The organism is Corynebacterium sp. HMSC035E02 (assembly GCF_001836065.1).
Taxonomy (GTDB): Bacteria; Actinomycetota; Actinomycetes; order Mycobacteriales; family Mycobacteriaceae; genus Corynebacterium; species Corynebacterium hiratae.
Genome location: NZ_KV827350.1, coordinates 1 through 115,343, shown reverse-complemented (window position 1 = coordinate 115,343; position 115,343 = coordinate 1). Strand labels below are relative to the sequence as shown.

General features: G+C 60.7%; 86 protein-coding genes and 1 pseudogene (1 of these 87 running past the window's edge). 44 read left to right on the top strand and 43 right to left on the bottom strand.

Translation table 11 applies throughout. The features are described from left to right. Positions 1-1,523 carry the 5' portion of a preprotein translocase subunit SecA gene (gene secA, locus HMPREF2635_RS08445; protein WP_070512207.1) on the bottom strand. The gene continues 1,042 nt to the left of window position 1, outside the view, so 1,523 of the gene's 2,565 nt are visible here — the first part of the coding sequence; its start codon is at positions 1,521-1,523; the stop codon falls past the left edge of the window. A 306-nt stretch (positions 1,524-1,829) separates the two neighbouring features. On the opposite strand from secA, the gene HMPREF2635_RS08440 reads away from it, so the two are divergent. Beyond that, entirely contained in the window at positions 1,830-2,141 is a 312-nt protein-coding gene (locus tag HMPREF2635_RS08440) for a hypothetical protein (protein ID WP_141761697.1), read from the top strand. Positions 2,142-2,261: 120 nt separating this feature from the next. Here the strand turns inward: HMPREF2635_RS08440 and hpf are convergent, their stop codons facing one another. The 7 genes from hpf to HMPREF2635_RS08405 all read right to left on the bottom strand — a co-directional run bounded on the left by hpf (position 2,262) and on the right by HMPREF2635_RS08405 (position 8,908). Beyond that, entirely contained in the window at positions 2,262-2,900 is a 639-nt protein-coding gene (hpf, locus tag HMPREF2635_RS08435) for a ribosome hibernation-promoting factor, HPF/YfiA family (RefSeq protein WP_046647448.1), read from the bottom strand. A 172-nt stretch (positions 2,901-3,072) separates the two neighbouring features. Beyond that, a complete protein-coding gene (locus tag HMPREF2635_RS13695) occupies positions 3,073-3,753 on the bottom strand; it encodes a ComF family protein (protein WP_070512214.1) in 681 nt (226 codons plus the stop codon). A gap of 34 nt (positions 3,754-3,787) precedes the next feature. Then, on the bottom strand, positions 3,788-5,494 hold the full coding sequence (gene lpqB / locus HMPREF2635_RS08425; RefSeq protein ID WP_246824869.1) for an MtrAB system accessory lipoprotein LpqB: 1,707 nt from the start codon (positions 5,492-5,494) through the stop codon (positions 3,788-3,790). Next, positions 5,494-7,167, bottom strand: a complete 1,674-nt coding sequence (mtrB, locus tag HMPREF2635_RS08420) for an MtrAB system histidine kinase MtrB (RefSeq protein WP_304440002.1) — start codon at positions 7,165-7,167, stop codon at positions 5,494-5,496. Before mtrB ends, lpqB begins: the two co-directional genes overlap by 1 nt. 69 nt (positions 7,168-7,236) lie before the next feature. After that, a complete protein-coding gene (gene mtrA / locus HMPREF2635_RS08415; RefSeq protein WP_046647444.1) occupies positions 7,237-7,923 on the bottom strand; it encodes an MtrAB system response regulator MtrA in 687 nt (228 codons plus the stop codon). A gap of 1 nt (position 7,924) precedes the next feature. Beyond that, positions 7,925-8,545, bottom strand: a complete 621-nt coding sequence (locus HMPREF2635_RS08410; protein ID WP_070512220.1) for a dTMP kinase — start codon at positions 8,543-8,545, stop codon at positions 7,925-7,927. Between the two features lie 9 nt (positions 8,546-8,554). Beyond that, complete coding sequence (locus HMPREF2635_RS08405; protein ID WP_046647442.1) at positions 8,555-8,908, bottom strand: DUF4259 domain-containing protein; 354 nt, start codon at positions 8,906-8,908, stop codon at positions 8,555-8,557. A gap of 330 nt (positions 8,909-9,238) precedes the next feature. Here HMPREF2635_RS08405 and HMPREF2635_RS08400 point away from each other — a divergent pair, with 330 nt between their 5' ends. Then, the gene (locus HMPREF2635_RS08400) at positions 9,239-10,207 is read left to right on the top strand and encodes a DNA-directed RNA polymerase II (RefSeq protein ID WP_070821587.1); all 969 of its coding nucleotides are present in this window, start codon (positions 9,239-9,241) and stop codon (positions 10,205-10,207) included. A 30-nt stretch (positions 10,208-10,237) separates the two neighbouring features. On the opposite strand, the gene manA is transcribed toward HMPREF2635_RS08400, so the two are convergent. Together manA and HMPREF2635_RS08390 are read right to left on the bottom strand one after the other, a co-directional pair. Beyond that, complete coding sequence (manA, locus tag HMPREF2635_RS08395; RefSeq protein ID WP_070545209.1) at positions 10,238-11,485, bottom strand: mannose-6-phosphate isomerase, class I; 1,248 nt, start codon at positions 11,483-11,485, stop codon at positions 10,238-10,240. Between the two features lie 15 nt (positions 11,486-11,500). After that, positions 11,501-12,454, bottom strand: a complete 954-nt coding sequence (locus tag HMPREF2635_RS08390) for an exopolyphosphatase (protein WP_246819833.1) — start codon at positions 12,452-12,454, stop codon at positions 11,501-11,503. A 29-nt stretch (positions 12,455-12,483) separates the two neighbouring features. On the opposite strand from HMPREF2635_RS08390, the gene cobA reads away from it, so the two are divergent. Next, complete coding sequence (gene cobA / locus HMPREF2635_RS08385) at positions 12,484-13,212, top strand: uroporphyrinogen-III C-methyltransferase (RefSeq protein WP_070512234.1); 729 nt, start codon at positions 12,484-12,486, stop codon at positions 13,210-13,212. Positions 13,213-13,221: 9 nt separating this feature from the next. Here the strand turns inward: cobA and HMPREF2635_RS08380 are convergent, their stop codons facing one another. Genes HMPREF2635_RS08380 through HMPREF2635_RS08365 form a run of 4 tightly spaced genes read right to left on the bottom strand, consistent with a single transcriptional unit; the run spans position 13,222 to position 16,835 of the window. Next, positions 13,222-14,217: a sulfite exporter TauE/SafE family protein gene (locus HMPREF2635_RS08380; protein WP_070512237.1), complete on the bottom strand. Its 996-nt coding sequence runs from the start codon at positions 14,215-14,217 to the stop codon at positions 13,222-13,224. Beyond that, positions 14,210-14,902 carry a sirohydrochlorin chelatase gene (locus HMPREF2635_RS08375; protein ID WP_070512241.1) on the bottom strand — a complete coding sequence of 231 codons (693 nt, stop codon included), beginning with the start codon at positions 14,900-14,902 and terminating at the stop codon, positions 14,210-14,212. The genes HMPREF2635_RS08380 and HMPREF2635_RS08375 overlap by 8 nt, the downstream gene beginning before the upstream one ends. Positions 14,903-14,913: 11 nt before the next feature. Next, positions 14,914-15,168: a hypothetical protein gene (locus HMPREF2635_RS08370; RefSeq protein WP_049156060.1), complete on the bottom strand. Its 255-nt coding sequence runs from the start codon at positions 15,166-15,168 to the stop codon at positions 14,914-14,916. Continuing rightward, complete coding sequence (locus tag HMPREF2635_RS08365; RefSeq protein WP_070512244.1) at positions 15,165-16,835, bottom strand: nitrite/sulfite reductase; 1,671 nt, start codon at positions 16,833-16,835, stop codon at positions 15,165-15,167. The genes HMPREF2635_RS08370 and HMPREF2635_RS08365 overlap by 4 nt, the downstream gene beginning before the upstream one ends. Positions 16,836-17,065: 230 nt before the next feature. Here HMPREF2635_RS08365 and HMPREF2635_RS08360 point away from each other — a divergent pair, with 230 nt between their 5' ends. Beyond that, positions 17,066-18,418: an FAD-dependent oxidoreductase gene (locus tag HMPREF2635_RS08360; protein ID WP_070512245.1), complete on the top strand. Its 1,353-nt coding sequence runs from the start codon at positions 17,066-17,068 to the stop codon at positions 18,416-18,418. A gap of 130 nt (positions 18,419-18,548) precedes the next feature. Here the strand turns inward: HMPREF2635_RS08360 and HMPREF2635_RS08355 are convergent, their stop codons facing one another. Further along, complete coding sequence (locus HMPREF2635_RS08355; protein ID WP_070512248.1) at positions 18,549-19,916, bottom strand: phosphomannomutase/phosphoglucomutase; 1,368 nt, start codon at positions 19,914-19,916, stop codon at positions 18,549-18,551. 48 nt (positions 19,917-19,964) lie between these two features. Further along, the gene (locus HMPREF2635_RS08350) at positions 19,965-20,408 is read right to left on the bottom strand and encodes a DUF3499 domain-containing protein (RefSeq protein WP_080975101.1); all 444 of its coding nucleotides are present in this window, start codon (positions 20,406-20,408) and stop codon (positions 19,965-19,967) included. A gap of 93 nt (positions 20,409-20,501) precedes the next feature. Between HMPREF2635_RS08350 and HMPREF2635_RS08345 the strand changes: the two genes are divergently transcribed. Further along, positions 20,502-20,972 (top strand): metallopeptidase family protein, encoded by a 471-nt coding sequence (locus HMPREF2635_RS08345; RefSeq protein ID WP_070512251.1) that lies wholly within the window; start codon positions 20,502-20,504, stop codon positions 20,970-20,972. A 96-nt stretch (positions 20,973-21,068) separates the two neighbouring features. Here the strand turns inward: HMPREF2635_RS08345 and HMPREF2635_RS08340 are convergent, their stop codons facing one another. The 3 genes from HMPREF2635_RS08340 to HMPREF2635_RS08330 all read right to left on the bottom strand — a co-directional run bounded on the left by HMPREF2635_RS08340 (position 21,069) and on the right by HMPREF2635_RS08330 (position 23,844). Next, positions 21,069-21,317, bottom strand: a complete 249-nt coding sequence (locus HMPREF2635_RS08340; RefSeq protein ID WP_005528147.1) for a WhiB family transcriptional regulator — start codon at positions 21,315-21,317, stop codon at positions 21,069-21,071. 501 nt (positions 21,318-21,818) lie between these two features. Beyond that, on the bottom strand, positions 21,819-22,913 hold the full coding sequence (locus tag HMPREF2635_RS08335) for a mannose-1-phosphate guanylyltransferase (RefSeq protein ID WP_049156050.1): 1,095 nt from the start codon (positions 22,911-22,913) through the stop codon (positions 21,819-21,821). Between the two features lie 55 nt (positions 22,914-22,968). Next, the gene (locus tag HMPREF2635_RS08330) at positions 22,969-23,844 is read right to left on the bottom strand and encodes a glycosyltransferase family 2 protein (RefSeq protein WP_168167658.1); all 876 of its coding nucleotides are present in this window, start codon (positions 23,842-23,844) and stop codon (positions 22,969-22,971) included. Between the two features lie 89 nt (positions 23,845-23,933). Between HMPREF2635_RS08330 and HMPREF2635_RS08325 the strand changes: the two genes are divergently transcribed. Genes HMPREF2635_RS08325 through HMPREF2635_RS08315 form a run of 3 tightly spaced genes read left to right on the top strand, consistent with a single transcriptional unit; the run spans position 23,934 to position 27,089 of the window. Then, entirely contained in the window at positions 23,934-25,586 is a 1,653-nt protein-coding gene (locus HMPREF2635_RS08325; RefSeq protein WP_246824866.1) for an LCP family protein, read from the top strand. 45 nt (positions 25,587-25,631) lie between these two features. Beyond that, positions 25,632-26,342 carry a TIGR03089 family protein gene (locus HMPREF2635_RS08320; RefSeq protein WP_070821586.1) on the top strand — a complete coding sequence of 237 codons (711 nt, stop codon included), beginning with the start codon at positions 25,632-25,634 and terminating at the stop codon, positions 26,340-26,342. Positions 26,343-26,366: 24 nt separating this feature from the next. Continuing rightward, entirely contained in the window at positions 26,367-27,089 is a 723-nt protein-coding gene (locus tag HMPREF2635_RS08315) for a sulfite exporter TauE/SafE family protein (RefSeq protein ID WP_070821585.1), read from the top strand. Between the two features lie 101 nt (positions 27,090-27,190). On the opposite strand, the gene HMPREF2635_RS08310 is transcribed toward HMPREF2635_RS08315, so the two are convergent. Both HMPREF2635_RS08310 and HMPREF2635_RS08305 read right to left on the bottom strand, forming a co-directional pair. Beyond that, entirely contained in the window at positions 27,191-28,141 is a 951-nt protein-coding gene (locus tag HMPREF2635_RS08310; protein ID WP_070821593.1) for an endonuclease domain-containing protein, read from the bottom strand. A gap of 166 nt (positions 28,142-28,307) precedes the next feature. After that, on the bottom strand, positions 28,308-29,189 hold the full coding sequence (locus HMPREF2635_RS08305; RefSeq protein ID WP_246818616.1) for a LysR family transcriptional regulator: 882 nt from the start codon (positions 29,187-29,189) through the stop codon (positions 28,308-28,310). A 129-nt stretch (positions 29,190-29,318) separates the two neighbouring features. Between HMPREF2635_RS08305 and HMPREF2635_RS08300 the strand changes: the two genes are divergently transcribed. The 5 genes from HMPREF2635_RS08300 to HMPREF2635_RS08280 all read left to right on the top strand — a co-directional run bounded on the left by HMPREF2635_RS08300 (position 29,319) and on the right by HMPREF2635_RS08280 (position 35,718). After that, complete coding sequence (locus tag HMPREF2635_RS08300) at positions 29,319-31,004, top strand: thiamine pyrophosphate-dependent enzyme (RefSeq protein ID WP_070821583.1); 1,686 nt, start codon at positions 29,319-29,321, stop codon at positions 31,002-31,004. A 12-nt stretch (positions 31,005-31,016) separates the two neighbouring features. Continuing rightward, complete coding sequence (locus tag HMPREF2635_RS08295) at positions 31,017-32,354, top strand: aromatic amino acid transport family protein (protein ID WP_070821582.1); 1,338 nt, start codon at positions 31,017-31,019, stop codon at positions 32,352-32,354. A 13-nt stretch (positions 32,355-32,367) separates the two neighbouring features. Then, a complete protein-coding gene (locus HMPREF2635_RS08290) occupies positions 32,368-33,408 on the top strand; it encodes a histidinol-phosphate transaminase (protein WP_070821581.1) in 1,041 nt (346 codons plus the stop codon). A gap of 150 nt (positions 33,409-33,558) precedes the next feature. Further along, complete coding sequence (locus HMPREF2635_RS08285) at positions 33,559-34,935, top strand: NAD-dependent succinate-semialdehyde dehydrogenase (RefSeq protein ID WP_070821580.1); 1,377 nt, start codon at positions 33,559-33,561, stop codon at positions 34,933-34,935. A gap of 9 nt (positions 34,936-34,944) precedes the next feature. After that, positions 34,945-35,718 carry a nuclear transport factor 2 family protein gene (locus HMPREF2635_RS08280; protein WP_070821579.1) on the top strand — a complete coding sequence of 258 codons (774 nt, stop codon included), beginning with the start codon at positions 34,945-34,947 and terminating at the stop codon, positions 35,716-35,718. 225 nt (positions 35,719-35,943) lie between these two features. Here HMPREF2635_RS08280 and HMPREF2635_RS08275 read toward each other — a convergent pair whose 3' ends face one another. After that, entirely contained in the window at positions 35,944-37,173 is a 1,230-nt protein-coding gene (locus tag HMPREF2635_RS08275) for an aromatic amino acid transport family protein (RefSeq protein WP_070821578.1), read from the bottom strand. Between the two features lie 78 nt (positions 37,174-37,251). Next, entirely contained in the window at positions 37,252-38,580 is a 1,329-nt protein-coding gene (gene gabT, locus HMPREF2635_RS08270) for a 4-aminobutyrate--2-oxoglutarate transaminase (protein WP_046647721.1), read from the bottom strand. A gap of 117 nt (positions 38,581-38,697) precedes the next feature. Here gabT (HMPREF2635_RS08270) and HMPREF2635_RS08265 point away from each other — a divergent pair, with 117 nt between their 5' ends. Then, complete coding sequence (locus HMPREF2635_RS08265) at positions 38,698-40,143, top strand: PucR family transcriptional regulator (protein ID WP_046647720.1); 1,446 nt, start codon at positions 38,698-38,700, stop codon at positions 40,141-40,143. A 4-nt stretch (positions 40,144-40,147) separates the two neighbouring features. On the opposite strand, the gene HMPREF2635_RS08260 is transcribed toward HMPREF2635_RS08265, so the two are convergent. Continuing rightward, positions 40,148-41,674: a helix-turn-helix domain-containing protein gene (locus tag HMPREF2635_RS08260; protein WP_371326317.1), complete on the bottom strand. Its 1,527-nt coding sequence runs from the start codon at positions 41,672-41,674 to the stop codon at positions 40,148-40,150. A 112-nt stretch (positions 41,675-41,786) separates the two neighbouring features. Between HMPREF2635_RS08260 and gabT (HMPREF2635_RS08255) the strand changes: the two genes are divergently transcribed. From gabT (HMPREF2635_RS08255) to HMPREF2635_RS08240, 4 genes are all read left to right on the top strand, one after another. Next, positions 41,787-43,112 carry a 4-aminobutyrate--2-oxoglutarate transaminase gene (gabT, locus tag HMPREF2635_RS08255; protein ID WP_070821577.1) on the top strand — a complete coding sequence of 442 codons (1,326 nt, stop codon included), beginning with the start codon at positions 41,787-41,789 and terminating at the stop codon, positions 43,110-43,112. A 36-nt stretch (positions 43,113-43,148) separates the two neighbouring features. Next, positions 43,149-44,597: a flavin-containing monooxygenase gene (locus HMPREF2635_RS08250; RefSeq protein ID WP_070680743.1), complete on the top strand. Its 1,449-nt coding sequence runs from the start codon at positions 43,149-43,151 to the stop codon at positions 44,595-44,597. A 14-nt stretch (positions 44,598-44,611) separates the two neighbouring features. After that, positions 44,612-45,589: an alpha/beta hydrolase gene (locus HMPREF2635_RS08245; protein ID WP_070821576.1), complete on the top strand. Its 978-nt coding sequence runs from the start codon at positions 44,612-44,614 to the stop codon at positions 45,587-45,589. Positions 45,590-45,688: 99 nt separating this feature from the next. Continuing rightward, on the top strand, positions 45,689-46,999 hold the full coding sequence (locus tag HMPREF2635_RS08240) for a YkvI family membrane protein (protein WP_070821575.1): 1,311 nt from the start codon (positions 45,689-45,691) through the stop codon (positions 46,997-46,999). Between the two features lie 64 nt (positions 47,000-47,063). On the opposite strand, the gene HMPREF2635_RS08235 is transcribed toward HMPREF2635_RS08240, so the two are convergent. Continuing rightward, positions 47,064-48,530, bottom strand: a complete 1,467-nt coding sequence (locus HMPREF2635_RS08235) for a helix-turn-helix domain-containing protein (protein ID WP_070821574.1) — start codon at positions 48,528-48,530, stop codon at positions 47,064-47,066. 191 nt (positions 48,531-48,721) lie between these two features. On the opposite strand from HMPREF2635_RS08235, the gene HMPREF2635_RS08230 reads away from it, so the two are divergent. The 5 genes from HMPREF2635_RS08230 (at position 48,722) to HMPREF2635_RS08210 (ending at position 57,447) form a co-directional block, all read left to right on the top strand. Next, positions 48,722-50,779 carry a hydantoinase/oxoprolinase family protein gene (locus tag HMPREF2635_RS08230; protein WP_070821573.1) on the top strand — a complete coding sequence of 686 codons (2,058 nt, stop codon included), beginning with the start codon at positions 48,722-48,724 and terminating at the stop codon, positions 50,777-50,779. 38 nt (positions 50,780-50,817) lie between these two features. Further along, positions 50,818-52,833, top strand: coding sequence for a hydantoinase B/oxoprolinase family protein (locus HMPREF2635_RS08225; protein WP_070821572.1), 2,016 nt, complete (start codon positions 50,818-50,820; stop codon positions 52,831-52,833). A 34-nt stretch (positions 52,834-52,867) separates the two neighbouring features. Then, positions 52,868-54,586, top strand: a complete 1,719-nt coding sequence (locus HMPREF2635_RS08220) for a helix-turn-helix domain-containing protein (protein ID WP_070821571.1) — start codon at positions 52,868-52,870, stop codon at positions 54,584-54,586. A 118-nt stretch (positions 54,587-54,704) separates the two neighbouring features. Then, a complete protein-coding gene (locus tag HMPREF2635_RS08215) occupies positions 54,705-55,823 on the top strand; it encodes an alcohol dehydrogenase catalytic domain-containing protein (protein ID WP_070512342.1) in 1,119 nt (372 codons plus the stop codon). A gap of 118 nt (positions 55,824-55,941) precedes the next feature. Further along, positions 55,942-57,447 carry a permease family protein gene (locus tag HMPREF2635_RS08210; protein ID WP_070821570.1) on the top strand — a complete coding sequence of 502 codons (1,506 nt, stop codon included), beginning with the start codon at positions 55,942-55,944 and terminating at the stop codon, positions 57,445-57,447. Positions 57,448-57,726: 279 nt separating this feature from the next. Here HMPREF2635_RS08210 and HMPREF2635_RS08205 read toward each other — a convergent pair whose 3' ends face one another. Then, entirely contained in the window at positions 57,727-58,908 is a 1,182-nt protein-coding gene (locus HMPREF2635_RS08205; RefSeq protein ID WP_070517815.1) for an acyl-CoA dehydrogenase family protein, read from the bottom strand. An 87-nt stretch (positions 58,909-58,995) separates the two neighbouring features. Here HMPREF2635_RS08205 and HMPREF2635_RS08200 point away from each other — a divergent pair, with 87 nt between their 5' ends. The 4 genes and pseudogenes from HMPREF2635_RS08200 (at position 58,996) to HMPREF2635_RS08185 (ending at position 61,863) form a co-directional block, all read left to right on the top strand. Further along, positions 58,996-59,406 (top strand): acyl-CoA thioesterase, encoded by a 411-nt coding sequence (locus HMPREF2635_RS08200; RefSeq protein ID WP_070517814.1) that lies wholly within the window; start codon positions 58,996-58,998, stop codon positions 59,404-59,406. A gap of 18 nt (positions 59,407-59,424) precedes the next feature. Beyond that, positions 59,425-60,441, top strand: a pseudogene (locus tag HMPREF2635_RS08195) (NAD(P)H-dependent flavin oxidoreductase); the annotation flags it as partial. Between the two features lie 3 nt (positions 60,442-60,444). Next, positions 60,445-61,245, top strand: a complete 801-nt coding sequence (locus HMPREF2635_RS08190) for an enoyl-CoA hydratase-related protein (protein ID WP_049155992.1) — start codon at positions 60,445-60,447, stop codon at positions 61,243-61,245. Positions 61,246-61,476: 231 nt separating this feature from the next. Continuing rightward, positions 61,477-61,863 (top strand): MmcQ/YjbR family DNA-binding protein, encoded by a 387-nt coding sequence (locus HMPREF2635_RS08185; protein ID WP_210401598.1) that lies wholly within the window; start codon positions 61,477-61,479, stop codon positions 61,861-61,863. Positions 61,864-62,204: 341 nt separating this feature from the next. On the opposite strand, the gene HMPREF2635_RS08180 is transcribed toward HMPREF2635_RS08185, so the two are convergent. Beyond that, positions 62,205-62,885 (bottom strand): hypothetical protein, encoded by a 681-nt coding sequence (locus HMPREF2635_RS08180; protein WP_070821567.1) that lies wholly within the window; start codon positions 62,883-62,885, stop codon positions 62,205-62,207. A 325-nt stretch (positions 62,886-63,210) separates the two neighbouring features. Between HMPREF2635_RS08180 and HMPREF2635_RS08175 the strand changes: the two genes are divergently transcribed. Beyond that, positions 63,211-63,657: a MarR family winged helix-turn-helix transcriptional regulator gene (locus tag HMPREF2635_RS08175; protein WP_070821566.1), complete on the top strand. Its 447-nt coding sequence runs from the start codon at positions 63,211-63,213 to the stop codon at positions 63,655-63,657. A gap of 46 nt (positions 63,658-63,703) precedes the next feature. Here HMPREF2635_RS08175 and HMPREF2635_RS08170 read toward each other — a convergent pair whose 3' ends face one another. Beyond that, positions 63,704-64,939 carry a M20 family metallo-hydrolase gene (locus HMPREF2635_RS08170; protein ID WP_070821565.1) on the bottom strand — a complete coding sequence of 412 codons (1,236 nt, stop codon included), beginning with the start codon at positions 64,937-64,939 and terminating at the stop codon, positions 63,704-63,706. A 9-nt stretch (positions 64,940-64,948) separates the two neighbouring features. Then, entirely contained in the window at positions 64,949-66,541 is a 1,593-nt protein-coding gene (locus HMPREF2635_RS08165) for an amidohydrolase (protein WP_070821564.1), read from the bottom strand. Positions 66,542-66,672: 131 nt separating this feature from the next. Here HMPREF2635_RS08165 and HMPREF2635_RS08160 point away from each other — a divergent pair, with 131 nt between their 5' ends. The 6 genes from HMPREF2635_RS08160 (at position 66,673) to HMPREF2635_RS08135 (ending at position 74,593) form a co-directional block, all read left to right on the top strand. Continuing rightward, the gene (locus HMPREF2635_RS08160; protein WP_070821563.1) at positions 66,673-67,812 is read left to right on the top strand and encodes a PucR family transcriptional regulator; all 1,140 of its coding nucleotides are present in this window, start codon (positions 66,673-66,675) and stop codon (positions 67,810-67,812) included. A 138-nt stretch (positions 67,813-67,950) separates the two neighbouring features. Further along, positions 67,951-69,303 (top strand): MFS transporter, encoded by a 1,353-nt coding sequence (locus HMPREF2635_RS08155; protein ID WP_070821562.1) that lies wholly within the window; start codon positions 67,951-67,953, stop codon positions 69,301-69,303. Between the two features lie 65 nt (positions 69,304-69,368). Further along, on the top strand, positions 69,369-69,977 hold the full coding sequence (locus HMPREF2635_RS08150; protein WP_070821561.1) for a cation efflux transmembrane domain-containing protein: 609 nt from the start codon (positions 69,369-69,371) through the stop codon (positions 69,975-69,977). 411 nt (positions 69,978-70,388) lie between these two features. Continuing rightward, on the top strand, positions 70,389-71,771 hold the full coding sequence (locus HMPREF2635_RS08145; RefSeq protein WP_070545273.1) for a hypothetical protein: 1,383 nt from the start codon (positions 70,389-70,391) through the stop codon (positions 71,769-71,771). 201 nt (positions 71,772-71,972) lie between these two features. Next, positions 71,973-73,148 carry an alpha/beta hydrolase gene (locus tag HMPREF2635_RS08140; protein WP_070821560.1) on the top strand — a complete coding sequence of 392 codons (1,176 nt, stop codon included), beginning with the start codon at positions 71,973-71,975 and terminating at the stop codon, positions 73,146-73,148. Between the two features lie 50 nt (positions 73,149-73,198). Next, complete coding sequence (locus HMPREF2635_RS08135) at positions 73,199-74,593, top strand: GntP family permease (protein WP_070821592.1); 1,395 nt, start codon at positions 73,199-73,201, stop codon at positions 74,591-74,593. Between the two features lie 438 nt (positions 74,594-75,031). On the opposite strand, the gene HMPREF2635_RS08130 is transcribed toward HMPREF2635_RS08135, so the two are convergent. Genes HMPREF2635_RS08130 through mmuM form a run of 3 tightly spaced genes read right to left on the bottom strand, consistent with a single transcriptional unit; the run spans position 75,032 to position 76,880 of the window. After that, positions 75,032-75,523, bottom strand: a complete 492-nt coding sequence (locus HMPREF2635_RS08130) for a gluconokinase (RefSeq protein ID WP_070821559.1) — start codon at positions 75,521-75,523, stop codon at positions 75,032-75,034. A gap of 47 nt (positions 75,524-75,570) precedes the next feature. Continuing rightward, positions 75,571-75,957, bottom strand: a complete 387-nt coding sequence (locus HMPREF2635_RS08125) for a hypothetical protein (protein ID WP_070821558.1) — start codon at positions 75,955-75,957, stop codon at positions 75,571-75,573. A gap of 44 nt (positions 75,958-76,001) precedes the next feature. Then, the gene (gene mmuM, locus HMPREF2635_RS08120) at positions 76,002-76,880 is read right to left on the bottom strand and encodes a homocysteine S-methyltransferase (RefSeq protein ID WP_070821557.1); all 879 of its coding nucleotides are present in this window, start codon (positions 76,878-76,880) and stop codon (positions 76,002-76,004) included. Positions 76,881-77,325: 445 nt separating this feature from the next. Between mmuM and HMPREF2635_RS08115 the strand changes: the two genes are divergently transcribed. The 3 genes from HMPREF2635_RS08115 (at position 77,326) to HMPREF2635_RS08105 (ending at position 79,771) form a co-directional block, all read left to right on the top strand. After that, a complete protein-coding gene (locus tag HMPREF2635_RS08115) occupies positions 77,326-77,880 on the top strand; it encodes a CAP domain-containing protein (RefSeq protein WP_070821556.1) in 555 nt (184 codons plus the stop codon). A gap of 266 nt (positions 77,881-78,146) precedes the next feature. Then, positions 78,147-79,280, top strand: a complete 1,134-nt coding sequence (locus HMPREF2635_RS08110) for an ImmA/IrrE family metallo-endopeptidase (RefSeq protein WP_070821555.1) — start codon at positions 78,147-78,149, stop codon at positions 79,278-79,280. After that, entirely contained in the window at positions 79,277-79,771 is a 495-nt protein-coding gene (locus tag HMPREF2635_RS08105; RefSeq protein WP_070821554.1) for a DUF4411 family protein, read from the top strand. The genes HMPREF2635_RS08110 and HMPREF2635_RS08105 overlap by 4 nt, the downstream gene beginning before the upstream one ends. 67 nt (positions 79,772-79,838) lie before the next feature. Here the strand turns inward: HMPREF2635_RS08105 and HMPREF2635_RS08100 are convergent, their stop codons facing one another. Then, positions 79,839-81,338, bottom strand: coding sequence for a sodium:solute symporter family protein (locus tag HMPREF2635_RS08100; RefSeq protein ID WP_070821553.1), 1,500 nt, complete (start codon positions 81,336-81,338; stop codon positions 79,839-79,841). A gap of 240 nt (positions 81,339-81,578) precedes the next feature. Between HMPREF2635_RS08100 and HMPREF2635_RS08095 the strand changes: the two genes are divergently transcribed. Beyond that, positions 81,579-82,295 carry a FadR/GntR family transcriptional regulator gene (locus HMPREF2635_RS08095; RefSeq protein WP_070821552.1) on the top strand — a complete coding sequence of 239 codons (717 nt, stop codon included), beginning with the start codon at positions 81,579-81,581 and terminating at the stop codon, positions 82,293-82,295. 9 nt (positions 82,296-82,304) lie between these two features. Here the strand turns inward: HMPREF2635_RS08095 and HMPREF2635_RS08090 are convergent, their stop codons facing one another. From HMPREF2635_RS08090 to HMPREF2635_RS08060, 7 genes are all read right to left on the bottom strand, one after another. After that, the gene (locus HMPREF2635_RS08090) at positions 82,305-83,015 is read right to left on the bottom strand and encodes an N-acetylmannosamine-6-phosphate 2-epimerase (protein WP_070821551.1); all 711 of its coding nucleotides are present in this window, start codon (positions 83,013-83,015) and stop codon (positions 82,305-82,307) included. Positions 83,016-83,056: 41 nt separating this feature from the next. After that, a complete protein-coding gene (locus HMPREF2635_RS08085; protein ID WP_246824865.1) occupies positions 83,057-83,944 on the bottom strand; it encodes an ROK family protein in 888 nt (295 codons plus the stop codon). An 85-nt stretch (positions 83,945-84,029) separates the two neighbouring features. Then, positions 84,030-84,974: a dihydrodipicolinate synthase family protein gene (locus HMPREF2635_RS08080; RefSeq protein ID WP_070821591.1), complete on the bottom strand. Its 945-nt coding sequence runs from the start codon at positions 84,972-84,974 to the stop codon at positions 84,030-84,032. A 113-nt stretch (positions 84,975-85,087) separates the two neighbouring features. After that, positions 85,088-87,448: a 3'-5' exonuclease gene (locus HMPREF2635_RS08075; RefSeq protein ID WP_070821549.1), complete on the bottom strand. Its 2,361-nt coding sequence runs from the start codon at positions 87,446-87,448 to the stop codon at positions 85,088-85,090. 27 nt (positions 87,449-87,475) lie between these two features. Next, on the bottom strand, positions 87,476-94,225 hold the full coding sequence (locus HMPREF2635_RS08070) for a DEAD/DEAH box helicase (RefSeq protein ID WP_070821548.1): 6,750 nt from the start codon (positions 94,223-94,225) through the stop codon (positions 87,476-87,478). A gap of 52 nt (positions 94,226-94,277) precedes the next feature. Next, on the bottom strand, positions 94,278-98,939 hold the full coding sequence (locus HMPREF2635_RS08065; RefSeq protein ID WP_070754033.1) for an Eco57I restriction-modification methylase domain-containing protein: 4,662 nt from the start codon (positions 98,937-98,939) through the stop codon (positions 94,278-94,280). Next, positions 98,939-101,962 carry a DEAD/DEAH box helicase gene (locus tag HMPREF2635_RS08060; RefSeq protein ID WP_070821547.1) on the bottom strand — a complete coding sequence of 1,008 codons (3,024 nt, stop codon included), beginning with the start codon at positions 101,960-101,962 and terminating at the stop codon, positions 98,939-98,941. Before HMPREF2635_RS08060 ends, HMPREF2635_RS08065 begins: the two co-directional genes overlap by 1 nt. Before the next feature lie 460 nt (positions 101,963-102,422). Here HMPREF2635_RS08060 and HMPREF2635_RS13005 point away from each other — a divergent pair, with 460 nt between their 5' ends. From HMPREF2635_RS13005 to HMPREF2635_RS08045, 4 genes are all read left to right on the top strand, one after another. Next, positions 102,423-103,157, top strand: a complete 735-nt coding sequence (locus HMPREF2635_RS13005; protein ID WP_083317769.1) for a DUF4352 domain-containing protein — start codon at positions 102,423-102,425, stop codon at positions 103,155-103,157. A 117-nt stretch (positions 103,158-103,274) separates the two neighbouring features. Further along, the gene (locus HMPREF2635_RS08055) at positions 103,275-104,726 is read left to right on the top strand and encodes a hypothetical protein (RefSeq protein ID WP_246824864.1); all 1,452 of its coding nucleotides are present in this window, start codon (positions 103,275-103,277) and stop codon (positions 104,724-104,726) included. A 206-nt stretch (positions 104,727-104,932) separates the two neighbouring features. Then, a complete protein-coding gene (locus HMPREF2635_RS08050; RefSeq protein ID WP_070754334.1) occupies positions 104,933-106,021 on the top strand; it encodes a thermonuclease family protein in 1,089 nt (362 codons plus the stop codon). A 182-nt stretch (positions 106,022-106,203) separates the two neighbouring features. After that, on the top strand, positions 106,204-106,998 hold the full coding sequence (locus HMPREF2635_RS08045; protein WP_070754335.1) for an HTH domain-containing protein: 795 nt from the start codon (positions 106,204-106,206) through the stop codon (positions 106,996-106,998). Between the two features lie 130 nt (positions 106,999-107,128). Here the strand turns inward: HMPREF2635_RS08045 and HMPREF2635_RS08040 are convergent, their stop codons facing one another. Continuing rightward, on the bottom strand, positions 107,129-108,700 hold the full coding sequence (locus HMPREF2635_RS08040; protein ID WP_070821546.1) for an AbgT family transporter: 1,572 nt from the start codon (positions 108,698-108,700) through the stop codon (positions 107,129-107,131). A gap of 29 nt (positions 108,701-108,729) precedes the next feature. After that, positions 108,730-109,938, bottom strand: a complete 1,209-nt coding sequence (locus tag HMPREF2635_RS08035; RefSeq protein WP_168162663.1) for a M20 family metallopeptidase — start codon at positions 109,936-109,938, stop codon at positions 108,730-108,732. Between the two features lie 140 nt (positions 109,939-110,078). Between HMPREF2635_RS08035 and HMPREF2635_RS08030 the strand changes: the two genes are divergently transcribed. Together HMPREF2635_RS08030 and HMPREF2635_RS08025 are read left to right on the top strand one after the other, a co-directional pair. Continuing rightward, positions 110,079-111,125, top strand: coding sequence for an Lrp/AsnC family transcriptional regulator (locus tag HMPREF2635_RS08030; RefSeq protein ID WP_070821545.1), 1,047 nt, complete (start codon positions 110,079-110,081; stop codon positions 111,123-111,125). 118 nt (positions 111,126-111,243) lie between these two features. Then, complete coding sequence (locus HMPREF2635_RS08025; RefSeq protein WP_070821544.1) at positions 111,244-111,750, top strand: GNAT family N-acetyltransferase; 507 nt, start codon at positions 111,244-111,246, stop codon at positions 111,748-111,750. 31 nt (positions 111,751-111,781) lie between these two features. On the opposite strand, the gene HMPREF2635_RS08020 is transcribed toward HMPREF2635_RS08025, so the two are convergent. Beyond that, the gene (locus tag HMPREF2635_RS08020; protein ID WP_070821543.1) at positions 111,782-115,102 is read right to left on the bottom strand and encodes a DEAD/DEAH box helicase; all 3,321 of its coding nucleotides are present in this window, start codon (positions 115,100-115,102) and stop codon (positions 111,782-111,784) included. Between the last annotated feature and the right edge of the window lie 241 nt (positions 115,103-115,343).

The following is a 115,343-nucleotide window of genomic DNA, read 5'->3' as shown; positions in this document are numbered from 1 at the left end:
CGCAGCTTCTCATCCAGGATGACCTCGGGGTTGCCTCCGAGCACGATATCGGTACCACGGCCGGCCATGTTGGTGGCCACGGTGACGGTGCCAGGGCGGCCAGCACGGGCGACGATCTGGCCCTCTTCCTCGTGGTGCTTGGCGTTGAGCACCGAGTGCTTGACGCCGCGCTTGCTCAGCAGCTGCGAGAGGTACTCGGAGCGTTCCACGGAGGTGGTACCAACGAGCACCGGCTGACCGGCAGCCACGTGCTCCTCGATGTCATCGACCACCGCAGCGAACTTCGCTTCCTGGGTCTTGTAGATGCGGTCGGAGTGGTCGGTACGCTGGTTCGGCTTGTTGGTCGGAATTGGCACCACGTCGAGACCGTAAATGGAGTGCAGCTCGGCCGCCTCAGTTTCTGCGGTACCGGTCATGCCGGAAATCTTATCGTAAAGGCGGAAGTAGTTCTGGAGGGTAACGGTCGCCAGCGTCTGGTTCTCGTTCTTGATCTCCACCTCTTCCTTCGCCTCAATGGCCTGGTGCATACCCTCGTTGTAACGGCGACCAGCCAGCACGCGGCCGGTGAATCCATCCACGATGAGGACCTCGCCGTTGCGCACGATGTAGTCCTTATCGCGGGTGAAGAGCTCCTTCGCCTTCAGCGCGTTATTGAGGTAGGACACCAGCTGGGAGTGCTCAGGTGCGTAGAGGTTTTCAATGCCCAACTGGTCTTCGACGAATTCCACGCCGTCCTCAAGCACACCAATGGTGCGCTTCTTGTGGTCCACCTCGTAGTGGATGCCCTCGCGCATCTTCGGGGCCAGCTTGGAAAAGACTCCGTAGAATTGAGAGGACCCATCGACCGGGCCGGAAATGATGAGCGGGGTACGCGCCTCATCGATCAGAATGGAGTCAACCTCATCCACGATGCAGTAGTTGTGGCCGCGCTGGACAGTTTCATCGAGTGAGCGGACCATGTTGTCGCGCAGGTAGTCAAAGCCCAGCTCGTTGTTCGTGCCATACGTAACGTCGCAGGCATAGGCTTCCTTGCGCTCTGCAGGGCGCATCTCGGAGAGGATGACACCGACGGACAGTCCCAGCCAGCGGTGAACACGGCCCATCATCTCGGCGTCACGCTTAGCCAGGTAGTCGTTGACGGTCACGATGTGGACGCCTTTGCCTTCGAGGGCGTTGAGGTAGGCCGGCAGCAGTGAGGTCAGGGTCTTACCCTCACCAGTGCGCATCTCGGCAACGTTGCCAAAGTGCAGGGCAGCACCGCCCATGATCTGCACCTTGTAGTGCTTCTGGTCGAGCACGCGCCAGGCGGCTTCACGCACGGTGGCGAATGCTTCGAGAAGCATGTCATTCATCTTTTCGCCATCCGCCAGACGCTTCTTAAACTCGTCTGTCTTAGCCTTAAGCTCGTCGTCCGACAGCGCCGCGAATTTATCTTCTAGGGCAATAACATCATCAGCAATTTTAGCCAGGCGCTTGACGGTGCGTCCCTCACCGGCACGGAGCAGCTTGGAAAGTCCAAACACGTCTAGATAGTCCTTCTGGTCGCGACAATAAAGTTAACTCGTCGCCATTGTACTCACTAGCTTTTCCGTATCGATTCGCCACCCAACCCAAAACGCAAAATCCGATACTTAACCCGCGCCCACTCGTGCGCCCATCCTGTGTTTTCTCAGAACCACAGAGCGCGGCGCCGCAACGAACTCCTAACAACCAACTGCTAACAGTTGCGCACCTCACAACGAAGGTTTAGATAAGGGCACAACAAGAGCGCCCACGTCCCCAACACGCAGTCCCCTACTCACCCGGACGCAGAACGAGACAGAACAGGAATGACTATGCAGTTCTCCAAGATTGCCGTAGCTACCGCTACCTCCGCAGCTTTAGCTTTGAGCACCATAACCGCCCCCGCCGCCGTGGCTGATGATTCTGAAGCACCGCGCGGTGGTAGCGCCATGTGGACCTATGACGCGATCATGACCGGAACCATGGATGCCATCGCCACTTCCCACCGCCCAGGGTCGCATCCCACCGAAGACTTCGGACTGGATCTGATTCTGTTCGCCCCAGTGGCCTTGCTCATGCTGCCACTGCAAAAGCTAGCTGAGGCCGAAGTGCACCTGTCCAGCCAATTCGGAATATAGCTGCGTCGCGATAAACGAAAACACGTTTCCCCGCGCTGCATGTTCAGCGCGGGGAAACGTGTTGTAGCCGGGATAGTTTTCCCGAAGGGCTTAATACTTAGCCCTTAGGACGCTTAGCCCTTAAGCGTCCGTCAGGGAGATAAGGCCGTAGTCGAAGGCGTGGCGGCGGTAGACCACGGACGGCTTGTTGTTCTCCTCGTTGATGAAGAGGTAGAAGTCGTGGCCGACCAGCTCCATCTCGCTGAGTGCATCATCCACGGACATCGGGGTAGCCGGGTGCTCCTTGAAGCGCACAACCTGGCCCGGGCGAACGTCCTCGACCGTCTCTGCGTACGGATCGATGTAGCGTTCTTCCTTACCCGGCTTAGCCGCTTCAGCCTCGGCGACCAGCTCGGCAGCAATCTGACCGGTACCCTTCTGAGCGCGGTGGCCGGACTTCACGTTCTCGCGGCGCACCTTTACCTTGCGCAGGGAGCGCTCCATCTTGCCCAGAGCGGTCTCGAGTGCCGCGTAGAACGAATCTTCCTTAGCCTCAGCGCGGGCGATGTGCCCCTTGCCGGTAGCGGTAATCTGCAGGCGCTCTGCCTCAGACTCGCGGCGCGGGTTCGGCTCGTGCTGCAGCTCCACGTGGAAGAAGGTCAGGGTCGGATCGAGGCGCTCGATCTTGGCTAGCTTTTCAGTGACACGTTCCTGGAAGTGCTCCGGAACCTCCACGTTACGACCGGTGATGGTGACCTGAGCGTTGGTCTGCTGGGACATGTAATGCCTCCCTTTACTCGTGGGGACTGAATGACTGCACATTCTGCGGACCTCATTCAAGCCTGTGATTCGGGGCTTAGTGTCCGCTTCCCTGTGACACCCCTCATGCTACCACTGGTCATAACCAACGGGTTTACTGGCCCCCTCTACAGACGCTTGATGTCGCTCCACCCTACGCGTCTGCCAGGGCAATCGCCCCCGCCACGTCACCCCCGACGGCCCACACGCGAGCTGCGCTGGCGCGGAGTGTCGCGCCGGTCGTGATGACGTCGTCGACAAGCAGCACGCTGCGCCCCGCCAACGTACGGGCGGCCGGCAGCAACCGCACGGCACTGCGCATATTGTCTGTGCGCTCCGCTGCGTTGAGCTGCGACTGATCCGCACTGCCTTCGGCCGTCATCAAGGCATTAACCACGTCCCAACCAGGAAGCCGAGCAGTCGCCGCCTGGCACAGCGCGGTCACCGGATCACCACCACGCTTGCGGGCCGACGACGCCCGTGTCGGGGCGGGCACCAACAGCGCGGTCTCCGGAATGTCGCCGCGGGCGCGCAGGTAGTCGATGCCAGCGGCAAGCACCGCGCCTAAGTGCGCGCGCACCGCCTGGTGCCCGCGTTCCTTCATCGCGATGATGACCCCGCGGCGAGTATCGGAATACGGTCCGAGCGCCCACGCCGGAAACCCTAATGGCTGCGGACGTTCCACGCGGCGCGGAATCTGGCGCAGGTGGTGCTGGCAAGCAGCGCACAGCACGCCACCCGCAGAGGTCTCACCCCCGCACCCGGCGCACGGGCGCGGCAGGAACAGCTCCATGAGCGCGGCGGTGGCCTCACCTATCCCCCGATGTTTCGGCATGCACCCAACTCTAGCCTGACTCCTGAGCTGTCCTCTAGCGCGCGATAATCGGAGAGGAACGCACTCCCTGCAGGCCCTCCACCTCGCGCCAATAAGAACGCTCGGATCCGCCCGTGGGCAGCTGCAGAAGTGCATGCGCATCGGTGACGTAGAGCGTCGACGGCGAAGAGGCCACCGCGACCACGGGTGCGGTGATATTTCCGGTGGGCAGTGTGGTGGCCGAAGATCCGTCTTGCTCGATGCGCCACACCGGAGAGCTCGACGCCGAGGTACCCACGAGCAGGGAGCCGTCTGTCTGCCACTCCACCGACAAAGCAGAGCCGGCCAGCTCTGGGCCCACCTGGTGAACGTTGACGATGCGCCGCTCACCCGACGTCGCGCGGGCAACCACACCGGTATAAATGCTGCCATCGATAATCATGGCGATACGCGCTCCCGTCAGGGACAGCCGGATGACGGAGATTTCGCCTTCCACGTTCTCTAATGCGGAGGTGTCCACCTCCGCGGTGCTCAGCTCGCCGGTGGCCGGCGAGCGTGTCACGCGGACCACGTGCTTGCCGTCGACGACGGTCCACGCCACCTGTCCTCCCACCTCGAAGGTGGGGCGGGCTAAAGTTTCACCCTTGACCGAATCCTTGAGCTCGTGGCCGAGCTCGCCCATCGCCAGCTGTGACTCCTTCTCAGAGCGCTTGCGTACCGCGGCGACCATGCCCTCATCGGAGACGTCCGCGGACTGGATATCGTGAATCTGCCCGGCCATTCCCTGCACCTCGGTGCTGCCTTCACCTTTAACCTCGAGGAGTGAGCCGTCATTGACCGCGTAGAGCTTAGGCACGGACTGGGCAGCCACCTCTGGGTTGAACTCAGCAAAGTCATCGATGGTCATTTCCTCCATGCCGTCGACAAGCGGGCTGCCATCGATGGTGGCGCGCACTGATTTCGTGATCTCTGCGTTGTTGAGGGTCCAGACCAACTGGGCGGCGAACTTGAGGCGCTCCTCCTGGGTCATTCCTGCCATCCCGCTGAACTCGTAGACGCCATCGTTGATTCCCAAGAAGGTAGCGTCCTTGGGGCTTAAGGTGGACGTCGCCGGCGCGATATCGGAGGACGGCCCCTGCAGCAGCAGGGTCACTAGCTCCGAGGCGATTGACTCCTTCCCCGAATAGAGCCAACGACGGTCCGCCACCAGCAGGCGTTGGGTTGTATCGAAAAAGTACAGCGACTGCGGCCGGTAGCGGTTGCGCAGTTCGGTGCGCTCAATCACAGCACCAGTGGGCAAATCCGTGATGCGCCATTGCCCATTGAACTGGCGCAGTCGGACGGTTGCTTCGATGCGCGAATTATCGGGGACATAAGCCCCGCCATTGGCCAAACGGCCAATAATATTGCCGCGGACCGAGTATTCCAGGTCGCCGTCTTCCATATTGGACGTCACGAGATCGATGGAATCCACCACCAGAACGGTATCCGTGGGGTCCCAGGAATTAGCTATATTCGTCGAAAGGAAGGTGCGGGCGGCGGCGTAGTTACCGGTGGGAATCGCCACCGCCGAATAGAAGTCACGCACGAGGAGATCAGGCTCGCTATCTGTACGCGGTTCGACGACAGCATCGTCTGCCCGGTCATGCGGTTCGAAAGTCCCGATCACTTGCGGATCCGTGTTGTTCGGCAAGGTCGAGCACCCGACGAGGGCTATGAGCGCAACGCAGCTGAAAACTGCGAGTGGGCGGCGGGCCGGCATCATCGCTGGGCCTCCTCCTCGAAATCAGGAACGGTGTTGTGATTGAAAGGCGTGTCCACGCCACGGGATTCGCGCTCTGAAGGCCACACGATTCCTGTGTCCGAATCACCTTTCAACACGGGCATGTCCGGCTCCGAGGTCAACTCGAGCGCGGATTGTTCTTCTGCCTCGACCTGCCCCGGTGCACCTGGGACCTCCAAAGCGATGGGCTCGGACTCTACCTTCTGGTCTGGTGTGCGGGGCAGGATAAGGCGGAAGCGCGAGCCCACGCCAAAGTAGCCAATAGCGTCCAACGTACCGCCGTGCAGCACCGCATCCTCGCGGGCGATGGCAAGGCCCAGACCGGTTCCGCCAGAATGGCGTTTACGGGAAGAGTCCGCACGCCAGAATCGGTTGAACACCAACTCCTCCTGGCCCTCCTTGAGGCCAACACCGGAGTCGGTGACTGCGATACCGACGGCGTCCTCCGTCGCCCCGATATCCACGGTGACGGGGTTTCCCTCAGAATGGTCGATGGCATTCGCGAGCAGGTTGCGCAGGATGCGCTCGACACGCCGTGAATCGCATTCGACGGCCACGGGTTCCTCCGGAATATGAACGATGACGTCCACGTCGAGCTCGGCGGCGAGGTGTTCTACCTGACTCAACGCGGAGTCTACGCAGGAGCGAATATCGATGGAGGCCGTGGACAGATCCGCCACGCCCGCATCGTGGCGAGAGATCTCCAGCAGATCCGCCAGCAAGTCCTCGAAGCGATCCAGCTCCTTGATAAGCAGCTCCGCCGAGCGCTTGGTATAAGGGTTGAACTCATCCGCGTCCTCCGCGATGACATCCGCCGCCATGCGCACCGTGGTTAGCGGCGTGCGCAACTCGTGCGACACGTCGGAGGTGAACTGCCGTTGGAGATCGCCATACTCTTCCAGCTGGGCGATTTGCTTGGAGAGCTTATCCGCCATGTCGTTGAAGGAGGAGGCAAGGCGGCCCATCTCATCATCCGAGTTGACCACCATGCGCTCACGCAGGTGACCGGCGGCAAAGCGCTGCGCGATACGCGAGGCAGAGCGAATCGGCACGATCACCTGCTGGGTAGCCAGCCACGCGATGCCCACGAGGAGAACCACGACGACCACTCCAGCAGCGGAGAGCAAACCACGCATGAGCGCCATCGTGGATTCCTCAGATTCCATGGACAACACGAGGTAGACCTGGGTATTCGGGATGTCGCTTTCAATGGGCGTGCCCACCATCAGTGCGTTGTAGGTAGCCCCCGATTGCTGGTCCACCGTGGCGTACTGCTGCACGACTTGGCCCTGACCGACGAGCTCCCGCATGCCATCGGGGATGCGGTAACCCTCCGGTGAGGTGGTGGCTGTGCCGTCGGAGTTCTCCACAAGGATGACCGGCTCGTACACGGCCTGGGCATCGGGTTGCTGTGCCGACATCTGCCCCAGTGCAGCGCGTGCGGAGTTGATGCGTACCTGCGTTGAGTTAGCCGTTCCTGTCGCGTCAATCTGTTGCTCCACGGCTACGCGGGCGCGGTCGAGCTCTTGCAGCGCGGTGTCCTCTTTCTGGCTCACCAGCTGCTGCGTGAGCACCGACACCAGGGCGTAGGCCAGGATGATCATGACCACCGTGGAGGCCACCAGCATCATGCCCAGCACGCGTGTCTGCAGGGACGTACGCCAGCGCTCGACGATGCCATCCCGGGCTCGCGCTAACCAACCAAAAATAGCGGCAGTCCTTTACTCGGCGGTTTTTCCAGTCTTGTACCCCACACCGCGCACGGTGAGGACGATGTGTGGATCCTCCGGATCGTGCTCAATCTTGGCGCGCAAGCGCTGAACGTGCACGTTGACGAGGCGAGTATCCGAGGCATGGCGGTAACCCCAAACGGATTCGAGCAACGCCTCACGGGTGTGGACCTGCCCGGGCTTGCGGGCCATTTCCAAAAGGAGGTCGAACTCCAGCGGGGTCAACGAGATTTCCTCGCCGCCCTTGCGGGTGACGGTGTGCTCAGGAACGTCGATCAGCAGGTCCCCTACCTCGATGATCTCTCCGGAGCCCCCGTCGATCCGACGCAGGCGCGCACGGATGCGGGCGATGAGTTCCTTGGGCTTGAAGGGCTTGGTGATGTAGTCATCCGCCCCCGATTCGAGGCCGAGAACCACATCAACGGTGTCCGTCTTCGCGGTGAGCATGACGATGGGCACAGAAGACTCGGTGCGGATGGCACGGCAAATATCGACGCCGTTCATGCCCGGAAGCATGAGATCCAACAGGATCAGATCTGGGTCGTGCTCGCGGAAGGCCGGGATGGCCTCGTTACCATCGTTGACGGCAATAGGTTCCAGCCCCTCTGCCTCGAGCACGATGGTGAGCATTTCGGCGATTGCCGGGTCATCATCCACGACCAAGATTTTCGGTGCCACGTTATTGTTCTCCTACAAGCTCCTTGACAGCTTGGATAATCATATCGGCATCCGCGGTGGCGATCCACTGCCCAGCCCACTGCTGCTGCGCTAGACGACGGTAAGCAGCGGCCGTGCGGGCCTGCAGCCCCGCATCCCGCTCATAGCGATCGCGATGGCGCCCCTCATCCTCCGCCGCCCGGGCTACGGCGCGCTGGCCGGCGACTTCGACGTCAGTGTCCAAGAAGATCTGCAACTGTGGAACGGGAAGGCCAAAACGCTCGAATTCGAGCTCGTAGACCCAGTCAACGATGAGCTCCCCGCCCACCCTTGCGGCGGAGTAGGCCGCGTTCGACGCCACGTAGCGATCCAGGATGAGCAAGGAGTCTGCGGATTCGGCGGCAGCGAGCAGCTGTTCCTTAGCACCCCACCGATCTAGGGCAAAGAGCGTGGCCATCCCGTAGGCCGAATCGGTGAGATCTCCCATGCGCCCGTAGAGCGCTTCCTGCGCGAGCTGCGCGTGCACGGAGTCTTCGTAGCGCGGGAAGCTTAAGACCGAGACCTCGCAGTCGAGCTCTTCCCGCAGACGCTGGGTGATGGTGTTCTTTCCCGCACCATCGATTCCTTCAATACTGATCAGCATGCTGGCGTACTAGGAAAGCGCCTCGATGAAGGGCTCGAGGTCGTAGTCCTCCTCGACGCCTTCGAGCAGCTCGAGGGCGTGCTCGTTGAGGTTCTCGCTCCCGGAACCGGCCAGATCACGAATGAATGGGTAGTCCTCAACCACCTCCCCGGCGCTGAACGGGGCGCCCGCCCAAATCGCGGCGATCGTGGCCGCCGCCAGCGCGTTGCGTTGCTCGTCCTCGGTCTGATCCTCACCGGAGACCGCCAGGGCGCAGGCATCATCGACCGCGGCAACGATCTCTTCGTCCTCAAGGTCTGCCAGTTCATCCAAGAAGTCGACGTTGACTTCGTCGGCGAAGATGTCCTCATCCCATGAGCTCATTGTTTCTCCTTCATCTTTACGCGAATAGGGGTTTATGTTGGGGTCTATTTTCTTGTGTCCACGGTGGGTCAGTGTGGCGTCGTGGGGCGCGCCCACCGCCAAGCCGCTATCTAATCCAATTTCTACCATTCTTTAGGCGCCCTTATGCAAGGCTTCGGCCAATGAGCCCGTTTTATTACAGCTGCGCCACAGTTCCCTGTAATACCGACCTGCCTGCATTGTGGAAAGAGGTATGAACAGGGGTTATTGCCCAGGCCATTTACTATCCCTATATTCGTGCTATCGTTGTTACCGACTTGTGACCTTTGTGCAGTTAGGAGAGCGCCCCGCATGACGAGCAGTCCACGCCGCATCCTCGCCTTCGTGGCGGCCGGCCTCCTGTGTGCCGTCGCCGTGGGCGTCGCGGTGTGGCGCATGAGCGCACCCGAATCCGTCGTGGCTAAGCCCTCGGCCGCCACCGCGGTGTCCAGCACAGCCACCACGTCCTCATCAGCGACGCACTCCTACACCACCACGGCTTCTCCGACGACCACCCAGTCGAAGGACTCGCACACGCCGGTTGCTGCGCCGGCAGAGGATCCGTACTTAGCGCCGAACGCCGTTGTCAACAACACGGAGCCCGCTGGCCCCACGGCCGTCTACCGCCCGGATAACGTCTCCTCGCTGCAGAACCAGCAACCGCAGGCGACACAGAACGCACAGAACCCGCAGAACCCGCCGGCACCGGTTGCTACCACCCCAGCGACGGCTCCCTCGACTGACCCGTCCACGGCCTCCGAATCCGTGGCACCTGGCTCTACCCCGCAGCACACCGAGCCAACGCCGCCGCCGGCCACCCTGGAGCCGCAGACTGCCGCACCGCAGGATTCGGGCCCACAGGAATCCCGCGGGGAACGCGAGCACAACCCCCAGTTGACCGAGCAGCAACCCACCGAGGCCCCTATATCCCCGCAGGGCGAGGACTCCCCTAAGGCTTCTGATTCCTTCATCCCGCAGCCGGCCGGGCTCGCCCAAGAAGCCCCGAAGCCTGAGGCCGAGCCTGACTCCGTTACGGAACACCGTGAGCCGACCGAAGCCGAGCAAAAGCAGTGGGACGAGTCTGCTCAGCACGGCAACGAGGCGCTAGAGGAGCTGGCGCGCGAGTCCGAGGCGCACCGAACCAATGCGGCCCCCACCCCGGCAGCCCCAACGGATGACGTCCCCGCCGCAGAGGAACCGTCCGCAGAAACCCCCACCGCCGTTAAGCCGGGCGAGAAACCCATGGAACCCGCCGCCGAACCGGCAGCGGTGCATCCTTAAAGGTGCACCTCTAAAGGTGCACCTTAAGCTCTAGACGCGAGCGACAAATACCTCCGCGCCTTCGGCCTTCGCGGCACGGATCGTGACGGCTGGGTCGCTGGCTGGAATCCATGCTGCGTGGCCAGCGCTAAAGTCCACGCTCTCCCCCTCGTCGTTGCTCACCGTGGCCGCGCCAGCGGTGCACAGCAGGATCATCGGGCCATCGCTGTCTACCTCGGCGGAGTCCGCACCCGAAAGCTCCACGCGGTCCAGCAAGAATTCCCCAATCGGCACCGGGTAGGCCCACGCCGTGGCGCCCGTAATGCTGCCTGTTGCTTCCTTTTCAGCTGCATCTGCGTGCGCTACTTGCTCCACTCGCGGATCCTCTGCCGCCTGATACGTCAGGACCTTGACCAGTTCAGGGACGTCAACGAACTTCGGGGTCAGGCCGCCGCGCAGCACGTTGTCCGAGTTGGCCATGATCTCCACGCCCAGACCAGACACATAGGCGTGCAGCTGTCCGGCGTCGAGGTAGATCGCCTCACCCGGCTGCAAGACGATGTGGTTCAGCAGCAGCGCGCCCAGCACGCCGATGTCCCCCGGGTACTGCTCGTTGATCTTCGACACGGTCCCCATCACGGTAGACATCCACGGCTCACCGGCTTGGCTTTCGCGCAGGCGCTCGCCCGCGGCTACCACCGCGCTGATAAGCTCCTTGCGCTTAGCGCTGGGGATAGTGATCCACGTGGTAAACAGCGCGCGGAGGCTGTCGCCTTCAGCAGCGGGGTCCGGATCGAGCATGCCCTCGTAGTGCGCGAGCTCTTCGCAGTCCAAAGCCGCGAAGAGGCTGCGGGTCTGCGAGAGGGGGCGGAAGCCCGCCATGGCGTAAAACTCTGTGAGTGCCACGATGAGCTCCGGCTTGTGGTTGTCATCCTTGTAGTTGCGGTTGGCCGCCGTGAGTTCGATACCCTCCGCGTTCTCGCGGGCAAAGCCTTCCTCGGCCTGTTGCTTGGACGGGTGCGCCTGCAGCGACAGCGGCTCGGCGGCAGCCAGGATCTTCAACAGGAAGGGCAGTCCGGCTCCGTACGTTTCCGCTACCCGCTTGCCCAGTTGTCCTTGCGGATCCGCGGCGATGATCTCATCCAGCTTCTCGCCATCCACCGTCGAGGGATCAGCCGGGTGCGCGCCGAACCACAGCTCAGCCACCGGGCTATTAGCTTCCGGCTCGCCGAGCAGCGTGGGGATCAGCGTGCGCGAACCCCACGAGTAGTTGCGGGCAGCGCTGGTGAGCAACTTCATTGACTTCCTCTGTTTCTATTTCACGTCGTAGGCGGTCGCGGCATAACTGCGCGTAATCAACTGCAGCGCGCGGGCCAATTCCCCACAGGAGGTGTCGGCGCTCGCCGCTGCGAAAGAATGGGGAAGGTTCGCCTCTTCCTGTCCCCATAAAACAACTCTCAAGGGTACCAAAGGCTCTTCCGCTTCAAACGGGTCATAGAAGATGTCAGTCTGGTCTGTCTGCAGAATCGGCCCTAAGCCTTCCGCATCAACAACGGTCCCTCCCAGCCCGTGGGCTGCCCACAGCTCACCGGCCATGCGGGCGACAAGCGCGCCGAAGTGCACGCGCGTGCGCTCTTCTGACAGCGCATAGGGATCAGGCCCGCTGCTGTGGATGACCCGGCCGCCGTCCACGAACTCACGCAACGCGCGCCCAGGGTTCGTCGTGGAGTCACGTTGCGGGGATAGTGCTTCCAGCTCACGGTCCACGGCATCGGCGACGTCCTCCACGCGACGAGAAACGAGAACTGGGTCTTCGCTCAGCACCGCGTACACCGCGTGCACGGCTGTAATCACGCGCACCGGGGAGATACCTTCGGCGGTGGGCAAAGTGTCTATGACGATGGTGTCTTCGGGCGCGTCCTCAATCTCATTGAGGAGGACGGTCGTGGCACCCCGGCGCGCAGCAGTATGCAGCGCGCGCTCCACCCACGGGCTATCCCCCGCCACCACCACGACGTCGAGGGCACCAGTAAAGCGCGGCAGTGATTCGCTGACCATGATGGGGACTTCAGCGGGCTCAGCTAGGCCCACAGCAACGTGAGCGGCAGCGCGGGAAACTTGGTCGGCGGCAAGGATGACGAGGCTTCGCGGACGGAGTCCGCCCAGCACGCGAGCAAGCTCCGGCACGGATGCAGCCACCACGCGCGCTTGGGCGCCTTCGTGGGCGATGTCAAAGAAGCCCACGGTTTCGGGGTCATAGGAAGTCATAGGCCCGAGCATAGCTAGGATGAGTGGCCATGAGCATTCATCCGGTAGTCCTTGTTGGCGGCGGCCCTGGCGCGTGGGATCTCATCACCGTGCGCGGCATGCGCGCGCTGCAGGAAGCCGATGTCGTCGTGGCCGATCACCTCGGCCCCACCGCCCAGCTAGATAAGCTGTGCGATATTAATGCCAAGGAGCTTATCGACGTCTCCAAGATCCCCTACCGCGCCCAAGTGGCCCAGGAGCGTATCAACGAGATTCTGGTTGAGAACGCCCGCCAGGGGCGCCGCGTGGTCCGCCTCAAAGGCGGGGACCCGTATGTGTTTGGGCGTGGCTTCGAGGAGCTCACGGCGCTTACCGAAGCGGGTATCCCGGTGGAGGTCGTCCCCGGGGTGACCTCGGCGGTCGCGGTGCCCGCCCTGGCGGGCACTCCGGTGACGCACCGCGGCGTCGTTCATGCCTTCACTGTGGTCTCCGGGCACCTGCCGCCCGGCCACCCCAAGTCCTTGGTGGATTGGGCAGCACTGGCGCAGTCCGGGGCTACCTTGTCCGTCATCATGGGCGTCAAAAACGCGGCCGCCATCGCCGCTGCGCTGATCGACGCCTCCCTCTCCCCCCACACCCCCGTGCGCATCATCCAGGAAGGCTCCCTCGATGGCGAGCGGGCCTTCAGCTGCGAGCTCGCGGAGCTGGGGGCCACCATGGAGGAGCACTCGGTGGCTCCCCCGGCGGTCATCGTCATCGGTGAGGTTGCTGGGCTCTAGCCCCGAGTTCTACTCAACTCCGACGCGCTCTTCCTCCGATTCCGCGGAGCTGCCTGCATGGGCGCCCTCGCGGCCAGTTGGCTCCGTCGTTTCAACGACACGACTGCCACCGCGTTGCTGCGAAGCAGCATCCCCCTCCGAGCTCTGTGCAGACCGGGCCCGGCGCTGGTTCGCCCAGACCGTGAGAGCAACACCGAGGACCAGCGCAGCGACCTGCAGAAGAAGGATCTGCTGATGCGCCAGCGCCCACCCTAGGGCCTTCGGAATGTTGAGCGTCACGATAGCCGTGCCCACGAAGCCTCCAAGGAGCGTGGGGTTAATGCGGGAGATGAGCCACGCCGCAATCGGTGCGGTGATCATCCCACCGATAAGCAACGCTACAACCGCGGCAGCGTTAGCCACGATCTCCTCCCAGAGGCCAACGATGAAGCCCGCCGTGGCGCCAAAAGTGACGAGGAATTCTGCGGTGTTGACGGTGCCGACGATGCGCCGCGGCTGCTCGCGGCCGACCGCCATGAGCGTCGAGGTGGAAATCGGGCCCCAGCCACCGCCGCCCGAAGCATCGACGAAGCCTCCCACCACGCCGAGCCCCGCGAGAAAAGGAGTGGAGTGCTGTCGGGTCTCCTGCGATGTACTGATCCGTGGGCGTGAGAAGCGCCAGACTAGGTTGATGCCGAGGACCACGAGAATAGCGGAGGTCACGGGCGCGGCAGCCTCGAGCGAGAGGTTAGACAGAACCGTCGCTCCAATGAAGGCCGACAAACCTCCCGGCACGCCGAGCTTGAGCACCGTGGGCCAATGCACGTTGCCAAAACGCCAGTGGCTGATTCCCGAGACCAAGGTGGTGCCTAGCTCCGAGGTGTGCACCACGGCGGAGGCCGTCGCCGGTCCCAAACCCGCCAGCAGCAGGATGGTGGTGGAAGTGACGCCGAAGCCCATGCCGATGCCGCCGTCGACAAGCTGCGCGGCAGCACCCGCAATCGCGATGAGGATGAGGCTACGCATGGGCCACCTCCGCATAACGGTGGGAAACAATGCCGGCGAGCGCCTCACCCAGCGGAGGGAGAACCTGCCGGGACTCCCCGCCCCTGTGCCCTGCATCCTCGTCGAGGCGATCTAAGAGCAGGCCGGGGCTCACAAAGAGTGGCACGACGACCTCCTGATTGCCATCTGAGCCAACGGGCTCGCGCTCACCGCGCGTGGCATAGGCGACCTTCGCCGTGCAACCGGCAAGCTCGCCGACACGACGCGCTAAATCAGCGACGGCGGCGTTGGCACGCTCATCGGAGGAGCCGACAGAATAGACGACAACGGTGTCTGTCCCCTCGGGAACGCGCTCAGCCAGCAACCGCGCCATGTCCTCGCCGGTACCGAGGCCACGGGCTTGATGAAGGCGCACTCCGGACGCCACAGAGGCCTGGGCCAGAGCGGCAGGAACGTCGATGCGCTGGTGGTAGCCCTCGGTAAAGAGCAGAGGCACAACGACCGCCTCGCGTACCCCTTGCGCTGCTAGGCTGCGCGCCGCCTCATCGAGCGGCGGGTCATTGAATTCCAAGTGTGCGGCGGTAGCCGGCACCCCGGCTAGCTCGCCAGCGGCGTGGGTCAGGGCCATAACGTTCGCTGCGGCCTCGGGGTGGCGTGAGCCGTGAGACAGGGTTAGTAAAGCAGTAGTAGCGGTCGGGGCGGTCATGGTGTGTTTCCTTAAGTGTGAGCTTTCGCGGTGGAGTGGCCGCGGCGAGCGAGAGAGCGCTGCAGCGCCTCCGCGGAGGAGACCGCCGGCGCAGGCGCTACGGGGGCATCGTCTTGGCCGTGGAAGCGTACGGAAAAGATGCGGAGGCATTCTTCGCACTTCCAGGCAAAATCATCTTCCTCATCGGGAAACAGGTTTGTTCCGGCGCAGTAGGGACAAAAGGCTGGGTGGTTACGGTTGGGGTTGGGCTGGCGGCGGAAATTCACTGCAGGTCCTCCTCGTCCGCGCGCAGGACCCAGTGGCGGAACTGTTCGCCGTCTTCGCGCTGCTCCTTATATTTATTGACCAAGCGGATGACGTAGTCGGGCACTTCGTCGGCCACCACCTTGTGTCCGCGCAACTTGCGGCCCCAGTCCGGGGATAGGCCGAGGGCACCGCCCAGGTGGACCTGGAAGCCTTCGACGCGGTTGCCATCGGCATCGGTCACGATCTGTCCCTTGAGGCCAATATCCGATACCTGCGAGCGTGCGCAGGCGTTGGGGCAGCCGTTGAGGGCGACGGACAGGGGGACGTCGAGATCGCCGAGGGTATCTTCCAGGATGTCGACGAGCTCGATGGCGCGGGCCTTGGTGGTCACGTGCGCGAGCTTACAAAACTCCAGCCCGGTGCAGGAGATGACGCCGCGGCGGAACTCCGAGGGTTTTGAGTACAAGCCGGTCTCATCCAAGGCGCGGGACAGGGCAGGGATATCCTCTTCTTCCACGTCGAGGAAGAGAAGCTCCTTCATCGGAGTCGTGCGGATGCGGTTGATTCCGAATTTCTCGGCCACGTCGGCGATGGCGATGAGCTGCTCACCGGTGGCATGCCCCACGGTGGGCTTGACGCCCACGTAGAACTTGCCGTCCCGCTGGCGGTGCACGCCGAGGTGGTCGCGGTTGCCAGGGGCGATGGGGAGCGGGAGGCCGTCGAGAAGCGGCGCGTCCAGATACTCCTCTTCTAAGACCCTGCGGAACTTCTCAATGCCCCACTGCGCCACCAAGAATTTCAGGCGCGCGCGGTTGCGGTTTCGGCGGAAGCCATAGTCACGGAAGATGCGAGCCACACCGGCCCATACTTCTGGAACACGCTCAAGCGGAATCCATGCCCCGAGGGATTGCGAGAGCATCGGGTTGGTGGACAGGCCTCCGCCCACGAAGCAGTCGAAGCCCGGCCCGTACTCAGGGTGCTCGGTGCCAACAAAAGCGATGTCCTGGATTTCGTGCGTCACGTCCTGCCGGGAGTTGCCAGAAATAGCGGTCTTAAACTTGCGTGGGAGGTTGTGGAACTCCTCGCGCGGGAGGTAGTCATTCTTGATCTCCTCGATGGCCGGGGTGGCGTCGATAATTTCGTCAGCAGCCACTCCCGCTACCGGTGAGCCCAGGATGACACGGGGGACGTCGCCGCAGCCCAGCAAGGTATCCAAACCAACAGAGCGCAGTTTCTCCCAAATGGCGGGGACATCCTCAATCTGGATCCAGTGCAGCTGGATGTTCTGGCGGTCCGTAAAGTCCGCGGTGGAGCGCGCATAGTCGCGCGAAATCTCTCCTACCGCGCGCAGTTTGGCGGGATCCGCGCGGCCTCCGTCGAAGCGCACGCGCATCATGAAGTACTCATCCTGCAGCTCGGTATTGCTGAGCTTGGAGGTCATCTCCCCGCCCAGGTTCTGGTTGCGCTGGGTGTACAGGCCCAGCCACTTGAAACGGGGAGCGAGATCCTCGGCGGGGATGGAAGAAAATCCCTGCTTGGAATAGATATCGATAACGCGCTGGCGCACGGCCAGGGCATCGTCGGCCTGCTTGATCTCCTCGTCGGAGTTCAGCGGCGCGGTGCCATCAATCTTCCACTGGCCTTCTGGCTTCTTTGCGCGGGCTGGTCGCTTCGTCGCGGTGGTCATAATCTGCTGCCTTTCGTCGGATAGTGAAAACCTACCGGTCTAGCTAAACCAGACAAAGCGGTCTTTTTTATTTTCTTCCGAATATGCAAAGCACGCTGGGTTTATGCCACAATGTTCTCCGAATGTAATTAGGCCTAGTTGCCCTACAGCAGACAAGCCGGTTCAATGAAACCCACGCTTGTTTTAAAACTAAGCTTTCGTTAGTTACCACAACATTCCGAAAGGCCATCATGACCCAGCAGCCCCTGAAAGTAGCCGTCATCGGCGCCGGCCCAGCCGGCATCTACGCCTCCGACATCCTGGTGAAGAAGACCGGCGGCAACGTTCAGATCGATCTCATCGAGCAGATGCCCGCCCCCTTCGGGCTCATCCGCTACGGCGTGGCTCCGGACCACCCGCGCATTAAGGGAATCATCAACTCCCTGCACCGCGTGCTCGACACCGAACAGATTCGCCTTCTGTCCAACATCAACGTGGGCCGCGATGTCACCGTCTCCGAACTCGAGGAGTACTACGACGCCATCGTCTTCGCCACCGGCGCCGTCGGCGACTTGGGCATGCAGATCCCAGGCTCTGATCTCGAGGGTATCCACGGTGCGGGCGAATTCGTCGGCTTCTACGACGGCAACCCACGCTTCGAGCGCTCCTGGGATCTCTCCGCCACGGACGTCGCGGTAATCGGCGTGGGCAACGTCGGCCTCGACGTCGCCCGCATCCTGGCCAAGACCGGCGATGAACTCAAGGAATCCACCGAGATTCCCGACAACGTCTACGAGTCCCTGGCCAAGAACCAGGCCACCACCGTCCGCGTCTTCGGCCGCCGCGGCCCGGCTCAGGCCAAGTTCACCCCGCTGGAGCTCAAGGAGCTCGACCACTCCCCGACCATCAACGTGGTGGTGGACCCGGAGGATATCGACTACGACGAAGCCTCCCTCAAGGCCCGCGAAGAGGCCAAGTCCTGCGACCTGGTGTGCCAGACCCTGGAAGGCTACGCCATCCGCGAGCCGAAGGACGCCCCGCACACCCTGCAGATCCACCTCTTCGAGCAGCCGGTGGAGTTCATCGGCGAAAACGGCAAGGTGACTGCCGTGAAGACCGAGCGCACCGCACTCAACGGCGATGGTTCCGTCTCCGGCACCGGCAAGTTCACCGAGTGGCCGGCTCAGGCCGTCTACCTGGCTGTGGGCTACCGCTCCGATGCCATTGAGGGTGTCCCCTTCAATAAGCAGAAGAACGTCATCAACAACGACGGCGGCCACGTGATTGACCTCGACGGTGAGGTCGTGCCGGGCCTGTACACCACCGGCTGGATCAAGCGCGGCCCGGTGGGGCTTATCGGCAACACCAAGTCCGATGCCACGGAGACCATCGGCATGCTGCTTGCCGACGCCGAAGCAGGCAACCTCTCCCACACCCGTGACGAGGACATCGTCGAGCTCTTCGAGTCCAAGGGCCTTGAGCACCTGACCTGGGAGGGCTGGAAGAAGCTCGACGCCGCCGAGCGCGCCCTGGGTGAGGCCGAGGGCCGCGAGCGCAAGAAGTTCGTCGAGTGGGAAGAGATGGTCAACCACTCGCGCGACTAAGCCGGCTCGACCCAAATTAAAACTGCCCTATCTGACGAAGTTATCGCTCCCGCCGCAATGAACGCGGGAAAAATCGTCAGATAGGGCAGTTTTTCTTCAAGGAATTAGTGTGAAGGCACGTGCCTTCACGCTAGGCGCGGATGATGGCGAGCACCTCGTCGACGATGGTCTGCACCTCGTCAGCGGTCTTGGCCTCAACGTTGAGGCGCAGCAGCGGCTCAGTGTTGGAGGCGCGGACGTTGAACCACGCGTCGGTGCCCTTCAGCTGTACGGTCACGCCATCGAGTTCGTCGACGGACTCAATCTTGTCCGCCAACTCATCGAGCACGCGCTGCGTTGTAGCCTTCTGGTCATCCACGGTGGAGTTGATCTCCCCCGAGGCCTCGTAGCGTGAGTACTGCGCCATGAGCTCGCTCAGTGGCTTGTCCTGCTCACCCAGAGCAGCCAGTACGTGCATGGCAGCGAGCATGCCGGAGTCCGCATTCCAGAACTCCTGGAAGTAGTAGTGCGCGGAGTGCTCGCCACCAAAGACCGCCTTCTCCTTGGCCATCTGGGCCTTGATGAAGGAATGGCCCACGCGGGTACGCACGGCCTTGCCGCCCTTCTCCGCGATGAGCTCCGGAACGGTCTTGGACGTAATCAGGTTATGGATGACGGTGGCGCCGGGGAACTTGTCCAGGTAGCGCTCCGCCACCAGCGCACAGATGGCGGACGGCGGCACCGGCTGGCCCTTCTCGTCCACCACGAAGCAGCGATCGGCATCGCCGTCGAAAGCCAGGCCAATATCCGCCTTCTGCTCAACGGTGAACTTTTGCAGATCCACTAGGTTCTTCGGATCCAGTGGGTTGGCCTCGTGGTTGGGGAAGGTGCCGTCCAGCTCAAAGTAGAGGTCACGCACGTCGAAAGGCAGGCCTTCAAAGACCGCCGGGACGGTGTGGCCACCCATGCCGTTTGCGGCGTCGACAGCCACGACCAGTGGGCGGGAGTTCTCCAGCGGCACCAAGCCGCGCAGGAAGGCAGCATAATCGCCGAGCACCTCGCGCTCAGTCACGGTGCCTGGCTCGCCGTCGAAGGCCGGGGTGCCGTCGATCAGCATGTCCTTAATCTGCTCCAGGCCGGTCTCCTGGCCCACCGGAACAGCACCCGCGCGGCACAGCTTGATGCCGTTGTACTTAGCTGGGTTGTGGGAGGCGGTGAACATAGCGCCCGCACAATTCAGGTGGCCAGCAGCAAAATACAGCTCATCGGTCGACGTCAGGCCGAGCTGGATGACATTGAGGCCCTGCGCGGCAGCGCCCTCCGCAAAAGCGGCGGCCAGCTGCGGGGAGGACGGTCGCATATCGTGGCCTACCGCCACGGTGGTCTCCCCTTCTTCACGGAGGATGGCGGCGAAGGCCGCGCCGGTATCGCGCACGAGGGCGTCATCGATATCCTCGCCCACGACGCCACGGACGTCATAGGCCTTGATCACTGCATTGAGCTGTTCACGAGTTCGCATAGCCCACAAGCATACCCCGGTCGGACGCGGTGATCCGCGTCCGACGGGCTACTCGGCGTCCGGCACCACCGTCAGGTGTGCGCGGCGGCGCTGGCGGGCGTCGTGGACGCGGCGTGTACGGAACACAGGGTGATTCGAGTTCCGCGGATCGGCGCCGTCGAAGGTAGCGGAGTAGTCAATGGGATCGGCACCGGAGCCGGCTGTGGAATCATCCACCAAGCCAGTGGTCACTCGCCCGGCCTCCCGGACGGCTTCGGCGAGCGCTGTGAGGTCATCATCCTCATCAAGCTCGATGCGATCAACACGCACCATCTCCCAACCTTGCGGGGCGGTGATGCGGGCGCTGTGCTTTTCGCACAGGTCCCAAGCGTGGGGATCGGTTTCTTCGGAGAGCGGACCCACGACGGCGGTTTGCTGCGCGTAGGCATAGGTCAACGTCGCCACGGCGGGACGGCCGCAGCCGGGGCGGGAGCAATGGCGAGAGCTAGTCACGCGCCCAAGTCTAAACCCTAACTTGAGATTTAGATAGTCCAACGCGGCGCGCCTCGCCACAACCCTCCTTCAGCCCGGCCTAAACTAAGCCGCATGAGCACGCCCCGCCCGCATATCCGCCCGGCCCGCCACCGCCACGGCCGCGGTGCACGTGGGCCGCTGCTGCCACACAACACGCCGCGCTATCGCAGCAGCGCCGAGCGCTTCGATATGGCGGTGCTCGAGGCCTACGCCCCCATCCATAACGCTTTTGCTGAACAGCTCACCGGGCTCGACCTTGCCGTTGATACCGTGCCCCGGATGCGCCTGTCGGTAGACATGACAGTCATGCCGGATGAGATCATCGCCGACGGCCCCGTTCCACTAGGGCGCATCGTGCCTGCGGGCGTGGATTCCGCCGGTCAGCCTACGCGCGCCCGCCTGGTTATTTTCCGCATGCCCATTGAGGAGCGCGTGCAGTCGGCACAGGAGCGCGAGGAACTGCTATCGACCGTGCTTACCGCACTAGTGGCCAATTACCTGAACGTCGATCCCGGAGACATCGATCCGCGCTTTACCTGGTAAACCACTCCTGAAAACCCATCGCTCCCCCTCACCGCTGGGACTGAGGGCCCAAACGATAGGGGGAGCGATGACGCTGCACTACTAGATCCGCTGCGCTTAACCGATCTCACGCTTTAATCGGCGGCGCTCACGGTCTGACAAGCCGCCCCAAATTCCAAAGCGCTCATCGTGCTCCAAAGCATATTCGAGGCATTCATCCCGCACTGCACAGGCCTGGCAAATGCGCTTAGCCTCGCGCGTCGATCCTCCCTTTTCTGGGAAGAAAGCTTCCGGGTCCGTCTGGGCGCACAGCGCCTGGTCTTGCCACTCCTGCTCGACGGCACCAAAGAGTTCATCGAGCGACATCTCTGCAGCAGCACCGCCACGGAGAATAGCGCTGTTATTCGTTGTATTGTCCACGCCGCTTCCTTTCTCCGAGGTCGTTTCTCTCTTGATTCAGTGGCACCGACCCTACACCGAAACAATTTCTCGGTGCCGCGCCCGCCGTGCCGTTGATTACACTGATGTCATTTCACACCGGATCACTAAATATCGTCAACCTGTCGCGGAAGATTTTTGTTGGGCTCCAGCGAAAACGCTGTACAGCATCCCCAACTTTCACATCAGTCACAGATCTCCTAGTTAAGGGGTGATCATCGGGGGTACTACATGTAGTGGCCACCCCCGACCCTGTGAACAATTCCAAGGTTTCTTCGGCGTGTCGCCACCCAGTCGGGCAAAACACATGGATCTCATTCGCACCATAAAAACCATGCGTCACGGCATGAAAAGAGGCGCCGGGAAGATAACTTCCCAGCGCCAAGACCTGTGCCTATCCCCAGGCTTTGCCCCAGCTAGCTGAGGTGTTTAGGCATCCGAGCTAAAACGCACGCCGGCGTCCGGAATGCTCACACCTGGGAAGACGCGCATGCCGCCCTGCAGCTCGCAACGCGCGCCGATGGTGGCACCTTCGCCGATGACGCAGTTGTCGATGTGCGCGTTGGCACCAATGTGCGCGCCCGAGGCAATGATGGAGTTGTTAATGATGGCGCCCGGCTCGATAGTGACGCCATCGAAGACCACTGTGCCGTCCAAGCGGCAGCCCGCCCCAATCACGGAACCGCGGCCCACGGCCGTGCCGGACAGCAGCAGTACGCCACCGGCGATACCCGCAGACTCATCCACGACAGACTCACCCGTGCGCCCCACCAACAGCGGCGAATGCGCGATACCGCGCACCAAGTCGGAGGAGCCGCGGACGAAATCATCCGGGCGGCCCATATCGCGCCAGTAGGAGTTATCCACGTGGCCTACCACCAGGCGGCCGGACTCCAGCAGCTGCGGGAAGGTCTCGCGCTCCACGGAGACCACGCGGCCAGCCGGAATCGTCTCGATGACATCCTTCTTGAACACGTAGCAACCGGCGTTGATCTGGTTCGTCGGCGGATCCTCGGTCTTTTCCAAGAAGGCCGTTACTCGGCCCTCGGAATCGGTAGGAACGCAGCCAAAGGCACGGGGATCAGCGACGTTGAGCAGGTGCATCGTCACGTCGGCGTCCTTGGAATGATGCGTATCGAGGATGCCGTTGAGATCCATGCCGGACAAAACGTCGCCGTTGAACACCATGACCGTGTCCTGGCGCAGCTTGTCATAGACGTTGCGGATACCGCCGCCGGTACCCAGCGCGGTCTCCTCCACCACGTACTCAATTTCCAGGCCCAGATCGGAGCCATCCCCGAAGTACTCCTCAAAGACCTCCGCCTTATAAGAAGTGGAGAGCACCACGTGCTCAATCCCGGCTTCCTTGATACGGGCGAGCAGGTGCTGGAGGAATGGGTAGTTGGCCGTGGGCAACATCGGCTTCGGCGTGCCAATCGTCAGCGGGCGCAGGCGGGTGCCGCGACCTCCCACTAGAATGACGGCATCGGCCGTCGATCCCCACTGGGGCGCTGATTCAGTCATATCGTTCCTTAATCTCTTTCAGATAAGTCACCGTTAGTGTATAGGCGCGCCTGACTCAGGAGCCGTCGCGGCACGCGCTTAAAATCAGCCCGCGCACCCGCAGCCCCAACCACAAGGCCGCGCGCAGCGGCGCCTGGTACCAGTGCGGGTGCCTATCCGCTTGGAAGCGGTAAGCGGAATCGTGGTGGGCGCGCAGCATGGCGCCGCGATGCGCCTTCGTCGAGTGGCCCTTAGCGTGGGTAATCACCGCCGTCGGGCACAGGATGTTGCGCCAGCCGGCGCGAGTGAAGCGGTCCCCTAAGTCCACGTCCTCCAAATACATGAAGTAGCGCTCATCAAAGCCACCAATCTGTTCAAAAGCCTCCCAGCGCACCAGAAGGCAAGAACCGGAGAGCCAGCCGGCTGGGCGCTCGCTGTCCATATCGGCGTCATCGCGATAGGCGCGCGACCACGGATTGGACGGCCAAATAGTTCCGAACAGCGCGTGGCCGATACCCGTGAGCAGCGTCGGTACGGCGCGCGCCGAGGGGTAGTTGCTACCATCCGGCTCCACGATGCGCGGGCCCACCGCCGCGGCATCCGGGTGGCGGCGCGCACAAGCGATCAGCTCATCCAGGGATCCCTCGCTAAATGTCACGTCCGGGTTGGCAATGAGGAAGAACTCGTCATCAACGCCGTGCGCACGGGCGAATCGCGCGCCGGCATTCATTCCGGCGCCGTAGCCGATGTTTCCTCCAGTATCGAGGAATTCCACGTCCTCATGCTCCCGCGCGGCGGCTTCCGGCACCCCATCGGTTGAGCCATTGTCGGCGAGGACGGTGAGGGTAGCAAGGGACGTCGCCAAGCGCAGCGACTCCAGGAAGTCGCTGAGGTAGCGGCCAGGCGAAAAGGTCACCGTGACCACGGCCAGGGGTTTCTGTATATTCTTCACGATGTTCTTGAGAGTACCCAACGCCGGCGTGCGCACGCGCCCGCGACACTGCTTCACGGTTTTGCAGCGAGCTCACTTAAACTAGTCCCGTGACTTCCCCGAATTCCCCGCGCGCCGCCCGCCACATTCAGGCCGCGCCCTCGCAGTCCGCGCCCACCGCCCAACGAGGATCGACGCCACTCAAGGCCGTCGTCGCCTTCCTATCCGCAGTGGTCCTCGTGCTCTCCGGCGTGGGTTACTTCACCGTGGGCAAGCTGGGAAATGACATCTCCTCCGCCTCCAATCTGGCACTCGGCAACCAGGGCGGCTTTAAGGACAACGGCATCGATGGCGCGGTCGATATCTTGCTCGTGGGCAAGGACTCACGCACCGATGCCAAGGGGAATCCCCTCTCCGAACAAGAGCTGGCGGACCTGCATGCCGGTGTGGATGAGGGCGAGGAAAACACCGACACCATCATGGTGATCCGCATCCCCAACGATGGCTCGCGAGCTACTGCGGTATCCATCCCGCGCGACACCTACGTCCACGACGAGGACTTCGGAAACACCAAAATAAACGCCGTCTTTGCCCTGCACAAAGCAGACAAGATGGAACAGCTGCAGCAGGAAAACGCAGAAGCCGAAGCAGCTGGTGAGAAGCCGCCCCATACCGAAAAGGAAATGGAGAAGGAGAGCACCGAGGCCGGCCGCGCTGGTCTCATTTCGATGGTGCACAAGCTCACTGATGTCAACGTCGACCACTACGCTGAGGTGGGTCTCTTGGGCTTCGTGCTGCTTACCGACGCCGTCGGGGGCGTCGACGTCTGCCTCAACGACGCCGTCGATGATCCGATGTCGGGCGCCAAATTCCCGGCTGGGCGCCAAACCTTGCAGGGCTCCGAGGGCCTGTCCTTCGTGCGGCAGCGCTATGAGCTACCGCGCGGTGACCTTGACCGCATCGTGCGCCAGCAGGCCTACATGGCATCGCTGACGTCGAAGGTGCTGGATTCGGGCACGTTGACCTCTCCGGGCAAGCTCAACAAGATTGCTGATGCCGTTGAGCGCTCCGTAGTCATCGACGACGGTTGGGACATCATGGGCTTTGCCACCCAGCTGGCCGGGCTAGCTGGCGGCAACGTGACGTTTACAACGATCCCGGTGACCTCCATTACCGGCGTTGGTGACTACGGCGAATCGGTGGTGACCATCGATACCGCGGAGGTACACCGCTTCATGGATGATTTGGCCAAGTCCCAGGAGAAGGCTGAGGAAGAAAAGAAGTCTGAGGATACCCCAGCCGACCAGGAAGGTGAAGACGGCGAAAAGCCCGTGGCCGAGGACCTCAACCTCCACGTCCTCAACGCCGGCACCGTCGACGGCATGGCCGGTGGAATCGGCGCATGGTTGAAGAACGTGGGCTACACCGTTGAGCGCACCGCCAACGCGCAGTCGGGTCTATACACCGAATCGCAGATTGTTGCCGCAGATGCCAACGACGAGCGCGCCCTAGCCCTAGCCGAGCAGCTCGGTGGCCTGCCGGTCACGGCCAACGAGGAGCTCGAGCCGGACACCTTCATCGTGGTGGCTACGGATGACTACTCCGGCCCGAAGGATGACTCCGCGCAGGAAGAAGAGGCTGCTGCGGAGCCCGACCAAGGCGGCGATACTCAGCAGGTAGGTACCCCAGGCGATGACTTCGGTACCGCGGAGGTTTCGCCTGAGATCGACGCGGGCGGCGATGGCCCGCGCTGCGTGAACTAAAGACACCGTGGCGGGCTTGGCGCCCGCCACCTACGATGGGCGGACATGGAACTCCTACAGCATCTCCTGTCCGCCGATGCCTCCGCTCCCCGCCTCAGTGTGTACAACGAAACTGACGGCACCCGCATGGACTTCTCGGCGCAAACGCTGGAGAACTGGACCTCCAAGATTGCCAACATGTTGCTGGAAGAGCTCGACCTCGAACCACAATCGGATTCCCGCATCCTCATCGACCTTCCCGTGTCCTGGCAGGCCGCAGTGATTGCACTCGGGGCACTAGCCGCCGGAATCCCCTTTGACATTACGGATGGCGCGGCTGCTGCAGAGCCACACGCCGATGATGTCGCCGTGTTTTTCACCTCTCCGGAGGCCTACCTCAAGGCTGCGGCGGACGCGGGCTCCGGCTCTGCATCGGCCCCACTGGTCGACACGGTTCTGGTCACGCAGGATCCTTTTGGCCGCGGCGTTGTCGAAAGCGGCGGCGAACTGCCACTGGGTACCATCGACTTCGGCCCCACGGTGCGCTTCTACGGCGATCACTTCTACGGCACCACTACCCCGCTACCGGAGCTTTTCCCCACCGAGTTGGGCGCTGAGCGCGTGCTTTCACAGGGCTGGACGGACAGCGCCTCCTTCCAGCACGCAGTACTCGAACCACTGGCTGCGGGCGGCTCCGCCGTCATTGTGGCGGGCCTGTGCTCGGCCGACCGCTTGGAGGACATCGCAGACAACGAGAAGGTCACCGTCCGCTCCTAAACGCCGTCATGAGATAGTAGAGCAATGTTCAGCTGGCTGTATATCTTCATCGGCGTGCTCATCCTCGTGGGCACAATCTGCCAGGGAACCATCGGTTTTGGGCTGGGCACCATCGCCACCCCCATCTTGGCGCTCATCAAGCCGGAGCTGGTTCCCACGCTCATCCTCCTGCTGGCATTCGTCATCTCAACTACCACGATGCTCAAAGCACGCTCGGCGGTGTCCTGGGACATCGTGGCCATTTCTTCCATCGCGCGTATTCCCGGCTCGCTCGCGGGTGCGTGGGCGATTGCTTCCCTCTCCCACCGCGGGCTCTCCCTTTTCATCGGCTGCGCCGTCATCTTTGCCATGACCTTGTCCAGCCTCGGCTGGTCTCCCAAGCGCACCACCGCCAACATTGCTGTCGCGGGTGCTGCTTCCGGGTTTCTGGGTACGTCGACGTCCATCGGTGGCCCGCCCATGGCGCTGGTACTCAAGGGTTATGACCCAGCCCGCATACGCGGCACCCTGTCGGGCACCTTCATCATCGGCTGCACCATCTCGCTGGCAATCTTGGGTTTGAGCGGGCAAATCACTAGCCTACAGCTCACCGCCGCCGCGGCCTACCTGCCGGTAGCCATCGTGGGCCTCATCGCCGCTGGCTACCTTAACCGTTTCATCAACGCCAAGGTACTCAACCGCATCGTTCTTATCGTGGCCATCAGCGCGGCCTTAGCGCTCATTGTTGAGGGGCTGGTTGCTGCCTAGCGCCCGCGACCCGCTTTCGGGTTCAACTGCCGGGCTCACGCTTCACACTGCCCGTCCTGACAAAGTTCTCGCCTACGCCTCAAGATCTGGCAATAACTTCGTCACCTAGGGCAGTTGGGTGGCTCCGGAAAGTCTGGCGGTTGCGGGTAATCGGGCGGCTCAGGCAAGTCGGGCGGTAAATACCCGAAGTGCTCGCTGTATTCCCATGGCTTTGGTTTAGGAGGCAGCACGCCCTCATGCCAGAAACCAATAAATTTGAAGTAGCGCTTCTCAAAGTCCGGATTCCTGGCATTAGCTATCTGGTCGATGACATAGTCCAGATGATGAGCCACGCAATGACCTGTGTAGCGCAGCGTTAACCACCCAATCAGTGCGCCCTCGTTGTTCTTCCAATGGTCCCGCAACCATGACGCTTGCTGGGAATGGAATTTCATCCCGTTGATTTCTACCGCGACCTTGAGCTCTGGGAGCACGATGTCCCAAGTGTAGTGACCGATAACAACGTTGCACTCGACCTTGAGCCCGCGCCTTTTCAAGCCTCTTGCCACCTTGACCTCCGCACCAGAATCTGTGAACAACGCAGCTTGCTCCAGCATGCGCTGACTGGCAACGGGGACAACTTTGAGCGCTTCGCGGTGACTATCCAAGCGAGCACGTCCTGCCTTCGAGGAATAGATGGACTCAAACACGCGAATCCCCAGTTCAGGACTAACTGACTTCATAGCGACAAGAGGATTAAGAATCCGGATCCCAGACGAGGTAACAAAACTTTCGATGCTCACCCGCGAGTGCACATAAAAAGTTGATGCCGGCATTCTCTCCACGCTGGCTAGCCTCAGCGGAAAAGTGACAGGCTCGCCAAGGAGCACCTGCGCAGCCGTTGTTCCTGTCGCCTTAAGGAATGGCCGGTGCTCCTGTAACAGCTTCAATAGTTCTAATGGCTCGGGCCTGCCCCAGACATAGAGCCCCTTGGCCAGTCGCGTTACCTCTCCTCGGCGCACGCGAGTTGCAAGCGCACCTTTAGACAGATCGCGCACAATGCCGTGTTTCATGTCATTTCCCCCGTTAAGCTCCAAGGTAACACGGTTCACCACTGAGTGCTGAGCAACTGCCATTGCTGCCAAAGTTATCGCTTCTGATTCAGGATCTGCCCAGAAGTTTGGCAACTGGGGCAGTTATCCACTGCGAAACGAAGCGCCCAGCACTAAGAAAACCATCTCAGCGAAGCGACCCCGCAATAAAACTACGGAAGCGCTCAGCAATCTGCGCAATTTCCTGCCCCGCGAAGTGCCCCGGGGACCACGCCGCCACCAGCGGCACACCGCCCAGAGTCCGTTCACCATCGACCACGTCGAAACCCACCAGCCGCGCCGGCTGCAGTTCTGTCATCAAGGCCACGGCCCGGCCCGAGCGGGCCAAGGCGCTCAAGGTTGCGGTGTCATCGCACTCGACATGCGAGCCCAAGGCACAGCCAGCCGTGCCCACGAAGGAATCCACCACCCCACGGGACACGCTGCGACGCGAAGGCAGAGCCACCTTTTCTTGCAATAACCTTTTAACGTCCACGCTGGTCGAACCCGCGCACTCCAGCGCCAATGGGTGCGTCGGCAGCACCCAGGCGCGCACCGGAATCGTGCCCAACGCCAATGAGGCCACGTCATTGCCCGGCGGGATGGTGGCAATCACCACGTCGGCGGAGCCTTCCAGCGCGTCGAAGACGTCGTAGTGCGTAACCGGGGTCGTGGTGAGCAGTGGGATAGTCGAGCCAGCGGCCTCGATAAAGGGCGCAAGCAGAGTCGAAATCGTCGTCGGCGTAGCAGCCACGCGCAGCGCCGGGATACTGCCCGCGCGGAGTGCCTCCACCGCCTGCCCGGCGCGCGCGGATTCGGCGAGGAGGCGGCGGCACGTCGGAATGAGAGCGTGTGCCGCGTCGCTGAGCGCCAGTGCGGAACCGGCCCGCACGAAAAGCTCCAGGTCCAGCTCCTTTTCAAAGCGCCGCAGCTGCCGGCTCAGCGCCGGCTGGGTAATGCCCAGGCGCTCCGCGGCGGCAGTCACCGTGCCAGCTTCGGCAACCGCAAGGAAATATTTGGCCTTCACCATGTCCATTCCCTTACTTCTACCACTACCAATGCCTTGAGGGTATGGCTTTCCAGCTTTTTCGACATTAGACAACATGGCATCACCAAAGAATAATGAGACCACTACCACAACAACCCCAGGGAGGTTTCCATGTCACACGTCGGCGCCGCCATTGCCGAATCCCTCGCCGCGCACAACGTCACCCGCGCATTCCTCGTGCCCGGCGAAAGCTTCCTGCCCGTGCTCGACGGCCTCTACGATTCCCCCGTGAAGGCCATCGTCTGCCGCCACGAAGGCGGTGCCACCTACATGGCTGAAGCCCACGGCAAAGCCACCGGACAGCCCGGCGTCGCCATGGTCACCCGCGGCCCCGGCGCGGCCAACGCCTACGTGGGCATCCACACCGCCTGGCAGGACGCCACACCACTCGTCCTCTTCGTGGGCCTCATCCCCACCTCGGATCGTGACCGCGAGTCCTTCCAGGAATTCGATCCCAAGGCGTGGTTCGGCACCCAGGCCAAGCAGGTCTTTGTCCTCGACGATCCGTCGCGCGCCTCCCGCGTCGTGGCCGAAGCCTTCTTCCAAGCCCAGCAGGGCCGCCCCGGCCCCGTCATCGTGGGCCTGCCGGAGGATATTCTCCACCAGGAGTTCACCGGCAGCATCCACCCACCCATCCCGGTTTCGGAGGGCGCGCTTTCCGACGAGCACCTGGACCTCCTCTCCCGCGAGCTGAGCCGCGCAGAGCGCCCACTCATTTTCGCCGGCGGCCCGCGCTGGACCCCGGAGGCCGCTGAAAAGATCACTCGCTTCGCCGAAGAGCACCGCATCCCGATCATTCAAGACTTCCGCGCCGCTGACCGCGTGCCTTTCGACTCCCCCGCCAACGCCGGCTGGCTCGGCTATGGGCGCGACCCACGCGCGGCGCAACTTTTGGAAGCTGCCTCCCTCGTCATCGAAGTCGGTGCCGTTCTCGGTGATGTTCCTACCGACGGTTACACCTTGCGCCAGTCACCGCAGGCACGCAACATCGCCATCAACCCCGATACCAGTCTGCGAGGCCACTCGGTGGCGCTGGTAGAGCACATCGTGGCGAGCCCCGTGGCCTTCGCTCACACCCTGGACCGCCTGAGCGTCGAGGGCAAGGACAAGCGCGGCGAGTGGTTCGACACCGCGCACGCGAACCACCTCGACTTCGCCACCCTCCCCGAGCCCGCGGACTATCGTCCCGGTAAAGAAGGCACCGCCCACATGGAGGCCGTCTTCGCCGCGCTGCACGAGCAGCTGCCGAAGGATTCCATCTACACCTTCGGCGCCGGCAACCACTGCATCTGGGCCCAGCAGTTCCTGCGCTCGCAGGTCTACCCCTCCCAGTTCAGCGTGCGCAACGGCTCGATGGGCTACTCCATCCCGGCCGCAGTGGCCACCAAACTGCAGTTCCCGGAGCGCACCGTCGTCACCATTGCTGGCGACGGCGAATACCTCATGAACGGCCAAGAACTGGCCACCGCGCTGCAATACGGCGCGCCTTTTCTCATCATCGTCATGTCCAATGGCGAGTTCGGAACCATCCGCGATCACCAGAAGAAGCACTTCCCCGACCGCGTTTCCGGCACGCAGCTTGTCAACCCGGATTTCGCGGCGGTTGCCCGCGGCTTCGGCGCCCACGGCGAGCTCATCACTGATGACGCCCAGGTACCGGAGGCCGTGGCCCGCGCCCTGCGCGCCATCGCCGAGGACGGCGTACCAGCGCTTCTCAACGTCATCACCGACCAGGCCCATTCCCTGCCTATCCCGCCCTCCCCGGTTTTACACACCGACGAAACGCCCACCAGCTAAAGGAGGCTCACCATGAGCACGACACATACTCCTCCAACTTCGAATGCCGTACCCGCTAGCCAGCTGAAGGAAGGCGAGCACATTGTGGGCGATGGGGTCGTCGCCAAGCAGCGCCCCGCTGCCTCCACCGCATCGTGGATCATTACGCTCTTCGGCACCGCCGTGGGTGCTGGCATCCTCTTCCTGCCGCTGAATGCCGGCGGTTTCGGGTTCTGGCCGCTGGTCTTTGCCACGGTCTTCATCTTCCCCTTGGTGTACTTTTCGCACCGGACCTATGCACGCATTGTTGCGGGTGCGCCCACGGAGGACCACGGCAAGGACATCCTCGAGTTGGTCTCCCAGTATCTGGGCAAGGGCCAAGGAATCGTCTTCGCGGTGCTGTACTGGATCACGGTCTTTTCCACCGTCCTCATCTACGGTGTCTCCATCACCAACGCGGTGGATAGCTTCATTGTCAACCAGCTGGGCGGGCCGTCGCTCGACCGGTGGCTGCTGGCCATGCTCTGCGTGGGCGTGATGACCGGTGCCTTCGCCATCGGCCGCAAGCCGATGATCTGGCTGGCCCAGGTGTTGGTCTACCCGCTGATTATCGCCCTGGCCGTCACCTCCATCTACCTCATCCCGCGCTGGGACCTCCAGAGCTTCATCCATTTCGATGACGGCTCGAATGGCTACGGCGGCATCATCAAGGGCATCTTCCTCATCCTGCCGGTGCTGGTCTTCTCCTTCTCCCACATGGCGGCGCTGTCGCAGTTCGCCATCGACATGCAGCCGCAATACGGCGAGAAGACCGAAAAGCGCGTTTCCCGCACGGAGTTCTACACCGCTATCCTGCTCGTCGTCTTCACCATGTTCTTTGTATGGTCCTGCGTCCTCGCACTCGGCGCCGACGGCATGAATGAGGCCCTCGAGCAAAACATCCCGGTGCTCTCCTATTTCGCCAACGTCACTGGCACTCCGTTCATGGCTTACATGGCCCCCATCGTGGTCATCTGCGCCATCGTCTCCTCCTACTTCGGCCACATGCTCGGTACCGAAGAAGGCACGGAGTACCTGCTGAAGAACGCTGCGCCGAAGCTGGCGGAGAAGGTCTCGCACCGCACGCTGCTCAACATCATTTATCTCATCGCCTTCGTGTGCACCACGCTCGTGGCGATCTTTAACCCCTCCATCATTTCCATGATTTCGGTTGTCTCCGGTGTCTTCGTGGCGTTCATCGTCTACCTGGTTCCGGTGTATATGTTCAAGAAACTGGACGTGTACAAGCAATTCCGCAATGACCCGTGGAACTACTTCGTCTTCGGCATGGGCCTGCTGATTATGGCCGTGACCATCTGGGACATGATTTAGAAAGGACGTGAAAATGCTTCGTAATGATCTCTCAAGCTTCCCCGAGTACAAGGTGGGCAAGGACTTCCCCAACGCGCTCAAGCTCTCATCCAATGAGGTCCCCTTCCCACCCGCCGAGGACATTATTGCCGCGGTTGCCGACGCCGCCCGCACCACCAACCGCTACCAGCAGCCCGGCAGCCTGGAGCTCACCAACGCCTTGTGCAATTACCTGGGGGTTCCGGCGGATCACATCTTCGTCTCTGCGGGCTCCACGCCCATCCTGCAGGCCACCATCTTGGCGTCCTGCCACACCGGCGATGAGGTCATCGTGCCTTGGCGCAGCTTTGAGGCTTACCCCCTCTACGTGCGCATGGCCGGCGCGGAACCGATTCTGGTCCCGCTCACGGAGGATTACCGCGTCGATTTGGAGGCAGTCCTTGCCGCCCTGACGGAGAAGACCAAGCTCATCATCCTGTGCAACCCCAACAACCCGACGGGCACGGTCATCACGCGCGGTGAATTCCGCGCCTTCATGGACCGGGTGCCCGAGGATGTCGTGGTCCTGCTGGATGAGGCCTACTGGGAGTACAACGACGCCCCAGATACCCCAGATTCAGTCGAGGAATACCAGCGCTACCCCAACCTGCTCGGCGTACGCACCTTCTCCAAGGCATGGGGCTTGGCCGGCATGCGCGTGGGCTACGCGGTGGCTGGCCCAGAAATCATCAATGCTCTGCAGCTGCTCTCCCTGCCGCTGACGGTGACCGCCATGGCAGAAACTGCCGCCGTGGAGGTGCTCAAGCGCCATGACGAGCTTGACGACGCCGTTGAGATCACCAAGGCACAACGCGACCGCGTCTGCGCGGAACTGGGAGCTGAGAAGTCCTACGGCAACTTTGTCTGGCTGCCGCGCGCGGATGCCGCGGAGGTGGAGACGAAGATGCTTGATGAAGGCGTGGTCATCCGCCGCTACCTCGATGAGGGCGTGCGCGTGTCCATCACGGACGAAGCAGAAACTACCCAGTTCTTGGAGGCCTGGCGCCGCGCGGGGATTCAACCTTGGCGGGGCTAGGCGGCCTCCTTTCACTCCCCCTCAGCCCAAGTACCCCCTAAGCCCATACTGAGACAAATGACATAAAACGCAAGAACCTTGCAATAAGTCACATTCAGCCCCATAATGGGGCGCAACCCATACACACTTCAATCATTGGAGGATGAAGCAATGTCCGGATTTCGCGTAGAAAACCCCGCTACCGGTGAGGTTCTCGAGACTTTTGATCACGCTACTGACCAGGAGGTCCTGGCCGCTGTCGACTCCGCGCACGAGGCATTCCTCAGCTGGCGCGAGACCCCGATCGAGGAGCGCGCCAAGGTAGTCACGCGCGTTGCCGAGCTCTTCGAAGAGCGCAAGGATGAGCTCGCAGAGATCATCGCTACCGAAATGGGCAAGCCGATCTCCGAGGGCCTCGAGGAAGCCGAATTCAGCGGTGCCATCTTTGCTTACTACGCCGACAATGGCCCCAAGTTTGCTGCCGACGAGGAAATCCCGGTCGAGATGGACGGCAAGGGATACATCCAGCGCCTCCCCATCGGCGCTCTGCTGGGCATCATGCCGTGGAACTTCCCTTACTACCAGGTCGCGCGCTTCGCTGCCCCGAACCTGATGCTGGGCAACACCATCGTCTTGAAGCACGCCACCATCTGCCCGCGCTCCGCGCTTGCCATCCAGAAGATCATGGATGACGCCGGTGTTCCCAAGGGCGTCTACACCAACGTCTTCGCTACCCATGAGCAGGCGGAGAAGATCATCGAACACAAGGAGCTGCGAGGCGTGTCCCTCACCGGCTCCGAGCGCGCTGGTGCTGCGGTAGGCTCCCTGGCTGCGAAGAACCTCAAGAAGGCAGTACTGGAGCTCGGTGGATCCGATCCTTATGTCATCCTTGACACCGATGACGTCAAGCAGGCAGCCAAGGATGCGTGGGAGACCCGCATGTACAACACCGGCCAGGCGTGCAACTCCAACAAGCGCCTGATCGTGATGGAGGATATCTACGACGAGTTCGTCGCTGAGCTGGTCGAGCTCGCGAAGGCCATGAAGCCGGGTACCCCGCAGGAGGCTTCCGAGACCGTCTACACCCCGTTGTCTTCGCGCAGCGCGGCAGAAAACCTCAAGGATCAGATCGACCGCATCGTGGCCGCCGGCGCCACCCTGCACGTCGGCGGTGAGCTTGCGGATGAGAAGTCTTCCTACTTCAGCCCCGCCGTGCTGACCGATGTCCCGGTTGGCTCTGATGTCTACTACGAAGAACTCTTCGGCCCCGTGGCGACCGTGTTCAAGGTCAGCAGCGACGAAGAGGCTCTCGAGCTGGCCAACGACACCCAGTACGGCCTGGGCGGTTGCGTCTTCTCCAAGGACGTCGAGCGCGCTGAGAAGATTGCCCAGCGCCTGGAGGTCGGCATGTCCAACGTCAACACCTACGCGGCGGAGGGCGCCGAGGTCCCGTTCGGTGGTGTGAAGAACTCCGGCTACGGCCGCGAGCTGGGCCCCTACGGTATGGATGAGTTCGTCAACAAGCGCACCTACTTCGTGGCCAACTAAGGAGATCCCATGACGTCACTAGGAAACTTCGTTCTCGAGGCCCACACCGCGCTTTTCGACGGCCACGATACCTCCGTCCTGGACAAGCACTTCGCCGACAACTTCGTGGAGCACTCTCCCCTCATCGCTAATGATGCAGAAGGTCTCAAGAAGTTTGTCACGGATCTGGGCGAGGGCCTGAAGTACACCAACGCCCGGGTGATTGCCGACGAAGCCAACGGCCTCGTCGCTTTGCATGGTCGCTTCGACGGCATCGAGGATGAGCCCTTCGTCGGTTTCGATATTTACCGCGTCGAGGGAGACAAGATTGTCGAGCACTGGGACAACCTCGTTCCCCTGGCAGAACCGAACGCAAGCGGCCGCACGCAGCTCGATGGCGCTACCGAGATCGGTGATGAGAGCCTCACCGAGCAGAACCGAGAGTTCGTCATCGAGTTCTTCACCCGCTCGCTCATCGGCGCTGATTACTCCGGCTTCATCGACAACACCCGTGATGATCAGTTTGCCCAGCACTCCCCTGATATCGCCGATGGCGCTCAGAACTGTGTCGATTTCCTCACCAAGCTGCAGGAGGATGGCGAAGGTCTAGAGTATGAGCGCATCCACCGCACGGTTGCACAAGGACAGTTCGTTCTGACCCATTCCGAAGGCAGCATCGCTGGTGCGCGCCATTCCTATTGCGAGCTGTGGCGCGTCGAGGACGGCAAGCTCGTCGAAATGTGGGATGCCATTTCTGAGGTCCCGTCCGATGACGAGGCGCTTCATAAGCACGGCATCTTCTAGGCCGTAGCCTCAGTTGCAAACCTAGGCAGCATGCCGAAAGGCTGGGCCGCTCCTTGATATGGGGAGCAGCCCAGCCTTTTCGTGTTTTCGGCATGGTCTAGTTCCAGGGCCGGGCTACAACTGCCCGTTCTGCCAAAACCAACGCTCCTGACTCAAGATCTGGCCCGAGCTTTGGCAACTAGGCGAGTTCGTCGCGTCTAAAAGTGCCGCATCTAAAAGCCGGCCCTAAGCCCAGCCTGCCGGCACCAACCCGAGGATGGAAATGATCGAGTAGATGAAGGCCAAGACATAAACCACGATGATGGTGCCCTGAATTACCGGGTGTGCGAGTCCGCCCACGTTCCAACCCGGGTCGCGGTCGCCCTTCTTACGGGAGGCGTGCAGCAGCATCACCGGGATGACGGACATGATGGCGCCCGCGAAGCCACCGGCATAGGACAATGCCGCAACGAAGCCGCCGAGGCCAGCAATGGAAATCACCAATGGCGGAACAACCGTCAGCGCCACCGCTACGATGCGCTGTCCCTTCACGCCTTCCCAGTGGAAGATGTCCAAGACGTTGCGCATGGTGGTAAAACCAATCGCCAAGAACGAAGTCAGCATGGCAGCCAGCGCAAAGATATTGGCCATGTAGTAGGCCACTGGACCAAGGGCCTCACCCCAGGCAATGGTCACCACCTCGGTGACCTCCATGCCAAGCAGACCAAGGGCGGCAAAAGGAACCAACGCCAAGGTAAAGCCCGTCACCACCATGCCGAGCACAATTGCCCGCGCGGTCTGCTGCGGCTTAGCCGGGTCCATTCCTTGTACCAGCTCCGGAACCACATACTGCGCCAGGAAGGAGAACACCGCGAGGTTCAGAATCGGGACGATGAAGAAGGGATGAAGAACCAGCAGGTTCTCAGCCTTGATACCCGGTCCCAGGATTGTCCATCCACACAGCACCGCGATAATGATCGCCATACCGGCAGTGATGGCTCCCTCAGCTGCACCCGTGGTGTGCAGGCCGCGGTACATCACCCACGAACCGAAGCCGAAGAAGATCAGCGTGCCGAGTAGCGGCGGCAACCCGAAGATGTTGTTGATCAAGTCACCCGAACCAGCAGCATAGGCAATCAGCGCACCGATGCCGTTGACGATGATGGCCACGAAAACCAACCAGCGGCCCCACTGCCCTAGGTAATGCTCCGCCAATCCGGAAACCTGCAGCGGCGCCTTGGTGCGCATGGCTGTCTCCGCCACGTACAGCATGGAAATGGTCGTGAGGGTGCCTGCTATCAGCAAAGCGATAACGAGTGCGAGGAACCCTCCGTTGCGGGCAGCATAAGGAATAGAGAGGACACCAGCACCGATGTTGGTGCCGAAGATGAGGGCGATGCCCTGCACGAAGGACAGCGCGGGCTTGAATTCCTTCGTGGATTCATCCTTCTGCGGCACAGAAATGTTGTTGGACAAAGACTTCTCCGATGACTTTTAAATGGCTATTAAAACGTGAACTCACCCGGCCATCGCCGGGTGAGAACTACAGTCGCCTTACTTGTACTCGTTGAACTGCTTGACGACGACCTGCAGCGCCTCACGCCACAGGTCTTCCGGGATAGCCAGGGAGGGCAGGAAGCGGATGACGTTGTGGTCGAGGCCGCAGGTGAGCATGAGCACGCCCTCGGCCTTGGCGGCGTCGACAATCTTGTGCACCAGCTCAGCATCCGGCTCACCCTCAGCGGTAACGAATTCGAGGGCGAGCATGGCGCCGCGGCCGCGGAACTCTGCTACGCGCTCATCGCCCAGGATGGGTTCCAGCTCCTCGCGGGCAATCTTCTCCAGGTTCTGGGCACGTGCACCGAAGTCCTTCTCCTCGAACTCCTTGAAGGTTGCCAGCGCAGCAGCACAAGCCACCGGGTTACCCGTGTAGGTACCGCCCAGGCCGCCCGGCTGCGGAGCATCCATGATCTCCGCACGGCCGGTCACTGCGGACAGCGGCATGCCGGAGGCAATGCCCTTCGCAATGGTCACCATGTCCGGAACGATGCCCTCATGATCGGAGGCGAACCAGGTACCGGTGCGCATCATGCCTGCCTGGATCTCGTCGACGATGAAGACCACGTCGTTGTCGTTGCACCACTTCTGGATTGCTGTGAGGTAGCCCTCGGCAGGGACGACGAAACCGCCCTCGCCCTGGATCGGCTCAGCGACAACGCAGGCCAGGTTGGCTGCGCCGACTTCCTGCTCAATCATGGTGATGGTCTTCTTGGCAGCCTCGGCGCCGCTCAGGCCGTCACGCAGCGGGTAGGACATCGGGGCGCGGTAGATCTCCGGTGCGAAGGGACCGAAGCCATTCTTGTAGGGCGACTGCTTGGCGGTCATCGCCATGGTCAGGTTGGTGCGTCCATGGAAGGCGCGGTCCATGACGACAACGCCGCGCTTGCCGGTGTAGTTGCGGGCAATCTTCACGGCATTCTCAACAGCCTCCGCGCCGGAGTTGAACAGCGCAGTCTTTTTCGGGTGATCACCCGGGGTGACCTCGTTGAGTTTTTCTGCCACGGCCACGTAGGACTCGTACGGGGAAATGGTGAAGGAGGTGTGGGTGAAGTGTGCAACAGCTTCCTGCACCGCGGCCACGACGGCCGGGTTAGAAGCACCAGCGGAGGTCACGGCGATGCCGGAGGCAAGGTCGATGAAGCGGTTGCCGTCGGCATCGGCAAGAATGCCGCCATCCGCGTCCACCACGTAGCCCGGAAGCGAGGGCGCCATGCCCGCGGGGAGGGCATTCTTGCGACGCTCATCCAGGGCGGCGCTCTTCGGACCCGGGACCTGCTGGCCCAGGTGGCGGGACTGCTCAATGTGGTACTGAAGTTCCTGCATGGTCTTCCTTTTGTGTTGGGATGAATAGGATGCCACTTAGTGTGGCCCCTACCACCCTTGCGACACTATCGACAGGGTGTATAAATTTTGAGCCCACAACTGTGTAGCCTGTCCACCATGAGTGAGATTTCCTTCCGCTGGCTCACCAACCAGCACTCGCTGAACCTGCGCCCGCTCGTTGAGGGCAAACCCGCGTTCAGCACCATCCACGCTTCAGAGCTCGCGGACCCCACCGAGTTCACCTCTCCCGGCGCGCTCATGCTCACTCTGGGGCTCGTTTTCCGCGACGACCCGGAAGGCTTCGAGCACTATGCCGCTGCTCTCGCCGCAGCCGGGGTACACGGCATTGGTTTCGGTACCGGACTCGCCTTCGCCGAGGTACCACCCGTACTGACCCGTGCTTGTTCCCAGCATCACCTCACCCTTTTTGAGATCCCGCGCGCCACCCGCTTCGTGTCCATCACTACTGCGGTAGCCCAGGAACAGGCCCGCCTCGAAAACAATGCGCACTTCACCTTCCACCGCCAACAAGAGCGCCTCAATCACGCAGCTGTGTCGGGCATCCAAGCGCTCATCGATGAGGCGAGCAATCAACTCAGCGCCGCTGTAGCAGTAGCCAGTTCCTCCGGAGCGGTGCTCAGCCGCAGCGATCGCGGCCAGCTCAGTGCGGCCGACGCCGCGGTGGAGGCCGCGGAGCAGACGGGGCGGGGCACGGGGACGTCGACAAGCACAGGTGCCACCATCACCAGCACCTTCGGCTCCGCGGGCCGGCGTTGGGCCGTCGCCGCCAGGCGCTCGGAGAAGTTCGATTCCTATTCGCGCGCGCTCATCCGGCATCTATCGGGTCTGGCCAGCCTGCTGCTTGATCACCCCGATGGCAACAACCACGCTATTCTCGGGGCGCTAGCGCTTGATGCCCAGCTCGCCGGCGTTGACTCCCCCGCCCTGCACGCGGCCTTTCACTTGATTGATAGCCACGACCTCGTGGACATCCTCTACCTCACAGCCTCGACCCCCTCACGCCTCGCGCGCACAGTGAGTGAGATCGGCAAGACCGAGCCGCACAGCTTCGTCCGCCCGGAACAGGATTCTGCACTTCTCATGCTTCCTCCGGGAACCGCAACCTCACACCTGTTCAAGAAACAGTCGCGCTACCTTCGCGTCTCCGCCCTTCGGGGTGTTGCGTGGCAGGAGCTGAACCCAGCACTGCTGTCTTCTCTTCAAAGCCATGCGCGCAGCCTGCCCCTTGGCACCGTAGCGGCCTTTGATTCTGCTGCGCCTACCTGGCTGGTGGAACCCGGCGTCTCGGAGGCCCTCGGCGCCCGGCGCGCGGCCACGGTCAGCCGCTTGGCCGCCCACGACGCGCAGCACAACACCGAGCTGCTCGCTACCTTGCGCGCCTTCCTCGTGGGCAACGCCAACTTGGCCACCGCTGCGGCGGAGCTGGGCGTTCACCGCCACACGGTGCGCGCCCGGCTAGACAAGGTAGAAAACCTCTGCGGGGTGGACCTGGGCAATCCCGTCACCCGTGCGGAACTCCTCTTACTCAGCATCGACTCTTAGGGCTTCAGTCCGTAACACTCACTCCGAGAATCAGTAGCTCCGCCGCCACGAGCGGGTCCTTGAGGTCCACCTCGAGGAGATCCTCCAAGTCCGCGATGCGCTTGCGCACGGTGTGCCGGTGTGATTGAAGCTCCTCAGCGGTTCGGCTCACATGCCCGCCCGCACGCAGGTAGACCTCCAGGGTTTCCGCCAACTCGGTGCCGTGCTCCGCGTCGTGAGCGCGCACCTTGCCCCAGGTTTCTTCGGCCCGGTTGTGCACCGCGCCCTTGACCCTGGGATCCCTAGTCCAGCTCAACGTCCGCGATTCTGGCCCCGCCAACATCCCGGGCTGAAGCCCGAAAGCGAAGGACTCTAGTTCGCGGACAATGCCCACGCCCAGCTCGGCCCACGGCATGGGCTGGCCCACGACGATGCGCTTGCTACCGCGGATATCGCGCAACAAGTCCTGCAGGTTCTTCATTGTGCGGCTTCCTCTGAAAAGCAGGAGGCTAGAGGATTTATCCAGCGTGTATTCGAAAAGCAAGCGCCCGTGATCCTGCAGGCGGGCGTCCAAGGCGTGGAGGAAGCGCTGGTGGGCGCGCTCGCCCTCCGATTTCACCAAGACCGGACGCACGCGGCCCTGCGCATCACCCACGAGCCGGAAGATGCGGCGCATGGGATCCTCCGGCTGGTCCATACCCAACTGAATGGCCATCGCCATGGAGTTGAGTTCGTTTTGGGTGCGCCGTAATTCCTGCGGGCGCTTCACGGTAAGCTCCGCCAGGCCGGCGGCCTGCTTGAGCAGCGCGCGCTCGTTCACACCGAAACTCTCACGCGCCACCGCCAGCAGCCCGAAGGAGCGCGCACCGTGATCGGCCAAGCGCTGGGCCAAGACATTCCACCCGCCCACGCGGCGCGCGGCATAGAAATTCTGGGCGCGGGTATCCGTGATTACCGGGCCCCACTCCACCGGCGGGAGCCCGGGGTGGCTCGACTGCGCGAAAACCCGCCCATCCTTATCCACTAGGCAGGTATGCGCGCCCAGCAGGCGGCTGGTTTTATCCACGAGGGCGTCGAGGCCGGACACGGCGGCGTCGTTGAGCGCGCCCTGCTGAGCAATGAAGAGCTCCAAGCCTTCCTCCCGCTGGCGCTGCAACTCGTCGTGCAAACGCGCGAGCACCGAGACGAAAGGCACGCGCCGCGCCACCGTGAAGAGTGAAATATCGCAGCCCCGGGCGGCCTCCACCATGCCGGGTGGGACCTCAGCGAAGGCTAAACCAACGCCGAAGCCCACCCCCGTCACTCCCCCCTCTGCCACCCTGCGAACGTACTCCACTAGCTGATCGGGTTGCCCCTCAAAGGCCATACCAGTGAGCAGGATGACGGCCCCCGAGCCCACAAACTCGCGGGGATCGCGCAGTTCACAGGGGTGCATAACGGAAAACGGCCGCCCACAATCGTGCAGCACGTCAATCCCCAGATCGGGTTGGCTAGCCAACCATCTGAGAGAAACGTTTCCCTCTTCCAGCCCGGCAGCTACCCCCTTATCCAATGTGGACAATTTCTCACCATTCTTTCACCAGATTGTCTATGGCCCTTCGGAAGTCTAGCCGCCAGAATGACCCACGTCATAAAAAAATTCCGAGTATTAAGGAGCAGACAGCATGCAGGATCTCAAGCACCGCCTCCCCCAGGAGCGGAATGTCTCCACCGCAATCCCTGGCCCCCACAGCCAGGAGCTGAATGCCGCCCGTGAAGCAGACGTCGCCGCTGGCGTCATCCCGGGCTACCCCTCCTACATCACCGACGGTGACGGTGGCGTGCTTGTCGACGTCGACGGCAACACCATCGTCGACTTCGCATCCGGCATCGCCGTGACCTCCGTCGGCGCTTCCAACCAGCGCGTTGCCAAGGCCGTCGCCGAGGCCGCCAGCCACCTCACCCACACCTGCTTCCTCAACGCTCCGTACCAGGGCTTCATTGATGTCTGCAAGAAGCTCAACGAGCTGACCCCGGGCACCCACGAGAAGAAGACCTGCCTCTTCTCCACCGGCGCTGAGGCAGTGGAGAACGCCATCAAGATCGCTCGCCGCTACACCGGCAAGAACCGCGTCGTGGTCTTCGACGGTGCCTTCCACGGCCGCACCAACCTCACCATGACTATGACCGCCAAGAACAAGCCCTACAAGCAGGGCTTTGGCACCCTGGCCGCTGATATCTACCGCGCGCCGATGTCCTACCCGCTGCGCGACGGCCTCGACGGCAAGCAGGCTGCAGCGCGCACCCTGCGCTACATCGAGCAGTACGTCGGCACCGAGGAGCTGGCTGCCGTCATCATCGAGCCGGTGCAGGGCGAGGGCGGCTTCGTCGAGCCGGCCAAGGGCTTCCTCCCGGCACTGCAGGAATGGTGCACCGACAATGGCGTCGTCTTCATCGCCGATGAGATCCAGGCCGGCATCTGCCGCACTGGTTCCTGGTTCGCCTGCGATGACGAGGGCATCATCCCGGACCTCATCACCACCGCCAAGGGCGTGGGCGGCGGCATGCCGCTGTCCGCTGTGACCGGCCGCGCCGAGATCATGGATGCCCCGGACCCGGGCTCCCTGGGCGGCACCTACGCCGGTAACCCGGTGGCCTGTGCTGCTTCCCTGGCAGCCTTCGAGGAGATGGAGGAGCTGGATCTGGCTTCCCGCGCCCGCGAGATCGAGGCCATCATCCGCGAGGAGCTGGAGCCGCTGCTTGAGCTCACCACCGTCGCCGAGGTCCGCGGCCGCGGCGCCATGATCGCCATCGAGCTGGTCGATGACAACAACCAGCCGAACGCTGACCTCACCGCCAAGGTGGCCAAGACCTGCCGCGAGCAGGGCGTGCTCATCCTCACCTGCGGCCTGAACGGCAACGTCATCCGCCTCCTGCCGCCGCTGGTCATCAACGAGTCCACCCTGCGCGACGGCCTCCAGGTCCTGGCCGAAGCCATCCGCGCAAACTAATCCGAACCACCACCGTCTTAAAGGAGACACATCACCATGAAGATCTACGATTGCATCATCCTCGGCACCGGCTACGGCGGACTGGGCATGGGCGCCCAGCTGGTCCGCGACGAGCAGAAGGACTTCCTCATCCTCGAGGCTGCCGATGAGGTCGGCGGCGTCTGGCGCGACAACACCTACCCGGGCGCTGCTTGCGATACCCAGGCTCTGATCTACTGCTACTCCTACTTCCTCAACCTCGGCGTGTCCCGCATGTTCGCCGGTCAGGACGAGATGCAGGGCTACCTCAAGGCTCTCGCTGAGGAATTCAACCTCTACGATCACATCAAGTTCAACCACCGCATCACCAACGCCGAGTGGAAGGAAGACCTCAAGGCATGGGAGATCGAGGCTAACGGCGAGACCTACTACGGCCGCGTCTTCGTCGGCGCGTGGGGCCAGCTCTCCAAGCCGAAGATCCCGAACTTCCCGAACCGCGAGGCCTTCCAGGGCGTGCAGTTCCACTCCGCTGAATGGAACCACGACGTTGACCTGGCCGGCAAGAAGGTTGCCGTCATCGGCAATGCAGCTTCTGCAGTTCAGCTGGTTCCGGAGGTCGCCGAGGTCGCGGAGAAGCTCTCCGTGTTCCAGCGCTCCGCTAACTACATCCTGCCGCGCAACCAGGTCATCTTCACCGAGGAAGAGCTCAAGGAGTTCAAGGAGAACCCGGATTCCTACCGCGCTATCCGCCAGGAGATCCACGAGGTTCGCGAGGAAGGCTTCGACCGCACCCGCAAGGGCACCGATTCCGCTGCAGAGGGTGTTGAGCAGGCCATGGAGCACCTGCGCTCCCAGGTCAACGACCCGGAGCTGGTGGAGAAGCTCACCCCGAACTTCGCCTTCGGCTGCAAGCGCATCCTGCGCTCCGATAACTTCTACCCCACCTTCAACCGCGACAACGTAGAGCTCATCACCGCTGGCATCGAGAAGTTCACCGAGACCGGCATCCGCACCGATGACGGTGCCGAGCACGACTTCGACGTCGTCATCTACGCCACCGGCTTCTACTCCCAGGAGTTCCAGGGTGACCTGCCGATTGCTGGCCGCGACGGCATCGACCTGCGCGAGCGCTGGGGCAACTCCCCGGAGGCTTACCTGGGCATGACCGTGGATGGCTTCCCGAACTTCTTCATGCTCTACGGCCCGAACACCAACCTCAACCACCACTCCGTGGTGGCCATGCTCGAGGCACAGGACCGCTACATCTCCCAGGCCGTTGCGTACCTGCGCGAGAACCCGGAGGCAGCCCTGGATGTGAAGAAGAACGTCATCGACGAGTTCAACACCCGCATCCAGAAGGAGCTCGAGGAATCTGCGTTCTCCGCTGACTGCTCCTCCTGGTACAAGAACGAGGAAGGCCGCGTCATCAACAACTGGTCCGGCAACGTCGCCGAGTACTACGAGCTCACCGACAAGCTCGAGCTCAACGACTACGAGCTGGTCTAGGAGGCAGTTTCACAATGCACACTCTGCACGACGAATTCTCCGGGCGTCCCGTCGCTGAGGATGCGTGGAAGGCGCTGAAGCCATTCCGCGATGGTGGGGCGAAGTCCTTCCATAACTTCCCCATCCCGCAGGTGCGTGAGAACTACGTAGCCTCGGCCCACGCCAACCCGCTCCACGAAGAGAAGGAACCGACAACCACCGACTTCCAGGTCGAGGAGTTTCAGGTTCGCCTCTACGACCCCCGCCCGGAGGCGGAGCGCGGCCAGGAGACCCCAGCGGTGCTCTACATGCACGGCGGTGGCTGGCTCATGGGCAACCTAGAGACCCACGACTCCTCGGTACGCCGTATCGCGGTGCTCACCGGGTTCCCGGTTGTGGCGGTGGACTACCGCCTCGCCCCGGAGCACACCTACCCGGCGGCTATCGACGATTGCCGCGCCGCCTACCGCTGGTTGTCCGACTCCTCGGCTGAGCATGGCCTGACCGTGACCTCCATCGCGGTGGCTGGCGACTCGGCCGGTGGCCAGCTCGCCGCCGTGATGGCGAACGAGTTCGTGGGTGAGGAGGGCGTCGCCAAGCTCAGCTCCCAGATCCTGCTCTACCCGATCACGGATTGCTCCCGCGAGCGAACCGAGAACGGTGCCTCCTACAAGCGCCTGGAAGAGGGCTTCCCGCTGGCCTCTGACACCATGCGCTGGTTCATCGATACCTTCGTTACGGAGGAATCGCAGCGCACGGCGAAGGATCTCTCCCCGCTGCTGCACGAGCTGCCGGAGGGCCTGCCCCCGTCACTCGTTATCACGGTGGATAACGATCCGCTGGCGGACGAGGGCATCGAGTATGCCGGGAAGCTGGCCAAGGCAGGCGTCGACGTCACGCACAAGCACCTTCTGGGCTACCACCACGGGCTGTTTACCTCTGCTGCGGTCATTGACCGCGGCGAGGAGGAGCTCGCTGGTATCGCCGAGTTCATCAAGGCGGCAGCGAACTAAAAGCTTCCGCTCCATCACGCACGGGGCAGGCACCTTTCCCAGGCCGCCTGCCCCGTTTGCATAAGTAAATATTTCTGTCCACCTAAAGTTAGGTTCACCATGCTTAAACGCTCATTCGGCATCGCGATGGCATTCATCGGCGTGCTCGCGGGTGCCTCTTTCGCTTCGGGCCGCGAGGCCCTCCAGTATTTCGTTGCTTTCGGCAACATGGGCGTCGTCGGCGCCATCGTAACGGCACTGGCCATGACCATCTCCGGCATCACCATTCTCCAATTAGGTTCTTATCACCGCGCCAAAGAGCACACCTCCGTGTTCAACGCGGTGTCCACCCCCATTGTGTCGAAGATCCTCGATATCGCCACGCTGACCTGTCTGTTCTGCATCGGCTTCGCCATGTTTGCCGGTGCCGGCGCCAACCTCAACCAGCAATGGGGCTGGCCAGTGTGGATCGGCGCCGTCCTCATGCTCGTCCTCACCCTGCTGACTGGTCTGCTCGACGTGGACAAGGTGACCATCGCCATTGGCGCCATTACCCCGTTCATCATCGTCTTGCTGACCATCGGCACGGTCTACACCGTGCTCACCTCCAACCCAGATTGGTCACACCTCAACGAGCAGGCGCAGCAGCTTCCTACGACGCTGCCCAACTGGTGGGTTTCCGCCATCAATAACCTGGGACTGAACGTCATCGTGGTGGTCTCCATGATGATCGTCATCGGCGGCAACTTCCTCGACGCCAAGGAGGTGGGCTACGGCGGCATTCTCGGCGGCGCATGCTTCCTCTTCCTGCTGGCGGTCCTGGTCGGCGGTCTCTACGTCTCCGTAGGCCCGATCACCGAGGCCGAGATGCCAACGCTGGCCATGATTGAGCAGATTCACCCGACGCTCGGTATCGCCATGTCCGTCGCCATCTACGGCATGATTTATAACACCGCGATTGGTATGTTCTATGCCTTTGCCAAGCGCCTCACCCGCGGCAAGCCGCAGAACTTCTACAAGGTCTATGTCATCTCCGTGCTCATCGGCTTCGTGCTTTCCTTCATCGGCTTCTCCAACCTCATCGGCTGGGTCTACCCGATTCTTGGATACATGGGCATTGCCATCATGTTCATCATCGGCTTCGCATGGTTGAAGAACCGCAAGGATCTGCAATCTGAGGCCGACCTGCGCCGCCGCGCGCGTGAACTACTCAAGAAGCGCTTTGAGAATGACAACCACCTCTCCGATGAGGAGGCTCGTGAGCTAGTGGCCATCGCTCGCAACTCCTCCATCCCGGAATCTGACTTCATCAAGGAGATCATGACCGAGGTTGATTCCGAGGACATTCCGGAAGAGCTGCAGATCGGTGACGGCAAGCTCCACGCGCTGATTACCGGCAAGCCCATCCCGCGCAGCAAGAAGAAGGTGTAGTTCTCTCCACTCCCCCTCTCACTCTCTACTCTCACACCTTCTCCGTGCTCCCGCATCCAGCCGCCTAGCGCTGCATGCGGGGGCGCAGCGCTTTCCACAGCGCCCACAAAACCAGATCCGCATCGGAGAACCGGATCCGTTCCTCCAGAGCTTCCAGCCGGTGCCGCACCGTATTAGCGTGCACGCCCACGGCCTTCGCCGCCCGGGCCACGGAAAAGTTTTCAGCTTCATAGGCGCGAAAGATCTCTTCGCCATCCTTAATCCCCTCAATCGCGCGGTCGAGCTCCCCCACCGCGTCCTCCAAGCCGCGCTGGCCGAGGTAGGCCGCTGCCTTCTCGATGGCGCTGCAGTGAGCAAACTCCAGGCTCTGCAGGTGCAAGGAATGCATGCGTTCCACCACCACGGCGGCAAGCAGGGCCTGGAGCCACGCTGCCGGACCTTCCTCGACGGTGTCGAAGGGATCAGAAAGCCCGACGGAGCCGAAGAGCACGTCCGCGATCTTCCCCTCCGCTCCCGAATGGGTAGTCAGCACGCAGGTACGGCCAGCCACATATCCCAGCACCAGTGGCACGCCCGCATCTTGGGCCACGGCGAAAGCTTTGTCGCGCACATCACTGCGATAGGAATCCTTGATGGAATCGGAAACGATGAGGCGCATTTTCGCGTGTTCCGAAAAGCCCCGCCTGCGCAACGTGGTGGCCACTTCTTCCCTATTCGAATTCTCATCGCACAACGCCACCATCAACGCGCTCGATTCGGCAACGTGGTTGCGCAGGATGTTTCTCTGCGCCATGAGGGAAGCGGTGAGCAGTTCCTCCAGCGCTGCGAAAGCGGGGTCATCGAAGTCTGCATCCTGACTGGTCTGCCGCCCCCGGATCAGCCAGTAGCCATGGTCGAAGGAGGGGCTCTCACCAGCAATGTCAAGCCACCGGGCAAAGACCTTCCAACGCCCCACGTGCATGCTCGTGGTGCTGTGGTTGACCACCACCGACAGGGAACGAGCGATACTACGCGCGGGCAGTTCGCCGGCGGCGGCAATAACCCGACCATCAACGGTCAACAACAGCAAGGAATCTCCACTAAACCTGGCAAATCGCGCGAGGATCTCGGACTCCGGCGCCGGGTTAACCAACCCGGGGCTTAATTGCCCGATGGTGCTGAGCTTGCGCCAGGACGCCAGGTTGGGTTGGCGCCGCAAAAGCTCATCCACCGCGCGCCGGATATCTTGGCGCGTGATCCCATCGGTGCCGTACAGGAGGGCGCCGGTTCCCTCTACCGAGTCCAGGACTTCCTGCTCATCGAACTCGGAGTCGAGGAAGATGACCCCGGCGGCGTCGACCAGCCGGCGCTGGATGGTGCGTGGGCTTCCCTCCGGCTGGGGAAGGACTAGCCAGCCCGCCACGTCCCCATCGCCCTCGGCGCACAGCCCCACAAAATTCTCATCCTCAAGCGGCTTGCTCAGGCGCCGCAGCCGCGGCTCCATCACGACGAGATCGGCGATCCGCAACACCGGACTTTCTTGTGACGCCACTTAATCCTCCAAAAAATAGTGTCCTATCTTACTTTTAATCAGGTAATTCTAGCGCCCTGCAACCTGGCTTTTTGGAGTTTCCTCCACCGTTTTCCATCTTGATTCACCGTTTCTCCATTGCTCCCCTCCTCGTGCCATATCAAGATTCCTCTCAACCGAATTCACCATCTTTTGAAAGAGAGGTCCACACCATGACGGAGACCAAGCCTTTTCGCGTATCCGTTGACGTCGGCGGAACGTTCACCGACGTCGCGATTGTTAACACCGAGACCCACGAGTTGTCGGTAGCCAAGGTTCCCTCCACCCCGGATGACCCGATGAAGGCGGTGATGAACGGCCTCAAGTCGGCCGACGTCCAGCTCAACCAGGTCGAGGTGTTCTCCCACGGCACCACGGTGGCCACCAACGCGCTGATCCAGCGCCGCTTCCCACCAGCAGCGCTCATCACCACGAAGGGCTTCCGCGATGTTCTGGAAATCCGCGACGGCACCAAGGATGAGTTGTGGGATGCCTACAAGGACGTTCCGGATCCCTACATCCGCCGCCGTGATCGCTACGAAGTAGAAGAGCGCATCGACTTCGATGGCGCCGAGATCACCCCGTTGGATGAGGAAGAGGCTCGCCGCATCGCCGGGATCCTGCGCCGCAAGAAAATTGAGACCGTCGCGGTCTGCTTCATCAACTCCCATGCCAACGCCTCCCACGAGGAGCGCATGGCGAAGATCCTGCGCGAGGAGCTTCCCGACGCCACCGTCTCCACCTCCTCCGAAATCCTCCCGGAGATCTTCGAGCACGACCGCTTCTCCACGACCGTCGCCAATGCGGTCCTGGCCCCGCTCGTCTCCGGCTATGTCAACCGTCTGTCCCGTCAGCTCGAGGAAGGCGGCTACGACGGAGACCTGCTCCTCCTCCACTCCGGCGGCGGTTCCATGACCCCGGAGATGGTGACCCGCTACCCGGTCCGCCTAGCCGCGTCCGGTATCGCCGCCGGCGCCATCGCGGTGCAGGACATCGCCACTCGCTGTGGCTACTCCAACGCGATTGGCCTGGAGATGGGCGGTACCTCCACCGATATCGCCCTGGTCTACGAAGGTGATATTCGCATCACCAAGCAGTGGCAGGTCGAGTACGGCTTCCCCATCTGCTTCCCGTCCATCGAAGTCGGCACCATCGGCGCTGGCGGCGGCTCGCTGGCGTGGATCGATGAGGCAGGTTCCCTGCGCAACGGCCCACAGTCCGCAGGCGCGGATCCGGGACCGGTCTGCTACGAGCGCGGCGGCACCGACGCCACCAACACCGATGCCAACGTCACCCTCGGCCGCCTCGGCACCGAGCTCATCGGCGGTGCACTGAAGCTGAACCCGGATGCCGCGCGCGAGGCCGTCAACAAGACGGTTGCAGAGCCGCTCAACCTTGAGCTCGAAGCCGCAGCCGAGAACATCATCCAGGTGGCCAACGCCAACATGGCCGATGCGGTTCGCCTGCTGTCCATCCGCCGTGGCTACGACCCGCGTGACTTCGTCCTCGTTGTCGGCGGCGGCGCCGGCGCACTGCACGGTGCCGAGGTGGCCCGCGACCTCTCCATCCCCACCGTCGTCGTCCCGCCGCACCCGGGCGTTACCTCCGCACAGGGCTGCCTGCTCGTGGATATCCGCCACGACATCACCAAGATGTACCAAGCACCCGTGGACGAGGTAGACACCGCGGACCTGCGCAAGGAATTCCAAGCGCTCATCTCCGAGGCCCGCGAGCGCCTCCACAAGGAGCACGTGCCTGAGGAGCGCATGAAATTCAAGCTGACTGCGTCCATGCGCTACCGCGGCCAGTGGCGCTCCCTCACCGTGGAAATCCCCGAGTCCGATAACCCGCTCGATGATGCCGTCGCCATGTTCCACGATGAGCACGAGCGCGAGTACTCCTTCGCTGACCGCGAAGGTGCCGTGGAGTTCTACCAGATCGGCCTCATCGCCATCGGCGAGCTGGAGAACCCGCCCTTCAAGCACTACGAGGTCGAAGAGCACGAGGCAGAGCTTCCGGAGACCACCCGCCCCGTCTACTTCTCCGCGCACGGCGGCTGGGCTGATGTCCCGATTTACCACCGCCCCGACCTGAAGGCTGGCGCCAAGCTCAACGGTCCCGCCATCATCGACCAGTTCGATGCCACCACCGTCATTCCGCCTGGTGACCGCGCAGAAATTGATGAGTGGTCCAACATCCGTATCCACATCGGCAAGGCCACCAACGCCTAAGACTCTCGCCTTCAGACTCTCCTTTGAAAGGAATCGACATGACTACTACTCAGACACAGCCACAGAAGCCGTCGCCGTCTTCTTCCAGCCGCCGTACGCTCGACCCGGTTACCTTCGAGGTGCTCAAGAACGCCTTTGCCACCTCGGTCAACCTCATGTCCGAGCAGATTCTTCGTACCTGCTACTCCTTCGTTATTTATTCGCGCGACTTCTCCTCCGCGCTCTGCGACGCCGAAGGCAACACCGTCATGCAGGGTGACCAGGACATCGCAGTGCACGTGGGCACGCTGCACTTCCAGTGCCAGGCCGTGCTCGAGGAATTCGGCGATGACATCCACGAAGGCGATGTTTTCGCCATCAATGACCCCTACCAGGGCGGCACGCACATGAATGACGTGTCCTTCCTGCGCCCCATCTTCTACGAGGGCACCCTGCTGGCCTTCGCGCAGAACAAGGGCCACTGGGCTGATGCCGGCGGCTCCGTCCCGGGCTCCTTCGATGTGTCCGCCACCAACTACTACACCGAGGGCCTGCGCATCACTCCGGTGCGTGTGTGGTCCAAGGGCGTGTTCCTCAAGGACGTCGCCAAGCTTTTGGCTGGCAACACCCGCAGCCCCGAGATCGTCATGGGTGACCTCAAGGCCCAGGCCGAGGCCACCGCGGTCTGTGAGCGCGAAATCCACCGCCTCGTGGACAAGTACTCCTTCGACACCGTGCGCACCGCGCTGCGGGAGGTCCAGGACTACGTGGAAGACATCGTCACCTCCCGTGTGGCCGCGCTTGACGACGGCGAGTGGTCCACCATCGACTACATCGACCTCGACCCGGCCAAGGAAGAGGGCCTCGTTCCCATCAAGGTAACGATGCGCATCAAGGGCGGACGCCTCTCCTACTCGCTGGACGGTTCCGCGCCGGCGGTGGCCAGCTTCCTCAACGCGGGCTATGGCTCCGCGTTCTCCGGAATCGTCGCCGGCACCAAGACCTTCTTCCCCGACGTGCCGCTTAACTCCGGCCTCTACCGCGCCATGGACATCGACCTAGGCCCGGAGGGAACCGTGGTCAACGCCGGAATGCCGCACGCGGTGACCGGCTTCTGTTCCGGCCCCTTCGAGAAGATCATGAACGCGGTCTTCGAGCTGTGGTCCCAACTCATGCATGAGCGCGCCATGGCCTGTGCCTTCAACCTGGAGTACCTGCTCATCGGTGGTTGGGATACGCGTGACGCGAAGAAACCAGAGGACAAGGGCGAGTTCTTCATGTGGTACGACTGGATGGCTGGCGGCTGGGGCGGCCGCGTCGACCGCGATGGCTCCTCCGCCACCGCGCCGGTCTTCGGCCCGGGCCTGGCGGTCCAGCCGGTCGAAGGCCAGGAGCGTCTCTCCCCCGTTATCACCAGCCACCACGCCCTGGTGACTGACTCGGCGGGCCCCGGCAAGTTCCGCGGCGGTGTGGGTGTAACCAAGGGCGGTGTGCTCACGGACGCGAACAAGACCGTCATGAGCTACTGCTGTGACCGCTCGCGTTCCGTGACCTGGGGCATCGAGGGTGGTCTGCCGTCCATCCCGCAGGGCGTGTGGCTCAACCGCGGCACCCCGGATGAGCAGTACCTCGGCGCGCTGTTCTCCAATGTTCCGGTCGGCCCGGGCGATACCTTCGAGCGCCCCTCCGCCGGTGGCGGCGGCTTCGGCGATGCCCTGGAGCGCGACCCGAAGGCCGTGCTGGAGGACGTCATCGATGGCTACGTCTCCGTGGGCCGTGCCGCCAAGGACTACGGCGTTGTCATCCGCCCCGTTGACCCGGAAATCGACGAGTACGAGCTCGACGAGGAGGAAACCGCGAAGCTGCGTGAGGAGCTGCGCTCTACCCGCCTGGACAAGCTGGCGGAGTCCCCGGAGTCCGTGGCTGAGCGCTACAACGCCGGCGAGTTGGACCAGCTCGACCTGGTCCGCCACTACGGCGTCATCCTCGACTGGGCCACCGGTGAGCTCCTGCCCACCACCACCCAGCAGTACCGCGAGCAGATGGCCAAGCGTTCCTCTTCCCACTGGAAGTAGGTAGCGCCCCGGCTAGCCCCCTAAGCTAGGGGGCATGTCTCTCCTCGGCCCCGTACTCTCCCACCTCGCCAGCGGCACCCGTGTCCCCGACGAGTTGCGCGAGCAATTGCCGGCCGAGGAGCTTGGCGCGCTTCGGGCCGTTGAGGAAACCATGCGCGCCAACCACACGTGGCGGGTGATGTCGACGAAACTGCTCGACGTCTCCCAGATGCTCAACTCGGGCCGCGAATCCACCGACATCCTCCAGGCGATTGTGCGCCACGCACGCTCCACCATCGGCACGGAGGTGGGCTACCTCAGCCTCAACGATGAGGACACCGGCTTTACCAAGGTGCTGGCCACCAGCGGTGTCGTCACTGAGGAATTCCGCACCATCAACATGCCGATGGGCTCCGGAATCCTCGGCATCGTGGCCGCCACTAACCGCCCGGCGTGGACCTATGACCATTCTGTGGATCCCAACGTCACGCACGTGGATTACGTGGACCGTGCGGTAGAAGCCGAAGGAATCCGCGGGATCCTCGGCGCCCCGATCCGCATTTCTGGGCGCACCATCGGCGCGCTTCTCGTGGGGGATCGCCACCCGCGTCACTACACGCACGAGGAAATCGCAGCGCTCGAGGTGCTCGGCTCTATTACCTCCGTGGCGCTGGAGAATGCCCAAGTCATTGAGAGTCAGGGCGAATCCGTCGCGGAGCTTACCCGCTCCCAAATTGCGCTGAGCCGCCACGTGGACGAATTGCAGTGGCTCAACGACGTCAACACGCAGCTGCTCCACGTGCTGATGAACAATCCCAGCTTCGAGGAGCTCGAGCGCGTGCTAGCTAAAAGCCTCGATGCGCCGGTCACGCTGTGGACCGCGGAGGATGCCCCGGACACTCCCCCAACCAGCACGTTCCCCGTGGAGTTTAACGGGCGGGCGCTGGGCACGATTGGTGTGGACAAGGAGCTCAGCGACGCCGAACTGCGCGTCATCAGCCACGCCTCCGCAGCCTTTACAGCGATTGCGCTTTTTGCTGAGGCGCTTGTCGACGCCACCGCGCGCAAAGTCGACGACCTCGTCTACGCCGTAGCACTAGGCAACGCCGGGCGCGAGGAGATCGCCCGTCTGCGCCACCTCACAGGCATCAGCCTGAACTCTTCGGCACAGCTGTACTTCGTAGGCCTGCACTCAGCCAAGAACCTGCCCACCCGCCCCCAGCTGGAGCACCTCCTGCCAGGTAACGCCGCCATTACGCACCACGACCAACACGTGTGCGTGCTGTACCAACCGGATCGGGATATCGATAAGGCGCTGGCCCCACTGCTGTCTGAATTCCCTGAGTTGACGGTCTCTGCCATCGGCTTCGACGGCCTAAGCTCCGCGCGCAGCGCCCACGATTCCGCCATGGCCTACCTGGATTCAGCACTCGCTTTGGGCTTGCGCGGCCAGCTGGTCACCGAGGACTCCCTGGGCACGGTAGGCCTCATCCTGGGCGCGGACCCGCAGGCGCTGAACGCGCTGTCCACGCGCACCATCGGCCCGCTGGTGCGCTACGACGAGGAGCACTCCACCGAGTTGACCGCTACCGCGCACCACTACTTGCTCTCCGGGCACAGCATTCCGCAGACCGCCCGGGCGATGTTCATCCACCCCAACACAGTGCGCCAACGCCTCGATCGGATCGCTGAGCTCATGGGTGAGGAGTGGGCCGTGGGCCAGCGCGGCCTCGATGTCTTTGTGGCGTTGCGCGCCCACTCCCTCAGCAGGTAGAGAATTCCCCATCCGCTTAACGGCCCGGTGTAGTTTTTCCCATACCGTTCCGCCCCTCCTTAACGCCCGGTGGCGTACATTGCGATGCATTAACCCCATCTCATGTCTGGAGGTATCTATGTCTGACACGATTACCATTCGCGGCGCCGTTCTGGAGCGCTCCGGCGACGAGCGCCCCTACGCCGACTCCAAGCCGATCACCGTGAGCGAGCTCGAGCTCTCCGCTCCCGGCGAGGGCGAGATCCTGGTCAAGATCACCGCTGCTGGCCTGTGCCACTCTGACCTTTCCGTGGTCAACAACAACCGCCCCCGTCCGCTGCCGATGCTGCTGGGCCACGAGTCCGCCGGCATCGTCGAAGAGATCGGCCCGGGTGTTACCAACGTCAAGGTCGGCGACCACGTGGTCATGACCTTCCTCCCGCGCTGCGGTGAGTGCGCCGGCTGCAAGACCGACGGCAAGATGCCGTGTGAGGTCGGCTCCAAGACCAACAACGAGGGCACCCTCATCCGCGGCACCCGCCACCTCACCCGCAACGGTGAGACGATCCAGCACCACCTCGGTGTCTCCGGCTTCGCCACCCACGCCGTGGTCTCCGAGCTCTCCGTCGTGCCAGTGGGCTCCGATGTCCCGGCGGACATCGCCGCTATTCTCGGCTGCGCCATCCTCACCGGTGGCGGCGCCGTGCTCAACGAGATCGATCCAAAGCCGGAGGACAGCATCGCCGTCGTCGGCCTCGGTGGCGTTGGCATGGCCGCCATCATTACCGCCGCTGCGCTCGGCGTGAAGGAGATCGTGGGCATCGACATGCAGAAGGACAAGTGCGAGAAAGCCATCGAAATCGGCGCTACCTCCGCGATGACCCCACAGGAAGCTGAGGAGTCCGGCAAGAAGTTCACCGCTGTCGTGGAGGCCGCCGGCCACCCGAAGGCACTGGAAACCGCCTACAAGGTCACCGCACCGGGTGGCCTGACCGTCACCGTCGGCCTGCCGGCACCGGGCTCCACCATCACCATCGACCCGCTGGTGATGACTGCCGAGGCGCGCCGCGTCCACGGCTGCTACCTGGGCTCCTCCGTCCCGTCGAAGGACATCCCGAAGTACGAGCAGCTGTGGCGTGAGGGCAAGCTCAACGCTGAGGCCCTCATCTCCGACCACATCAAACTCGAGGACATCAACACCGCCATGGACCGCCTATCCGACGGTGTAGCACTGCGCCAGATCATCGAGTTCGACTAACCAAGGTTCGACTAAACTTCAAGCACTAAACCTCAACGAACCTCTCACCTTTCCTCACCAAGCCCCGCGTGCTTCACGCCCGCTGGGCTTGGTCCCTTTTCTTTGAAAGGAGGCCGTCATGGCCGAAACCACCGAACCCGAAGAGCAGGGCATCGGTCAAGCTTCACCCCACTGGAAGATGGGGCCCTTCGATGTCCGCCTCCCCTTCGTGCACTACCGCATGGAGTGGCCGGACTTCGCCCAAGGCTTGTTCATGTGTGTGGTGGACTTGGGCGCTATCCCCCTGATGACTGAGGCCCTCGGCATGCCTTACGAGGCGGCACTGGCCGTCGTTATGCTCAACGGCCTGCTCTACCTCACCCACCACCTCTTGGGCGACCCGGTTGTCCCGGGCTGGATTACCCCGGCGATTCCGTTGCTGACGGTCTACATCCAGACCTTCCCGGAGGGTGAGCAGCGTGTGTGGGCGCTCATCAGCTTCCAGCTCTTGCTGGGCATATTCTCATTAACGCTAGGCATAACGGGATGGGCATCGAAGGTCGTCCGCCTCATCCCCTCGGGCTTGCGCTCCGGCATCGTCCTTGGCGCCGGTATCGCCGCCATCATCTCGGTGTTCCAGGAAGGCGGGCGTTTCCACTCCTTCCCCATTACGATCACCATCGCGGTGGCTGTGGCCTTCTTCCTCATGTACTCCCGTGGCTTCCAAGCCCTACGACAGAAGGCCGCCGGTTGGCGCTTCCTGGCTTCGCTAGGCATCCTGCCTGCTATCTTCGTCGCGGTCTTCGTCGCACCACTAGCTGGCGAGGCTCCCTGGCCGGACGTGGAGTGGGGTTTCTCCAAACCAGATTTCATGACCCTGTGGTCTGAGTACACCGTCTTCGGGATCGGTCTTCCGCCGGCACACATGTTCCTCACCGCCATCCCCACGGTGCTGGCCGCCTACCTCGTCGTCTTCGGTGACGTCTTGCAGGCCAACGCAGTGCTTAAGGAAGCCGATCACGTCCGCACGGACGAGGCCGTGGTGTACAGCCCGTCGCGCGCACACCTGCTCTTCGGTGGCCGCAACATGCTGATGTCCATCATCGGCCCAGACGTCGCTATGTGTGGCCCGCTGTGGGCGGCGATGCACGTGGTCATCGTCGAGCGCTACAAGCAGGGCAAGCGCGCCATGCGTACCATCTTTGGCGGCGCGGGCTCCTTCCGTTGGGGTACCAACGTGGGTCTCCTGCTGCTGCCGATTACTTCTTTCGTCGAGCCCATCCTGCCGGTGGGTCTGGCGCTGACTCTCATCATCCAGGGCTTCGTGTCGGTGCGCGTGGGCATCATGGAGTCCAAGAACCAGAAGGATCTTGGCATCGCAGGTGTCACCGCCGGCGTGCTGGCCACCCAGGGTGCCGCGTGGGGCTTCGCCGCCGGCATCATCATGGTGCTCGTCGTCTATGGCAAGGACATGTTCAAGGACGAGCGCGACGGCACCATCCGCAACTTCGATGAAATCGATCCGGAGGAGGGCTTCGCCGACGCCCAGGCCGACTTCACCGAGCTGGCCGAGCTCAACGATCTGGATGCTGACGGCCGCCCGATCGATCCGAACGCCCCGAAGCCGAAGGACACCAGAAGCTAGACACCCAGAAACTAAACAGCGCGACACAGTGCCTGTGAACAGGCCTGAGTGCAAGACAGTGCGCGGGCCCCGAACACGGCGCCCGCACTGCTTAGCCTCTCCTCTTTAGATGGTCCCTTTACTCTGGTCTCTTAGCAGAGTGAAGGGACCATCTTTCTCTGGTTTTCAGCACACAGATGGTCCCTCATCCCAGATGAGGGACCAAAGTAGAGGGACCAAACGAATAAGACCATCTGCGCAGTGGAGCCCGTATGGCCTCACCGGTACGACGCCACGCGGTTAGCTAAACGCCTGCTCCCCCGTCAGCACCCGCCCCAGAATCAGCGTGTGGATCTCATCGGTGCCCTCGTAGGTGCGCACTGATTCCAGATTGGCGGCGTGGCGCAGCGGTGAGTAGTCCGCGGTGATACCGTTGCCGCCCAGGATGGTGCGGGCCTGGCGGCAAATGTCGATCGCAGTGCGGCAGTTGGCTAGCTTGCCCACCGAGATTTGGTGGGGCTCCAGCGTGCCCGCATCCTTGGCGCGGCCCAGGTTGAGCGCCAGCAGCTGCCCCTTGTTCAGCTCCACCGCCATATCCACCAGCTTCTGCTGGGTGAGCTGGAAGGACGCCAGCGAGCGGTCGAACTGCTTGCGCTCCTTCGCGTAGGCCAGCGCCGCCTCCAAAGAATCACGGGCCGCGCCCAAAGCGCCGAAGCTAATGCCGAAGCGAGCCTCGTTCAAACACATAAACGGCCCCTTGAGTCCCGGATGCTTGGGCAGCAGAGCGTCAGCGGGCAAAGTAACGCCTTCCAGTTCAATATCGCACTGAATGGACGCCCGCATGGACAGCTTGCGGGTAATCGGCGTCGCCCTAAACCCCGGCGTGGACGTCGGCACGATGAACCCGCGCACACCCGCCTCCGCCCCGGCAGCCGCCGCGTCCTCCTCAGAAACCTTGGCCCAGATGATGGCCACCCCGGCCACACTCGCCAGGCCAATCCAGCGCTTCGCACCGTCCAGCACCCATTCACCGGAGCAGTAGCGCGCCACCGTCACCATGCTTGCCGGGTCCGAACCGGCGGTCGGCTCTGTCAAGCCGAAGCAGCCAATGACCTCACCGGCTGCCATCTTGGGCAGCCACTCCTGTTTCTGTTCCTCCGAGCCGTGCTTATAAATCGCCGACATCGCCAGCGAGCCCTGTACTGACACCACCGTACGGATACCGGAGTCTCCTGCTTCCAGCTCCTGCATGGCCAGCCCGTATTCCACCGCGGAACGCCCGGCGCAGCCATAGCCTTCCAGATGCATCCCGAACAGGCCAGCCTCCGCCAGCACCGGGAAGATGGACTCCGGCAGCACCGCGTCCTCATACCACTGCCCCACGTGCAGGCGGATGTGCTCATCCACCAGTGCGGCGACGCGGTCACGGGTAGCTTTTTCTTCTTCGCTCAGCAGAGCATCGATCCCCAGAAGATCTGTCATGGCATTCTCCTCACGATTCGAGCAACGAACCACAATTCGTATGTATAGTAATACGCATCACTCTACCCGCTCGCCCCAGGAGGAACAATGCGCGCGCCCGCCAACGCCATCCCGATAACCCTTGCCTTGCGGTGGTCCGACCAGGACGCGAACGCCCACGTCAATAACGCCACGATGGTCACGCTTTTAGAGGAAGCGCGCGTCCGTGCGGCCGCCAAACTGAGCGGCCCAATTGCCACCAATTCCTATGCTCACGTGGTGCGATCCCTCGAAGTCCAGTATGACGCCGAGCTCACCTACACCGATTCCATCGAGGCGCGGGTGTGGATCTCGCGCATCGGAACCACCTCCTACCAGGTTTCCCACGAACTCATCCAGGACGGCGCCTCATGCGTGTTCGCGACGGCGACGCTGGTGCTTATCGACGTCTCCGCGCGCCGCCCCATCGCCCTGCCCGATGACCTCAGGGGCCGCCTGCAAGCCCATTTTTCCGAATAGCCATTCACCTTTTCATTCACCCTCCTCCCCCATAATTTCGCACCACCAAGGAGCACAACACTCATGATTTCCACCCGCGTTACCGAGATGCTCGGCATCACTCACCCCATCATCCAAGGCGGCATGCAATGGGTCGGCCGCGCCGAACTCGCCGCCGCGGTATCCAACGCCGGCGGCCTCGGCGTCGTTACCGCGCTTACGCAGCCCACCCCGGAAGACTTGCGCCACGAGATTCGCCGCACGCGCGAGCTGACCGATAAGCCCTTCGGCGTCAACCTCACCATGCTCCCGGCAATTACCCCACCGCCCTATGCGGAATACCGCGACGTCATCATTGAGGAAGGCGTGAAGATTGCAGAAACCGCTGGAAATAATCCCAAGGACCACATGCCGGCTTTCAAGGATGCCGGCATCACTGTCATCCACAAGTGCACCTCCGTGCGGCATGCGCTGAGCGCACAGAAGGTTGGCGTTGACATCGTGAGCATCGACGGCTTTGAGTGCGCCGGCCACCCCGGCGAAGATGACATTCCGGGACTCGTGCTCATTCCCGCCGCCGCGGACCAGCTGGACATCCCCATCGTGGCCTCAGGCGGCTTCGCGGATGGCCGCGGGCTCGCTGCCGCCCTGGCACTGGGCGCCGAGGGCATCAACATGGGAACCCGCTTCGTGGCTTCCACGGAAGCCCCAGTGCACGAGAACGTCAAGCAGACCATCGTGGAGCGCAGCGAGCTGGATACCCAGCTCATCCTCCGCGAGCTGCGCAATTCCACCCGCGTGGCCAGGAACGCTGTAAGCGATGAGGTTGCCGAGCGCCTTGCCCAGGGCGCCGAGTTTGGGGATATCCGCCACCTCGTTGCAGGCAAGCGCGGCCGTGCAGTCTACGAAACCGGTGATTTGGATGCAGGCGTGTGGACCTGCGGAACGTCGCAGGGTCTAATCCACGATGTGGCACCCTGTTCCGAAATCGTCTCCCGCATCTCCGCTGAGGCCGAGCGCATCATTTCCTCCCTCACCGAGCTTGTTAAGGACTAAACCATGACCGATGCCATCCTCACCCGCCGCGAAGGCTCCGTCCTCGTCGCACGCATCAATAACTCCGCGCGCCGCAACGCCATTGCCAAGGACCATTGCCTGGCTCTCTCTGCCGCGCTTGCCGACGCCTCCTCTGACCCCGCCATCCGCGCCCTCATCATCACCGGCGATGAAACCGCCTTCTGTGCCGGAGCGGATCTCGTCGCCGCCGCGCAAGAGGCAGCCACCGCGCAAGCTGCGGGCGAGACTCCCGACCCGGCCGAGTCCACCATGCTTCCCCAGCTCAACGCACTGGTGGCTGAGATTCAGGCCGCCGAGATTCCCGTCATCGCCGCGGTCGAAGGTGCGGCCGCTGGCGCGGGTGCTTCGCTGGCTTTTGCCTGCGATCTCATCGTGGCCGGCGAGGACTCCTACTTCACGCTGCCCTTCGGCAAGATTGGCCTTATCCCTGACGGCGGCGTGAGCCTCACCGCACTCGCCTCCGTGGGGCGCCACCGCGCGCTCGCCCTGGCACTGCTACAAGACAAGCTCGGCGTCGCCGAGGCCGAGGCTGCAGGTCTCGTAACCACACGCGCACCCCAAGGCCACGCACTGGCCACTGCACTGGAGGTAGCAGAACGCCTGCACATCGCACCGCGCGATGCCCTGGCCAAAGCCAAGGAGGCCATCAACCGCACGGCTCTGGGGCAGCTCGATGAACAGCTCACCTGGGAAGAGCCGACGCAGTACGCGCAGATGGCCTCAGCTGGCCACAAGGAGGGCGTCACGGCATTTCTGGAGAAGCGCACCGCGCGCTTTGATTAGCAAACAATCGACTAGCAGAAAACTGCCAGGCGGAGTTCATGGCGATGCCAGCACAGGCCGCCATACTCTGTGTTGTGCGTTTGAGAGAGCGCATGCGAGAGAGAGAACCCCTCATCCTCCGGAGGGCGGCCAGTGGCCGATAATCGGAGGAACTTGATAGAGACGCCGTTGGGCCCCTCCCCGAGGAATCGCGGGAGGGGCCCAACGGTGTTTTCACCTAGCCTGGTTCACATGAATTCCTCTCCACTGGATCTCCATGCCTGCGCTAGCGCCCGCGCCGCCGAACTCCCCGGCGCCACGTTGACGCACCCTTTCGGCCCTGACTGGGACGTGTTCAAGGTGCGCGACAAGGTCTTCCTCCTCCTCACCGCGGTAACTGGCCGCCAGCAGGCCATCCTCAAAGCCGAGCCCCTGGACGCCGAAGCGCTGCGCAGCGAGCACGCCTTCATCACACCCGGCTACCACATGAACAAGCGGCACTGGGTGTCCGTACACCCAGATCCCCACCTCACCCCGCAGCTTCTTACCGAACTTGTGACGGACTCCTACCGCCTTGTGGTGGAAAAGCTCCCCCGCTCACAACGCCCCATTAATCCCTCCGATTTTGGCTCTCCATAACCCCGATTATTAGCCCCGGGGGGCAACTCCCCGCACAGACTCCATTGCGTCTTGGTGGCGATAACCAGCGGAATTCAACCAGCACAGCAGACTCACAGCTCACCTCTGCTTTTAGGCGTGTCTAAGCTTCACATTGTCTGCCGATCAGTTGCATACTGTATGTCGTGCGTTGGAGAGAACGCACACAGAGAGAGATAGAGAGACTTCAGCGCCCTGTGGCCCTCAGTGTGAGCGGCCCGGGCGCTGAAGTTCTTATTACAGGAAACCGCGCCGGTTTAACCCAAGACAAAAGCCCCTGCCTCAACGAGGCAGGGGCAAAAAGAACCTAGAAGCTACTTAGCCTAGAAAGGCAGCTTGATGTTGAGGTTCAGGGCCTTCGCGATAGCCGGGAAGGCAGCAGCAACGGCAGCGAGAACGCCGGCAACGATGCCGAAGATAGCCAGCGGAGTCGGCTTGCCATCCTTGGAGGACAGTACACCCTCAGCGGAGCTCTTCTTGTCGCCTGGTTCCGCGGTCTTGGTCGGAGTCGGCTCTGCAGACTCAGACTCAGACGAGGTTGCGGAGGTAGGAGTCTCCTCAGAAGCCTTGGAGGACGAGGTCGCGCTCGAGCTCGTGGGAGATTCCTTCGGCTCGGAGGTCTTAGAGGTCTCGCTTCCCGCCGGGTCAGTGGCCTTGGTAGTGGTGGTCGTGTCCGACGCGGAAGCCTCGGCGCTCGTCGTCTCAGAGGTGGAGGACTCGGAGTCAGACTCCTTTGCAGCATCACGCTTGTCACGGAGATCCTTTACCTGCAAAGCAGTGAGCTGCTTGCCATCTGCAGACTCGTAGTACACCTCCGTTTCGCCATTGCTGCCAGTCTTCGTCTTCTTGATGTAGGTCACGCCATCAGCCTCGATGGTTGCCGGCATCGGAATGCCTTCCATGCTGTCTGCTGCGTCCGGAATCTGGGCGATTGCAACGGTGGTGCCGCCGAGGAGGAGGGTACCGGACAGAGCTACTGCAGCAAGGGAACGGGAAATCTTCATGGATTCTCCTTAGGAGTCATACAAAATGTAGGGAGCCAAAGATTGACTGCACGTTAACAATAGTCACATTTGCGTCTCGTGTCACCAGTTTTTAAACTCACCCCCGCGGACGGGCAAAGAATACAGCCGCCTCTTGCATTCCGAACCCGATAAAAGTCCTTTTCATCTGCTATTTACCGCCGCTTCCGCTGGATGGATCAAACACTTTCGACTAGCGGCATAAATTTCCTTTATATTACCCCCGCCTAACACCAATAAGGTGGCTAAAAGTGTGTTCTTGGAACTCGGTTGCAGATTCCCTCCCCGAACTTTTACGCTTGATTACGTGACAGATATTGATCTAATCGCTGAGACCATCGCGGAGTACCGTCGCTTCGAACGCGCCCGGGCCAGGTTCGACACAGAAGCGCGCCGCGAGTACGGAATCACCGGTTCCCATCTTTCGCTTCTGCGGCTCATCGATAAGAAGGGCCCCATCCCGATCCTTCAGCTGCGCAAGGAACTGGGCTGGCAACCCGCCACCATCGGGCAGGCCGTCAAGCGCTTAGTGCGTGATGATCTCATTGCGCTCAACGACGATCCGGAGGACCTGCGCCGCCGTTTGTGCGACATCACCGAAGAAGGCCGTCGCTTCCTGCTCCACGTCCCGCTTACCGGCCCAGTGCGCTTACGCACCTACGAGTTCAGCGAGGAAGAGCTCACCGCGATGAAGCGCGGATTCGAGGTTGCGCTACAGGCCTTTGGCTACGAGCCGTGGAGCGATAACGACTAGGATCTACAGCAACTAGCGCGTCTTGCGCGGCGGCGCGCAGGGGCACCTAGCCCTCCCCGCACCCGGATTCCACGAGGCGCTGCGCCACGTGCGTCAGCACGTCCAGACCCGCCACGCAGTCCTCCGCCGTGGTGAACTCCTTTTCGTTGTGTGAGATGCCGTCGACGGACGGGATGAAGAGCATGACCGTCGGCACCACCTCCTTGAGGTTGGTCGAGTCATGGCCGGCCACCGTATAGATCTCCTGGTGCGAGTAGCCCAGTTCCTCTACCACCTCCCGGGCCAGCGCGACGCCGGCGGCCGGGTAGGGGTTGAGAGCCCACTCATGCGTCGGGGATAGCTCGACTGAGGTGCGGGACTCCTCCTCTGCTGCGGCGATGATCTCCTGCAGGCGTGCTTGGGCCTTGTCCAGCACCTCCGTAGACGGCGAGCGCACATCCACGTTGAAGCGCACCTCGCGCGCGATGGTCACCGGCGAGTTTGGCTCCAGCGTCAGCTGCGAGACCGAGGCCTGCAGTTGGCCTTCTTCGAATTCGTGGGTGAGGCGCTCCACGGAAGAGATGATGAGGGAGGCACCAAAAAGTGCGTCCTTCCTATCGGCCATCAGAGTAGAGCCGGTATGGCCCTGTTCACCGGAAACAATCGCCTGGAATTTCTTCGCGCCCCACGTGGCAGTGACCAGACCAATCGTGTTGCCGGCGGCTTCAAGCTCCTTGCCTTGCTCGACGTGGATCTCCGCATAGGCCGCGAGCTTCGGAGCTTCACCGCGCGGGGCCCAGCCGGCTTCCTCCTGGGCCTGTGCGACGGTGACGCCGGCGAGGTCGGTAGCGGAGTGGGCGTCGTCAAGCGCCAGCGTCCCTACGAACACGGAGCTGCCCATCATGGAAGGCGCAAAGCGCGAGCCCTCCTCGTTGAACCAGTTGATAACCGCCAGGTTATAGCGCGCCTTGACCCCTGGCTGCGCCACGCGCCCGGCGGCATGAGCTGCTGCCAGCACGCCATAAGCACCGTCGAAACGGCCGGCCAAGGGCTGCGAATCCAGGTGCGAGCCCAGGCCCACGTACTCGGCGCCGGGGGCGAGCTCGAAGAGACCGTACTGGTTGCCAATCTCGTCGTAGATGACGCGCGCCCCGAGGGATTCCAGGACCTCGTGGAACCAGGCGCGGTTGAGGTTATCGCCGGCACTCGCCGCTTGGCGTTCCACGCCGCCCCCCGGAGTGGCGCCGTTGGCGGACATGGCCTGGAAATCGGCCAGGAATTGTTCGTTAGTGGTTGCTCGCATTTCTACTCCTTAAAAACTTCCGTAGCGCAGCTCGCCGCCCACGATGGTGGCGGCCACGTCGATGGTGGATAGATCGTCAGTATTCAGCGGGTCCTGGGAAAGCAGCACGAAATCCGCCAGCTGCCCCGGCATCACCTGCCCCTTGCGCCCGGCCCAGCCCGTCGCCGCGGCCGAACCTGCGGTGTAGGCGTAGAGGGCCTCGGCTGGGGTCAAACGGTCCTCCGCCCCATAGTCCCGGCCCGAGGCGGTGCGCCGCTCCACGAAGGCCTGCATGACCTCCAGGGGTACCCCGGGCGCCACGGGTTGATCGGAACTGCCGGGGAGGATGAGGGAGGCGTCGAGAAGCCGCTTGCCTGGGTAGCTCCACGCGGTGCGCTCCGGGCCGAGGGCATCCGCCATCGCGTCGCCGAAAGCCCGGATGAACAGCGGCTGCGGAACCACCACGATGGGCTTGCCGCGCAGGCGCTCAATCTGGTCAGGGCGCACCACGCCGCCGTGCTCGATGCGGTGCGGCATCGCTGGCGCGCCGTGCCTGTCGACGGCCTCCTCCAGCGTCTCTATCGCAAAATCCACCGCCGCATCGCCGATGGCGTGGATGGCCAAGGACCAGCCGGAATTAGCCGCCTGCAGCGCACGGGTGCGCATCTGTTCCGGATCGCCCTGGAAGTATCCGTGATGGGAGCAGCAGGCGTAATTCTTCGTGAGTGCGGCGGTGGTACCTAGTAGGGAGCCATCGCTGAAGATCTTGACGGGGCCGATCTGCAGCCACTCATCACCGAAGCCGGTGCGCAGGCCGCCGTCGAGGCCCCAGCCGGGGCCGTCGGAGGCATGTCCGGAAATCTCGTGGAGCACATCCATGGTCACCATCACCTGCATGCGGGTATGCAGGGTGGCGTTTTGATAGGCGGCAATCTCGCGCGGGCTGTGTCCGATCCAGCCGCCGGCCACCCCGGCGTCCGTGACGGAGGTTAGACCGCGCTCTAGGTAACGGCGCGTGGCCAGCTCTAAGGCGCGGGCGATCTCTTCGCCGGATTCCGGCAAGGTCACCTCTTGGATAGCGCGCATGGCGTTTTCATCGAGCAGCCCGGTGCAGTGCCCGTCGGCATCGCGAACGAACTCGCCGCCTTCCACCTCGGGCGGGTCGGCAGGGTCGACGCCCGCCGCGCGCAGTGCCGCGGTGTTAACCGTGTAGGCGTGGCCCGAGTTGTGCTTTATGAGCAGCGGAGCCCCGCCGGTGGCGCGGTCAAGCTGCGCAATCTCCACCGGCGCGTCCAGTCCGGAGGGGCGAAACCCTGCGGCCACTACCCAGCCGTCGGGGTTGGGCTCGGCCTCGTGCAATGCAGAGTAGACATCCTCTGGCGTTGTGGCCTGGGATAGATCCACCTCCAGCAGCGTTTGGCCAAACCACACGGTGTGGGAATGCGCGTCATTAAAGCCAGGAGTCAGCGTGCGCCCACCGGCATCCCACACCTGCTCAGCAGGCAGGGCACGGGCGGCCTCCCCCACCGCGAGGATGCGGCCGTTGGCAAAGGCCACCGCATCCGTGACCGGCCGCGCGGGATCCTGGGTCAGGATGTGGGCGTTGTCGATGCGCGTGATCATGCGTCCTCCTGCTTCTCTGACGAACTGCACGGGGACCGTGCTGTGTTTGTCACCACATGCTAGCCAGATCGGTGAGCCACCTCGCTACCTGCAGGGCAATCCACCATCGCTAAGCGTGTAGCGTTGTGCATATGCACGAAAAACGCTGGCGCGGCATCGTCGCGGAGGTCCACGGCACCATCCCCCGGCTGGTGGAGGATTTCCTCGCCGCTTTCACTCGTTCCGGCCGCTACGGCGACTCCCTAGTGAGCGAAGATGAGCTGCGCCTGACCGCCTTCGAGGTCTTCGCGCGCATCACTGACGTGCTGGTCGGCGCGATGGATGAGGAGGATCTTCGCGCCCATGCGCAAAGCCTGGGCCGCCGGCGCGCGCACCAGGGGGTGGAGTTGGCCACGCTCATCGACGCCATCCAGCTCGACTTCACGGTCCTCTGGGAACACCTCCGCCGTGCCGCCGGCGCCGACCAAGAGATCCTCATCGACCATGTGGCACAGGTGCATTCGGTTGTGACGATGTACAACCTCGTGGTCCGCGATGCTTACCGTTTGGAGGAGGCGCGCGGGCAGCACAACGTGCACCACGCTCACGCCCGGCACCTGGAACGACTCTTCGCTGCCGAGTCCCTGGGCACGCTCGGCATCGCGGAAATCACCCGCGCACTCAACATCGATGCTGACACCCACTTCGACGTCGTGGTGGCCCACCCCACCGCGGCGGTGGAATTGCGCACGCTTCTCGACGCCCCCATCTCCTCCGGCGAAGCCTTTGGCCATGGCGTGCGCGGGATGTTCGTCGCCTTCTGGCCTAGAGACCAAAGGCCCAGCGAACAGACCGCAAAGGACACCGGCGCAGGGCTGACGACGATCTCGGGCATACTTTTCCGCGACGTCATCGGCTTAGCCGGAGTTCGCGCGGCGGCGCAGCAAGCGCCGCGCATCTTCGACTCCACCGGCCCACTGAGCCAGCTGACAGAGGCACCCGATGCACTCTGGGCCGTCGCCGGCGACGCCATCGCAGACTTTCCGGCCAGCGGCATGACAGAGCTGACGCAGACAATGGCCGAGCTACGCCTTAACAACGCGCCGCTGTACCTGACCATCACCACCTACCTGGACTGCGGGTCCATCAAGGACTCCGCCGAAGCTCTGCACTGCCACCGCAACACCGTACTCAACCGCTTGCGACACGTTACTGAGCTCACCGGCCTTGATATCACCCGGCCCAAGGACGCGGCCCGAGTGCTGCTCGCACTGCACCGCGCGACACCTTAAGTCCTGTGCAACCGCACACTTCTGCCGCCCAGTCGATGGGGTGATGCATATAAATGCTGCCAGAACATCCCCCTTCAGGTGACCTACACCTATCGTTTCCAGGAAAGGTAACGCACTTCACACAAGGAGCACCTGGATATGACTACCAATCCACCCCCGGCTGCCCCGGTCCAATCTGACCCCGAGCAAATCAAGGTCGAGTCAAAAGATGTCTTCCGTATCGCCAGTTCCGCGTTCGTTGGCACAGCCCTCGAGTGGTACGACTTCTTCCTCTTCGGCACCGCCGCAGCACTCGTCTTCAACGAACTCTTCTTCTCGGGAATGTCGGGCACCGGCGCCACCCTGGCCTCGCTCGCCACTTTCGGCGTGGGCTTCCTTGCACGTCCACTCGGAGCCGTTATTTTCGGCCAGATTGGCGATAAGATGGGCCGCCGACCAGCACTCATCATCTCCATCGTTGTCATCGGTGTGGCCACCGGAATCATCGGCCTTCTGCCCACCTTTAACAGCATTGGCATCTGGGCACCCATCGCTCTCGTCATCTTGCGCCTGCTTCAAGGAATCGCCGTCGGCGGCGAATGGGGCGGTGCAACGACCATGGCTATCGAACACGCACCGGCTGAAAAGCGCGGCCGCTACGCGGCCTTCGTGCAGATCGGCTCCCCCGCCGGCACACTGCTCTCCTCCGGCGCCTTCGCGCTTGTGCTCATGCTTGACGATGACGCGGTGAGCTCCTGGGGCTGGCGTGTTCCCTTCCTCATCGCTTTCCCCTTCCTTGGAGTAGCACTGTGGATTCGCACAAAGGCTGAAGAATCTCCTGTCTACAAAGCCCTCGAAGAGGAAGCTGAGGCCGACGAGGCTGCGCACCAAGGCTCACTGAAGGAACTTTTCACGCAGCACTTCCCACAACTGTGCCTTGCTTCCGCGGCCGCCTTCCTCGGCATCGGCGGCTTCTTCGTCATGAGCACCTATGTCCTCTCCTACACCACAACCACGCTGGACTTCGAACGCCAGACCGTTGTTAATGCCACCCTCCTTGGCGCCGTATGCCAGATCTTCATCAACATCATCTTCGGCCGCATCGGCGAAAAGATTGGCCCCGGCCGCCTCATCGGATACGGCGGTCTTGCCACTGCCATCATGTCGTGGCCACTGTGGGCAATGATCGATACCGGCAATGCCGTACTACTCACGCTCGCCGTCTGCATCGGGCTTTCCCTGGTCACCATCACCTACTCCGTCTCCGGCGTTCTCCTTTCGGAAGTCTTCCCGGCCAACGTCCGCTATTCCGGTGTAGCAATTTCCGCGAACATCGCGTCTGCAGTGGCAGGCCTGCTCCCCTTCCTCGCTACCGCGTTGAACGCCTCTAACGAGCACCCCAGTTCCACACCAGGAATCATCATCCTGGCTGCCACCGCCCTTATCACCGCTTTCGGCGGCTTCGCTGGCGAGAAGCACCGCCGCGAGGACGACGTCACCATCGTCGACTAATGCACAACCCCTCATAAGAAAAATAGGTTGGGACACGGCACCTCAGCCCACTAAGCTCAGGTGCCGTGTCTCAAGAACTCTCCTCCTCTACCCTGAACGCGCGCGCCCGGCGCATTGTCGCCTGGGTCGCCGCGCTGAACCTCCTCGGATTCTTCGGCGAGTTCATCATCGCCTCCATCATCGGCTCGGCGGCACTGTTTGCTGACGCCGCCGACTTCCTCGAGGACTTTCTCATCAATGCGCTCGTCCTGCTCGCGCTGCGGTGGTCGGCGGAGGGACGTCGCAAAGCAAGCTATGGCCTAGCCGGGCTGATCCTGATTCCGGCGTTGGCGTCCTATGGCATGGCGATATGGAAGATCATCACCGGCGCCGTACCTGAGCCACTTACGTTGTCGGGCACGGCCGTGGCAGCGATGCTCATCAACCTGCTCTGCGCGGTGCTGCTCATACAACTTCGCCACGGCAGCGCGCTTACGCGCGGCGCATGGCTGGCGGCACGCAATGATGTCGCCGCCAATATCCTCATTCTCGGCGCCGGCCTACTCATGCTGGTGTGGGCAAGCCCGTGGCCGGACATCGTGGTGGGCCTCATCATCGGCATCATTAACCTGCGCGCAGCGGCTGAGGTGTTCGAGCAAGCGCGCGCCGAAGATCCGGAAATTGAAGAAGATTAACGCGCCATCCCTAAGAATTTTTTAAGTAAGCCGCGGGCCTGCATGCAATCCCGCGCGCACCTCTGGGGCTAAAAATGGCCTGGCAATAAGCGCTGCACGCAACCTTTTCCTACCCCGTATGGGGTCATTCTTTAGTTTGTGGCCAAATGGTCAAAGAGACGTTTTCCCAGAATACGGTCTAGTTGGACAAAACCAAGGTCGGCGCAAATTTCTTAGCCAATTGTTCACCTTCGCGTCACCCTATCGAAATATACTTCGCTCTCCAAAAATATAAACAATCCTTAGGGTGCGCGATCCTGAAAGTCACCTTATCGTTGCTTCACGTCACGCACTGAGCGCTACAGCGCATACGCAGCGCCACCACAGTGCGTCACCATATTGCCCCAAACTTTTTCATCCAGGAGAACAACCATGACCAAGCGTCGTCGTACCGCCGGCCTCATCGCCGGCCTCGCGATTGCGGGCACCGCCCTCATCGCACCGGCTGCATCCGCAGCAACCCACACCGAGTCCTACCCGGAGACCCCGGCCGTCAACGCCAAGCTCCCCATCGTCCACACCAGCCACGGCTCCGACCACATGAAGGCCAACGTGCTCAACCCGCGTCCGGTCTGCAACCCGTGGGAGGACCACCGCACCGTGGTCTACAAGGTGACCGATAACTTCATGCCGGCAGGCACCATCTCCACCACCAACCAGACCAAGAAGGACATCCCGCTGCAGCAGGACCTGTCCAAGTCCCAGTCCATCACCCTGTCCGTCAACGGTGACCGCACTGAGACCACCTCCATGAACGCGGGCGGCAAGGGCTCCGGCAAGAACTCCGAGGGCTCCTTCGGCATCTCCCACCAGATCGCCACCAAGCTCGGCGCCTCCGCGTCCTACTCCCTGTCCTGGGAGGCTGGCCAGTCCATCGGCCCGTACGATGTTCCGCCGAACCACACCGGTGAGGCCACCTACGGCTTCCGCGTTCTGAACATGACCGGTACCCAGCAGTACTGCAAGCCGAACGGCACCTGGTCCACCCCGACCTTCTGGTCCGCAATGCAGCCGATGAAGAACGAGGTTCGCGTCAAGCTCTACGACGACATCGCTGATTCCTACGCTCCGAACAAGGACGCTCAGAACACCACCGACGTCAACGACCCGAAGGTTGTTGAGGAGGAGAAGTCCCCGGAGGCTGACGCTGAGGTCATCAAGGACAACGAGGTTGCTCCGGAGGAGAAGGTTGTCTCCGAGGCCGAAGGCAAGAAGGAAGAGGAAGCCGACAAGAAGGTCCAGGAGGACGTCGAGAACGGCAAGACCGATGAGGCTAAGCAGAAGCTGGACCTGAAGCCGGTTCTGACCACCTCTGGCGCTAAGCACGCAGGTTTCGCAGGCACCGTTGCTCTCCGCCTGGAGAACGTCGGCACCGAGCGCTACTACGGCAACTACCCGGCAGTTCAGTACCGCGTTGACGTCAAGACCGCTGAGGGCCCGAAGGGTGTTGACCGCCTGATCACCCCGCGTTCCTCCAATGGTGCGCACATCCGCGACCTTGGCTTCGACGAGAAGACCTCCACCCGCTCCTTCGAGGTCACCCTGGCCAACCCGATTAACGCTGGCGAGTCCGCTCGCGTTGCCAACCTGGACTTCGGCGACGGCAACACCAAGGAAGGCCGCCTGAAGAACTACATCGAGGTCACCCAGATTTCCCGCCTCGACGGTGACAAGTCCACCCACAACGACCAGAACGTTGATTCCCGCGAGATCACCGTCAAGGACACCGGCAAGAAGGCTGAGGGCCTGTTCTAAATAACAGCCCCCTCCTCTACATAACGAGTGTGCAGCACGCCGGCGCTTAGTCCGGCTGCGAGAGAGTGCGTAAACCCCCGACCGCCCCCATGCGGTCGGGGGTTTACGTTTCTCCGGTTTGGAGCGCCCAGCCCCACTAGCGCTGTTATGTACTAATACACTAATGCAGTCGATGCAATGTTTGTTGGATATTCTGAGATAATGCTTTCCTCTCGCACCGCGCTCGCGGGCATTCTTTCGGTGGGGCTGATTCTTTCTCCTCCCCACACTCATCTCGCACACGCGCAGTCTTCAGTTGATTCCGCACACTCAGCAGACTCGCTGAGCAGCGAGGTCGCAGACATTGATCAGCACTCTTCTGCTCTCGATCCCATTGCGCTGGGCCCGTTGGCGCCTGTGCTCTTCGCGGAGAATATCTTTGCCGTATGGGGACCGCTACTCCAGCTGTTAAAGATTCCCGTCGTGGCGCCGGAAGCCACGCGCCCACCGGCCACCGCCGCGCCGGCACAGCTGAGCGAGCTGCAGCACATCCAGGACAACGTGTGGCAGTTCAAGGCCTACTCACCATCCATGGACCGCGTCATCACCAACGACATCATTCTCCCGCCGGGTGGATTGGAGAATACTCAGCCCCGCCCGACCTATTACTTGCTCGGTGGCGCCGGAGGAGGCGAGGACGCACTGTGGTGGGACGGCGGAGGAGCCTCCGAGTTTTTCCAGGACAAGCAGGTCAATGTTGTCTCGCCGCGCGGTGCTTATGGCTCAATGATGTCCGATTGGGCCCAGCCGCACGACATGCACGGAAAGTACAAGTGGGCCACCTACCTGACCAAGGAGCTCCCGCAGCTTATCGACGCCGAGTTTCACGGCAACGGTACCGACGGCATCGCGGGCGTGAGCAACTCTGGCGGCCCAGCACTCGAACTTGCCACCTATGATCCGCGGTTCAAGGTAGCCGGTTCCATCTCCGGTTGCCCCTCGACCACGGGAGTTGTCGCGCAAGGCTTCGCGTGGGTCAGCGCGGCGTTCTACGGCACGGACCCGGCGCGCTCCTTTGGTGCGCCGTGGGATCCGGCGTGGGCTCGGCATTCGCCGGTTCTCAACCTCGATAAGCAGCACGGCAGGAAGACGTTTGTCATCGTCTCACGCGGTGGCCCGGCGGACTTTGATGTCGACATTGAGGACTCACCGCTGCCGGCACTAGGCCTCAATGAGCGCTTGGATTATTGGTGCAGTTCCTACTACGCCAAGCAAGCCACCGCAGCTGGCGTGGATCTCGATTACTACGAGCTTCCGGAAGGACGCCACACGTGGGGGCTGTTCCGACGTGAGCTGGCCATCAGTTGGGCCACGGTGGGCCCGGCCCTCGGGGTGTAGTCCCTAGATCACCGCACGTTGCATTAGTAAAATCAGCATCCATGAATGTCATGGATACGTGGGAACCCACACTTACGACAGGACCACTTCTCGGCATCGCCGCGGCTGCAATTGCGGTCATCTTGGTCCTTGTCATCTACTTCAAGGTGCACGCCTTCGTCACCCTCGTCACGGTCTCCGCGCTGACTGCGTTGGCCGCCGGCATCCCACTGGATGGCGTGGTGCCCACCATGACGAGCGGCTTCGGATCGACGTTGGGTTCCGTGGCCTTGCTGGTGGGCCTGGGCGCCATGATCGGGCGGTTGGCGGAGACCTCCGGCGGTGCCAAGACGCTTGCCGACGCCCTCGTGAAACTCTTCGGCGAAGACAAAGCGCCCCTGGCGCTGGGCGTGGCCTCCCTCATCATGGGTTTTCCCATCTTCTTCGACGCGGGTCTCATGGTGATGCTGCCGGTCATCTTTGCCGTCGCCCGGCGCCTCGATGGCCCAGTGTTGGCCTACGGCATCCCCGCCGCTGGTGCTTTCTCCGTCATGCACGTCTTCGTCCCACCGCACCCGGGGCCTGTCGCGGCTGGTGAGTTCTTCGGCGCGAACATCGGCCTCATCCTTATCTTCGGTCTCCTCGTCGCGCTGCCCACGTGGTATCTCTCCGGCTACCGCTTCGGGCTCCACCTAGGAAAGAAGTACCCCTACCGCCTTGAGGAAGCGGTCACCGGCGCGCTGGTGAGCGAAGCGGAACTGCCGGCGCGCCCAGCCTCCCCGTTCGCAGTTCTCAGCATCCTGTTCATCCCCATGGTGCTTATCTTTGGCAATACCGGGCTAACCACGCTGGGCACCGCTGGCCTCGTCGACCCCGCTGCTTCATGGGTGCGCTTCTTCATTTTCTTAGGCCAGACCCCGATCGCCCTGCTGATCACCACTCTTGCGGCGATGGCCGTGCTGGGCCTGCGCCGCGGGGAAAGCAAGAGCGCCATCGAAAAGACCGTGGAGTCTTCGCTCGGTCCGATTTGTTCCGTCATCCTCGTCACCGGTGCCGGCGGCATGTTCGGCGGGGTGCTGCGCACCAGCGGCATCGGTGACGCGCTGGCGGATTCCATGTCCGGACTCGGCATCCCCGTCATCCTGGCCTGCTACCTCATCGCGGTAGCTCTGCGCCTGGCACAGGGCTCAGCCACCGTTGCCCTCACCACGGCCGCAGCCCTCATGGTGCCCGCCGTGGAGGCAGGCGGCTTCACGGAAATCCAGCTGGTCCTCATCACGCTTGCCACCGCGGCAGGTTCCGTCTTTGGCAGCCACGTCAATGACTCGGGCTTCTGGCTCGTCGGCCGGCTCATGGGCATGGACGTATCGACCACACTGCGGACCTGGACGGTAAACCAAGCGCTGATTTCCTCAATCGGCTTCGGCATTGTCCTTATCTTCTACGGCGCCGCCGCCTTACTGTAGCCACTTCTTAGCTCGTTGCAGTTAGCGCGAACACCTCGCTTCGCGCAAACCTCCCTTCGCGCTCACCGGCAGCCCGCTCGGCAACCTCCTAACGCTCACGGTGAGCGCAAAGGGTGCGGGCACGTAGCACGAGCCCGACTTAACTCACTATCGAGTGCTGAAGACCCAGCCACCCTTGACAATGCGGTCTGCGGGTTCAGCGTCTGGGTAGTTGTTTTCGGCACTAATGCGGCTCAAGTCAGAACAGAGCAGGGTCCCCTGGCGGACACCTCCCTTCGCGCTCACCGGCAACCCGTGGAGCAGCCTCCTAACGCTCACGGTGAGCGCGAAGGGCGGAGGTCGAGTTGTGTGAGCGCGAAGGGCGGGGTCGGGTTGTGTGAGCGCGAAGGGCGGCCCCGCGATGCCTCAACACCAAGCGGGAAAGTCTTGTAGCTACAGCTAGCTCTGGAGGTACTGCGCCGCCTCGGCGGCCAGCTCCTCCGGCGCGGCGCTGACATCCAGCACCAGCCCTGCTTCTTCTGGGCGCAGGTCCTCCAGCGTCTCGAACTGCGAATCAAGCAGGGACACGGGCATGAAGTGCCCGACGCGATGGCTCATACGATCCTTGAGCAGCTCATAAGAGCCGTGTAAATGCACAAAAACTGTGTCCGGCGCTGCGGCACGAATGATCTCGCGGTAGGAGTACTTGAGCGCAGAGCAACCGACGATGGCTCCATCCTCGTGCTCCGCAAGGAAACGTCCAATGGATTCGAGCCAGGGCTGTCGGTCGAGGTCATTGAGAGCCTGCCCCGAGGCCATCTTCTCGATGTTCGCCGCTGGGTGCATATCGTCCCCATCCCGAAAGGGCAGGCCAGTGCGTTGTGCCAACAACTCCCCTACCGTAGACTTGCCACAGCTCGAGACTCCCATAACCACAACGTGCTTGCGCATCAATCCTCCTTAAGCATGCCACGCGCTACCCAATGCACGCTGCGCGCTTAACGCAGCGGCGCGTAGCCAAACTCGCCGCGCTGCACTTCGCCACGGGCATTGGGCTCAAAGGTTGCACACAGTGCGGCCGCCACGTAGCGCACGCCGCCTTCCGATGCGGAAGAACCGACGCGCTCAGCGCAGTTCTGCAGCGCGGGCAGGCCGATGTCCTGCCCCGGCCTCGTCATGGAGAAAAAGGACGCAGCCATCATGGTGTTGCCATCGGCGCGCACGTATTCCGAGGAGCCCTTGATAGCCTGCCAGGCAATCGCCCCGACGGGATCAGTGCGGAACTGGTCCCGCTCAGTCTGGGTCAGCTCAGCGTTGGCGGCGGGCACGGTGAGAGACGCAACGAGTAGCGCAGCGCCTGCGGCGAGAAATCGAAAGTTTTTCATAGGAATACTGTATCCCCACAGCAGAGGGATTGTCTCAGCGTTTGTTATTTGCTTTCTACAGGGACAGCTTCGCGTATCTGCCGAATCCCAGCAGGACCCACGCGGCAACAACCACCCAGCAGGCTGACCCCAGCCGCGCGCAGTTCCACAGCAGCCTCGGGCAGGCTCATCGTTTCGGCAGGAGCCGGCCGCCAGTCGCGGACACCGTAATCCCAGGACTCACCGCTGTTAGGACAAGCCAGCAGCGGCTTATCGGTTCCTGCGCGAAGCGTCTTCACCACCGCGAGCGCCTGCGAAGGACTCACACAGTTCACACCTATAGCACCCAACCGCGGTGCCTGTTGAGCCAGTTCGATAACGCGCGATAGCTTCGCAGGGTCAGCAGCAATGGCACCGGTAATGCTCAGCGCAAAGGGCTTGGGTTGATCCGAAAGAAGTTCCAGCAACGCTGCGACCTCATCAACGTTGGGGATGGTTTCTGCAAGGAGGAAATCCGCGTCCGTATCCGCGAGCACCGCTACCCTGCGGGCATGCCAGCGCTGCAGATCACCGCGGGTAAGGCCATAGGCCCCGTCATAATCAGTACCTCTCCCCGGCCCCGCACCATAGGGGCCAATGGATGCGGCGACCAGCAAGCCAGGCTGGGCACTGTGCTTATCGACGACCCCACGAGCCACCCCAACACTACGGCGCAGAAGCGCCTCCGCGTCCTCGTCTAAAGCATCGAAAGTGACTTGATAAGAAGCCGTGGTGGCCACCTGGGCACCAGCGGCGAAGAACTCAGCATGAGCAGATTCAATAAGCGCGGGGTTCTCACGCAGCACTCGCGCTGACCACAGCGGGCCTGAGATGTCGTGTCCCTGGGCTTCAAGAAGGGTTCCGAGGCCGCCGTCGAAAAGCAGCGGAGCATCAAAAAGTCCCATGCCGCCCGAGCCTAACAGCCAGCCTTACCCAGCGGTCTAGCTCAGCCCCTTCTCCTCAATCCACGACACATAAGTGCAAATTATCCATCCCCAGGAAGAATCCATAAATTTCCATAGAAACACCCAAGGTTTTGGACATAGTTGACCCGTCATCAACCAAAACCCCAGGATGTGAGAATGTGACCCTGAGCGACCACCCCCAATCGTCACCCCCGATCGACGTAGTTTTCGGCCCAAACTATGCAAGTTCAGGCAAAAAGAGCCCGAAAGCCAAAAGAACCTTAGAACTGGGGCGAGAAGCGTCGCAAACCTAAGTGAAATCCTTAAAGCCACTGGTCAGTTAGGATTTCCAGGGCGCAACGAGCTTTAATCTTAGGCGAAAACAACCGCACGCCATGCGGGATTCACACCGCCGATAAGGCCCAACATAGAAAGGGGAACCACAATGTTCCGCCTTCAGCTTAGACGCACCACCACGAAGATTATTGCTCCGGTCGCAGCAGCCGCTGCACTCTTCGCAGGTTCCGTTAACACCCCTGCTCAGGCTGGTAGTTCCTTCGGCGCCTTCAATCCGGCTTCCTTCGGCGTTGCTACCCCAGCCGCCGCTGGCCCAGTTGCGCAGGCACCCTCTACCTCCGCGAGCGTCCAGGGACTCATTAATCAAACTAATGCACACCGCAAGGCCAACGGCCTCGCTCCGCTGCGCGTTGATGCCAACCTGACCAACCTGGCACAGGACTGGGCCAACACCCTCAGCCGCGATGGCGTCACCCGCCACCGCCCGAACTACTGGACCTACTACCCCGCCAATCTGCCGGCTGGCGGCGAGAACGTCCTCCAGGCATGGACCGACTACAGCGATGCCCGCCTGGTACAGCTGTGGATGGACTCCCCGGGCCACCGCAAGAACCTGCTTGACCCGCGCGCAAAGTCCGTCGGCATCGGCCTGGCCACCACCCCCGAGGGCAAGCTGTACGCCGTACAGAACTTTGGCCGTTAAGCGCTAAGTGCAAGCCAGCTACCTACCGTTGTGATGCGTCCGTGAGGATAGAGCCTCTCGGCGCATCTTCTAGTTTTACATACTTTAGGTGGGACTTTTCACTCGCCCACCAATTTCAGGATCAGCAAACGAAACAGCTCATCACAGAAGAATGCAAACCATCCACTGAGCTTGGAGACCATACTGCGAGCCCTCGTCGCCGATCCTCCTCTAAACTTGCCTTTAACATTCAACTAGCTGCACAGTACGTAACAAAAGGAGGGGCTATGACCGTCCGCGTTCCGATGTCCCCTCCTGTCCTCGAATGGGCTGTTGAGAGAACACGGCTCCCGATTAATGAGCTGGAAAAGAAATCTGACTTCCGTTCTTTGCGCTCTTGGCTAGTAGGTGAAAGCACCCCAACGTTCAGACAAGCTCAGAAACTAGCCAAGCTTGCGGGAATCCCTTTTGGCTACCTGCTTCTCGAAGAACCTCTCAAACGCACCCCTAAGCTTCCTGACTTCAGGACCCCCGGAAGCTCTCCGTTGTCCGAATTCAGCCCAGCCCTTGAACAGACGATTTATGCCTGCGAGCGGCGCCTAGAGTGGTACGCGGAAGATGCCCTTGCTAACGGCATTCCGGCACCTAGCTTTATCGGCCGTTTTTCTACGTATACTCCTATATCTCAAGCTACGGAGTGGGCGTACGGTCTACTGGACTGGGGTCCGGGTAAGCAAGAAAGAAGCCGAGATCGCGTGGCAACCCTCGCTGATGCCATTGAGCGCACCGGGATTTTGGTCATGCGTAGCTCCATCGTGGGCAATAACACTCACCAGAAACTTGATGCTGATGAGTTCCGTGGTTTTACGTTGATCCGAAATTCTCACGGCCTCATTTTCATCAACGGTGCGGACTCTGGTGTAGGAAAACTGTTTAGCTTGGCCCACGAGTTCGGACACGTTCTTCTAGGCGAGCAAGGAGTTTCCGGTGGTCCTTTCAACCAGCGCGCCGTCGAACGTTGGTGCAATCAATTCGCCGCAGAGCTGCTTGTCTCTACCAAGGACACGCTCAAACAATGGTCCGAAACCAAAGACTTGGAAGCAGTGTGCCGGTGGGCGTACAAGACTTTCGGCGTAAGCCGCGACGTCACAGTATGGATCCTCGTAGGTAATGGTGTACTCCCCCGTGAAGCTGGTCAGCGATTCCTCCAGGAATCTCCACGCCCCGCGACAACAAGGCAGTCTGGCGGCGGCGACTTCGCTCTCGGTCTGCGTTCCCGTCTGGGCGGGCGCTTTCTCGAAGCGGTCACCGGAGCGCTCACCGAAGGCAGAATCGGCGAACGCGAAGCATCCCGTCAGCTTGGAATCAAGAAAATCAGCACTATAGAGGCTTTGGTTGACCACTACCAGGGACTGACATGACGCGCTACCTCATCGATTCCAATATCGTTATCAACGCGGTTCGAGTGTATCCCCGCGACGTTTTTCCAAGCTATTGGGAGTCTTTCGAGAATTTCGTGACAACTCAAACGTTTTTCTTTCATGACACCGTTCAAGAAGAGCTGGAGCGGAGAAAAGATTTCGTATCAGAGTGGTTCCAGGACTTTGTCCCTCATGACCAAATTCTGCACGTAGACAATGCCGAGGTTGAGTCATACCGTCTCCTGTCTACATGGGTCGCTTTCGAGCGTGAGCCTCAGTTCGAAGAAGCGGCAGTACAAGAATTTCTCAATGATGCTGCGGACTCATGGCTCGTGGCCTCTGCCCATGCCCGAGAGCTCTCAATCATTACCGATGAGAAATCCCAACCGCGCAGAGTCAACAGAGTCAAGCTCCCTGACGCGGCTGCCGCATTAGGAGTTCACTGCTCCACTTACTTGGATTTCCTTCGGTCGCAGGGAATCTATTATTGATTAGAGGCTAATAACCGCGCCGAGGTGTAAGTTAGCTCTGCCCCCTCAGCACGGTGAAAGAACAGATTTATACCGTACTACGACGCATGTACTCAAGGTTCTTGCCATAGATGGTCAACCCTGTGATGTCGTGCTCATCAGGTTTCCGGAACATGAAGGATGCCAAGTAGCCGATAACAAGAGTTCCTGCAAAGGCAACGATCGAGACCAAGAATGGCCCCTGGTCCAGCTTTCCAGCAAAGTACGCTGCAATCGCTCCGCAAATGAGCCCAATGAGAACGCCATTGGAATTTGCGGCCTTCGTAAAGATACCCAAGACAAATACCGCAGTAAGCGGAACTCCAAAAAGACCGGTAATCGCGAGGAACAGGTCCCACAGGTCCGACTGGTTGGTGATGATGAGATACAGCGCGACGGCCAACCCGAAGGTTCCGGCGATGATGATGACTAGGCGAGAGAAAGTAACCGACGCTTCCTTTGCCGAGAAGCGGTTATAGATATCTACGACAACGCACGCGGAAGTCGAGTTGAGCGAAGAAGAAATAGTCGATTGCGCAGCCGCCAAGATGGCAGCAATCAATAGTCCGGCAATGCCTGCAGGCAGCTCCGAAAGAATGAAATACGGCACTACAGCAGAAGTGTTGACTCCTTCAGGCAGTCCACCCTTCGCTTCGTAGAAGTTATACAAAGCCGTTCCCATTCCGTAGAACAGCGGAATAGTTATCAGCGCCAGAACTCCGTTGACGATGAGGGACTTCTTCGTCGCTTGAATCGTAGGAGTCGTTTGGTAGCGCTGAACGACGTCCTGAGAAGAGGTGTATTGGTGCAAGCTGTTCAATACATTTCCGATAAAGATGAATGGTATCGAGGAGAAGACTGCATTCGTGGTGAAGTTGTCCGCTGAGTAGAATTTCCCTTCTTCAGCAGCGTTAACCACAGCACCGCTAAATCCATCAGGAGTCATAGCCATGGCCGTCAGCACTACCACTGCAGCGCCAGCCAACAGCAAGATACCCTGAATCACATCAGACCAAATCACGCCTTCCATACCTCCCAGGAAGGTGTACACAACGCAAAGAACGCCTACAAATACAGCGACAACCAGCGGGTTGATATCTGCCACCGACGTAATCGCCAATGTTGGCAGATAGATAACGATGGCGATGCGCCCAACGTGATACAGAACGAAGAGGAGCGAGCCAAGAACTCGGAGGACAACGGAGAACCTCTCCTCAAGGTATTCGTAGGCCGTCGTGACATCCAGCTTCCTAAAGAACGGGACGTAGTAACCAATCAAGATTGGAACAATCGCAAAAATTGCGAGGTTTCCAGCCGAGTAGGCCCAGTCAGTCAGATATGCCTTTTCCGGCGTCGACATGAATGTGATGGCAGACAGCGTCGTGGCATAGATAGAAAATCCCGCTGCCCAGCCAGGAACCCTGCCGCCCGCTTTGAAGAATTCTTCCTGGTCACTGCCGGCCCTACGCGCAAAATAAGCGCCGACAAGAAGCATTCCCAGGAGATAGAGGATCAGAACTATCCAGTTGAGTGTTCCGAACGATTGCATTTGACCTTCCCTTCAGGGCTTTCATTGCAGAGAGCTAAATCACTCTCCGATTCGTCTGTGCAACAAAGCATGTTGAAAGATACAATACATCAGACGTCTGATGTGTGAAAGGATTTAAGATAAAGCCGTCTATCTTTTGCCCATCAGTGTGAAGGATTTCTCCCCCAGCAGCTTTCATTTTTCATAAATCCAGCCGAGGTGGGAGGCTTAAGATGGTTCGACCAGAAAAGAGGGAAACCAGTGGACACCGGAACGTGGGGATTCAGCGAAGCCAAACATCGCCCTGCCTCAACCACACAACAGGCTGTCGAAGGCATCAAACAATTCATTCGGGACAACGCCCTCAAGCCTGGGGACAACTTGCCAACAGAATCAGAGCTTTGTGCGGAACTCGGCTTCTCTCGCTCCTCCGTCCGCGAGGCGATCAGGATCCTGACGACGTTAGATATCGTCGAAGTCAGGCACGGAACAGGAACCTTTGTTTCCAGCACGACACTCAAGGCCTTAGTTCAAGGCCTCATTTTTCGAGCGACTCTCGACGCTGATGACAACCTTGAAACACTTCGTAACGTGGTGGAGATTCGGCAGGCAATTGATCTAGCTATCGGACAAGAAATCACAACCAAACCCGACCCCTCGAAGCTAGATCAGTTGAGCGCCATCGTCGAAAAGATGTCAGCCAAGCGGGAGCAAGGTCTCAACTTTGCCGAAGAGGATCGGGAGTTTCATCAGGTTCTGCTTTCAGAAGTAGCCAACCCGATTATCCGTGAGCTCAATGATGCCTTCTGGCAAGTGCACATGAACGTCATTCCATTACGCAAATTGGAAGAACCCCAGGACTTAAGCAGAACAGTTCGCGCACATCAAGACATCATCGATGCTCTACAGAACAATGACCTCAAGAAGTACCAAGGGTCTGTGCTCAGGCATTACGAGCCCCTACTGACTTCGCTGTGACAGTCCGCGTCAGCTATAAAAGCTCCGCGTAATCCACGCAGGATCTGTAATGGCAGTGCCAATGATGATTGCGTCGGCACCGGCGCGCTTTCCTGCAGCCACATCATCGCGCGAGGCAAACCTGCCTTCGCCGATCACAAAAGCATCCTCACCACAAAGCCGTCGCCCCTCTGCCAAGCATTCAAGATCCGGGCCTTCGGTCTTGGTCCGGAACTCTGTATAGCCTGCCAGCGTCGTTGAAATTATATCCGCCCCCGCTTGGTGGGCCCGCTGCATTTCTTCCGGGGTAGAACAGTCAGCCATCGACAGAACATTAAGTCGGTGACACTCCGCGACAAGGTCGGAAAAGCTTGAACCATCAGGCCGAGGGCGATCCGTAGCATCCGCACAGATAACAGCTGCACCTGCCTCAGCCAATTGGCGTACGGACTCAACGGTAGGGGTGATATAAACCCCCTCACTCCCCTCCTTTGTCAGACCGAAAACTGGTACATCTACTGCGGCTGCGATTGCCTCGACATCCTCAATGCCGCCATACCCGCCACACCGGATTGCGCGGCTTCCGCCCTCAACACACGCACGAGCGACATGCGTCAAGGTGTGGGTATCGCGCATTGGGTGACCATCTGGCGCTTGCACCGAGACAATCACCGAGTTTCGAATCATGTCGTGAACTTCTTCTCGGCGGTCCGCCAGTTCACTACTCTTATACCTAAACATATGCCTGAGCCCTCCTCTGGATAAATCGCAGATAAACGTTGCTAAAAAGCGTTATCTCGAGCAAAGGCCGCTGCGCCTACTAACGGGGCTGTCGCCGGGGATTCAGTAACCTGAACTGCAACGGAGCGATTCGGCTTCAACGCGAAATCCTCTATGGCCTGACGGAATGGTTCTTCGACAGCGGCCCCAATCTGGCACACACCGCCGCCTAAGACAACGGCATCGAGATCGAGCCCTGAAACAAGACCAGCCACCGCGCGGCCAAGGCCATAGGAATTGCCTCGAATAATCCGGGAAGCGAGCTCATCTCCCTGGTTCATTCTTTCCACGACCTTTTCGAGGGGAGCCGCTAACTGGGCCCGTTCCTTCCACTGCACCCGCTCGCTCGCCGGGTTCGTAGAAAATTCTTCGTAATACGCAGCCAGGCTATTGCCGCTCATAATGTTCTCGGCGCGGTCCGCAAAGCCCCGGAAATCAGCACACAAGAGCTCCGAAAACTCTCCAGCTGATCCGGTAGGTCCGCTAAGCAAAATCCCGTTATCGCTTACCGCACCACCGACACCAGTCCCCAACGAAAGGTACAGGACTCTGCCTGACTGAAAATCCCTCGCGGCTCCGAGCATTAGCTCTCCGTACGCCCAGACCCTCACATCGTTATGAACAGCACACGGGAGATCTACAACCTCTTTCGCGACCTCGCGAAGGTTGGTGCCAGCCCAGTTCTTAATGGTGTCTCCGTTGTAGGTGACGAGCCCTTCGGGAGCTCTAATGACTCCTGGCGAACCAATGCCGATTCGCGCCGGAGTACTACCCGATTCCTCCAAAGCCAGCTGAATGGCTCTCTGGATCTGCTCCTGTGGTGAAGCCCCGGCTGGCTGGGTAGGTATCTTTCCCAGCGCTACTGCTTGAGTTGGGTCTTCATCAGCCACGAAGCCCCAACCAATCTTTGTTGCACCGACATCAAGCGCAAGCGTACTAGTCACTCTTCACTCGTTTCGTCGTAGTTCAGGGGAATTAGGGCTCGATCACGTGAGCGGCATCGACGATCTCATGAATCTTGGCCAGCTCCTCATCGTTCAGAGCGACATGCGGACGGGACATGAGCCCCGACGGGAAGACACCCAGGTGGTGAAGCGCTGCCTTAAAACTGCCGAGGCCCTGCGAGCTTCCGCCCATGCGCGTGCCGTCACCAACACCAACGATGGTGAAAAGGTCACAAATCTTAGACTGCAATTCCGCAGCCTCTGCATACGCCCCGTCAACCAAGAGCTCATGCAGCTTCACGTAGGAAACTGGGTCCACGTTACCCAGACCAGGTACCACGCCATCGGCGCCTGCCAGGTAAGCAAAATCGACCGTAGTTTCCGAGCCGGTCAAGACCACAAAATCTGTTACCCCGGCCTTGTTGCGGGCACTAATCAAGGCACGCGTGTATCCATCATTGCCGCCAGAATCCTTCACGCCAGCAATAACGCCTTCCTTGGCAAGAGAAATAAGAGTAGCAATATCCAGCACCGAGTGAACGCTGACCGGAATGTTGTACGCGTAGATAGGGGTCTCTGGCGCGGCTTCATGAAGAAGTCGGAAGTGCTCAGCAATTTCTACATCGTGAGTACGAACATAAAAAGGCGCAGTGGCAACTAGCCCTTGCACCCCGAGCGCGACGGCATCTTCAATGTGCTCGATTACTCGCGGAGCCGTCATGTCAATCACGCCGGCAATGACCGGAACGCGCCCTTGAGCCTGTTCCACCACCGTTGCGATGACTTCCTTGCGCTGCTCTCGAGTGAGGAAAGCTACCTCACCTGAAGAACCGAGAACGAACAGTCCATGAACGCCAGCTTTGATAAGACGTTCTGCCTGGCGCTTGAGGGTATCGGTGTCAACGGAGTAGTCCTCATTAAACGGGGTCAGCAGCGGTGGCACCACGCCGCGCAAGAGCTGTGTATTTGCAGTCATGTTCAGGAACCTTCCATTCGCCTTTGTATTGGAGTCATAAGACATCATACGTCTCCTAGGATTGTGATGCAGTTCCTTCTAGCGAAAAGAAGCGGAGCAAAACGCCGACTAACCTACCCCGGCAACAACTCCGAGGCCTCCCCCACCACGCTCACCACGAGCACATCGCGGGCGCGGGAGGCCGCCACGTAAAGCAGAGCCCTCTCCCGCTGCAGCGCCTCGTCGGCCTCGGCCGGCGCTAGGCCCTTCATGAGGTAGCGCTGCGGCAGCGCCTCGCGGCTTACATCCAGCAAGATGACGTGCGTGAACTCCAAGCCCTTGGCGTTATGCATCGTCATCACCGCCACCGGGCGCTCCCGGGAGGTGCGCCGCCCAGTACTCACGGCCACGCCCAACTCACCGAGCTGCATGGCAATCTCATCCTTACGAGGGTTGGTACGGGTCAGCACACCAATGGAGACATCTTCCTCCCCGGAGGTCCAGTCCCGGATATGCGCGGCCAAAGCCTCAGCTTCCTCCGCCTTGCTAGCAGAGCTCAGCACCACCGGTGCCGGGCCCTGGCGCACCGAACGGTAGCCGTGCAGATCGTCGATATCCTCTTCCGAGTCAATCCACTCGGTCCCCTCCAAAATCGCCGTGGCATAGCCCAGATTCTGCCGGGTCGTGCGGTAATTCACCCGCAGCTTCCTCGTAGCACGCCCGCGTGTTTCAATCCCATAGTCACGCAGCACCAAACGCTGGCCATAGATGCGCTGGTGCGAATCCTCCGCAATAAAAATGTCATTCGGCCCATGCTTGGCCACCGCCCTCAGGAATTTCCAGTGGCCGGCGTGGAAGTCCTGGGCTTCGTCGATGAGCACGTGATCAAACATGCCCTCCGTGCCGGTACGGTGCTCCACGATATGCGCGGCTACCACCGCTGCGGCCGCGTAGGTCAGCTTCCCAATGGACGCGCACGCCGCGTGGAAGTACTCCACAATCGCCCACACCGCCTTACGCTCAGCACGAGTCAGCGGCGTGCCACGCCCGGTACGCCGTGCGCGGAGATAGGTCTTCTCATCGGTAATCCCCTGCGTGAGGATCACCGCCGAATACTCTTGTGCCAGGAACGTCGGGTGGGATTTCTCCCGCGGCAGGGACCCACCCTTAAGCTCGGCTGCCTCCTGCCACTGCCGCTTTTCCTCCACGCCATCCAAACCACGGGGTACGAAGTCCGCATCAATGTTGAGCACCGCAGCCATCGCGGCGGCGCGCTCCGTTGCCTGCGCATTCGCCAGCACGTCGAAGACGAGCGCATCAACGCCACTGATCCACAGCCCCGGCGCGCCATGCACGGAGGCCTCCGGGAAGGTCGGGTACAGCTCGTTCATCTGCGTCTTGAGAGCATTGGCTAGCTCACGCGTGTACGTGGTCAAAAAGACGCGCGCCTTCGGATTCTTCTGCAGAAGATGCTTCGTGCGGTGCACCACCACCACGGTCTTGCCGGTACCGGCACCACCAGTGATGCGCGCGGAGCCAGTGTGCTCCGCTTCCACCGCGCGGCGCTGGCTCGGGTGGAGGAAGACGCGCCACTCGGCAAAAGAACCCTTAAGGATCGCGGCCAGTTCCTCTTCGCCGGGGTCGATGGCAAAGTCCATCCGGGCAGCTGGGGACTTGATACCTTCCACCAGCGCCTTGTCGGAGCTGGCATCAGCGGCTGCGGGCTTATCCAGGTCCAAGCCCAGTTCCTCGCGCACCTCCGCAATGCTCATCCCTGACAGCAGGCCAACCACTGCATGATGTTCCCAATCCGGCGCGCTCTCCGACTTCTTCAGGGCCTCATCGACTGTGGCGGCCTGCTCCAGCACCGCTACCGTCTGTGGTGACAGGCCTAGGTCATCGGTGAGCTTTTGCTTGGCGACGCCCACCACATCCCACGGCCGCACGTCCTCACCGTCATCAGTAGTATCCGCCGAAGGCGTGGCCGACGGCTCCGCTTCCGAAGAACCCACAGCATCCCCTGCCGGCGCAGCCGAAGACTCTGCTGCAGAGCCCGCTGCAGAATCTGCCTCTGCAGCTGCTGCCTCGGCGGCGAGCTGCTCGGCCGCCAAGCGCTTGGCACGCGATTCAATCTCCGCCTGCGACATCGCCGCCGAAGCTCCCGGCGCGGTGGCATCCACGAGCGCCGGCACTCCGGAGACTTCATTGACCACCAGCGTCTTCGACGTGGCGAGCGCATAGGCATCGTCGTGGTTGAGAATGTCAATGAGCACGAACATGGTGTCGTTGCCATCGTGCAGCTCGAAGAGCACCGCGCGGTACTTGCGGTTCACCCGCGCGGTGCGCACTCGCTTATCCGCCGCATCCTTAATGGGCTCCACGTGCAGCGAAGGGTTCGTGGGATCCTCCACCAGCTTGTTGCAGAACTCAAAGATCTGGTTTCCCAAGTTGTAGCGGTCCTCAATGCGGCGGTAGAAGGACAGGCTCGTTGCCATTGCTTTCCTCTCTTAAAAATCAGCAGATCAGGAGGCGCTCAGCGCCGCGGTCAGGGAATCGGGAACAGAATCGAAATCAGCGCCGAAGACTGCATAGCCTTCAGCCTCAAAGTCTTCACGCAGGTCTTCAACATCCTCAGCAAAGAGCAACAGGACTTTCTGCTGCGGCCACTGTGCTACCACCGGGATGCCGGAAACCTCACCACCGATGGAATCAGCATCCGGCTCGGGAAGCTCTGCCGCGGCCATTGCACGCAGCGCAGCGTGCACCTCCGGCTCGTCGGCGAAGGCTTCCAGTGCCTCAGCCCAGCCAGGTGAAATCGCCGTCTCTGCCGCAGAACCTGCCGGCACTGAAGGAGTACTCGGAGACGAAATCTCACTAGGAGCCACGGGCTCGCCCACAGTCGACGGCACACCCTCAAGTGCATCTTCCGAGGTCTGCGGAGCAGTCGGCTGCGCATCGCGCGCCACCACGTCCTCCAGCACGGAGTCCTCAACCTCGACCTGTGCGAGGTCAGGGTCCAGATAGGCTAAGTTGCTCAAGCCCAAGAACAGCCGCCAACCGTCCAAATCTTCAGAGGCATTCCTGGCATCGAAACGCAGGCGGCGATACGCATCGCCTACACGGACGGCTACCGTGCCGAGGTACGTCTTCTCGAAGCCATCAGGCAGCTGTTTACCACCCATAGATGCTTCCACTAGGGCGGACGTGCTTAGAATCGCCCAATTCTCCAACGGCTTCATAAGCAGCGTGAGCAGCAGAGTGATGGGATCCTCGTCCACGCGGTTCAATAATTCTTGCGATGCATTATATTTCTTCGCCAACGGCGACCGCAGCTGCGGGCTCACCCACACTGGCGGCTCCACCGGCTCGTTGCGCACTGTTGCTTGCCGGGCATCGATGTCCTGCCACGTCAGCGACCACGGCAGATAGCCCAACTCATAGAGCCCATTGCGCTTATCAAAGTCATCCTTCACGCGGTTGTGCACCGCACTCGCGTGGTAGGCGGCGCCATCAAGGTACACAGCGACGTCACGGATGGCGTTATCGCGGGTGGAGAAGACGAAGTCCGGGATGGTGCCGCCAATCTGCTTCTGTTCTTCCATAACCCAATCGTGGCGCGAGCCTTCAAAGCTGACGTCCCACTGCGCATGGTTCCCCTTCATGGATTCGACCACCGTGGCACCGCACTCCTTCAAGTCTGCGCGCAGCTGCTCCACAAAGCGCTGCTCCAGCTTGGACTGCTCACTGCGCTCGGGGCGCTCTTCGGTGAGATGCCCCTCCCAGGTGAAGGCGGCGGGATCAGCATCGGTAGAGACATGGAGGTCGTCGGCCAAAATCTTGCGCAGTGCCACCACCGCGGCCTCCCGGGAGGTCTGCGGGATGTGGCTACTGCGCGCAAACGGCAGCAGGCAGGAGGGGCAGCACTGCCGCACTTCCTCAGCGCAATGGCAGGAGGCCAAGCGGCGGTAGGCCACGAGCAGCATCTGACGCACATGCGCCGGCTCAGTGAATTGCGCCAGGTAACCAGTACCCCCCGGCACGGTGTCGTGGATAAGCAGCATATCCACCGGGCTGCCATCAGAATCCACACGCACCGGCTCCACATCCAAGTGATCTGGGTTGCCGCCCAGGTACTCCTTGAAGCCGAGCTTGAGTGCCGCCACCAAGGAGGGCAGCGTGGTGGACTCCACCATGCCCAGCAGCGCCGGCAGGTGCACCAGGACCGCCTGCGTTCCCAGGCTGCGTCCCAACGCAAAGCTAATGGAGTGCTCCTCAGCCGCGTTGCGGTATTCGCACCACGGCGCATGATCCTGCCAACGGTTCGCACCCACATCGGAATCCAAGTGCCCGCAACGCTCACACACGCGAAACAGCGGCGCCTCGCGCTCTACTGCCGCAAAGGTACGCGGGCTGCCACCGCCCATACGGCCCAAGTTCAGCCAACGCATCTCCACGTGCGCCAAGTACTCCATACCGAAGCCGGAATCCGACAGGTACCAGGCCTTACCCCGCCCGCCCTCGGGCACATCAAAGCTCAGCTGCGTTTGGAAGCGAAGCGAGGTGCGGTCATCAGAGATGTCATTGATGGCGGAGCGTGCGGCGTCCACGGTGGCATAGACCTTGGTCATCTCCACCACATCAATGAGCTGGTTCCTATCCGCGAAGCCCTTGGACCCACACTCCGGGCACGCACCCACGCGCGGGGCGGCCACGGCCACGTCCTCATCGCTAGAGAGCACCGCACCAGTGGCCTCCGAGTAGGAGCACTCCGGGCACAGGCGCCACTGTGTCAGCGCCGAGTGGTGCTCCCCCAACTCCACCGAGTCCACTTTCGCGCCCACGCCCTGCACGTAGAAGGTATTGCCGGGCGCCAGCTCGGTGAGCGCTGAGGACACCCCACGGCTATAGCTATAGGTTTCCGTCTCAAACTTCTGCACCTCCTCATTGAAGGAGGAGACAGCCAAGTTGAACTCCACGGCATCATCCAACAACGTGAAGTTCGGCAGCAGCCCGAAGCGCTCCAAAGCGCTAATCCAGTACTCATCGGCGTGGTCCTCCAGCTGCTTGCGCACAAACCTCTGGGAGGCCACCGTGGCGTCATACTGGTTCTTCAGCTCCTCATCCTCGACCGCGGAGGCCTCCACGCGTGCCTTCAACTCCGTCACGCGCTTGCTCAGTACCTCCCGGCGGGATAACAGCAGCTTCTGCGTAGTACCCCAACGCTCACGTGCGGACTGCAGGTCCACCACCATGCCGGACGAAGCACCGTCCTCCCCCGGCAGGCACCAACCGCGCAGCTCTTCCAGAACTTCCGCCGAAGCATGCTGTGCCACCGTAGCCGCAAAACGTTCATAGGCCGCCAACACCACCGAGGATGAGAGCTCCACCAGCGCATCAATCACGGAGTAGCTGGCGTGCGTAAACACATCGCGCGCACTACGCAGCTGCTCCACCGAGCGCCCCACATCAGTGCTATCCAGCAGGTAAGCCACGAACTGGCGGTGCATAATATCGCGCGCGGACAGATACGCCGCGGGCGCTGTCACCGAACCAGCGATGGTCTCCAGCGGGTGCTCCAGCGTGGTCAGTGCACGCCCGCGCCCGCGCACCAGCGCCACGATGAGCGAGTTACCCGTCAAACGTCCGGCGCGGCCCACGCGCTGCACGTAACTGGCCACCGTGTGTGGCATGGAGGAGAGCATCACCGTGGACAGGTCACCGATGTCGATACCCATCTCCAGCGTCGGCGTGGCCACCAGCACGTTCGGCGCGGAGGCTGACTGCTCAGCAAAGGGCCGCTTGAACTCATCTTCCAGCTCCTTGCGCCTAGGCGTGGGCACCAGGCCTGTGTGTTCTTCCGCCACCACTGTGCGGGTATTCGTGGTGCGGTAGAGCTGCTGGTAGTAGTTATCCTCCACACCCACGGGCACGAAGTGCCCGGTACAGGACAACGTAAAGCACGCCACCGAGGACATTGCCTCACGCGCCGCGGCATCCACACCCACGCGTAGGTGGCACACCGGGCACTCCAGCAGCCCGGGCTCAGCTTCTTCGCGCACGACGATGTTCTCCGGAGATAGCATATACACGCGCCCGCCCGTTGCGGTGGGGACGGAGGAGACCACTTCTTCAAATTCGAGCTGCTTGAACAACTCCGCTACTTGGTTGGCGGCATCGAAGACACTGCTTGTCGAAGCCCCCAGCGCCGCCTTCGTCCACCTTGCGTACCAGCCCTTCTGGGAATCCAGCGGCATCGTCGCGTTGTTATCGCGCTTGCCCAGCGCCCCCTTGAGCGCCGCACCCGCACGCGGGAACTTCGGCGCACCACCGCGCACAAACGCAGGTATTCCCTTGGCACGAGCCTGACGGCGGTTAAGCAACCACGGGTTGCAGTCCTGGCGCAGGTACTCCTTGAGCCACGGGTGGGCAATGCCACCGGCAATGCGCATGTACTCCACCACGCCGCGCGCCCACGCCAGCAGCTCCGCATCCGTGGCCAGTGTTCCTGCCACCGACCGTGCTGCCGACAGCAGCACCGCATCATCCACGTCCACAGACACCGATAGCGTCCCTGTCGTCACCAACGAGCGCGGCAGATCCACCCGGTCACCGAACTGCAACGCCAAGTCCAAGTCCAAGCGCGACTGCAACGCCGACAACGCTCGCCGCTGCTCCGCAGCACCCGCGCCTTTTTCCCATACCGCCCGGTAGCGCGGTGACTCCTTCAGCTGCGGTGGCAACAACTCATAGAGTGCGCGCGACCTTACTGCCGGGTCTGATTCCGCGCGCGCATGCTCCACCATGCGCGAAGCCACCGAAGACAACGGGACGCCTGCGGACAGGGTGGCCTGTGGAGATTGTGAGGACTGTGAGCACTGCGAGGACAGCGCCGCGCTTGACGACGAATCCGCGTCTGTTGAATCTGATTCAGCAGACGCGACAGGGTCAGCAAAAGAACGAACAGCTCGCCAAATACGCGCACGCAGCGCGAAGGCCCGCGCACGGCTTTGCACGAAACCCGCACGGTGCGCGGCATCTTGCACAGAGTCAGCGAAGACCAAAGTCTTCTTCTCTGAGGAATCCAAATCATCCATACCGAAGAGATTGCTCAGCGCTACTGACAGTAACGTGGCCACTGAGGAGCCTAAGAAGCGCATCGCATCGTCTTCACCACAAGACGGACACTGCTGCGCTTTCGCGCGCTCCTCTGTATCCTCGCCGGAATAGACCAGCACCGGCACCACGGGGGACTCCTCCATGGTTTCCGCATCCGGCGCCTGAGGCGTCAGGCCCGGCAAATCCAGGTTCAACCACGCCACGCGGGAGCTCTCGCCGTCTGCGCGCGTCACGCCCTGTGCGACTTCACTCGTGGCATCAATGAGCGGGCGCTGGCGCTCCGGTGCGCTAATAGCGATGCGGCGAATCTCCTGCGGTGCGGTTACATACGTATCCCCACCGGGCTGCTCCGCCAGCATCCATCCGGAACGCCCGCAATGACGGCAGTAGATCGCCGGCAACCACGCCTTGGGCGCATCACCTGCAGCCTGCACCGTGTGCGCGCCCATGCCTCCATCATCAGACCACCTAAACACCGAGGTGCGTGATGATGACGCCACTGCCCTGTCGATGCGGGAGATCTCGCGCACCCACAGGTGCAGCTCCACGCCGGGGAACTTCTTTCCATCCCAGCCCAGCGTTGCACCGAGCTCCGCGCGCACATACGCGATGAAGGACAACATCAGGGATAAGAATTCCACGGCCAACTCACGGTGGCTGCGCAGCACACTGGCAGGGAATACTCGGGATACCAGCGGTTCCACCGCAGCAATATCGGTACCCGGCACACCGGCTTCACCGTGCTCCAACGGCACCGGTGTAGCTGCCTCACGCAGTATCGCGCACACCAACTCATTGCCCGCCATCGCCAGAACTGAATCAGCCAAGTCCGAAGAAGAACCGAAGACGTGCCGGCTCATCGCTTCAAACACCGCCACATCAAATGACGATGACCCGTCAGCGTCTTCACTATCAGCAGAAGGAGAACCGGAAGCAGAGCTGGAAGCAGCAACCGCAGTCGTAACCTCATCAACGACTTTCTGCATCACCTCCACCGAAGGTGTCGGCGTCGATGGCGGAATAACTTCAGCAGAATCGGAGCCCGACGAGTCTTCGTCGTGTGAAACGACGGCCCGCAGCTTCGCCACCAATGGCCTGACCGTGGCCTGCCACTCCTCCACGGTCATGAGCGTCTCCCCGACCACAGCGTCCGGAGGCATCTGCTCGCCGAAGACCGTGTAAGCAAACGACAACATATCGCCCTGTGGTGCTTCAGGCTCAGCACCGGAGGAACCACTCTCGGTCGCGCCTTCGCTTCGGGTGTCTTCGGCACTCTTGCCCCCCAACGTTGCGGAGGTCGCCACCGGCGTTACCTTGCCCAAAGGACGCTGTTCATCCTCAGGCGAAAGGAAACCTTCGGGCTGATACTTCTTGAGCATCAACCCGAGGCGGCGCAGCAACATCGCCACGTCAGTGCCCTGGGCCGCGTCATAGGTGTGGAACTCATCGAGCACCAAGTACTGCAAAGACCGCGCGGACTTCTCCCACAGCTCACGGTCCTGATCACGCAGCAGCAACTGGTCCAGCATCTTGTAGTTGGTCAACAGGATGTCCGGCGGGGTATCGCGCAGCACCGAACGGTCAGAAATCAAACCATCCTTCGATGCCTTCCTACGGCCACCCGACACCACCTCGCCGGTGTAGATACCCGCCGTCACCCCGGCGAGCTCAGCCTCCGCATGTAGCAACTTGGCCAAACGGCGTTCCTGATCGGACGCCAGCGCGTTCATCGGGTACAGAATCAACGCCTTGATTCCGCTGCCGTTAGAACGGCGACAATGATCCAGAATCGGATAAAGGAAGGACTCTGTCTTACCGGAACCGGTGCCGGTTACCACCAACGTGGGCGACGGCCGACGTGACTTGCCCGTGTCGTAATCAAAAGACGATAACCGCGAAAACGCCTCTGCCTGGTGGCGATAAGGTTTAAAGCCTGACGGCAACCAACCCAAAATCCCATCCCACGACCTTGCCGGCGCATACGGCAAACGCGTGCGCACATATGGCCCGTAGAACATGCCACCCTGCGGATCGTTGAGGAACTCGCGCAGTTGCTGGGAGGTCAGATCCTCTGCCAGCGAAAACGTGGTGGTGAGGTACTCTGACAACCCATCAACGATGTGGTTTGAGGCGTAGGTAGGGATGAGACTCGACATTAGGTGTTACTTCAATACTTTCGGTCTTCTGCTTCGCTTCTGACTTTCCGAACTACTGCTGGTCCATCATCGCAGCATACTTTTCATACGCTGCCGCCAAGTCCGCTTCACGGTCCAATGGCGCAAACGGATATTCAAAGACGTACTCCACACCGGACTGCGGATGCGTCCACGTACGGTCCGACTCCGAAAGCTGCTGCCCATCCTTGAGCTTCTTCTCCAGCTTGAGGACTTCCTTCGGCACTAGACGTCCGTTAGCGTCATAGAAGTCTTCTCTATCTGCGGATCGCAGAACTGGGAATTGAGTTTGATAGATTTCTCGAAGCTCCTCGCTGGTAACTCCCCACGATATTGCAGCTATAACGTCAAGCGCGTTTTGCGCTTTCCACCTTTCAAGTGCGTTGCGATAAGGAAATTCATTCGACCATACCCCGTACCCTAGCTTCTCCAACAAAGGACTGTAGGCGCTTGTCAAGCAATTGAGACGCAAGAAGATTTCCAATGCCTCGTCTTTCAGAGAGTCGCTAACCACCGAAGGAACGAGACCAATCGAGGAGACATAAATATGTCCTGCGCCTAGCGAACGAACTAGGAAGTCAGCCAACAAACTCGAACAAAGCATCCCGAGATTCAAGTAGCTGAAGTTACTCGACCAAAAAGAGTTGACGGCATTGACGTGAGTCGCACCGGGCGGCACTACTGCTGACTTCAAAGTACGCTTTCCGGTCGTATTACCGACGTACTCTCTCCAGGCCACCCGATAAGTTGAAGCAACTTCAACGATTCGGTCGTCGTCATTCCACAAACCATAGGCACTCGCGAATTTATCGCTATACTCTAGCCTCTCAAATTCGCAAGGTGGGACATAATTTGAATCTATGGATTCCAAATCGACTAAATCCCAATCCTGATTGTGTCTCATCGTAGATCGTGGAACTTTCGAGAATGGTACATTCACGTCAACATGGGGGCCCTTTAGGACAGTTTCATCCCAACTAGCCGGCACAGTCCACTTTGATTCAATGAAACCGTCACGCCTGGCATTGGACTCGTGCCATCCTCGGGAATACCAGAGCTTCTCTGTGGAGATCCTTGGCAGCGTAGCCATTTTCGCAAGCACTATGTCAGCGGCCTTATTGACGCTGTAGACCATGCAAGTTTCAAGTAAAGGCGTACCTGGCTCCTCAACAATTGAATTCCAAACCTTGAGCGTTTCTTCATCGACTGTGATGATGCGGTCGCGGTGTGGACGCAGGTCCCATTTGCCGTCGTCGTCTTTGAAGCCCGGAAGGTTTCCGGAGCCATCATGGCTGAAGGAATCGACCACCGTTCGCGGGTGATAGAGCGACGCTGCAGAAAGGAAACTTGGTTCTTCTCGGCGCTGCCCATAAACATGGATTCCGTAGCTCACAAGATGGTGAACATCAAAAAGCGACAGCTCATTAATGAATTGCCAATGCCTACGCAGGCGTCGATAAGCACCAGCTCTTAGTGCCGCTGCTTTCTTCTCCGTGAAGTGGGACTCGGGGTGAATGAGTGAGATGATGCCATTCTCGGCAGCATTTGCCCACGTGCGTTCCATGAAGCCGCGGTAGAGATCGGGCTGTTGGTTTTGTAGGTGGGGGTAGCGGGTGGCGTCGCCAAGCACTGCGGAGGTGACTACTGCTTCCGCAAGGCCCTTAGAAAGCGTCTCCAGTACGGCGTCGTTGCCGGCGAGGAGTTCGCGGCGCTGTTTCTTCTCTGCCTGGGTGGGCTTGTTGGCAAGGCTGAACCACGGGTCGTGTTCAGACAGCAGCGCATCCATGTCGGTGCGCGGGCGCACCCACGGCGGGTTGCCCACCTGGAAGTCGAAGCCACCCTTGGCCATGACGGTGGCGAAGTCCAGGTCCCAGTGGAAGAAGGCTTGCTCCTGGGCGATGGTGTTGGCGGTCTTCAGCCAGGGGTGTGCTTCGAGGACGTCCTCGTAGCGCAGGCGGCCGGAGGTGGAACGGTCGAGTGATTCGACGTAGTCCAGCTCGTCCCAGGTCATGTCGAAGCCGAAGGCATACTGGTTGTCCTTGCGGTAGCGCTTCTGGCCTTCGTTGGGGATGCCGAGGAGGTCCTGCATGGTGGCGAGGTACTCTGTGATATCCGGAAGCTCATCAGTGGCGGTAACCGGCCAGTACCAGAGTGCGTTCCAGGCGTTCATGGCGGTGCGCAGGCGAAGGTACGCACCTTCATTGTTGTCGAGGAGTTCTTCCTCCACCTGGGCGCGGGTGACCACATCCGCGCGCTTGTCAGTGTTGGGTTCCTGACCCCACAGGTCCAGGTCACGGCGAACTTGGTCTTCGGCGATGCGCAGGCGGATAAGGGACAGCTCCCAGAGGCGCTCAACTTGGTTGGACAGTGCGGTAGCGAGCTTGGTCTGCGTTTTGTTCAGTGGCTTGCAGATGGACTTCTGCCAGGCCTCCATGGCCTCGATTTCTTCAGCAACAAGGTTCTCGAGGTCCTCGGCGTCCACGGCACTCCCCCACCCACGGCTAGGAACGAGGAAGTGATGGATGCGGCCAGCTGGGTGCTGATCCGTCTCGTTGGCGTCGATAGCCTCCGCTAGTTGTTTGAGCGGGTGGTGCTGCGGGGTCAGCGTGAGGTAGTTCTGAACTCCCTTCTTTTTCACCGCGGTGGTGGACACCTCTTTGGTGCTGAAGGTGGAGCGGGTGGCACCCACCAGGGAGTTGCCGTGGCGCAGGTGCAGGCCGAACCAGGGAGCCTTGAGCTCCTTGGTCATGGTGTTGAGCCACAGGGATATTTCGGCAAGCTCCACCGCGGTCTTGTTGAGGTCCACGCCGTAGACCTGGTGAAGAGCGATGGAGGCCTTGACCTTTTGCAGCTCCTGGGTGCGGTCCTCACCGGGGACTTCCTTGCCCAGTTCGGCTTGCTTCTTGGTCAGGTAAAGCTCCGCGAGCTGGTTGACGGCTTCCACGGCGAAGGCGCCGGATCCCATGGCGGGCTCACAGATGGTGAGGGTGAGAATGTCGTCGGCGTTGTCGATGCGGCCGGTTGCTTTGAGCTCCTCGATGGCCTGGCCCACGGTGAACTCGGTGATGACGGGTGGTGAGTAGAAGGATGCGGAGCGCTCGCGGTCACGGGAGGATTGTCGGTAGACAAAGCTGCCGCGGGCGTGGGTGCGCTGGACGCGCTCCACGCCGCCGTGTTCGCTTTCGCGGTCCTCGTAGACGATGGAATCCTGCGGAAGCGTGCGCGCTTGTGGTTCGGGTACCACCCAGGAGCCCTTGGAGGTATCGCCGTGTTTGGCTACTTCCACGAGGTCTTCTTGGGCGATGAAACCGGTATAGGACATCAGGCCCTCGTAGACCTGGCCCAGTTCGGTCACGCCGAGGGTGGCGTAGGAGATGAAGCCGCGGTCACTACCCCGCTTTTCTTTGGTGAGCAGGAGGTTCTGCAGAACGCGGTGCAGCGCCAGGTTGGAGAGCTTGACCTCATCGATGTAAGAGGTGGCTTCAGATTTGAACAGGTCTGCATCGAGGTTGCGGAACTCCAGGCCGTCCTCGGTGGCGTTGGCGTCGAAGAGCTCAGCGTTCTCATCGTGCGGATCGTGGCCGTGGTTGACGCGTTCAAAAAGCAGCTGCAGGCTGTCGTAGAGGTGCGTGCCGTTCTGGGTGCGGTGCGTGGTGGGCTCGGTGAGGATGAGGTCGCGCAGGCGGGAAAGGCCATAGCCTTCGTCATAGTCGTTGTCCCCGGTGGGCAGGATTTGTAGCTCTGGGGAGGATTCGGCGAAGAGGAGGAAGAGGATGCGGTAAAGGTAGCGCAGGGCTTGGTTGGCCAGTTCGTTGCCGTCGATGTCGGTGGTGGCATTGTTTTGGGCTCGGCGCTGCAGGACGTCGTTGCCGATGATCTCAATCGAAGCCTTGATGGCACCGCGCAGTTCCTCGGAGACTTTGACGGAGTGCTCGCGGGCTTGGGCTAGGGTGTCGAGCCACCAGGTGGTGCCATCAGCACCACGCATGGTGTGCTCGGCGGCAAGGATGGAGACTACTCGGGGAAGCTCGCCTTTGGCTTTCTGGTCGTTGCGCTCGACGGCCAGGCCCAGGTCCACGGCGAGGTAGCGGCCCAGCGGCCAGGTTTCGCGCTCCGCCAGGATTGCCCAGCGGCCGGCAAGCACCAGGATGAGGTCGGGGGCTTGCTCGGTGAGGAACAGCTCGCCAACGAGCTTGGAGGCGGTGATGTCGAGGGCCTTGGCATCACCGTTGGAGTTCTGGTTACCCAGCTCCGGGTCGACGCCAAGAAGCGGGACAGTGGTGAGATCCTCCACGGAGTCCATCTGCCCGGCGCGCAGGATGACCAGGGAGTGGTTCTTGTCCGCGGCGGCAGTAAGCGTGAGGGGCTGGCCGTTGCGGGAAAACTCGAGACGCTGTGGCTGCGGGTAGCCGAATGCCTCGGCGATCAGGTCGTAGACCTCATGCAGCGCATCGTCGGCTGCCTCCATGGAGAGTGCGGAGAGCTTGGTGTGCAGTGCTTCCCTGCGGGAGGTCAGGCGCAACAGCGGGGATTGGGCGTGCTCGTGGCCGGCGCTTTTGGCATCTTTGTCCGTTGCTTTCCACTCTTTGACGGCCTCCTCCACGCGCTTGCCAAAGGAGCTGCCTTTGTCATCGGTGGTGAAGTAGTAATCCGAGATCCATTCCTCGACGTTGATGATGGAATCGAAGTCTGCCATTAGCGTGCCTCTGCTTCGTTGGTGTGGGTGTGTGCGGCGCTGGTGCGTGCAGCGTCGGTGTTGTCTGGGAGGATAAGTGCCAGGGGGCGCACGAGGGAGCGCTCCGGGGCCATGGATTTCAGCAGCTCCTCGTCCTGGTGGATAAGCCGCTTGGTGTCCTTGATCTTGAGGGTCTGCTGGCCGGAGTTGGCCTGCTGCCAGATAGCGGCGCGCTGCTGCCAGCCGGCGATGCGGTCCTGCGCGTGGTCTAGGTTGGTGTTCTTGACCACGGTGAGATGGCTCTGCGCTGCCTCCACGGCGGCGGCGATAAGCTGTGCTGCGGTTTCGGGGACGGCAAACTCGCCGGGGTTGATGGCGTTGTCTGTCAGGCCGATGCGGCCCAGCCAGGCATAGACATCTTCGTGAACCTCAATGTCCACGGCCTGCATGCCAGCGGGAACGTCGAAGCCGAAGGGGCCTTCCGTGGCGGTGAGGAAGGTGCGGGAGAGCACCTGTCCACGGGAGTTTGTCAGGGTTCCCATGAGCAGCAGCGTCGGCGTATCCACCGCGCCGAGGACGGCGGGGATCTCGCTCTGTGCCATGTTCGTCAGGGCGCGATCGGCGGCCCATTCGGAGACAGGGTGCAGTGGTCCGAGGAAATGGGCGCGCGGCCAGGACTTCTCCGAATCACCTTCGCGCGCGGCTTTAAGGTGCTGGTTGCCGCGGCGCTCAGAGGTGGCGAGCATGAGGCGCTCGGTGACCTTGCGGTAGGACACGTAGTCCTGCGGCAGATAATCAAAACGCCGGCACAGATCACGCGGAGGGGTCAGCTCCACGATGTCATTATCGTGCTGCACATAGTCCACACCACCAGCGCTCAAGGGCTTATCCGCGGAGTCTTGGTAGGCCTCCGCCAGGGCATCACCGAGGTAGTCCTTCTCCGCGCGGTAGAGGCTGTGGCGCGCTGTGCGGCGTGACGGCGCGGGGGTGGCGCCGTCAAGCGTTGAGAATTCTCTGTTCTCGTCGTCTTTGGTGCTCTCGGGGTTATCTGTGCTCTCGGCGTCGTCGGGGCCGTTGGTGGCAGCGGCGGCAAGTAGCGCCCAGATGTCATCGCCCAGGCCGGAGGCAGGAGCAGCCTCGTCGGGTTCAGCGTTAGGCGCCGGCTTGGCGTGCGCACCGGTGAGGATCTCCTCCGGGGAGGCCACGACCTCATCGAAGTCGCGCTCGTGCATGAGCACCGCGCGGATCTCATCCTCCTCCGCCTTGGGGTTGTGCTTGCCCATGAGTGGGGCGGCATCACCGAGGAGCTGGTTGGCGGAATACTCGCGGTCAATGAGGCGAGTGAGCACGCGCAGCTCACCGATGGATTCGGCCACATCCGCATCCTTCGGGTCCAGCAGCAGGGAGGTAATCTCTGGCTCGTGCTCCTGGCCGTAGCGGTCGATGCGGCCGTTGCGCTGCTGGATGCGGATGAGCGACCACGGGATGTCATAGTGCACCAGGTGGTGGCACTGGGCGTGCAGGTTGACGCCCTCGGAGGCGACGTCGCCGGTAATCAGCACGCGAAGAGGGGTGTCGGAGCGCTTGAATTCGTCGATAATTGAAAACACTTCTGAATCAGAAAGCTCGCCATGCAGAACTCGTACTGCCCCCTTCGGGAGCTTGAGGTGTTTAGCGATATTCTCTTGCAGCCAGTAAAGGGTCTGAACCCTCTCAGAAAAGATAACCACGCGGCGATCAGATCCCTTCTTGACGCCGATCTCCATGAGGTAATCGATCAGTGCGGCGAACTTACTTGAGTTCTGCTCATTGACTTGTTCGTTTAACTCTGCCAGACGAACAAGTTTCTCTCTTTCCAAAACAACACTTCGCGATTTCCGTCGATCAATGGAATCCTTTAACGCCGCTGGTGAAGACAGGAAAGCCTTGACCAAGGTCCAGGGGAAGAGGCGGTCATTCGCCGTGGTGGCTGGGGTATTGATCCAATCCTCGACGATAGCGCGCGCCACAGCGTTTTCCTCCGGGGAGGCATCCACCAGGATGTTGCGGGGCTCGCTGCGCTTAGCCCACTTCTCCCCCACCACGGAGGCCACCTCCGGTGAATTGCGGTGGCGGCGGATAATCAGCTTCTTTGCTGCTTCCATGTCGATAGAGCCGTCCGGGAGGACAGAGAGTGGGTCGAGCAAGCGCAGGATTTCCTTGAAAGATTCCTCGCGGCCGTTGTGTGGGGTGGCCGAGGCCAGAATGAGGGACTCGGTGGTCGGTGCCAGCGTACGGGCCAATTCATTGTTCTGGGAGCCGGCGTTCGTGGCGTTATGAATCTCATCGATGACGACGGCATCCCAGCGAACCTTCTCCAGCTGCGCGCGGTACTTCGGTGCTTTAAGCGTATCCATGGACACAATGACGCGCGGGAAGTAAGTAAAGGGGTTCTTCGATGCCGGCAGCTTCTGGCGGACCTTCTGGATACCCTGACTGTCCAGGCGAACCAGCGGGATGGCAAAGCGCGTCCAAAGCTCCTGCTGGAATTGCTCCATGACGTGCTTGGGCGTGACGACGAGGATGCGCTCTCCCCTGCCGCGGCGGATAAGCTCCGCCAAAATCATGCCGATCTCCAACGTCTTGCCCAAGCCGACAGCATCCGCGAGCAGCACGCGCGGGCGGATGCGCTCATCGGAGAGCGCCGACTTCACAGCGGAGAGCTGATAATCTAGCGGGTCCGCTAGCATCTGCGTGGCTACTTCCAGCTGCTTTTGGTACAGCGGCACCGGCGTGCGGCGAAGCGTGGACTCCAGCCACAGGCGGGTATGCCGAAACTGCGGTGACTCATCCGGGCGGACCGTGACGTTGGCTGGATCGAAGACCTCGATATCATCGAGCGCAGTAAAGAAAGTGGCGGTGGTATCGCGCACGTAGTCGCTCACGCCTCGAGCCCGAATACGGAAGCCATCGGTGGTGCGCGCGACGTTACTGACCAGCCAGTGCTCGTCGCGGCAGGAGATGGTCACGCCGGGAGCGAGCTGGGAGAAATCGGAGAGACTCATGGAGTCCAAGGTATCAGCGGGGATGGACCTTATTGGGCTGATTGTGGCTCAGGAGTTCGAGAAAATGAAGGCAGAAAATGCTGCAGCAAGAACTGCCGTCTCCTAGGTTGTGCGGCCCCCAGCATCGATCCCACAGGACTTTCTCCCTGAGCATCACCACACATAGTCGCTTTGCAGTTCCAGAGTCAGATGCAACCCACCAGTTCAAGCCCTGGTAGAGGCATGTTGGGGGTGCAAGCATCCAAGGAATTAACGTTATTGATTTTGACTTGAAAGACGAATAAGCGATATTTATATCACGACGTTCTCTCGTCTACAACAGGAGCCAACAAGCGCAGCCTGACTATCTACACGAATGGCACCATAGCTTCGGATTGTTTCCCCACCGACCACCTTATTAAGGCTTGCATCGGTAGCCCTCTCTCCTTCGACAAACGACCAATGAAAAGTTCGATAAAATATGGTAATTGACAACTCAAACCCGTTCAACGTTCCCGAAGTTAGGAAGCAGAGCTTCTTCAAGAAACCAGTGCCCCTTTGGTCATTGGGCGCCGCGCTAATCGCAGGTCCACTGCTAACCTTCGGCGCCATCACACTCGCGGATGATGGAACGACTGACGCTCGGGTAAACACCGACGAGAATTCCTCGGCGGTTCCAGCCAACTTACACTCAACTGCACCAAGTTCGACTTCAACCGGACAGGATGATTCCCCGTCTTCGACAGACGAAGGTCAAAACATTTTTTCGGTGGGAGAATTATCTACCAACCACGGGATCCATCTAACAGTAGAATCAGTTGAGATAGTCAGTGAGCTAGGGATTAAAAAAGAAGCTCTCGAGTACCTCACTGATTCAGAAGCTTTAACCCCAGATAACGACGGAGCTAAGTTTGTCCGAGTAAACGCTTCTATTACTAATGAGAGCATCAAAGCCCTTCATTTGTCATGCGGCTTTGACGGCTTTACGGTGCTCATGAATAGCCAAGGACAAGAATATACCACTGTTAAAAATCTGTACCATCTCGAAGGAAACCCTGACTGTTCCGATTCAATCGCTCCTGGTTTCTCGGGGAAAGCATCTTACGTCTATGAAGTGCCTGACAACCACGAATTGGGGTACTTTGTCTACGCAGATCCTTCAGTTTCAGGCGCTACCGACAATCCGACCCTTATTCGTTTGGGAGAATCCGTCTAGCGAACACTTTAGGTTCAGATAGCAGACACCTTCGCATCACGAGGTAAACGCCTCGACCGCAGGTATTTCATCAATATCCAGCGGTCTATTGAAGACCCCTTCGAGCTGGATGAAGCAGTGATTTCCGTACCTGCCGATGGCGTTATTCGAACCAACTTCAACCGTGACATCGTTCTTGATCTCAGCAGCATGGAGAAACAACACGAAGCAGGTTACATTCCCGTTTCGCTGCTGCTTGATCAGATGGGACTTTTCGAATGGTTCGGCAAGCTAGGCAACACGGAACTCATGACCGCATTCAGCGATGGGATTCTCCGTCAGGTCAACGAATACAAGATTCCCGCAATTGAGTTGGACAAGCAGACGGACAAAGCGGCTGTGGCTACCGTCTTCGAAAAGGTCAATGTTGGCGGGCTCCCACTCAACGTTTTTGAGCTCCTCACAGCGGTGTTTGCAGGCGATGCGGAGTACTACGACAAGTACCAGCGCGATTTCCGCCTCAACGATGACTGGGTGGAGACTAAGGAACTGTGGAAAGAACATGACGTCCTCCACAAGGTGGAGAACACTGACTTCCTCCAAGCAATCACGATGCTGACGACTCTTGATCGGAGTAAGCATTCATCGGGAGGCCGCAAAGTCGGCCTGTCTGCCAAGAGGGAAGACGTACTAAAGCTTGAGTTGAACGACTACCTCACCTGGCGCGACGCGCTGCGTCAAGGATTCATCTGGGTAGCAGGCTTCCTCGCGGACCTGCACATCTATCGGTTCAGGGATGTCCCCTACCCGAAGCAATTGGTTCCACTTGCTGCCATCGCTGTTGTTCTTGGCAAAGAAGCAGACAAGCACCACGTGAAAGAAAAGATCACACAGTGGTTCTGGAGCGGAGTCTTGGGCGAGCTCTATGGCTCTGCCATTGAGACGCGCTTCGTACGTGACCTCGAAGGGGTACCTGCTTGGGCGATCGGTGAAGAAACTACCGCCCCGCGCACCGTGCAGGACGCTACCTTTGCTGAATCTCGCCTTCACTCATTGCGTACCCGCAATGCCGCGGCCTACAAGGGCATTGCAGCACTGATCATGGCGCAGGGCTCAACAGACTGGGTCGAAGGAAAACAATTCGGCGCATTCCAGTACAGGGACATGGCCGTGGACATTCACCATATTTTCCCTCAGGACTGGTGCAAGAAAAACGAAATCGATAACGAGCGCCGCGAGTCCATCGTCAACAAGACGACGCTGAGCGCACGCACCAACCGTGTCATCGGCGGCGTTGCACCGTCGGCATACTTGTCCAAGGTTGAGAGCGAATCTGGCTTCGATGCTGACGGCGTGGACGACGTTCTCCGCGGACACCTCATTTCGCCCGAAGCACTGCGCAGTGACAACTTTGATACCTTCTTTGAACGTCGAAGAGAATCGATCTGTGTACTCATTGAGGGTGCTCTGAAGAAGACGGTTCAACGCGATGTCAGTGAAGGAAACGCTGTCGAGGACTCCTCATTCTTCGAGGAAGAAGCCCTTGAGGAACCAGGCCAAGATGAAGTAGCGCCTGCACAGGAGCACTAAGGAAGCTAGTTTTCTCGGCGGCTCACTCGTGGTTTTAACTAGGACTTGTTCATCCGGTCTTGGGCGCCCCGACGACCGCCAGACCTAGGTTCACAGGTCGACTACGATTCGGGCTCGGAGTTTGCAGCTCCCCTACCTCCGTTTCCCACCCGACATGTATACTCCTGTTGTTCTTGTTACTCTCTTTCTCTCGTGGGGTTCCTGATATGGGATTTTTCAAGGTTGTCGCTGGGCTGTTAGCCGCCGGTGGAGTGGGTTACGGTGCCTACGCCGTATTAGGGCCAGACTCTTCCGATGACGTCATTACGGTTCACAACGTCATCGATGGCGACACCATCGATGTAGTGCAAGGCGGTGAGACCACACGCGTTCGCCTACTCAATATCGATACCCCGGAGATGGGCAAAGAGTGCTTGGCCGAGGAATCTAAGCAATACTTGTCTGGCCTGCTGCCAGTGGGCACGGTAGTGACACTGGAGTACGACGCTGAACGCGAGGACAAATACGGCCGCACGTTGGCCGGTGTATTCAAGGAAGGATCACTGGTCAATGCTTCCGTTGCTGAGGAGGGTTTCGCTGTTCCGATCAAGGTGGGCGGAAACACTCGTTTCTTCTCGGAGGTCTCTGCCGCAGCCGACCGAGCCCGTGCTGCGGGCAAAGGAATCAACTCGGCCGGCCCGGAATGCGTCTTTGGTGATGACAGCGCCTACCAGTCCTACCAGGACGCACGCTCCGCTGTGAATGGGGCGCAGCAGTTCCACTTCGATGACGTTTGGAATGACGAACAGCTCGACAAGGCTCGTAGCCATGCCTCCCGCCTAGCCACCGCCAAGTTAGCCGTAACCAAGTTGGAGAAGGCCATGGCGGAGCAGTCTGAGTTTCAGAAAGAAGCGTTTGGCAAGGAACAAGCAAAGCTTCTCGAAGAGCTAAAGAAGGACGCCGCTGTGCGAAAAGAAGCTTTGGATCACGAGATTTCCTTTGCCAATGAAGAACGCGAAAAGAAACGCGCCGAGGAAGAAGCGGCGCGTGAAGCTGCAGAGGCCGCGCAACGTGAAGCAGAAGAAGCAGCTCGCCGTGCCGAACAAGAGGCCGCGGAGGCAGCCCGTCGCGCGGAGCAGGAAGCCCAGCAAGCTGCCCCCGCCTACCAAGCACCGGCTGCACCGGCGCCCAGCAATCCGGTGGATAACTACACCGGTTGCCGCGCCTACGGCGGAAACTACGCAATGACCAGCGTTGATAAAAAGGGACGCCCCTACGCCAAGATTGACTGCACCACACGCGTGCAGATTGGGTAAAACGGCTTAGTCGAGGTTCCCGTCTCTCGTTGACGTTGAAGGGGAACCGAGGAGCCACAATTCAAGCATCTTGGGACCACCGCAGCACAATCGAGAATGCACCACCACAAAATAAAGGGAACCGCTGAAGCTAAAATCGCCAAGGCATACATTTTTCACTCGTTGAAAGGATGAAAACTTTCATGCCAGATCCTTCATGGAAATCTGTCATAATTTCCGTCCTCGAAGCTGCATCCGAGCCCCTTCACTATTCCCAAATTGCACAAACAGTAGTAGACGAAGGTTTACGAAAGAAGGTCGGAGCTACACCGGCTAACACGGTAGCCGCTCAACTTGGATTCATGACGGACCAGGTCACACGGATTGATAGAGGCACCTATTTTCTGACCGACCGACTCCACGAACTTAAAGCAGAGGAAAGATCATCAGGAAAAGTATCAGAAACAGTAGAACTGTCGCCTCAGGATATTGACAGTGATGTACCAAACGGAATCATCAATGCGTTTGGCATGTACTGGCGTCGTGATGAAGTAGCTTGGGACGCCACTACTCCTGTTCTCCTAGGAACGCAGATCAGTGGTGGCCAGGAAATTGATTTTGCGCAACAGATAGGAATTTACATTCTTTATCAAGGCGAACGCACTGTATATGTCGGACGGGCCGCCAAAGAGAGCCTAGGAAATCGTCTCCGTGCACACACGAGGGACCGTCTAACAGCTCGATGGGACCGGTTCTCGTGGTTCGGCCTTCGCCCAGTTAGCGAAAGCGGAGGTTTGAGGGAAATCTCCACGAAACACGTAACTCCAGATCTCATCACAGAGACTATGGAAGCAATCCTCATCGAGGGACTAGAGCCACCTCAAAATCGCCGTCGCGGGGACAAAATTGAAGACTCCGAGTTTATCCAGATCACGGACCCGCAGATCGAGAAAAAGCGGATCGAAGCAACACTCGAAAGGTTGAGGAAGAAACTGTAGCGATGCGCAACCCTATACACGGCACAGCGATTCTCCGAGGTTAATAAGTGAGGGCGGGCGTCCCCCGCAAGGGGGAAGAGGCCCGACCGGGGATCTATCGTCCGGTATTTTACTACACCACACTGTCCTACTACAGGTGAGCGGTTACGCCTGGGCCATAGGGGATTTCTAACGCGAAGAATACAAGGAAGACGGCCAAGAAGGTACAGAAGAACGCAATCGTATAGGGCAGCATGATGCTGACATATGTGCCCACACCCGCACTCTTGTCGTACCGACGGATATACCCCAGGACGATCGGTAGATAAGGGGATACCGGTGTCACCATGTTCGCGGAGGAATCGCCCATACGATAGGCCGCCTGGATGAAGCCAGGGTGATAACCCAATTGCATAAAGAGTGGAACAAAAACCGGCGCTTCCAATGCCCACTTGGCGCTGCCTGACGGAATGATCAGGTTGAGCAGGGCTGTGAACACGATGTATCCGATAATCAGGAAGATTCCGGTAAAACCAATTTCTTTTAAGAAATCACTACCGTTGACCGCTAGCCAGATACCGATGTTCGACCACTCGAAGTACTTGATGAATTGCGCGATGGCAAAGACCATTACAATGTAGCCGGACATTCCGGAGATACCTTCTGCCATATATGACGACAGATCCTTGGAGTCCTTAATCTTCCCCATCAGGATGCCGTAACTAGTGCCGAGGAGCATAAAGAAGCCGAGTATGATCGGAATGATGCCCGACATGAACGGGGAATCGATGATTGCCCCGTTTTCGCCCCGGAGTGGGCTATCGGGGAGCAATACGACTACCGCAATTAGTACGATGTACGCCGTCCCCAGGACAGAAGAAAATAGCAGGGCTCTGTCGCTTTCCTTTGTCTCTTCCTCTAGCTCCTCGGCGTTTATTGAACCTTCGTACTTACCGAGGCGCTTTTCGGTGACATAGGTAGTGACGAGTCCTCCAACGAGCGTAAGGGCAAAGACGCACACAACGTTGAAGTACCAGTTTGCAACGGCTGTTACATGCGCCTCTGGGTCGACAATTCTCGCGGCTTCGGTGGTAATTCCCGCAAGCAGTGCATCAGTACCGGCAACAAAGAGGTTTGCGGTGAAACCAATGCCCGCACCGGCGAAGCCTGCAGCGACACCGGCAATGGGATTTCTTCCCGCGTGGTGAAAGACGATCCCGATCAAGGGCGGGATGACAACCATCGCAGCGTCGGAAGCGAGGTTGCCGATCACTCCAATGAAAACCGCCGCGTAAGGGAGGGCCGCGAAGGGCACTCGACGAACGGTCTTTTGCACGGCGTGCTGAATGTAGCCGACCTGCTCGGTCAAGCCAATGCCGAGCATCACGGCTAGGACTAGTCCCAGGGGCGCAAAACCGGTGAAGTTCTCCAGCATCGAAGTCAGGATGTACTCGATGCCTTCACCCGACAGAAGGCTACGAATATGGACGTCTTCCCCGGTTCCTGGGTGGGTGACCGAACCTCCGAAAGCATGGCCTATCGCAGACATCACCATGACTGCTAACGCCAGAATTACAAAAAGCAGGAAGGGATCTGGCAAGGCATTGCCGACCTTCTCGATCGTACGGAGAACATCTCGACCGAACTGACGAGTCGAGCGTGTGGATGACTTTTCCGCACTTTCTTGGGTGACCGGCGATGAGTGGGAGCTAGCGCTAGACATAGCCACTCCTTACTTAGTTTGCTGGGGTGTTATTCGTTGAAAGTTCGCTTCGCTTCTTCCACGACTTCGGGGTCGCGGAAACCGGCTAGCAAGGTGGCGGCGAGAATCAAAGCGCCGTCGATGATCGTTTTCTTTGCATCAGGACCATCGGCAGCTGCTGCGAACTCACGGGTATGAGGCGGGGCATCCTGGGTCAAGCGGATCATTGGGTGGATAGCGGGGACTACTTGGCTAACGTTGCCCATGTCTGTAGACCCAGAGAACAGTTCGTTCGGAGTAGTCTGGCGCCCAACAGCCGAAAACGCTGCTTCAGCGATGGTGACCAGAGCTGGGTTCGACTTCAGCGAAAGGTAGGCCGGAGTAGTCGAGGTGATGCTCACAGTGCAGTCGGTGGCAAGAGCGCCAGCTTCGAAGCAATTCTTAACGCGCGGAACAACGTTCTCGAGAAGATAATCGGAGTCCGATCCACGCACGAAAGTCCGAATTCCGGTTAGCTCGGGAATTACATTTGGTGCTTGCCCACCGTTAGTGATGATCGAGTGGATCCTAATATCATCCTTGATCTGCTGGCGGAGAAGGCCGATCGCATTTAGCGAGAGAGTTGCTGCGTCGAGTGCGTTACGTCCGTCTTCCGGCGCAGCCGCGGCATGGCTGGCCTTGCCCTTGAACTCAACATCGAGAGCGACGCGAGCAAGGCTCCCTCCCCCGACCTTCTCCTCGTTGCTCGGGTGGATCATTACGGCGTAGTCAACCCCCTCGAGCACCCCATTCTCGATCAACGGGACCTTACCTGCCCCGCCCTCTTCACCGGGGCTGCCGATAACCACCAAGTGAGCGCCCGTCTTCCCATCGGCTTCCAAATCTGCCTTTGCGATTTTCGCTGCGCCCAAGCCGCTTGCTGCGATGATGTTGTGGCCGCAGGCGTGGCCTACCTCTTCCAAGGCGTCGTACTCACAAAAGACTGCCAGTGTTGGCGAGTCGGCGGTTGCACTGGCCGAAGACCATTTGCCGACAAAGGCCGTTTCCAGGCCTCCGAAACCGCGGGTGACTTCGAACCCGGCGTCCTCTAACTCAGCGGTAAGGCGCTTAGCGGCGTGGTACTCGGTGAAACGGATTTCAGGGTGATCCCACAGATCCTTGGCAACGTCGGCGAGGTTGTCGGCAAATTCGTTGGCGTAGCATTGCAGCGAATCTACCAAGTCCTTGATGTTGGTCGAAGACTGCTCTTGCTCAAACATGGAACTCCTTGACGAATGAAAATGAGACATAGATGCAATCCACGCGAGTTAATGCCATGGATCACATTGTCGAGGTATGTTATTTAAATAAACTTTCTGGAAGCTCTACTTGTTTGAATGACGTTTAGAAACAGGAGAATATGTTCGGTATGGACTCTGGGATAGATCCTGGAAAGACCATGATGTCGGAATTGGACTTCGCGTTATTTGATGCCCTTCAGCGCAATCCCCGCGCGCCCTGGGCGGAAATCGCGCGGACAATTGGGGTAAGCGGCCCCACGGTGAGGCGACATTGGCACGCTCTGGTGAAGTCGGGAGCTGGCTGGATCGCTACCTACCCAAATAGGGTCCGGGGGTTGATGTGCTTCAGCGTGCGGGTCAAGTGCCAGCCAGGGTTCGTAGAGGCAGTCGCCAAGCAACTTTGTCAGGTCCCAGAAGTGATGTCGGTAAGTGAGATGACCGGCGCGTACCAGATTCAGCTCATAGTCTTTGTTCCTAACAAGAGCCGCGTGCGCCCAGTACTCAATGTGTCCATAGGTCAGGTCGAAGGCATATCCGAACTAATCATTTCACTAATGTCGGATGTCCAGCTTGAAGGTGCTCAGTGGAGCAGCGGCACCCTTGGCCGAATCGAAAAATCACCCAATCTTTACAAGTTCCCGGAAGTAGAGTTCGACGAACGTGTGGAAAAGACGCTTCGTGTGTTGGAATGCGATGGACGAGCCGGCGCCTCGCGTATTGCTTCATCTTTGGGGCTCGGTGACCCACAGGCCCGGCGGATTGTTAAACAGTTTCTCTCGCGGCGGGTTCTTATCCAGCGAGTGGAGGCTGCACCGCTCCACGACGAATGGCCTGGAGTGCTGGCCCTATGGCTGCTGGTCCCGCCGGCTAAGCTCGACGAGGTAGTCACGAAGATTAAGACCTTTCCAGACGCGCGCTTGTGCACAACACTGGTAGGTGGGGAAGCAAACCTCTACGTCATTTTATGGCTAAGGTCCTTCAGCCAAGCCAACGAAGTGGAATCTGACGTAGTCCGCGGCTTACCGACTCGCGTAGTCAGCCGCAGCATCCTCCTGCAGCACCACAAGAGGGCGGGAGTGCTCCTCGACAAAGAGGGGAGGAAAATCGGCCACGTCCCCTGGACAGATAGTCCTTCACTGCATGCACATGTATTACATGCGTGCTGATCGTGAAGACCCCTCGTTTAGTGGACACTAAGCAGATGCGTTTGATGGGAATTGAAGGGATTTCACCGGGTGATTGGATAGCCTGGGAGTCCTGTAAATCTCAATGAAAGGACTCCCTATGAATCAAGATTTCGCCCTCCAGACCCCACGGCTTTCATTGTCGGTGCCTACGGATGCCGATATTGATGCCATCTTTGCCATTCACTCGGATGCCCGTACCTACGAACATCGTCCTGAACTGGCGATGAAGACCAGGGATGAGGCCGTAGAGCTGGCACGCTCGTGGCAAGAGAACTGGAGGGATAAGCAGTTGGGCTACTACGTGGTGTCCACGCTTGATGGCACCACTATTGGTTTCACTGGTGTGCGCCATAGCGAAGAAGCCGGTGAGGAAGTGCTCAACCTCTACTACCGTTTCGCACCCGAATCGCAAGGCCGGGGCTATGCCAAGGAGGCAGCGGCCGCTGCAATTGCCAGTGCGCGCGAACGTTTCCCGCAGCTCCCCGTCGTAGCCATCATCGATCCCACCAATGAGGCGTCGATTGCCCTAGCCTTGAAACTCGGACTTCAGCACGTCCCCGGCGCAGGAGTGCCGGATGACTACGAGGTGTACCGCCTCGACTGAATAAGAACCGTCTAGTCGAGGCGGTTTTCACCTAGCGCTTCCACGTAACAAGGGCAACCACGCCGAAGACGACGGTGCCGAATGCCGCAACCATCCACGCGAGCATCATCAATCCAAGAAACACATCTGGGGCACCAGCAGCTGCTCCCACGACTATTGCGATAGTCAACGCAAGCAAACCTAGAGCTGAGCGTTTGAACCAGCGTGGGGACTTTCTCTCCTTGCGCGGCTGAGAGGTTTCTGGGACCGGCTGAGCTGGCTCCACTGATGGTGCCGGCGCGAAAGGAGATTCTTGCTTCGGCGTCGGTTCCGCGAACCAAGATAAAGATTCATCCTGTGTGTTCTGCTCACGCTGCTGTGGCGTCTCTGCCCACGGTGATGGCTGTTGCGCAGGCGACGGTTCTTGTTGTGCGTGCTGCGTTGGCTCCCAAGGTGCATGGGACGGGCTCCAGCCTTGGATCGGAGAAAGGGAGTCGGCGGCATCCTCCAGCTCAGGATCCTCGTTAGTGACCGGACCTGCTATTTCCGTGGCGGTTGTGAGCTCATCATCCACAATGAATGGATTATCTGCCTGCAGGTTCGAGACTGTCACGGCCTCGATAATGTCCGTTTCTTCCTCTTCCTGGCGCAGCTGCTCCTGCGCCCATGCGGCGAAGTCTTCCCGCTTCACCAGTGGTTTGTTGTAACGCACCGCAAGACTTGCTTTGCCGTCCTGGGCTGTGAGGTCATCAGTTACGAGGACATCACACCGCGTCTTGGTTACGGACTGCTTGTACACCAGACCCAACCCCGCACAGAATTCTTGAAGCACCGGCCCTTGTGGATAAAGCTGATTGTCAATGATGGTGGAGCCACGGAATGCTACGCGGGTACCTGGCGTCAGGACGTCCGCGGCCCGCGCGACATTGTTTTCTGCCTGCGCAACCTGCGAACCGGCAGCAGCGGCAGTCGGGGCTGCCTCGGTTTCCTTCACTGGAACAGCGGCTGGCTCCTCCGCGACTGCACCGGTGTTCGCTACGTCGGCGTCCGCTGCGGAGGCGGGTGCTTCGAGGAACGGACCGTGCTCGTACCAGAACTCAAAGTCAGCCTGCGAAATGATTGGCTTCCCGAACTCGCGAGCTGCTTGAGCTTTACGAGACATCGATGCCACATCGCGGGCGACGAGTACATCGCACCGTGTCTTCGACATTCCCTTTTTGTACTCAAGGCGGCGGATACGGCAGATGCGGTCGAGACGTTCGTCGTCGGCGGGGCCGCCGAGGAGCTCGTTACGGCCGGTGAAGGCTACTCGGGTTCCCGGAACAAGGAGACTCGGGACATCCACAGTGGTGTTTTCGACTGCTGGCAGTTCCACGGTGCGAGTATCGATGCGTGCGACGCGGGCCAGGATGTCGTCGTAAAGCTCCTGCGTCCACAAGCCCCTTGATACCGCCCATGCAGAGAGAAGCTCGGCGCACTCTTCCACTTCAGCGAATGAACGCGGCATCACGGTGCCACCAGACATCGCTGCCCACGCATTATCCGAATCCGTGGCCTGCAACTGGTCCAGGGTCATCGGCGCTTTCGGTGCCCAGGAAGGAATAAGCACTGCGCCTTCGGTTTCTCGTTCTGCGGGAGGAACTAGTTGTCCACGTGACGGAGCAATCGTGCCCTTCTCATAGGCAACCGCCATCGACTCACACCGGCTGACGACGTCATCACCCTCCGGTTCAAAGCTAAAGTCCCCCACCTCGTAGCCGATTCCGAGCGCAACATCCATGCCCTTTTCTTGGTGGCGAACGGCACGCTCGAGCATGGCTAGGCGATCACCAACGACGATGCCGCCTTGTGCCTGACGGAGCAGAAGCGGCCAGAAATCTCCCAAGGTCGGTGCCATTGCGAGACCGCCCACCGGAACCTTGTAGCGCTGTCCAAATTCCCCGAGGTCAGCCATCGGATTAATCCACGAGCCAAAGCTCGCTACCCGAGCACCGTTGTGATACACAACCGCATGAATCCGTGCAATGTGTTCACTCATGCCGAAGCTCACGCCGTTGAATGACACGAGCACCACGCGGTCAGTATTGACACCGCTACTTACTTCTCTCCGGACCCGACGGACAAGAGCATTGTTGGCGCGTATGTGACGAGGCTCCACCGGAGTGGAAAAGCGTAGATGTTCCAAATCAACTGCACGTGATAGTGCAACGTAGAACTGCCCATCGGTGGCGGTGCCGCCGGCAAGGTCGATGTAGAGCTTAGGAATTGTCTTGCCCTGGCTCTTATGGATGGTGATGGCCCAAGCCAGGATGACTGGGAATTGCCTAATCGTTCCGATGGTCTCACTAACCAGGCGCGAGCCATCAACTCCTGGCCGGTTAATTTCCCACGTGTGCGGGGTCAGAGTGACTACTTCCCCCGTTGCATCAATCCGCACATCGATCTCGTGCTCAGTTGCCCGCACGATTTGGCCAAAACTTCCGTTGACGAATCGGCCCTTCGGGTCGTTGATCACGGTCATGACGCGTGCACCCTCGGCATAGTGAAGTTCGTCCTCACCGCTGAAGGAATTGGCTGGAAGCTCTCCGGTACATTCCGCAACCGAGACGAACTTTTCTGTAGGAAGACCAGCTAGCTTTTGCCGGTTAATCCTTGCCACCGTCGACTTACGCGACGTCAACGTCACCCAGTCATCTGGAGCATCAAAATTGGGAGCAACCAACTGGTTCAGAATGTCCAGTGATTCTTCGCCGACACTTCCCTCACGCACCTCGTTGAGAAGGTCAATAAACGTTGGGTCGGCCTGACGCCAGACCTGGGTTAGGTTCACTTCTTCCAGGTCGAGCTGTGTGTACACCTGGGCGGAGAAGAAATAGGGGCTCTCCCACATCGAGTTGAAAAGCTCAGCCTCATTCGGAGTAACGACCGGTGGCAACTGCAGCAGGTCACCGACGAGAACAAGCTGTACGCCGCCAAAGGGCTTCCCATTCCTGCGGATACGGCGAAGAGCCTGATCCATCATGTCGAAGAGATCCGCACGAACCATTGAGATCTCGTCCACGACGAGAATGTCGGTTTTCTTAAGCACGTCCCATGTCACGGTGGACGGGTGCCACCCACCGCCCCTTTCTAGATCACTGGGGACCATCGATGGCCGAAAACCAAAGGCTCGGTGGATGGTGAAGCCTTCGATGTTGAGGGCAGCAACACCAGTGGGTGCGGTAACAAGTACTTCCTTGTTCCCCGTGTTTTCAAGGAATTCCCGCAACAGCGTGGACTTACCGGTTCCGGCCTTACCTGAAATGAGAACGTTCCGTCCTGCGCCGATTAAATCAAGAGCATGACGAAATTCTTCAGTTAGCGTGATTGCCACGATTCCTCCGAGAGAGTGAGCGAGTCCAAGAGAGATTCAACAGAAACTAACTTATCGGAGTCTCCGGACAAGAGATAGGTTGCGCCAAACAGCTGTTCGTTAGTCCCACGGAATTCACAAAATTCCGAAATGCGCTGAACCGCTGTGCTTCGTCGGTAGCATAGGCACAGAACTCAATGCCTCCTCTAGCTACCGAACCTAGGTAACAAACTGTGATGTCTATGGAGTTTTTGGACACGGA

Bases quoted from the DNA above. Each gene is read 5' to 3' on its own strand.
- HMPREF2635_RS08210 (WP_070821570.1), top strand. From the start codon at position 55,942: ATGGCCGAAACCACCGAACCCGAAGAGCAGGGCATCGGTCAAGCTTCA.
- HMPREF2635_RS08205 (WP_070517815.1), bottom strand. From the start codon at position 58,908: ATGACAGATCTTCTGGGGATCGATGCTCTGCTGAGCGAAGAAGAAAAA.
- HMPREF2635_RS08105 (WP_070821554.1), top strand. From the start codon at position 79,277: ATGACGCGCTACCTCATCGATTCCAATATCGTTATCAACGCGGTTCGA.
- HMPREF2635_RS08400 (WP_070821587.1), top strand. From the start codon at position 9,239: ATGACGAGCAGTCCACGCCGCATCCTCGCCTTCGTGGCGGCCGGCCTC.
- HMPREF2635_RS08380 (WP_070512237.1), bottom strand. From the start codon at position 14,217: ATGCGTAGCCTCATCCTCATCGCGATTGCGGGTGCTGCCGCGCAGCTT.
- HMPREF2635_RS08410 (WP_070512220.1), bottom strand. From the start codon at position 8,545: ATGCTGATCAGTATTGAAGGAATCGATGGTGCGGGAAAGAACACCATC.
- HMPREF2635_RS08135 (WP_070821592.1), top strand. From the start codon at position 73,199: ATGGATACGTGGGAACCCACACTTACGACAGGACCACTTCTCGGCATC.
- HMPREF2635_RS08365 (WP_070512244.1), bottom strand. From the start codon at position 16,835: ATGACCACCGCGACGAAGCGACCAGCCCGCGCAAAGAAGCCAGAAGGC.
- HMPREF2635_RS08305 (WP_246818616.1), bottom strand. From the start codon at position 29,189: ATGGTGAAGGCCAAATATTTCCTTGCGGTTGCCGAAGCTGGCACGGTG.
- HMPREF2635_RS08320 (WP_070821586.1), top strand. From the start codon at position 25,632: ATGGAACTCCTACAGCATCTCCTGTCCGCCGATGCCTCCGCTCCCCGC.
- HMPREF2635_RS08225 (WP_070821572.1), top strand. From the start codon at position 50,818: ATGACTACTACTCAGACACAGCCACAGAAGCCGTCGCCGTCTTCTTCC.
- manA (WP_070545209.1), bottom strand. From the start codon at position 11,485: ATGAAGTTGCTCACCAGCGCTGCCCGCAACTACTCGTGGGGTTCGCGC.
- HMPREF2635_RS08295 (WP_070821582.1), top strand. From the start codon at position 31,017: ATGAGCACGACACATACTCCTCCAACTTCGAATGCCGTACCCGCTAGC.
- HMPREF2635_RS08075 (WP_070821549.1), bottom strand. From the start codon at position 87,448: ATGGCAACGAGCCTGTCCTTCTACCGCCGCATTGAGGACCGCTACAAC.
- HMPREF2635_RS08240 (WP_070821575.1), top strand. From the start codon at position 45,689: ATGCTTAAACGCTCATTCGGCATCGCGATGGCATTCATCGGCGTGCTC.
- HMPREF2635_RS08335 (WP_049156050.1), bottom strand. From the start codon at position 22,913: ATGACTGAATCAGCGCCCCAGTGGGGATCGACGGCCGATGCCGTCATT.
- HMPREF2635_RS08070 (WP_070821548.1), bottom strand. From the start codon at position 94,225: ATGTCGAGTCTCATCCCTACCTACGCCTCAAACCACATCGTTGATGGG.
- HMPREF2635_RS08310 (WP_070821593.1), bottom strand. From the start codon at position 28,141: ATGAAACACGGCATTGTGCGCGATCTGTCTAAAGGTGCGCTTGCAACT.
- HMPREF2635_RS08170 (WP_070821565.1), bottom strand. From the start codon at position 64,939: ATGCGAGCAACCACTAACGAACAATTCCTGGCCGATTTCCAGGCCATG.
- HMPREF2635_RS08115 (WP_070821556.1), top strand. From the start codon at position 77,326: ATGTTCCGCCTTCAGCTTAGACGCACCACCACGAAGATTATTGCTCCG.
- HMPREF2635_RS08180 (WP_070821567.1), bottom strand. From the start codon at position 62,885: ATGAAGATTTCCCGTTCCCTTGCTGCAGTAGCTCTGTCCGGTACCCTC.
- HMPREF2635_RS08290 (WP_070821581.1), top strand. From the start codon at position 32,368: ATGCTTCGTAATGATCTCTCAAGCTTCCCCGAGTACAAGGTGGGCAAG.
- HMPREF2635_RS08345 (WP_070512251.1), top strand. From the start codon at position 20,502: ATGAGCACGCCCCGCCCGCATATCCGCCCGGCCCGCCACCGCCACGGC.
- HMPREF2635_RS08390 (WP_246819833.1), bottom strand. From the start codon at position 12,454: ATGACTTCCTATGACCCCGAAACCGTGGGCTTCTTTGACATCGCCCAC.
- HMPREF2635_RS08185 (WP_210401598.1), top strand. From the start codon at position 61,477: ATGAATTCCTCTCCACTGGATCTCCATGCCTGCGCTAGCGCCCGCGCC.
- HMPREF2635_RS08285 (WP_070821580.1), top strand. From the start codon at position 33,559: ATGTCCGGATTTCGCGTAGAAAACCCCGCTACCGGTGAGGTTCTCGAG.
- HMPREF2635_RS08360 (WP_070512245.1), top strand. From the start codon at position 17,066: ATGACCCAGCAGCCCCTGAAAGTAGCCGTCATCGGCGCCGGCCCAGCC.
- HMPREF2635_RS08100 (WP_070821553.1), bottom strand. From the start codon at position 81,338: ATGCAATCGTTCGGAACACTCAACTGGATAGTTCTGATCCTCTATCTC.
- HMPREF2635_RS08190 (WP_049155992.1), top strand. From the start codon at position 60,445: ATGACCGATGCCATCCTCACCCGCCGCGAAGGCTCCGTCCTCGTCGCA.
- HMPREF2635_RS08125 (WP_070821558.1), bottom strand. From the start codon at position 75,957: ATGAAAAACTTTCGATTTCTCGCCGCAGGCGCTGCGCTACTCGTTGCG.
- HMPREF2635_RS08340 (WP_005528147.1), bottom strand. From the start codon at position 21,317: ATGTCGCTCGATGAACTCTTTGGTGCCGTCGAGCAGGAGTGGCAAGAC.
- HMPREF2635_RS08220 (WP_070821571.1), top strand. From the start codon at position 52,868: ATGTCTCTCCTCGGCCCCGTACTCTCCCACCTCGCCAGCGGCACCCGT.
- cobA (WP_070512234.1), top strand. From the start codon at position 12,484: ATGAGCATTCATCCGGTAGTCCTTGTTGGCGGCGGCCCTGGCGCGTGG.
- HMPREF2635_RS08065 (WP_070754033.1), bottom strand. From the start codon at position 98,939: ATGGCAGACTTCGATTCCATCATCAACGTCGAGGAATGGATCTCGGAT.
- HMPREF2635_RS08045 (WP_070754335.1), top strand. From the start codon at position 106,204: ATGCCAGATCCTTCATGGAAATCTGTCATAATTTCCGTCCTCGAAGCT.
- HMPREF2635_RS08165 (WP_070821564.1), bottom strand. From the start codon at position 66,541: ATGATCACGCGCATCGACAACGCCCACATCCTGACCCAGGATCCCGCG.
- HMPREF2635_RS08315 (WP_070821585.1), top strand. From the start codon at position 26,367: ATGTTCAGCTGGCTGTATATCTTCATCGGCGTGCTCATCCTCGTGGGC.
- HMPREF2635_RS08035 (WP_168162663.1), bottom strand. From the start codon at position 109,938: ATGTTTGAGCAAGAGCAGTCTTCGACCAACATCAAGGACTTGGTAGAT.
- HMPREF2635_RS08040 (WP_070821546.1), bottom strand. From the start codon at position 108,700: ATGTCTAGCGCTAGCTCCCACTCATCGCCGGTCACCCAAGAAAGTGCG.
- HMPREF2635_RS08200 (WP_070517814.1), top strand. From the start codon at position 58,996: ATGCGCGCGCCCGCCAACGCCATCCCGATAACCCTTGCCTTGCGGTGG.
- HMPREF2635_RS08130 (WP_070821559.1), bottom strand. From the start codon at position 75,523: ATGCGCAAGCACGTTGTGGTTATGGGAGTCTCGAGCTGTGGCAAGTCT.
- HMPREF2635_RS08030 (WP_070821545.1), top strand. From the start codon at position 110,079: ATGTTCGGTATGGACTCTGGGATAGATCCTGGAAAGACCATGATGTCG.
- HMPREF2635_RS08300 (WP_070821583.1), top strand. From the start codon at position 29,319: ATGTCACACGTCGGCGCCGCCATTGCCGAATCCCTCGCCGCGCACAAC.
- HMPREF2635_RS08440 (WP_141761697.1), top strand. From the start codon at position 1,830: ATGACTATGCAGTTCTCCAAGATTGCCGTAGCTACCGCTACCTCCGCA.
- HMPREF2635_RS08375 (WP_070512241.1), bottom strand. From the start codon at position 14,902: ATGACCGCCCCGACCGCTACTACTGCTTTACTAACCCTGTCTCACGGC.
- HMPREF2635_RS13005 (WP_083317769.1), top strand. From the start codon at position 102,423: ATGGTAATTGACAACTCAAACCCGTTCAACGTTCCCGAAGTTAGGAAG.
- HMPREF2635_RS08025 (WP_070821544.1), top strand. From the start codon at position 111,244: ATGAATCAAGATTTCGCCCTCCAGACCCCACGGCTTTCATTGTCGGTG.
- HMPREF2635_RS08050 (WP_070754334.1), top strand. From the start codon at position 104,933: ATGGGATTTTTCAAGGTTGTCGCTGGGCTGTTAGCCGCCGGTGGAGTG.
- HMPREF2635_RS08245 (WP_070821576.1), top strand. From the start codon at position 44,612: ATGCACACTCTGCACGACGAATTCTCCGGGCGTCCCGTCGCTGAGGAT.
- HMPREF2635_RS08060 (WP_070821547.1), bottom strand. From the start codon at position 101,962: ATGAGTCTCTCCGATTTCTCCCAGCTCGCTCCCGGCGTGACCATCTCC.
- HMPREF2635_RS08355 (WP_070512248.1), bottom strand. From the start codon at position 19,916: ATGCGAACTCGTGAACAGCTCAATGCAGTGATCAAGGCCTATGACGTC.
- mmuM (WP_070821557.1), bottom strand. From the start codon at position 76,880: ATGGGACTTTTTGATGCTCCGCTGCTTTTCGACGGCGGCCTCGGAACC.
- HMPREF2635_RS08155 (WP_070821562.1), top strand. From the start codon at position 67,951: ATGACTACCAATCCACCCCCGGCTGCCCCGGTCCAATCTGACCCCGAG.
- HMPREF2635_RS08265 (WP_046647720.1), top strand. From the start codon at position 38,698: ATGAGTGAGATTTCCTTCCGCTGGCTCACCAACCAGCACTCGCTGAAC.
- gabT (WP_070821577.1), top strand. From the start codon at position 41,787: ATGCAGGATCTCAAGCACCGCCTCCCCCAGGAGCGGAATGTCTCCACC.
- HMPREF2635_RS08250 (WP_070680743.1), top strand. From the start codon at position 43,149: ATGAAGATCTACGATTGCATCATCCTCGGCACCGGCTACGGCGGACTG.
- HMPREF2635_RS08230 (WP_070821573.1), top strand. From the start codon at position 48,722: ATGACGGAGACCAAGCCTTTTCGCGTATCCGTTGACGTCGGCGGAACG.
- HMPREF2635_RS08215 (WP_070512342.1), top strand. From the start codon at position 54,705: ATGTCTGACACGATTACCATTCGCGGCGCCGTTCTGGAGCGCTCCGGC.
- HMPREF2635_RS08160 (WP_070821563.1), top strand. From the start codon at position 66,673: ATGCACGAAAAACGCTGGCGCGGCATCGTCGCGGAGGTCCACGGCACC.
- hpf (WP_046647448.1), bottom strand. From the start codon at position 2,900: ATGTCCCAGCAGACCAACGCTCAGGTCACCATCACCGGTCGTAACGTG.
- HMPREF2635_RS13695 (WP_070512214.1), bottom strand. From the start codon at position 3,753: ATGCCGAAACATCGGGGGATAGGTGAGGCCACCGCCGCGCTCATGGAG.
- HMPREF2635_RS08280 (WP_070821579.1), top strand. From the start codon at position 34,945: ATGACGTCACTAGGAAACTTCGTTCTCGAGGCCCACACCGCGCTTTTC.
- HMPREF2635_RS08090 (WP_070821551.1), bottom strand. From the start codon at position 83,015: ATGTTTAGGTATAAGAGTAGTGAACTGGCGGACCGCCGAGAAGAAGTT.
- lpqB (WP_246824869.1), bottom strand. From the start codon at position 5,494: ATGCCGGCCCGCCGCCCACTCGCAGTTTTCAGCTGCGTTGCGCTCATA.
- gabT (WP_046647721.1), bottom strand. From the start codon at position 38,580: ATGCAGGAACTTCAGTACCACATTGAGCAGTCCCGCCACCTGGGCCAG.
- HMPREF2635_RS08405 (WP_046647442.1), bottom strand. From the start codon at position 8,908: ATGAGCTCATGGGATGAGGACATCTTCGCCGACGAAGTCAACGTCGAC.
- HMPREF2635_RS08140 (WP_070821560.1), top strand. From the start codon at position 71,973: ATGCTTTCCTCTCGCACCGCGCTCGCGGGCATTCTTTCGGTGGGGCTG.
- HMPREF2635_RS08110 (WP_070821555.1), top strand. From the start codon at position 78,147: ATGACCGTCCGCGTTCCGATGTCCCCTCCTGTCCTCGAATGGGCTGTT.
- HMPREF2635_RS08145 (WP_070545273.1), top strand. From the start codon at position 70,389: ATGACCAAGCGTCGTCGTACCGCCGGCCTCATCGCCGGCCTCGCGATT.
- HMPREF2635_RS08080 (WP_070821591.1), bottom strand. From the start codon at position 84,974: ATGACTGCAAATACACAGCTCTTGCGCGGCGTGGTGCCACCGCTGCTG.